General features: G+C 45.4%; 103 protein-coding genes and 7 tRNA genes (1 of these 110 running past the window's edge). 62 read left to right on the top strand and 48 right to left on the bottom strand.

Translation table 11 applies throughout. From position 1 onward, the window contains the following. Positions 1 to 109: 109 nt before the first annotated feature. The 5 genes from xerD to ACEPPX_RS01410 are packed head-to-tail and all read right to left on the bottom strand — an operon-like array spanning position 110 to position 2,998. Positions 110 to 985 (bottom strand): site-specific tyrosine recombinase XerD, encoded by an 876-nt coding sequence (xerD, locus tag ACEPPX_RS01430; RefSeq protein ID WP_416622647.1) that lies wholly within the window; start codon positions 983 to 985, stop codon positions 110 to 112. 37 nt (positions 986 to 1,022) lie between these two features. Beyond that, on the bottom strand, positions 1,023 to 1,463 hold the full coding sequence (yciA, locus tag ACEPPX_RS01425; protein ID WP_047760252.1) for an acyl-CoA thioester hydrolase YciA: 441 nt from the start codon (positions 1,461 to 1,463) through the stop codon (positions 1,023 to 1,025). Then, entirely contained in the window at positions 1,460 to 1,945 is a 486-nt protein-coding gene (locus ACEPPX_RS01420) for a methylated-DNA--[protein]-cysteine S-methyltransferase (protein ID WP_416622646.1), read from the bottom strand. The genes yciA and ACEPPX_RS01420 overlap by 4 nt, the downstream gene beginning before the upstream one ends. Then, positions 1,942 to 2,544 carry a GNAT family N-acetyltransferase gene (locus tag ACEPPX_RS01415; RefSeq protein WP_416622645.1) on the bottom strand — a complete coding sequence of 201 codons (603 nt, stop codon included), beginning with the start codon at positions 2,542 to 2,544 and terminating at the stop codon, positions 1,942 to 1,944. Before ACEPPX_RS01415 ends, ACEPPX_RS01420 begins: the two co-directional genes overlap by 4 nt. Positions 2,545 to 2,557: 13 nt before the next feature. Then, positions 2,558 to 2,998, bottom strand: a complete 441-nt coding sequence (locus tag ACEPPX_RS01410; protein ID WP_416622644.1) for a peroxiredoxin — start codon at positions 2,996 to 2,998, stop codon at positions 2,558 to 2,560. 144 nt (positions 2,999 to 3,142) lie between these two features. Here ACEPPX_RS01410 and ACEPPX_RS01405 point away from each other — a divergent pair, with 144 nt between their 5' ends. The 3 genes from ACEPPX_RS01405 (at position 3,143) to ACEPPX_RS01395 (ending at position 6,157) form a co-directional block, all read left to right on the top strand. Further along, positions 3,143 to 4,417 (top strand): NupC/NupG family nucleoside CNT transporter, encoded by a 1,275-nt coding sequence (locus ACEPPX_RS01405; RefSeq protein ID WP_416622643.1) that lies wholly within the window; start codon positions 3,143 to 3,145, stop codon positions 4,415 to 4,417. A 100-nt stretch (positions 4,418 to 4,517) separates the two neighbouring features. Then, complete coding sequence (hemF, locus tag ACEPPX_RS01400) at positions 4,518 to 5,432, top strand: oxygen-dependent coproporphyrinogen oxidase (RefSeq protein WP_416622642.1); 915 nt, start codon at positions 4,518 to 4,520, stop codon at positions 5,430 to 5,432. 113 nt (positions 5,433 to 5,545) lie between these two features. Continuing rightward, a complete protein-coding gene (locus ACEPPX_RS01395; protein ID WP_416622641.1) occupies positions 5,546 to 6,157 on the top strand; it encodes an MlaC/ttg2D family ABC transporter substrate-binding protein in 612 nt (203 codons plus the stop codon). Between the two features lie 66 nt (positions 6,158 to 6,223). Here the strand turns inward: ACEPPX_RS01395 and mnmC are convergent, their stop codons facing one another. The 4 genes from mnmC to yaaA form a co-directional block, all read right to left on the bottom strand. Beyond that, on the bottom strand, positions 6,224 to 7,810 hold the full coding sequence (mnmC, locus tag ACEPPX_RS01390) for an FAD-dependent 5-carboxymethylaminomethyl-2-thiouridine(34) oxidoreductase MnmC (RefSeq protein ID WP_416622640.1): 1,587 nt from the start codon (positions 7,808 to 7,810) through the stop codon (positions 6,224 to 6,226). Positions 7,811 to 8,114: 304 nt separating this feature from the next. Then, positions 8,115 to 8,205: transfer RNA gene (locus tag ACEPPX_RS01385), tRNA-Ser, on the bottom strand. Between the two features lie 39 nt (positions 8,206 to 8,244). Beyond that, a tRNA-Ser gene (locus tag ACEPPX_RS01380) sits at positions 8,245 to 8,335 on the bottom strand. Between the two features lie 93 nt (positions 8,336 to 8,428). Continuing rightward, a complete protein-coding gene (yaaA, locus tag ACEPPX_RS01375) occupies positions 8,429 to 9,208 on the bottom strand; it encodes a peroxide stress protein YaaA (protein WP_416622639.1) in 780 nt (259 codons plus the stop codon). Between the two features lie 161 nt (positions 9,209 to 9,369). On the opposite strand from yaaA, the gene recO reads away from it, so the two are divergent. The 10 genes from recO (at position 9,370) to ACEPPX_RS01325 (ending at position 17,463) form a co-directional block, all read left to right on the top strand. Beyond that, a complete protein-coding gene (gene recO / locus ACEPPX_RS01370) occupies positions 9,370 to 10,122 on the top strand; it encodes a DNA repair protein RecO (RefSeq protein WP_416622638.1) in 753 nt (250 codons plus the stop codon). A gap of 78 nt (positions 10,123 to 10,200) precedes the next feature. Then, positions 10,201 to 10,932: a pyridoxine 5'-phosphate synthase gene (pdxJ, locus tag ACEPPX_RS01365; RefSeq protein WP_416622637.1), complete on the top strand. Its 732-nt coding sequence runs from the start codon at positions 10,201 to 10,203 to the stop codon at positions 10,930 to 10,932. Between the two features lie 96 nt (positions 10,933 to 11,028). Beyond that, positions 11,029 to 11,406: a holo-ACP synthase gene (acpS, locus tag ACEPPX_RS01360; RefSeq protein WP_416622636.1), complete on the top strand. Its 378-nt coding sequence runs from the start codon at positions 11,029 to 11,031 to the stop codon at positions 11,404 to 11,406. Positions 11,407 to 11,441: 35 nt separating this feature from the next. Beyond that, positions 11,442 to 12,245: an NUDIX domain-containing protein gene (locus tag ACEPPX_RS01355; RefSeq protein ID WP_416622635.1), complete on the top strand. Its 804-nt coding sequence runs from the start codon at positions 11,442 to 11,444 to the stop codon at positions 12,243 to 12,245. Beyond that, positions 12,242 to 12,688: a hypothetical protein gene (locus tag ACEPPX_RS01350; protein WP_416622634.1), complete on the top strand. Its 447-nt coding sequence runs from the start codon at positions 12,242 to 12,244 to the stop codon at positions 12,686 to 12,688. Before ACEPPX_RS01355 ends, ACEPPX_RS01350 begins: the two co-directional genes overlap by 4 nt. A gap of 99 nt (positions 12,689 to 12,787) precedes the next feature. Beyond that, complete coding sequence (locus tag ACEPPX_RS01345) at positions 12,788 to 13,090, top strand: accessory factor UbiK family protein (RefSeq protein ID WP_047760239.1); 303 nt, start codon at positions 12,788 to 12,790, stop codon at positions 13,088 to 13,090. 18 nt (positions 13,091 to 13,108) lie between these two features. Next, positions 13,109 to 14,605, top strand: coding sequence for a YifB family Mg chelatase-like AAA ATPase (locus ACEPPX_RS01340; protein ID WP_416622633.1), 1,497 nt, complete (start codon positions 13,109 to 13,111; stop codon positions 14,603 to 14,605). Between the two features lie 98 nt (positions 14,606 to 14,703). Beyond that, a complete protein-coding gene (locus ACEPPX_RS01335) occupies positions 14,704 to 15,474 on the top strand; it encodes an SPOR domain-containing protein (RefSeq protein WP_416622632.1) in 771 nt (256 codons plus the stop codon). A gap of 184 nt (positions 15,475 to 15,658) precedes the next feature. Beyond that, a complete protein-coding gene (locus ACEPPX_RS01330; protein WP_416622631.1) occupies positions 15,659 to 16,354 on the top strand; it encodes a thiol:disulfide interchange protein DsbA/DsbL in 696 nt (231 codons plus the stop codon). A gap of 287 nt (positions 16,355 to 16,641) precedes the next feature. Next, the gene (locus tag ACEPPX_RS01325) at positions 16,642 to 17,463 is read left to right on the top strand and encodes an undecaprenyl-diphosphate phosphatase (protein WP_416622630.1); all 822 of its coding nucleotides are present in this window, start codon (positions 16,642 to 16,644) and stop codon (positions 17,461 to 17,463) included. A gap of 147 nt (positions 17,464 to 17,610) precedes the next feature. On the opposite strand, the gene ACEPPX_RS01320 is transcribed toward ACEPPX_RS01325, so the two are convergent. After that, the gene (locus ACEPPX_RS01320; protein WP_416622629.1) at positions 17,611 to 18,624 is read right to left on the bottom strand and encodes a nuclease-related domain-containing protein; all 1,014 of its coding nucleotides are present in this window, start codon (positions 18,622 to 18,624) and stop codon (positions 17,611 to 17,613) included. A 356-nt stretch (positions 18,625 to 18,980) separates the two neighbouring features. Between ACEPPX_RS01320 and ACEPPX_RS01315 the strand changes: the two genes are divergently transcribed. The 7 genes from ACEPPX_RS01315 to ACEPPX_RS01285 all read left to right on the top strand — a co-directional run bounded on the left by ACEPPX_RS01315 (position 18,981) and on the right by ACEPPX_RS01285 (position 29,486). After that, positions 18,981 to 20,321: an anaerobic C4-dicarboxylate transporter gene (locus ACEPPX_RS01315; protein ID WP_416622628.1), complete on the top strand. Its 1,341-nt coding sequence runs from the start codon at positions 18,981 to 18,983 to the stop codon at positions 20,319 to 20,321. Positions 20,322 to 20,586: 265 nt separating this feature from the next. Beyond that, a tRNA-Ser gene (locus tag ACEPPX_RS01310) sits at positions 20,587 to 20,677 on the top strand. A 377-nt stretch (positions 20,678 to 21,054) separates the two neighbouring features. Further along, a complete protein-coding gene (locus ACEPPX_RS01305) occupies positions 21,055 to 23,667 on the top strand; it encodes a type I restriction-modification system subunit M (RefSeq protein ID WP_416622627.1) in 2,613 nt (870 codons plus the stop codon). 9 nt (positions 23,668 to 23,676) lie between these two features. Further along, positions 23,677 to 24,840 (top strand): restriction endonuclease subunit S, encoded by a 1,164-nt coding sequence (locus tag ACEPPX_RS01300; protein ID WP_416622626.1) that lies wholly within the window; start codon positions 23,677 to 23,679, stop codon positions 24,838 to 24,840. 93 nt (positions 24,841 to 24,933) lie between these two features. After that, positions 24,934 to 25,953: a hypothetical protein gene (locus ACEPPX_RS01295; protein ID WP_416622625.1), complete on the top strand. Its 1,020-nt coding sequence runs from the start codon at positions 24,934 to 24,936 to the stop codon at positions 25,951 to 25,953. Then, a complete protein-coding gene (locus tag ACEPPX_RS01290) occupies positions 25,954 to 26,400 on the top strand; it encodes a type II toxin-antitoxin system death-on-curing family toxin (protein WP_416622624.1) in 447 nt (148 codons plus the stop codon). It abuts the gene before it with no gap. A gap of 29 nt (positions 26,401 to 26,429) precedes the next feature. Beyond that, complete coding sequence (locus ACEPPX_RS01285; protein WP_416622623.1) at positions 26,430 to 29,486, top strand: type I restriction endonuclease subunit R; 3,057 nt, start codon at positions 26,430 to 26,432, stop codon at positions 29,484 to 29,486. A gap of 472 nt (positions 29,487 to 29,958) precedes the next feature. Here the strand turns inward: ACEPPX_RS01285 and rnr are convergent, their stop codons facing one another. After that, the gene (gene rnr / locus ACEPPX_RS01280; RefSeq protein WP_416622622.1) at positions 29,959 to 32,412 is read right to left on the bottom strand and encodes a ribonuclease R; all 2,454 of its coding nucleotides are present in this window, start codon (positions 32,410 to 32,412) and stop codon (positions 29,959 to 29,961) included. Positions 32,413 to 32,485: 73 nt separating this feature from the next. Between rnr and ACEPPX_RS01275 the strand changes: the two genes are divergently transcribed. Continuing rightward, positions 32,486 to 32,572: transfer RNA gene (locus tag ACEPPX_RS01275), tRNA-Leu, on the top strand. A 64-nt stretch (positions 32,573 to 32,636) separates the two neighbouring features. Continuing rightward, positions 32,637 to 32,723, top strand: a tRNA-Leu gene (locus tag ACEPPX_RS01270). A 653-nt stretch (positions 32,724 to 33,376) separates the two neighbouring features. On the opposite strand, the gene ACEPPX_RS01265 is transcribed toward ACEPPX_RS01270, so the two are convergent. Both ACEPPX_RS01265 and ACEPPX_RS01260 read right to left on the bottom strand, forming a co-directional pair. After that, positions 33,377 to 33,946, bottom strand: coding sequence for a peptidylprolyl isomerase (locus ACEPPX_RS01265; RefSeq protein ID WP_416622621.1), 570 nt, complete (start codon positions 33,944 to 33,946; stop codon positions 33,377 to 33,379). A gap of 153 nt (positions 33,947 to 34,099) precedes the next feature. Further along, complete coding sequence (locus ACEPPX_RS01260) at positions 34,100 to 36,217, bottom strand: AsmA family protein (protein ID WP_416622620.1); 2,118 nt, start codon at positions 36,215 to 36,217, stop codon at positions 34,100 to 34,102. A 213-nt stretch (positions 36,218 to 36,430) separates the two neighbouring features. Here ACEPPX_RS01260 and ACEPPX_RS01255 point away from each other — a divergent pair, with 213 nt between their 5' ends. Continuing rightward, the gene (locus ACEPPX_RS01255) at positions 36,431 to 37,306 is read left to right on the top strand and encodes a chorismate mutase (protein WP_416622619.1); all 876 of its coding nucleotides are present in this window, start codon (positions 36,431 to 36,433) and stop codon (positions 37,304 to 37,306) included. Between the two features lie 112 nt (positions 37,307 to 37,418). Further along, positions 37,419 to 39,458, top strand: coding sequence for an ATP-dependent DNA helicase RecG (gene recG, locus ACEPPX_RS01250; protein WP_416622694.1), 2,040 nt, complete (start codon positions 37,419 to 37,421; stop codon positions 39,456 to 39,458). Between the two features lie 71 nt (positions 39,459 to 39,529). On the opposite strand, the gene ACEPPX_RS01245 is transcribed toward recG, so the two are convergent. From ACEPPX_RS01245 to uvrA, 4 genes are all read right to left on the bottom strand, one after another. Continuing rightward, the gene (locus ACEPPX_RS01245) at positions 39,530 to 40,363 is read right to left on the bottom strand and encodes an outer membrane beta-barrel protein (protein ID WP_416622618.1); all 834 of its coding nucleotides are present in this window, start codon (positions 40,361 to 40,363) and stop codon (positions 39,530 to 39,532) included. 233 nt (positions 40,364 to 40,596) lie between these two features. Continuing rightward, a complete protein-coding gene (gltS, locus tag ACEPPX_RS01240; protein WP_416622617.1) occupies positions 40,597 to 41,850 on the bottom strand; it encodes a sodium/glutamate symporter in 1,254 nt (417 codons plus the stop codon). Positions 41,851 to 42,190: 340 nt separating this feature from the next. After that, complete coding sequence (locus ACEPPX_RS01235; RefSeq protein ID WP_416622616.1) at positions 42,191 to 43,516, bottom strand: hypothetical protein; 1,326 nt, start codon at positions 43,514 to 43,516, stop codon at positions 42,191 to 42,193. Between the two features lie 37 nt (positions 43,517 to 43,553). Then, a complete protein-coding gene (gene uvrA, locus ACEPPX_RS01230) occupies positions 43,554 to 46,376 on the bottom strand; it encodes an excinuclease ABC subunit UvrA (RefSeq protein ID WP_416622615.1) in 2,823 nt (940 codons plus the stop codon). Between the two features lie 276 nt (positions 46,377 to 46,652). Here uvrA and ACEPPX_RS01225 point away from each other — a divergent pair, with 276 nt between their 5' ends. Beyond that, positions 46,653 to 48,329, top strand: a complete 1,677-nt coding sequence (locus ACEPPX_RS01225; protein ID WP_416622614.1) for a SulP family inorganic anion transporter — start codon at positions 46,653 to 46,655, stop codon at positions 48,327 to 48,329. Between the two features lie 154 nt (positions 48,330 to 48,483). Here the strand turns inward: ACEPPX_RS01225 and ACEPPX_RS01220 are convergent, their stop codons facing one another. From ACEPPX_RS01220 to ACEPPX_RS01190, 7 genes are all read right to left on the bottom strand, one after another. Beyond that, a complete protein-coding gene (locus tag ACEPPX_RS01220) occupies positions 48,484 to 49,185 on the bottom strand; it encodes a hypothetical protein (protein WP_416622613.1) in 702 nt (233 codons plus the stop codon). Between the two features lie 197 nt (positions 49,186 to 49,382). After that, positions 49,383 to 50,948, bottom strand: a complete 1,566-nt coding sequence (gene guaA / locus ACEPPX_RS01215; RefSeq protein ID WP_416622612.1) for a glutamine-hydrolyzing GMP synthase — start codon at positions 50,946 to 50,948, stop codon at positions 49,383 to 49,385. Positions 50,949 to 51,055: 107 nt separating this feature from the next. Continuing rightward, positions 51,056 to 52,966, bottom strand: coding sequence for an ATP-binding cassette domain-containing protein (locus ACEPPX_RS01210; RefSeq protein ID WP_416622611.1), 1,911 nt, complete (start codon positions 52,964 to 52,966; stop codon positions 51,056 to 51,058). Positions 52,967 to 53,056: 90 nt separating this feature from the next. After that, positions 53,057 to 53,482, bottom strand: a complete 426-nt coding sequence (gene nusB / locus ACEPPX_RS01205; protein ID WP_047760218.1) for a transcription antitermination factor NusB — start codon at positions 53,480 to 53,482, stop codon at positions 53,057 to 53,059. 81 nt (positions 53,483 to 53,563) lie between these two features. Beyond that, positions 53,564 to 54,040 (bottom strand): 6,7-dimethyl-8-ribityllumazine synthase, encoded by a 477-nt coding sequence (gene ribH / locus ACEPPX_RS01200; RefSeq protein ID WP_416622610.1) that lies wholly within the window; start codon positions 54,038 to 54,040, stop codon positions 53,564 to 53,566. A gap of 77 nt (positions 54,041 to 54,117) precedes the next feature. Further along, positions 54,118 to 54,441: a DUF2185 domain-containing protein gene (locus tag ACEPPX_RS01195; RefSeq protein ID WP_416622609.1), complete on the bottom strand. Its 324-nt coding sequence runs from the start codon at positions 54,439 to 54,441 to the stop codon at positions 54,118 to 54,120. Between the two features lie 100 nt (positions 54,442 to 54,541). Further along, a complete protein-coding gene (locus ACEPPX_RS01190) occupies positions 54,542 to 55,426 on the bottom strand; it encodes a DMT family transporter (protein WP_416622608.1) in 885 nt (294 codons plus the stop codon). A 14-nt stretch (positions 55,427 to 55,440) separates the two neighbouring features. Here ACEPPX_RS01190 and ACEPPX_RS01185 point away from each other — a divergent pair, with 14 nt between their 5' ends. Continuing rightward, complete coding sequence (locus tag ACEPPX_RS01185) at positions 55,441 to 55,635, top strand: hypothetical protein (protein ID WP_416622607.1); 195 nt, start codon at positions 55,441 to 55,443, stop codon at positions 55,633 to 55,635. Between the two features lie 3 nt (positions 55,636 to 55,638). Here ACEPPX_RS01185 and ribBA read toward each other — a convergent pair whose 3' ends face one another. The 7 genes from ribBA to ACEPPX_RS01150 all read right to left on the bottom strand — a co-directional run bounded on the left by ribBA (position 55,639) and on the right by ACEPPX_RS01150 (position 63,432). Then, positions 55,639 to 56,991 carry a bifunctional 3,4-dihydroxy-2-butanone-4-phosphate synthase/GTP cyclohydrolase II gene (gene ribBA / locus ACEPPX_RS01180; protein ID WP_416622606.1) on the bottom strand — a complete coding sequence of 451 codons (1,353 nt, stop codon included), beginning with the start codon at positions 56,989 to 56,991 and terminating at the stop codon, positions 55,639 to 55,641. A gap of 159 nt (positions 56,992 to 57,150) precedes the next feature. After that, entirely contained in the window at positions 57,151 to 57,768 is a 618-nt protein-coding gene (locus tag ACEPPX_RS01175) for a lysophospholipid acyltransferase family protein (protein ID WP_416622605.1), read from the bottom strand. A 23-nt stretch (positions 57,769 to 57,791) separates the two neighbouring features. Further along, positions 57,792 to 58,400 carry a riboflavin synthase subunit alpha gene (locus tag ACEPPX_RS01170; RefSeq protein ID WP_416622604.1) on the bottom strand — a complete coding sequence of 203 codons (609 nt, stop codon included), beginning with the start codon at positions 58,398 to 58,400 and terminating at the stop codon, positions 57,792 to 57,794. A gap of 72 nt (positions 58,401 to 58,472) precedes the next feature. Continuing rightward, positions 58,473 to 58,952: an acyl-CoA thioesterase gene (locus ACEPPX_RS01165; protein WP_416622603.1), complete on the bottom strand. Its 480-nt coding sequence runs from the start codon at positions 58,950 to 58,952 to the stop codon at positions 58,473 to 58,475. A 38-nt stretch (positions 58,953 to 58,990) separates the two neighbouring features. Beyond that, positions 58,991 to 60,091 (bottom strand): magnesium/cobalt transporter CorA, encoded by a 1,101-nt coding sequence (gene corA / locus ACEPPX_RS01160; RefSeq protein ID WP_416622602.1) that lies wholly within the window; start codon positions 60,089 to 60,091, stop codon positions 58,991 to 58,993. A 61-nt stretch (positions 60,092 to 60,152) separates the two neighbouring features. Next, positions 60,153 to 61,658, bottom strand: a complete 1,506-nt coding sequence (ppx, locus tag ACEPPX_RS01155) for an exopolyphosphatase (RefSeq protein ID WP_416622601.1) — start codon at positions 61,656 to 61,658, stop codon at positions 60,153 to 60,155. 145 nt (positions 61,659 to 61,803) lie between these two features. Further along, positions 61,804 to 63,432: a CTP synthase gene (locus tag ACEPPX_RS01150; RefSeq protein ID WP_047760207.1), complete on the bottom strand. Its 1,629-nt coding sequence runs from the start codon at positions 63,430 to 63,432 to the stop codon at positions 61,804 to 61,806. A gap of 410 nt (positions 63,433 to 63,842) precedes the next feature. On the opposite strand from ACEPPX_RS01150, the gene ACEPPX_RS01145 reads away from it, so the two are divergent. Then, positions 63,843 to 64,265: a YidB family protein gene (locus tag ACEPPX_RS01145; RefSeq protein ID WP_416622600.1), complete on the top strand. Its 423-nt coding sequence runs from the start codon at positions 63,843 to 63,845 to the stop codon at positions 64,263 to 64,265. 36 nt (positions 64,266 to 64,301) lie between these two features. Here ACEPPX_RS01145 and ACEPPX_RS01140 read toward each other — a convergent pair whose 3' ends face one another. The 4 genes from ACEPPX_RS01140 to ACEPPX_RS01125 form a co-directional block, all read right to left on the bottom strand. Beyond that, the gene (locus ACEPPX_RS01140) at positions 64,302 to 64,619 is read right to left on the bottom strand and encodes a hypothetical protein (protein WP_416622599.1); all 318 of its coding nucleotides are present in this window, start codon (positions 64,617 to 64,619) and stop codon (positions 64,302 to 64,304) included. A 140-nt stretch (positions 64,620 to 64,759) separates the two neighbouring features. Further along, a complete protein-coding gene (glyA, locus tag ACEPPX_RS01135) occupies positions 64,760 to 66,010 on the bottom strand; it encodes a serine hydroxymethyltransferase (protein ID WP_416622598.1) in 1,251 nt (416 codons plus the stop codon). Positions 66,011 to 66,194: 184 nt separating this feature from the next. Beyond that, complete coding sequence (locus ACEPPX_RS01130; protein WP_047760203.1) at positions 66,195 to 66,548, bottom strand: hypothetical protein; 354 nt, start codon at positions 66,546 to 66,548, stop codon at positions 66,195 to 66,197. Positions 66,549 to 66,577: 29 nt separating this feature from the next. After that, entirely contained in the window at positions 66,578 to 67,321 is a 744-nt protein-coding gene (locus tag ACEPPX_RS01125; protein WP_047760202.1) for a nitroreductase family protein, read from the bottom strand. Between the two features lie 278 nt (positions 67,322 to 67,599). Here ACEPPX_RS01125 and ACEPPX_RS01120 point away from each other — a divergent pair, with 278 nt between their 5' ends. From ACEPPX_RS01120 to ACEPPX_RS01090, 7 genes are all read left to right on the top strand, one after another. Beyond that, a complete protein-coding gene (locus ACEPPX_RS01120; protein WP_047760201.1) occupies positions 67,600 to 67,821 on the top strand; it encodes a YdcH family protein in 222 nt (73 codons plus the stop codon). A 216-nt stretch (positions 67,822 to 68,037) separates the two neighbouring features. Continuing rightward, positions 68,038 to 69,381 carry a deoxyguanosinetriphosphate triphosphohydrolase gene (locus ACEPPX_RS01115; protein WP_047760272.1) on the top strand — a complete coding sequence of 448 codons (1,344 nt, stop codon included), beginning with the start codon at positions 68,038 to 68,040 and terminating at the stop codon, positions 69,379 to 69,381. Positions 69,382 to 69,528: 147 nt separating this feature from the next. Beyond that, positions 69,529 to 69,605, top strand: a tRNA-Arg gene (locus ACEPPX_RS01110). A gap of 15 nt (positions 69,606 to 69,620) precedes the next feature. Continuing rightward, positions 69,621 to 69,695: transfer RNA gene (locus tag ACEPPX_RS01105), tRNA-Glu, on the top strand. 649 nt (positions 69,696 to 70,344) lie between these two features. Next, the gene (locus tag ACEPPX_RS01100) at positions 70,345 to 70,749 is read left to right on the top strand and encodes a DUF883 family protein (RefSeq protein WP_416622597.1); all 405 of its coding nucleotides are present in this window, start codon (positions 70,345 to 70,347) and stop codon (positions 70,747 to 70,749) included. A gap of 301 nt (positions 70,750 to 71,050) precedes the next feature. Beyond that, positions 71,051 to 71,458, top strand: coding sequence for a phage holin family protein (locus tag ACEPPX_RS01095; RefSeq protein WP_047760192.1), 408 nt, complete (start codon positions 71,051 to 71,053; stop codon positions 71,456 to 71,458). A 2-nt stretch (positions 71,459 to 71,460) separates the two neighbouring features. After that, positions 71,461 to 71,757, top strand: coding sequence for a hypothetical protein (locus tag ACEPPX_RS01090; RefSeq protein ID WP_416622596.1), 297 nt, complete (start codon positions 71,461 to 71,463; stop codon positions 71,755 to 71,757). 77 nt (positions 71,758 to 71,834) lie between these two features. Here ACEPPX_RS01090 and ACEPPX_RS01085 read toward each other — a convergent pair whose 3' ends face one another. Further along, positions 71,835 to 72,764 carry a LysR family transcriptional regulator gene (locus ACEPPX_RS01085; RefSeq protein ID WP_416622595.1) on the bottom strand — a complete coding sequence of 310 codons (930 nt, stop codon included), beginning with the start codon at positions 72,762 to 72,764 and terminating at the stop codon, positions 71,835 to 71,837. Between the two features lie 360 nt (positions 72,765 to 73,124). Here ACEPPX_RS01085 and ACEPPX_RS01080 point away from each other — a divergent pair, with 360 nt between their 5' ends. The 22 genes from ACEPPX_RS01080 to ACEPPX_RS00975 all read left to right on the top strand — a co-directional run bounded on the left by ACEPPX_RS01080 (position 73,125) and on the right by ACEPPX_RS00975 (position 93,313). Further along, positions 73,125 to 73,445, top strand: a complete 321-nt coding sequence (locus ACEPPX_RS01080; RefSeq protein ID WP_416622594.1) for a DUF485 domain-containing protein — start codon at positions 73,125 to 73,127, stop codon at positions 73,443 to 73,445. Then, positions 73,442 to 75,121, top strand: coding sequence for a cation acetate symporter (locus tag ACEPPX_RS01075; protein ID WP_416622593.1), 1,680 nt, complete (start codon positions 73,442 to 73,444; stop codon positions 75,119 to 75,121). The genes ACEPPX_RS01080 and ACEPPX_RS01075 overlap by 4 nt, the downstream gene beginning before the upstream one ends. Before the next feature lie 112 nt (positions 75,122 to 75,233). After that, complete coding sequence (locus tag ACEPPX_RS01070; RefSeq protein WP_416622592.1) at positions 75,234 to 75,593, top strand: hypothetical protein; 360 nt, start codon at positions 75,234 to 75,236, stop codon at positions 75,591 to 75,593. A 5-nt stretch (positions 75,594 to 75,598) separates the two neighbouring features. Further along, entirely contained in the window at positions 75,599 to 76,024 is a 426-nt protein-coding gene (locus ACEPPX_RS01065) for a protein YgfX (RefSeq protein WP_161796041.1), read from the top strand. Between the two features lie 42 nt (positions 76,025 to 76,066). After that, positions 76,067 to 77,341: a bifunctional tetrahydrofolate synthase/dihydrofolate synthase gene (gene folC, locus ACEPPX_RS01060; RefSeq protein WP_416622591.1), complete on the top strand. Its 1,275-nt coding sequence runs from the start codon at positions 76,067 to 76,069 to the stop codon at positions 77,339 to 77,341. A 13-nt stretch (positions 77,342 to 77,354) separates the two neighbouring features. Then, the gene (locus ACEPPX_RS01055) at positions 77,355 to 78,506 is read left to right on the top strand and encodes an SPOR domain-containing protein (protein WP_416622590.1); all 1,152 of its coding nucleotides are present in this window, start codon (positions 77,355 to 77,357) and stop codon (positions 78,504 to 78,506) included. A gap of 4 nt (positions 78,507 to 78,510) precedes the next feature. Beyond that, a complete protein-coding gene (locus tag ACEPPX_RS01050) occupies positions 78,511 to 79,008 on the top strand; it encodes a CvpA family protein (RefSeq protein ID WP_047760183.1) in 498 nt (165 codons plus the stop codon). Positions 79,009 to 79,025: 17 nt separating this feature from the next. Further along, positions 79,026 to 80,570 (top strand): amidophosphoribosyltransferase, encoded by a 1,545-nt coding sequence (gene purF, locus ACEPPX_RS01045; protein WP_416622589.1) that lies wholly within the window; start codon positions 79,026 to 79,028, stop codon positions 80,568 to 80,570. 187 nt (positions 80,571 to 80,757) lie between these two features. Then, positions 80,758 to 81,927: an O-succinylhomoserine sulfhydrylase gene (gene metZ / locus ACEPPX_RS01040; RefSeq protein ID WP_416622588.1), complete on the top strand. Its 1,170-nt coding sequence runs from the start codon at positions 80,758 to 80,760 to the stop codon at positions 81,925 to 81,927. A 122-nt stretch (positions 81,928 to 82,049) separates the two neighbouring features. Beyond that, a complete protein-coding gene (locus ACEPPX_RS01035) occupies positions 82,050 to 82,256 on the top strand; it encodes a DUF2788 domain-containing protein (RefSeq protein WP_047760180.1) in 207 nt (68 codons plus the stop codon). Positions 82,257 to 82,349: 93 nt separating this feature from the next. Next, positions 82,350 to 83,408, top strand: coding sequence for an ABC transporter permease subunit (locus ACEPPX_RS01030; protein WP_416622587.1), 1,059 nt, complete (start codon positions 82,350 to 82,352; stop codon positions 83,406 to 83,408). A gap of 74 nt (positions 83,409 to 83,482) precedes the next feature. After that, positions 83,483 to 84,508, top strand: a complete 1,026-nt coding sequence (locus ACEPPX_RS01025; RefSeq protein ID WP_416622586.1) for an ABC transporter permease — start codon at positions 83,483 to 83,485, stop codon at positions 84,506 to 84,508. Between the two features lie 85 nt (positions 84,509 to 84,593). Next, on the top strand, positions 84,594 to 84,893 hold the full coding sequence (locus ACEPPX_RS01020; protein WP_416622585.1) for an ArsR/SmtB family transcription factor: 300 nt from the start codon (positions 84,594 to 84,596) through the stop codon (positions 84,891 to 84,893). Between the two features lie 10 nt (positions 84,894 to 84,903). Then, positions 84,904 to 85,854: a cation diffusion facilitator family transporter gene (locus tag ACEPPX_RS01015; RefSeq protein ID WP_416622693.1), complete on the top strand. Its 951-nt coding sequence runs from the start codon at positions 84,904 to 84,906 to the stop codon at positions 85,852 to 85,854. A 127-nt stretch (positions 85,855 to 85,981) separates the two neighbouring features. Next, positions 85,982 to 86,632 carry an HAD family hydrolase gene (locus ACEPPX_RS01010; protein WP_416622584.1) on the top strand — a complete coding sequence of 217 codons (651 nt, stop codon included), beginning with the start codon at positions 85,982 to 85,984 and terminating at the stop codon, positions 86,630 to 86,632. A 626-nt stretch (positions 86,633 to 87,258) separates the two neighbouring features. Further along, positions 87,259 to 87,561, top strand: a complete 303-nt coding sequence (gene ureA, locus ACEPPX_RS01005) for an urease subunit gamma (protein ID WP_047760174.1) — start codon at positions 87,259 to 87,261, stop codon at positions 87,559 to 87,561. A 104-nt stretch (positions 87,562 to 87,665) separates the two neighbouring features. Beyond that, on the top strand, positions 87,666 to 89,714 hold the full coding sequence (gene ureC / locus ACEPPX_RS01000; protein WP_416622583.1) for an urease subunit alpha: 2,049 nt from the start codon (positions 87,666 to 87,668) through the stop codon (positions 89,712 to 89,714). Between the two features lie 73 nt (positions 89,715 to 89,787). Continuing rightward, complete coding sequence (ureE, locus tag ACEPPX_RS00995; protein WP_416622582.1) at positions 89,788 to 90,318, top strand: urease accessory protein UreE; 531 nt, start codon at positions 89,788 to 89,790, stop codon at positions 90,316 to 90,318. After that, positions 90,308 to 90,994 (top strand): urease accessory protein UreF, encoded by a 687-nt coding sequence (locus tag ACEPPX_RS00990; RefSeq protein ID WP_047760172.1) that lies wholly within the window; start codon positions 90,308 to 90,310, stop codon positions 90,992 to 90,994. The genes ureE and ACEPPX_RS00990 overlap by 11 nt, the downstream gene beginning before the upstream one ends. Positions 90,995 to 91,085: 91 nt before the next feature. After that, on the top strand, positions 91,086 to 91,652 hold the full coding sequence (locus ACEPPX_RS00985; protein WP_047760171.1) for a HupE/UreJ family protein: 567 nt from the start codon (positions 91,086 to 91,088) through the stop codon (positions 91,650 to 91,652). An 87-nt stretch (positions 91,653 to 91,739) separates the two neighbouring features. Beyond that, positions 91,740 to 92,375 carry an urease accessory protein UreG gene (ureG, locus tag ACEPPX_RS00980; protein ID WP_047760170.1) on the top strand — a complete coding sequence of 212 codons (636 nt, stop codon included), beginning with the start codon at positions 91,740 to 91,742 and terminating at the stop codon, positions 92,373 to 92,375. A 104-nt stretch (positions 92,376 to 92,479) separates the two neighbouring features. Next, positions 92,480 to 93,313 (top strand): urease accessory protein UreD, encoded by an 834-nt coding sequence (locus tag ACEPPX_RS00975; protein WP_416622581.1) that lies wholly within the window; start codon positions 92,480 to 92,482, stop codon positions 93,311 to 93,313. 254 nt (positions 93,314 to 93,567) lie between these two features. On the opposite strand, the gene ACEPPX_RS00970 is transcribed toward ACEPPX_RS00975, so the two are convergent. From ACEPPX_RS00970 to cysI, 6 genes are all read right to left on the bottom strand, one after another. Beyond that, on the bottom strand, positions 93,568 to 94,089 hold the full coding sequence (locus ACEPPX_RS00970; protein ID WP_416622580.1) for a hypothetical protein: 522 nt from the start codon (positions 94,087 to 94,089) through the stop codon (positions 93,568 to 93,570). A 322-nt stretch (positions 94,090 to 94,411) separates the two neighbouring features. Continuing rightward, complete coding sequence (dut, locus tag ACEPPX_RS00965; protein ID WP_416622579.1) at positions 94,412 to 94,864, bottom strand: dUTP diphosphatase; 453 nt, start codon at positions 94,862 to 94,864, stop codon at positions 94,412 to 94,414. A gap of 86 nt (positions 94,865 to 94,950) precedes the next feature. Continuing rightward, the gene (serS, locus tag ACEPPX_RS00960) at positions 94,951 to 96,243 is read right to left on the bottom strand and encodes a serine--tRNA ligase (protein WP_416622578.1); all 1,293 of its coding nucleotides are present in this window, start codon (positions 96,241 to 96,243) and stop codon (positions 94,951 to 94,953) included. Positions 96,244 to 96,363: 120 nt separating this feature from the next. After that, complete coding sequence (locus tag ACEPPX_RS00955; RefSeq protein ID WP_416622577.1) at positions 96,364 to 97,002, bottom strand: SanA/YdcF family protein; 639 nt, start codon at positions 97,000 to 97,002, stop codon at positions 96,364 to 96,366. A 1-nt stretch (position 97,003) separates the two neighbouring features. Beyond that, complete coding sequence (locus ACEPPX_RS00950; RefSeq protein WP_416622576.1) at positions 97,004 to 97,207, bottom strand: ribosome alternative rescue factor ArfA; 204 nt, start codon at positions 97,205 to 97,207, stop codon at positions 97,004 to 97,006. 221 nt (positions 97,208 to 97,428) lie between these two features. Further along, positions 97,429 to 99,195, bottom strand: coding sequence for an assimilatory sulfite reductase (NADPH) hemoprotein subunit (gene cysI, locus ACEPPX_RS00945; protein WP_416622575.1), 1,767 nt, complete (start codon positions 99,193 to 99,195; stop codon positions 97,429 to 97,431). Positions 99,196 to 99,377: 182 nt separating this feature from the next. Between cysI and uvrB the strand changes: the two genes are divergently transcribed. Then, complete coding sequence (gene uvrB / locus ACEPPX_RS00940) at positions 99,378 to 101,402, top strand: excinuclease ABC subunit UvrB (protein ID WP_416622574.1); 2,025 nt, start codon at positions 99,378 to 99,380, stop codon at positions 101,400 to 101,402. A gap of 88 nt (positions 101,403 to 101,490) precedes the next feature. Here the strand turns inward: uvrB and aqpZ are convergent, their stop codons facing one another. The 3 genes from aqpZ to ACEPPX_RS00925 all read right to left on the bottom strand — a co-directional run bounded on the left by aqpZ (position 101,491) and on the right by ACEPPX_RS00925 (position 104,163). Then, the gene (gene aqpZ, locus ACEPPX_RS00935) at positions 101,491 to 102,183 is read right to left on the bottom strand and encodes an aquaporin Z (RefSeq protein WP_047760162.1); all 693 of its coding nucleotides are present in this window, start codon (positions 102,181 to 102,183) and stop codon (positions 101,491 to 101,493) included. A gap of 624 nt (positions 102,184 to 102,807) precedes the next feature. Further along, positions 102,808 to 102,942 carry a DUF3149 domain-containing protein gene (locus ACEPPX_RS00930; RefSeq protein ID WP_416622573.1) on the bottom strand — a complete coding sequence of 45 codons (135 nt, stop codon included), beginning with the start codon at positions 102,940 to 102,942 and terminating at the stop codon, positions 102,808 to 102,810. A 207-nt stretch (positions 102,943 to 103,149) separates the two neighbouring features. Further along, entirely contained in the window at positions 103,150 to 104,163 is a 1,014-nt protein-coding gene (locus tag ACEPPX_RS00925) for a 2Fe-2S iron-sulfur cluster-binding protein (protein WP_416622572.1), read from the bottom strand. 168 nt (positions 104,164 to 104,331) lie between these two features. Between ACEPPX_RS00925 and ACEPPX_RS00920 the strand changes: the two genes are divergently transcribed. Together ACEPPX_RS00920 and ACEPPX_RS00915 are read left to right on the top strand one after the other, a co-directional pair. Beyond that, positions 104,332 to 105,765 carry a hypothetical protein gene (locus ACEPPX_RS00920; RefSeq protein ID WP_416622571.1) on the top strand — a complete coding sequence of 478 codons (1,434 nt, stop codon included), beginning with the start codon at positions 104,332 to 104,334 and terminating at the stop codon, positions 105,763 to 105,765. 80 nt (positions 105,766 to 105,845) lie between these two features. After that, the gene (locus ACEPPX_RS00915; RefSeq protein ID WP_416622570.1) at positions 105,846 to 106,802 is read left to right on the top strand and encodes a tRNA dihydrouridine synthase; all 957 of its coding nucleotides are present in this window, start codon (positions 105,846 to 105,848) and stop codon (positions 106,800 to 106,802) included. A gap of 104 nt (positions 106,803 to 106,906) precedes the next feature. Here the strand turns inward: ACEPPX_RS00915 and glnD are convergent, their stop codons facing one another. Next, positions 106,907 to 109,465 (bottom strand): [protein-PII] uridylyltransferase, encoded by a 2,559-nt coding sequence (gene glnD, locus ACEPPX_RS00910; protein WP_416622569.1) that lies wholly within the window; start codon positions 109,463 to 109,465, stop codon positions 106,907 to 106,909. Positions 109,466 to 109,858: 393 nt separating this feature from the next. On the opposite strand from glnD, the gene ACEPPX_RS00905 reads away from it, so the two are divergent. Beyond that, positions 109,859 to 111,214, top strand: a complete 1,356-nt coding sequence (locus tag ACEPPX_RS00905) for an MFS transporter (protein WP_416622568.1) — start codon at positions 109,859 to 109,861, stop codon at positions 111,212 to 111,214. Positions 111,215 to 111,329: 115 nt separating this feature from the next. On the opposite strand, the gene ACEPPX_RS00900 is transcribed toward ACEPPX_RS00905, so the two are convergent. Then, a complete protein-coding gene (locus tag ACEPPX_RS00900) occupies positions 111,330 to 111,983 on the bottom strand; it encodes a response regulator (RefSeq protein WP_416622567.1) in 654 nt (217 codons plus the stop codon). Further along, entirely contained in the window at positions 111,980 to 113,893 is a 1,914-nt protein-coding gene (locus ACEPPX_RS00895) for a type IV pili methyl-accepting chemotaxis transducer N-terminal domain-containing protein (RefSeq protein ID WP_416622566.1), read from the bottom strand. Before ACEPPX_RS00895 ends, ACEPPX_RS00900 begins: the two co-directional genes overlap by 4 nt. A gap of 230 nt (positions 113,894 to 114,123) precedes the next feature. On the opposite strand from ACEPPX_RS00895, the gene ACEPPX_RS00890 reads away from it, so the two are divergent. Together ACEPPX_RS00890 and ACEPPX_RS00885 are read left to right on the top strand one after the other, a co-directional pair. After that, entirely contained in the window at positions 114,124 to 114,372 is a 249-nt protein-coding gene (locus ACEPPX_RS00890; RefSeq protein ID WP_416622565.1) for a MoaD/ThiS family protein, read from the top strand. 2 nt (positions 114,373 to 114,374) lie between these two features. Then, on the top strand, positions 114,375 to 114,571 hold the start of the coding sequence (locus ACEPPX_RS00885) for a molybdenum cofactor biosynthesis protein MoaE (RefSeq protein ID WP_416622564.1). The gene runs 271 nt beyond the window's last position; the window shows 197 of its 468 coding nt (coding positions 1-197); it begins with the start codon at positions 114,375 to 114,377; its stop codon lies beyond the right edge, outside the window.

The following is a 114,571-nucleotide window of genomic DNA, read 5'->3' as shown; positions in this document are numbered from 1 at the left end:
GTATCGATATGTACAAGCATTTGTCCTGATATACCGGATGGTTTATTACTTCATTAATGGGCCGGAAGGCAGATAATCCGAAGAAGTATCGCATTGTATCGGGTTGCTTTCAACTTCTGGGATGGTGCGTGTCGACAAGTTGTTTCAGCCGCTCGTTGGCAACATGGGTATAGATTTGGGTAGTAGTGATGTCGGCATGACCCAGCAGTAGTTGCACAACCCGTAAATCAGCTCCGTGATTAACCAGATGCGTGGCGAAGGCATGGCGGAGGCTGTGGGGGCTGATGTCTTCAATGCCAGCTGCTTGCGCGTATTGTTTCACAATCATCCAAGCCAATTGCCGGCTGATGCCGGTACGTTTTTGGCTGACAAATAATTCGTCAATCAATCGTCCTTTAGCCAGTTTGGGGCGGGCTTCGGCGATATAACGGCTTATCCAGTGCGATGCCTCTTCCCCTAAAGGAACGATGCGCTGTTTGTCGCCTTTGCCGATGGTATTGACTAATCCGCGCTGTAAATTTATTTCGCCTGTTTTGAGTTTGACTGCTTCGCTAACGCGCAGACCGCTGGCATAGATAAGCTCCAATAATGCTTTGTCGCGCAGGCCGTGCGGCGTGTCGGTATCGGGAGCCGAAAGCAAGGCATCGATTTGGTTTTCCGTAATCAGTTTGGGTAGGGTCTGTGCCTGCTTGGGAGTCTTAAGATGGCGTGTAGGGTTATCGATGCGCTGTTCGGTTTCGGCCAACCAACCGTAAAGGCGTTTACAGGCGGAGAGGGCGCGGGCTTGCGAGCGCGGGTGTTCGTCGGGATGGTAAACGGCTGCTGCCAAATCGGTGCTTTCGGCGTTAATCCAAGTTTGGTTTTGTTCGGAAAGCCGCCGTTCGATTTTGACAAGATCGCGGCGATAACTGTCGAGCGTGTTTTGGCTTAAACGCTCTTGCAGCCATAAATGTTCCAGCAGGCGTTCGGTGATGTTATCTGTCATGGTAACAATCAAGTTTCAGACGGCCTTATTACATAATCTATATCAGACCGGTAAGTTTGGGGTTATTTTCTTTCGGCACCGGGCGCGGTTTGCCTTGTTCGTCTACGGCAACATAGGTAAAAACGGCATGGGTAACCAGGCGGCGGTCGTCTTCGAACTCTTCGGCCATCAGAGTTTTTACCCATACTTCGAGTTTGATTTGCAAAGAAGTATTGCCTACCCTGATACAACGCCCGTAGCAGCAAACCACATTGCCGACTTTTACGGGACGCACAAATGTCATTTCTTGGGCTGCCACGGTAACGATGCGCCCCCGTGCGATTTCAGAAGCCAAAATACCACCGCCGATATCCATTTGCGACATAATCCAACCGCCGAAAATGTCTTGGTTCGGATTGGTATCGGCAGGCATGGCAAGCGTACGCAAGAGCAGTTCGCCGTCAGGTTTGTTTGAGGCTGGGTTGGTATCGGGTGTCATTTCTTTACTTTCGCCTTATTTTCGGAGTTGAGAAACACTCCCTCATGTTCCAATAACCATTGTTTGATATTTAGGGCTTGATCCAAGCCGCTGGAAAATCCGCCCAAGCCGTTTGAGGCGACAACGCGATGGCAGGGAACGACCAAAGCCAGCGGATTTTTACCGCAGGCACCGCCTACTGCACGAGGATGGCTGCCGATTTTGCGTGCGATATCTTGATACGTCATGACCGTACCGGCGGGAATTTCGGCAATGGCTCGCCAAACTTTTTGCTGAAATACTGTACCGCTGCGGGAAATGGGATGCCCGAAGTTTTTCAGACGGCCTGAAAAATAGTCGTCTAACTTATGCCGCCATTGTTCGGGCAGCGGGTAAGGCGCATCGGCTTGATGGCCGTGCAAGCGCAGTTCCAGTAGTTCGTTTTGCTTGAACACCAGTGTGATATTGCCGAAAGGGGCTTGATAAAGGCAGGCGTATTTCATGCTTCGCGGCCGTCTGAAAAATGATGGATACGTTGCAGCAAAAGCCTTTTGGCTTGAGGCCATTCCTCAGCTTTCATGCTGTAAAACACGGTATCGCGAAGGCTGCCGTCACGCCGTGTTTGCAGGCCTCGGATGACACCGTCTTTTTGCGCACCCAACCGTTCGATAGCTTGTTGGGAGCGACTGTTCAGAATATCCGTACGCCAGCCTACCGTTTCGCAGCCTAATGTTTCGAAAGCATGGTTCAACAATAAGTATTTGCAGGTGCTGTTGATGCGGCTTCGCCAATAGCTGCGGGCGTACCACGTATAACCGATTTCTACACGGCGGGCGGCAGGCACGATGTCGTGGTAACTGGTGCTGCCGATAATCTTACCGTTGGTTTCATCAATCACTGCAAAAGCCATGCGGTTGGGCGTAGCCAAAGCTGTTTCGATATAAGCGGCGGTTTGTTCGGGCTCTGGCACAGAGGTGAAAACCAGCTTCCATAGTTCGCCGTCTGCCGCTGCTTCGCGCAATCCGCTTTCATGCGAAAAGCTGAGCGGCTTCAACCGTACGCGGTTGAAAGAAAGCTCTACTGCCTGTACGAAATCACTCATCTCAATATTTACTTTACGACGCGCTAACAGTATCCAAAACTTCCTGTGCATGGCCGGCTACTTTTACTTTGCGCCATTCATGGGCGATATGGCCTTCCTTGTCTAAAACGAAGGTGCTGCGCTCGATACCCAGCGATTCTTTACCATAGAGTTTTTTCAACTTGATGACGTCAAACAGTTTGCAAACGGTTTCGTCTTTATCACTTAACAGTTCGAACTGAAAACCTTGCTTGGCACAGAAGTTTTGATGTGATTTCACACCATCTCGCGAGATGCCTACAACGGTGTAACCCAGATCTTTAAATTGTTCCAAATGGGCATTGAAGTCCAATCCTTCAGTGGTGCAGCCGGGGGTACTGTCTTTCGGGTAAAAATAAACAATAAGGGGTAGGTGGTCGGCACTATTGAAATCTTCGCCGCTGCTGGAAGGAAGGGTGAAATGGTAAGTTTGCATGATATTTCCGCTACAAAATGGCAAGGTTCTTAATCTTAAGCGCATAAACCCGGCTAGGCAAATGTTAATTTTTATGTGGTAAACGTGAATTTATTTTATAATCGCGCCCGAAACTCGTATTTCTGTTTGTAAAGGATAATCCAGATGGGTGTTTTAAACAGCTTGCTCGGTATGGTGGTGCTGATTGCCATTGCGGTATTGCTTTCCAGCAACCGTAAAGCCATTAATATCCGTACCGTGGCGGGAGCTTTTTTGATCCAGGTCGCTTTGGGTGCTTTGGTGTTGTATGTGCCTTGGGGACGTGAAGGCTTATTGGCCGTTTCCGAAGGCGTGAGTAAAGTTATCGCTTACGGTAACGACGGCGTAGGTTTTTTATTCGGTGGTCTGGTTTCGGATAAAATGTTCGAAGTGTTCGGCGGCGGCGGCTTCGTTTTTGCCTTGCGTGTGTTGCCGATGATTGTATTTTTCTCTGCGTTGGTAGCGGTATTGTATTATGTCGGTATCATGCAGGTGGTGATTAAAATTATTGGCGGATTTTTGCAAAAAGTATTGGGTACTTCGCGTGCTGAGTCTATGTCTGCCGCGGCCAATATTTTCGTAGGGCAAACCGAGGCACCTTTGGTAGTGCGCCCGTTTATTAAAACGATGACCCGCTCCGAGCTGTTTGCCGTTATGTGTGGCGGTTTGGCTTCTGTAGCAGGCTCTGTCTTGGGCGGTTACGCGCAAATGGGCGTACCGTTGCCTTATCTGATTGCGGCCTCATTTATGGCTGCACCCGGTGGCTTGCTGTTTGCCAAACTTTTAATACCCGAAACTGAAAAGGTCCGTACCGATGAAGAGATTGCTGATGACAGTGAAGAAAAACCCGTCAATGTCATTGATGCGGCAGCCGGCGGTGCGGTTACCGGTGCGCAAATTGCGATGGCAGTAGGTGCGTCTCTGTTGGCCTTCGTAGCGTTGATCTCATTAATCAATGGTATGATTGGCGGTGTGGGCGGTTGGTTCGGTTACGAAGGCTTAACCTTGCAGGCGATTTTAGGCTGGTTGTTTGCGCCTTTGGCTTGGGTAGTCGGCGTGCCTTGGCATGAGGCCGGTGTAGCCGGTTCACTAATCGGCCAAAAAGTGGTGGTGAACGAATTTGTAGCGTATTCCGAATTTGTGAAATACCTTTCTCCGGAATCTGCCGTGCAATTGAGTGAAACCACCAAAGCGATTATTTCTTTTGCTTTGTGCGGTTTTGCTAACTTAGGCTCTATTGCCGTATTGGTAGGCGGTTTGAGCATTATGGCGCCGAACCGTCGTAAAGATGTCGCGCAACTTGGCTTGAAAGCGGTAATTGCAGGTTCGCTGTCTAATTTAATGAGCGCAGTGATCGCAGGCTTGTTTATCGGCCTTTCTGGTGTGGCGGTATTGGGCTGATCTGATTGTTGCGGACTATTACAGGCCGTCTGAAACTTTTTGGGTTTCAGACGGCCTTTCTTTATAATAAGCGGCTTGTACCATAAAAAGGAAAACTATCATGCTCCATACCGAAGCCGTATTGGCTGTTTTGAAATCGCTGCAAAATCAGATTTGTGCCGCATTGGAAGCAGAAGACGGAAAGGCAATGTTTGTATCCGACAACTGGCAGAGCAGGTTGGGAACGGGCGAGAGCCGTGTGTTGAAAAAAGGGCAGGTATTTGAGCAGGCAGGCGTAAATTTTTCTCATGTAAAAGGTAATGCGATGCCGGCTTCTGCTACGGCCCACCGTCCTGAACTTGCGGGAGCTCCGTTTGAAGCAATGGGGGTATCTTTGGTGATTCACCCGAATAATCCGTATGTGCCGACCAGTCATGCTAATGTGCGTTTTTTCATTGCGTATCCTGAAAATAAAGAACCGGTTTGGTGGTTCGGGGGCGGTTTTGACTTGACACCGTTTTATCCTTTTGATGAAGATATTTTACATTGGCATCAAACCGCGCAAGCAGTATGCCAACCATTTGGTGCCGATGTTTACAGTGAGTACAAACAATGGTGTGACGAGTACTTTTATCTGAAGCACCGTAGCGAAACACGCGGCGTGGGCGGTTTGTTTTTTGACGATTTGAACAGCTGGGATTTCGATACCTGTTTGCGTTTTATTGAAGCAGTGGGCAAAGGTTTTATCGATGCGTATGTTCCCATTGTGGCCCGCCGAAAAAATACACCTTATGGAGAGCGGGAGCGGGAGTTTCAACTTTATCGCCGCGGGCGTTATGTTGAGTTTAATTTGGTGTGGGATAGGGGTACCTTATTCGGTTTGCAAAGCGGCGGGCGCACGGAAAGCATTTTGATGTCGATGCCGCCGCAAGTGCGTTTCGAATATTGTTACGAACCCGAGGCAGGTAGTCCGGAAGCTCGGCTGAACGATTATTTGCGTCCGCGTGATTGGTTGGCGGAACTGAGCGGCCGGTAACATTTTTTACTGCTAATTTGCAAGTTGTTAAAGGCAGATAACGGTAATATTGTGTTTAATAAATACTGTATTTTTAATCAGGCGGCCTCTGCCGTTTGCAATGGAGAAATAAAATGAATCGATGGTTCAATGTATTGATGGTTGCTCCGGTGGCTGTGGTTGCGCCGTTTTCCGTAGCGGCACCTGCCACCCAACATCCTGCGCAAGTGCAGTTCAAGCAAAATATGGATGCGGTATTGGCAGTGGCGCGTAACAAACAGTTGAATGATGCGCAAAAAATCCAGCGTATCGAGCGCTATGCCGACCAATATCTCGATTATGAGCGTATTGCCGCTTTGGCAGTGGGACTGCCGTGGCGTCAGTTTACTCCGAAACAGAAAACCGATTTTATTGCGGCGTTTAAAAGCATGATGATCGGTATGTATTCACGTTCGGCCTTAATGGGGGTCGCAGATGCCAATGTAGAAATGTTGCCGAAAGTATTGGATAGCGGCAACAATCGTACCGAGGTATTTACCGAAATCCGTACGGCTCGTGGTAATAAATATGAAGTCGGCTATCGTTTGTATAAAGTGGGTGGTGTTTATAAGATTTATGATATCCGTGTGGATGGATCAAGTATGGTAACGGTGTACCGTAACCAGTTTAATGATTTGATCAAACAAAAGGGTATTGACGGTACCATCGCTACTGTGAATGCCCGTGGTTTGAAAAAGGTTAATTAATCGGCCGTCTGAAAGACGATAGTTTGTGAAACGGAAATACCGTATTGGTATTTCCGTTTCTTATGTTTACGGGTTTTCCTGCTGTTTGATTAATGCGCGGATAGCAGCCCGGTTGGGGTGTAGGGCGGTGCGAAGTCGGGGTGAGAGCGGGTTTGGCAGGCCTAGAATGTCGGCGGCTATTGCTGACGCACACAGAGGTGCGGTTGCCAAGCCTCGGCTGCCGTGTGCCGTATTAATATAGGCACCGGGTAGGTAAGGGCAGGGTGTGTTGATAGGATAGTTTTTATCGGCAGCTAGTTTTGCATATGCTTGGCGTAGGGCGGCGGTATCGGCAAGCGGCCCAACGATGGGTAAGTGATCGGTGCTGTCGCAGCGCAAGGCGGCATGTCCTTGCGGTTGGGGCAGGCCGTCTGAAAACAGATCGGCAGCTAATGCTGGATTGAGCTTGGCTAATTCTTGGCGGTTGGCTTGGTTTTCCGACTCGCGCCAGTCGGTTTCTTTATCATGCTGGATAAAAGTGGCCCCGAAGCAATGCAGCCCTTCCCAAGCAGGGCTGATATAGGATGCCCCGGAAAGTGCGCAGCGTAGTTTGGCGGATCCGGAGGTGGTACGGGCTAATGAAGTTTGACCGCGTATCAGTCGGTAAGGCTGGGAGGCAGCATTGATATCGGGTGCATTCGGACTGTGTGCGCCCATGCAGTAAACCACATGGCTGGCGCGGAAAGTTTTTGAGGGTGTTCGGATATGCCAATGTGTGCCGTCATAATCGGTTGAAAGAGCCGACGCGTTTGTGTGTAGTTCGATTAATGGATGGGAAATCAGCGCATGAACCAAGTGGCGAGAATTGAGCCATACGCCCTGAGGCCAATAGAGGCCGTCTGAAAAAATGTCGATACCTGCAATTGCGGTGGCCTCGGTTGCGGTAACGTAGCGGTAAAGGTGGCGATGGTGGCTGTGTTGGCTCAGCTGTTGGTTGCGTTTACTTTCGGTGGCAGAGTAGTTGAGATGCAATACACCATAGCCACCCCAAGCGTTTTGTTCGGGCAATAGTTGCTGTAACAGACGGTGGGTGTACCCGTAACCGCATAACAGCAGCTCGGTTTGTTCGGTGTTGTGTGGAGAAATTTTGGCGTAAAGCAGCCCTTGCCGGTTTCCCGATCCGGCAAGGGCTGGTGATGCAGCCTCTAAGATGCTGACGCGGATACCATGCTGTGCTAATTCATAGGCAGTTGCCGCACCTGCAATACCCGCACCTACCACAACGACATGTTCAGCTTGAGGGTGCGTAGAAGGAGGCGCGTACCATGGTTTGGGCTGTTGCGGAGGCGCTTGCGGAATGGTTTCGGTTTGCCACTGTAACGGTGTTGAAAAGTAGTCGGCTAAGTGCGAAGCATGTTCAGACGGCATCAGCCATAAGTGTACGTTTGGCAGAATATGATGCAAAACGTTGGGGCCGTTAAATTGCAAACAGGTAATTTTCGTGGTGAGAATATCGCTTAGTTTTCGCTCTAATGCTCCTGCCCGCTCAGCCGCTTTGAATACGGGTAGCGTTGAGTTAGGAAGACAAACAATCAGATAGAGCGGTACTTCATGAGATTCAATAGCAGCAGCGATTTCTGCGAGTGGTGGCGGGGCGTTCCAAACAAGATTCATAAGTAGTTGGTGATGTTGGTATTGAAGGAGGTTTGTAATGCAGCAGTGTATTACTGCTTCTCATTTAACTTTTATTGGAATTATAGGCCGTCTGAAAGATTGGGGGTATTGGGTTTAAGCTTTCAGAGGGTTTGAGGATGGTAGGTGCAAACAAATAGGTAGTGTATTTGGATGCCAGCGCCTGTTTAGTCAAGAAGATTAAGGTTAGAGGTTTATAGCAGGGATAACGTTTTGGAGAGCGTTTTTCGGCTTGCTGAAGCGGAAAAGAGAAAACCCGCCGTATATTTAGCGGGTTTTCGGTAATTGGCGGAAGCGGTGAGATTCGAACTCACGGAGGGCTATCAACCCTCGACGGTTTTCAAGACCGTTGCATTAAACCGCTCTGCCACGCTTCCGGTTATGCTTTTTTACTGCATAAAAAATTGTTTCAAGATTGGCGGAAGCGGTGAGATTCGAACTCACGGAGGGCTATCAACCCTCGACGGTTTTCAAGACCGTTGCATTAAACCGCTCTGCCACGCTTCCGTTTCTTGAAGACGGGCATACTATCGCAATTTGCCCGTTTTGCCAAGTCTTTTGCTTGTTTTTGTTTTAGTATATTGTTTTTATTGGAATCGTTTATTTTTTATTTTCGGCGCGCAAGAAAACCCATTCGTTTTCGGATGAGGCAGCCTCATTAAATGTATACCCTTCGTAATCGAAATTTTTCAGCGCTTCGGGTGAGGTGATTTGGTGGTCGGCAGCATAGCGGACCATCAGACCGCGTGCTTTTTTTGCGTAGAAGCTGATGATTTTGTATTGGCCGTTTTTTTCATCTTTAAATACGGGGGTGATCAGACGGGCATTGAGTTTTTTGGTGTCGATTGACTTGAAATATTCTTGCGAGGCTAAATTGACAAGCGTGTCGCTGCCTGCTTCTGTCAATGTTTTGTTTAGTAAATCGGTAATCAGACTGCCCCAGAATTCATAGAGGTTTTTACCGCGGGAGTTGGCAAATGCGGTGCCCATTTCCAAGCGGTAGGGTTGGATAAGGTCGAGTGGGCGCAATAGGCCGTAAAGGCCGGAAAGTAAGCGGACATGGTTTTGCAGGTAGTCGATGCCGGTTTCCGGTAAGCTAGCTGCATCTATACCTTCGTATACATCTCCGTTGAACAGATAAACTGCTTGTTTGGCGTTTTCAAGCGTAAAGGGCATGTGCCATGCGGCATTGCGCTCGGCATTGAGTAGGGCGATTTTGTCTGAAACGTGCATGAGTTCGGCCAATTCTTGCGGAGCGAGTAGGCGCAGTTCGGCCATAAGTTTTTCTGCTTCTGACAGTAGCGCAGGCTGTGTATGCAGCGGGGTTGGCGCTGCGTCTTTTTCATTAAGGTTTTTAGCGGGCGAGAGAATAAAAAACATAGCGGTTCCAATGTGGTTTTCAGACGGCCTTTAATTTAATGTGCTGTGTATTGTTTGGCAAGATATGCGGTAAATTGAGGTATTTTATCGGCTTTAAAATAAACACAACCGCCTGTTATGAGTGCAGTATAATAAGTGCCAATCCAATCTTTAGCGATATTATGGCTGCAGCAAACCACCGTATCAATCATGAACCCGTTTTTCTACTGAGTGCTACGCCGTGGCGCGAGAGCAGTTTGTGGCTGGAAGTGTTCAGCCGCCGTTACGGGCGGGTGGCTTTGTTGGCGAGAAGCGCGCGTAAGCGTCAGAGTGAGCTGCGCGGGGTATTGGTGCCGTTTGTGCCGATGAGTGCTTCTTGGTATGGAACTCAAGAGTTGAAAACCCTACATCGGGCCGAGTGGCTGGGCGGATGGCGGCAGCCGCAGGGTAGGGCTTTGTTCAGTGGTTTATACGCTAATGAATTGGTATGCCGGTTGACGGCTAGGGAGGATCCCCATCCTTTGTTGTATGATGCGCTTGCCGACTTGATGCGGGCGGTGGCGGAGCAGCCGAATCATGTGGCGGCTTTGCGCCGTTTCGAGTGGACTTTGCTGACGGAACTGGGCTTGGCACCGGATTTGCAGAAAGATGAAGACGATTTGCCGATTAATGCGGAAGCGGTGTATTGGATGCGACCTCAGTCCCCTCCGTTACTGTTTGCCCATGCTTCGGGTTTGGATGTTGCCGAAGCTCCCGGAGTGGCGGCGAAAGGGGCGGTATTGGACGAGTTGCGTTTAGGGGCGTTCACCAGTGGTGAGAATATGTCGCAAGCATTGGGTTTGACGCGGATGTTGTTGGATTTTTATTTGCCCGAAGGTATCCGATCACGCATGATTTTGCAGCAAATGCAGAGTTTTTCAGACGGCTTGAAGTGACAGATCCGGCATGATCTTAAATTTGTCTGGTTTTAGATGAGCTTCCGTTGGTTTTCGGTATGGAGAAAGGATAATTTGATGTTGTTAGGTGTAAATATCGATCATGTGGCTACTTTGCGTAATGCACGGGGTACGGCATATCCCAGTCCGCTTGAGGCCGCTCTGATTGCCGAAACCCACGGTGCCGATTTGATTACGCTGCATCTGCGTGAAGACCGCCGCCACATAAAAGACGCAGATGTATTTGCCATTAAAAATGCAATCCGTACCCGTATGAATTTGGAAATGGCACTCACCGATGAAATGTTGGAAAACGCCTTAAACGTGATGCCTCACGATGTTTGCTTGGTACCCGAAAAACGCCAAGAGGTTACAACGGAAGGCGGTTTGGATGTGTTGGGACAAATCGATAAGGTGGCGCGTTTTACCGAAACACTAACCAAAGCCGGTATTCGTGTTTCTTTATTTATTGATGCCGATGAGGCGCAAATTCAGGCAGCCCATGATATCGGAGCGCCCGTTATCGAGTTGCATACCGGCGCGTATGCCGACGCACATACGCCGTCTGAAAAAACCGCACAGCTGACAAGAATTGAAAACGGCGCCCATTTCGGAAGTGAATTAGGTTTGGTGGTGAATGCAGGGCACGGACTAACCATTCATAATGTGATGCCGATTGCAAAAATTTTAGCGATTCATGAATTAAATATAGGACACTCTTTGATTGCCCAGGCGGTTTTTCTCGGCTTGCCCGAAGCTATCCGCCAGATGAAGGAAGTCATGTTTAAGGCGCGTGCGCTGCCTTATTGATAAATACACATAATCGGGCGGATAGTTTTTACGGATACGGCTTAACTGTATATTACAGCGGTATGAAAGCCGTCTGAAATCATTTGGAGAGAATGCATGATATACGGAATCGGTACAGATATTGTTGATGTAAAGCGCATTGAAAAATTGTATAAAAAATATGGGCAAACTTTTGCCGAGCGTATTTTAAGCCAAGTGGAAATGCATGATTGGCCGGGCGTGGCCGAACCTGTCAAATTATTGGCCAAACGTTTTGCCGCTAAAGAAGCGTTTGCCAAAGCGGTGGGTACGGGTATCCGCGCACCGGTGATTTTTCATAATATCAGTGTAGGGCATGACGAATTAGGTAAACCTGAGTTTATTTGTTCGGGAGAGCTGCAAGCTTGGTTAAAGCAAAAGGGCATTAAGCGAATTCATTTAAGTATGAGCGACGAAGAGGATGTAGTGATGGCTTTTGCCGTGGCTGAAAAATAATATTGTTTGGGAAAGCTCTTAGATAGAAAGTAAAAATGATTCAAGATTCGCGCCCGTTAATCCGAGTTGTTGCCGGTGTCGTACTCAATCGGGAGGGAGACTATTTACTCAGTTCCCGTCCCGAAGGTAAACCTTATGCAGGTTATTGGGAGTTTGCCGGAGGGAAAGTTGAGCCGTCTGAAAGCGAATTAGATGCCCTCAAGCGTGAGTTCGAGGAAGAATTGGGTATCCATATCCACCATGCTACGCCGTGGCTGACTAAAATCCACGCTTACGAGCATGCTCATGTACACTTGCGCTTTTTCCGCATACGGCCCGACGAATGGTCGGGCGAGCCTCTGGCACTCGAAGGGCAAAAGTGGTCGTGGCAGAAAGCCGGTGATTTTAGTGTATCTCCCATGTTGCCGGCCAACGGCCCTTTATTGGCGGCACTGTCTGTGCCTTGGCATTTACAGGGTAATACGCGTAACGGTTTTTACGGGCAAAACAGTATGGGTGAATACCGTGTCGTCCCTTTCGAGGCGGCAGAGGCGGAGTATGCCAATATATTGATTAGCGAGCCTTTATTACAGAAACGCGGCACTTTGCCTGCGGCCCGAAGTATATGGGTGTTGGTAGAAAACCAGCAGCAGTGGCACAGAGTACAGGATGCTGATGTTATTGTTTGGCATGTGGCTGATGATGAAGCGGCTCAGGCAGTAGATAAAGTATTGGCGGCGGGTGTTTTCCAGCCTTTGGTGGTTTATGCAGAACCGTATATAGCCGCACGGTATGCAGCCCAATGGCTGGCAGCGGGAGCGCATGCTGTCGTAGAAAATCAAGAAACCGAATTAGCATGAGGATGCGAATGCAAGGCCGGAAACAAAAAATATGGATTGCTTGCCTATTGCTGGTGTTTGCCGTAGTTAAAATAGTGGCATTGCTATGGTGGAAAAACCAACAGCCTGCTATTGAACGGCTTACCGAAGCGCAATGTAATGTAAGCCGCGGCTGTATACTCCCCAATGGCGTGAAAGTTAAATTCAGTGATGAAATTCAGGCCAAAGAGCCGTTTGATATTGTTTTACAAAATGTTCCGCAGGAGGTTGCAGAAGTATTCGTCAGCTTTTCGATGAGCGGTATGGATATGGGATTTAACCGCTATAAATTGGTCCACCAAGGCAGCGGTACTTGGAAGGCTGAGCAGGTACGCCTGCCCGTATGTGTGCAAAACCGTTATGATTACTTGGCCGATATCCATATTGGCAAACAAGTGTTTCAGGCGGCCTTTACCGCCCGATAAAGAATTGGATTGTATCACTCTGCGGGTTTTCATACGGCATGAATCGCTATACAATGCCGTCAACATCAAACATCTTATCTGAACATAAGGAGCCGAATCATGATTGGTAAGAAAATTTTTGAAGAAGTATCAGCTAAATTAAGCGAAACCATTGCCAATAGCCCGGCTAAAGATGTTGAAAAAAACGTAAAAGCCATGTTGGGCAGCGCGTTTAACCGTATGGATTTAGTAACCCGCGAAGAATTTGATATCCAACAGCAAGTGCTTATCAAAACCCGCACCAAGCTGGCCGAGCTTGAAGCACGTTTGGCCAAACTGGAGGGCGGAAGTGAAGAAACGGATGTTCAGCCTGAAGTACAAGATGCGGATGCGGTGGAAACTGTTCCGGAGCAAAAAGACTAACAGGCCGTCTGAAGGATTATGTCTTTAGCCGTAATCTACAGCCGCGCTCTTAGCGGAATGCAGGCACCGTTGGTAGAAGTGGAAGCACACTTAGCCAACGGGTTGCCTGCATTTAATATTGTCGGTCTACCGGATACCGAAGTAAAGGAAAGCCGTGACCGCGTGCGTGCTGCTATCTTACAAAGCGGCTTTGATTTTCCCGCCAAAAAAATTACCGTCAATTTAGCTCCCGCGGATTTGCCTAAAGAATCGGGGCGTTTCGATTTGCCGATTGCATTGGGTATTTTGGCTGCTTCGGGGCAGATTGTGGCAGACCAATTGGACAAATATGAATTTGCCGGTGAATTGGCCTTGTCGGGTGTTTTACGCCCTGTGCGCGGTGCATTGGCCATGGCTTGGCAGGGTATGCAGGCTGGGCGTGCATTTGTATTGCCGCAGGAAAATGCTACCCAAGCCGCGGTTATGAGGGAAATAACGGTATTCGGAGCCGGCAGTTTGGCAGAAGTGGCGGCTCATTTGAACGGAATAGCACCTTTGCAGCAAAATGTGCCGGTAATAAAGGAGATGCCGTCTGAAGCTTTGGCATTACCTGATTTACAAGACGTAAAAGGCCAATACACTGCCCGTTTGGCCTTGGAAATTGCTGCGGCCGGTGGGCATAGTTTATTGATGGTAGGGCCGCCGGGAACTGGTAAATCTATGCTGGCCCAGCGTTTACCGGGTATTTTACCCCCGTTGACGGAAGAAGAACTGATTTCCGTATGGGCATTACGTTCTCTGTTACCGCAATATAATCAAGACCTAAGCCGCAACCGCCCGTTTAGATCGCCACACCATACATCTAGCGCCCCGGCTTTGGTCGGCGGTGGCTCTGATCCCCGCCCGGGTGAGATTTCTTTGGCACATAACGGCGTGTTATTTTTAGATGAACTGCCTGAGTTCGACCGTAAAGTTTTAGAAGTTTTACGCGAACCGCTAGAAAGCGGAGAAATCCATATTTCCCGCGCTGCCCGTCAGGCTGTGTATCCGGCCAATTTCCAATTGGTGGCAGCTATGAACCCTTGCCCTTGCGGCTATCTCGGTCACCCGGCCAAACCTTGCCGTTGTACCCCCGACAGTATAGCCCGTTACCGAGGTAAAATCTCTGGGCCGTTGCTTGACCGTATTGATTTAACTATTGAAGTGCCAGCTTTATCTGCTGCCGAATTAAGTGGTCATGAGGCCGGGGAATCCAGCGCAGTGGTGCTGGCTAGAGTAGAGAAGGCTCGTTGCAGACAGTATGAGCGTCAGGGGAAAATTAATGCCCGCTTGAGTGTTACGGAACTGGATAGTATTGCGGCAGTTAATGAAGAGGCTAAAAAAGCATTGGGTGAACTGTTGGAAAAATTATCACTTTCTGCCCGAAGTTATCATCGTATCCTGAGGGTGGCACGAACCTTGGCCGATTTAGCCGGTGATGAACAAGTATTGCGTTCGCATGTGTTACGGGCAGTAAGTTTCCGTAGAGCTTTGTAAGGGTACTCTGCAGCCGTACGGATAATTTGTTAGAATAGATTTTTATGAGCAGCCGTCTGAAAGTGGCTGGCTGGAATTATTTCATTTTAAGGTATTTTATGAGTGCAAAAAAACAATACGGTAAGGGCCTTTCCGGCTTTATGTTGGGCTTATTACTGGCCACGGTGGTGATTGCCGGTATTTTGTTTTTTCTGAATCAGAGCAATAAAAAAACATTCAAAGAGCCGGAGCGTCCGGCCGCACCGCCGGTGCCGGAGGTATTAACCCCGAAAGACGCGCCTGCTTCTATTCCCGAGTTACCTGCGAGCGGTGGATGGTCAGCTAGCGAACCCGAAGAGGATGTATTGGGGCAATTTATCGAAGAGCAAGCCGCGTCCGACATTACCGACATAACTAAACAAGAAGATAAGCCGATAGCTGTGCCTCCGTCTAAACCTACCGAAACTACTAAACCTAAAACCGAAAAAACGGTAAGGGATACGGTAAAAGCGGAGCCTAAAAAGCAAGCTGAAAAACTAGAGAAAAAAGCAGAAACCAAACCGACGCCTGAGCAAATTTTAAACAGTGGCAGTATTGAAAAGGCACGCAAAGATGCTCAGGCTCAGGTTAAAAAACCGAGTGCAGATCAATCAGGTACAGGTAATCGTGTGATTGTGCAGATGGGCTCTTTTAACAACCAAGCTGCGGCCGAGGCGCAACGTGCGAAGCTGGCAATGATGGGTGTTAGTGCAAGTATTGCCCAAGGTACGGTTAACGGCAAAACTGTTTATCGTGTACAGAGCGGCCGTTTAAGCCAAGCCGAGGCAGCAAGGGTACAGAATACGTTACGTCAAAACGGTGTCGATAGTTTTTCTCGTACCGCTAAATAAAATATCAAGAGGGTTGATCATTGATAGTCGTACCAATATTGATCAAATCATAATGACTTTTCAGGCGGCCTTGTATTTAATTTTTTAAAGTAATAAAAGCAGTAATATATTTTGGTTGATGGGATAAAATCCTGTATTTTAGTGATATACGCCTGTTTCAACCGCATGATGATAAGGATGAAAAATGAAGTTTAAATCTGCTATTTTGGCTGCCGTATTGGCTGCCGGTTTTGCTGCCCAAGCCGGAGCGGCACCGGTAGAAGGCAAAGATTATACCGTTTTGCCAAAGCCTATTCCTCAGGAGCAGGCGAATAAAATCGAGGTACTTGAATTTTTCGGGTACTTTTGTGTGCATTGTTATCATCTTGACCCTGTTTTACTGAAGCATGCGCGTAATTTTCCGTCAGATACCTACTTGCGAACACAGCATGTTGTTTGGCAACCTGAAATGCTCGGATTGGCTCGTGTGGCTGCAGCCGTTAACCAATCCGGTCTGAAATATCAGGCTAATCCGGCTGTCTTTGAAGCCGTATATAACCAAAAACTCAAATTGGAAGATCCGGCCACTTTCAAAGCATGGGCTGCCCAACAGAAAAGTTTTGACGGACAAAAACTGATTGCTGCATACGATTCGTTTGGCAATCAGGCCCAAGCCAAAAAAATGGAAGAAATGACTAATACTTATCAAATCAGCGGTACGCCTACTGTTGTGGTTGGCGGTAAGTATCAAGTGCAGTTTAGCGGAGATTGGAATGCCGGCATGGCCGTTATTGATGCTTTGGTTGATAAGGTGCGTAACGAGCGCGGCATGAAGGCACCGGCTGCAAAACCTTCGCTGAAAAGTAAAGGTGCTGCATTGGCTAAAATAGCAAATCATTAATACAGGTATTGGTTACAGGCAGCCTATAGACAGGCTGCCTGAAATTTTTCATGCCCGGTTGGGGTATTGCTTAACTATTTCTTTGTTATGGAAAACTACTTTTTCAGATTCTGATAAGGTTAGATGCCGTCTGAAAATATATATTGATATAAAACAGATATATACCGAATGCTTATGGATTTATAGTTTGCATATGAAACTGAAATAATGCATTTGGGATCATACATAGAGAATTGTTTATGGCATGGTATTTTAGAGGCAGATTCTTATATTAATTGAAAGAATTTATGGATATTTTATTGTTATTTAAGGCATTAATACTAGGTATCATTGAAGGTCTTACGGAATTTTTGCCGATTTCCAGTACAGGCCATTTGATTGTATTCGGTAGTTTGTTAGATTTTCACAGCAATGGAAAAGTATTTGAAATTGCAATCCAGCTCGGGGCCGTTTTGGCTGTTATTTTCGAATACCGCCAGCGTTTTACCCATGTTCTTACCAATATCGGTCGCGACAATAAAGTAAACCGTTTTGTTTTAAATCTGATTGTGGCATTTATTCCGGCTGCCGTAGTCGGCTTTTTGTTCAGCAAACAAATTAAAGAAGTGCTGTTTAACCCAATTAGCGTGGCAACGATGTTGGTATTAGGGGGCTTGGTTATTCTTTGGGTGGAAAAGCGTGCGGTTAAACAGACTCCGAAAGTAACCAGCGTAGATGATATGCGTGTGCGTGATGCTTTGGTGGTCGGATTAGCCCAGATTTTAGCCTTGGTACCGGGGACTTCACGTTCCGGCAGTACGATTATGGGTGGCATGATCTGGGGGTTGGAACGCAAAGTGGCGACGGAATTTTCTTTCTTTTTAGCAGTGCCTGTGATGATTGCTGCTACAGTTTATGATGTATTGAAGCATTACAAACTTTTCAGCGCGCAAGATATCGGTTTGATTTCGGTCGGTTTTGTAGCTGCATTTGTTTCCGGTTTGCTGGCTGTAAAAGCGCTTTTGAAATTCTTGGCAACGAAAAACTATGTACCGTTTGCTTATTACCGTATTATTTTCGGCGGCTTGATTCTGCTGACTTGGGCCATGGGTTGGGTAAATTGGAATTAAAATAATTTTATTTGGAATTAAAAAATACGCCGTCTGAAACTAATTTTCAGACGGCGTATTTTTAATTTGGCAAAAAGATTTGATGTTATTTACAAGGTAAGGCTGATATCCGGTTTACTATTAATAATAGGTAGCAGAATCATTGTTTTATTGCATATTTTTTTGGCATTGAAAACAGTAAACTTTACCGTTAAAGCGTTTGGTATTATTCCAGCAAAATTTGGCAATGTTTGGTGTTACCGTTTTTCTGCATGATGCGCAAAACAGGCGGGTAGGGCGGCGTGAGGACTCCTCTGAAGATTTAGATTCTTCTTTTTTGCTTGCTTCTTCGGTTACCTGTGTTTCAGGTATAGCCTGTAAAACAGGAGGTGGAGCAGATGGTTCAACAGTATTTATAGTTTGAGCTTCTGTAGAAATGTCATCGATGCCGAATCGAGCTTTCCAATCTATCGTTAGAGGTTGGTGTAAAGCTGCTAAAGCTTCGGCGAAAGCTTGCAAACTATCGCTGGAAATCAATTTTGCTATGGATGACGTTACACTAAAGATATTTTCTTTGGCTATGTCTTGTTCTATTTTTTTCACTACCTGTTCATTTTTAATAATTCTGTCTAATCCGGGAATATTTTTGTGATTTTTAGGGCGTGAAATTCTGGCAGAGTTGGCAACTAAAATTAAGCTGAATAATTTGGGTTTGATTTTTAATCCCAATCGTGCTGGTAAAATGGTTTCATCCGCATCAAAAAAACGCTGTAATAATGTGATATGACGGTTATTCTGCTCAATAGGAGATGGAATGCCATAAGCACGCCCTTGGTAAAAGGCAGAGAATTCCCCATGTTCGTTAATAGAAATTCCTTCGTGAAAGCGTTTGCTTTCACATACATATACTTCAAGAAACCGATTGATAAGCAAATGATCGATTTGTGCGGTATGGCCGTTGTGTTCTAGCCGAAGATCGTGAATAACCATCCAGCGGGGGGAGTTTCCGTAATGGAAATCGATTTGGTATGCAGCTTCTTCTTCTCCCTTTAAACCGGATTGAATATTTCGGATTTCCCGCTTGATTTTAGTTTTGGTTTCTTGATTAATATGTGGTAATGCCAAAAGCTGGTTGAGTGCTTCTAAGTCGTTGCTTCGGCCTTCTGCATGTTTGATAATCATAGATAGCCTATATATTTTTATAAAGTAATACTTTCAAAGTAGTAATTATACTTAATATCGTTATTGTGGTTAAATTTATTAAAGCCGTCTGAAAAAGTATTTTTAGACGGCTTTTGCTTTTTTGTAATGTTTTTTATGTATGAATTTTTTTATTTCCAAAAATTTAGTTTAATTACATTTATTTTGTGATGATTTTCATATTCATTTTTCATTATTGAATTATTTTATTGATTAAAGTTAAATATTTTCCAATTTAGCACGCTGCAGAATGTATTTTAATTAAAAACCATTTAAGATTTCATGAAATTATGTTACAAGTAATCCTTATTTGATTTGGTTAACGATTCGGGTGAATCATGGATTTTTCTGTATGTTTACAGCTGGCAGTATTGCTGGCGGCAATCTTTTTAGGTGTTAGGCTGGGGGGCTTGGCGATCGGTTATACCGGCGGTTTAGGCGTAGCTGTATTGGCTTTGGCTTTGGGAATGGAGCCGGGTAAGGTTCCGTATGATGTAATTTTAATTATTATGTCGGTTATTTCAGCAATCGCCGCCTTGCAGCTTGCAGGAGGGCTGGATTACTTGGTACGTTCGGCAGAGCGCATTTTACGTAAGAATCCCAAAAATATTAATTTCTTAGCGCCTACGGTTACTTATTTTCTGACTATTCTGGCCGGTACGGGGCACACGGCTTTTTCAATGATGCCCGTTATAGTGGAAGTGGCCAAAGGAGAAAATATCCGCCCCAGTGCGCCTTTGAGTATTGCTGTCGTGGCCTCTCAGATTGCGATTACGGCTTCGCCTGTAAGTGCCGCCGTGGTTTTTATGAGCGGTGTACTTGAACCGTTGGGAGTAAGTTATCCCAAGCTGTTATTGATATGGCTGGTAACGACTTATGCAGCCTGTATGTTGGTGGCATTGCTGATTAATTTGTTTGGCAATCTTGATTTATCCCAGAGTAAGGCTTATCAGCAGCGTTTGGCTGCCGGTTTGATTCAGGAAAATAATATACCGGGGGAGCGATTGCCATTACCGGCAGGCGCCCGCAAATCCGTGTGGATCTTTTTCGGTGGCGTAGTTGCCGTGGTTATGTATGCTTGTGCTATTTCTCCTGCGGTGGGTTTGATAGAAAAACCGGTGCTGCCGCGTGACGGAGCGATTATCAGCTTTATGATGATTATTGCAACATTGGTTGTGATAAGCTGTAAATTGGATACGGGCAAACTGCTGGAGATGAGTACATTTAAATCGGGGATGGCAGCCTGTATCTGTGTTTTGGGGGTGGCATGGTTAGGTGATACTTTCGTGAGCGGCCATTTGGATGCTGTTAAAGAAACGGCCTCGGAGCTTGTGGGCAGCTATCCGTGGCTGTTGGCTGTGGCTTTGTTTTTTGCCAGTATGCTCTTGTACTCACAGGCCGCAACAGCTAAGGCAATTATACCGGCGGTTATTTTGGCTTTGGGCATTACGCCTGAAAACAACGGACAGGTTTATATTTTAGTTGCCAGTTTTGCCGCCGTATCGGCTCTGTTTGTTTTGCCTACTTATCCGACATTGCTTGGGGCCGTGCAGATGGATGATACCGGCAGTACACGTATCGGGCGGTTTGTATTCAACCATTCGTTTTTGATTCCAGGCATTTTAGCTATTGTTTTTGCCGTTGCGCTAGGCTTTTTGCTGGCACCTTTGGTGTTGTAATCAATACGATTACTATTAAAAGGCCGTCTGAAAAATGGTTGGTTTGATTCTTTTCAGACGGCCTTTGCGGCTTTTATTTCCAAGCAATATAGCTTTGGGCTGTTTATGAGCTGCCATATTTGGGAAAATGGCGTACTTCGGAAAATTTATTATTTACTAATGATCATGCAACGAAAATATCTTTCTGTGCAGATCGAAGTATTAGGATTGCACAGGTAAAGAATACCCCGTATAATCTGCCCTTCATTTCCACTGGTAATGATTCGGAGAGGTGGATGAGTGGTTGAAGTCGCACGCCTGGAAAGCGTGTATACGTGAATAGCGTATCGAGGGTTCGAATCCCTTCCTCTCCGCCAAAATTATATACAACCCGCTGAATTTATCAGTGGGTTTTCTTTTTAATAACTGCTTGGTATGCTATTTTTTATTAGTTTGGTTTAGAGCCATTCTTCTTATTTGAGATAAATAAGATTTTTCATTAAGGCTAGTTGTGTTATTTATTTTTTGAAAAAAATCCCGCCTACTTTTTTTGGCTATCTGTAATATGTTTACAATCACTTTAATGTGATGGAAAAATGCTAACTTATACCACTAATGCACTTCAATTCATTTTGCTAGCGTTGCCATGGCACTTTCAAGTTAAATACAAAAGCAAGATTTATGGCACTTGAAATTTGGTATAGCTAAATCGCAATTAAACATCGCCCTATTATTTATAAATGGAACTCCCCTAATGAACAAACAACAACTTGCATCAAAAATTTGGCAATCTGCCAATAAAATGCGTTCCAAAATTGAAGCGAACGAATACAAAGATTATATTTTAGGCTTTATTTTCTATAAATTTCTCTCTGATAAATTAGAAAAATTTGTTCTTGGAGAAGGGCTTGCAAAAGATGATTTTGCCACACAACTTACCGAAGATGGCGAATTAGTGGATTTTATTAAGGACAATATCGGCTATTTTATCAGCTACGAACATCTATTCTCCACTTGGCTGGCACAAGGCTCGGATTTCAATATTGCCCATGTCCGCACCGCCATGAGTGCGTTTAGCCGTAATATTGCCGACAACTATACCGCTGTGTTTGACGGTATTTTCAAAACATTGGAATCAGGTTTGAGTAAATTGGGCGACACCGCCGCCAGCCAAACCAATGCCGTGAAAGATTTATTTGTCTTAATTGCCGATATTCCGATGGATGGTAAACAAGGCTATGATGTTTTAGGCTTTATTTATGAATATTTGATTAGTATGTTTGCTGCCAACGCGGGCAAAAAAGCAGGCGAATTTTATACGCCACACGAAGTATCGCTTTTAATGTCCGAAATCATCGCAGACCATTTAAAAGACCGTGAAGAAATCAGCATTTACGATCCAACCAGCGGTTCAGGTTCGTTATTGATTAACATCGGGCATAGCGTGGCAAAACATCTCAAAAATGCCAATAACATCAAATATTACGCCCAAGAACTTAAAGAAAACACCTACAACCTAACCCGTATGAACCTTGTGATGCGGGGTATTTTGCCGAGCAATATTTTTACACGCAATGCCGACACGCTAGAAGACGATTGGCCATTAGAAGGCGAACCGCTTTATTTGGACGCAGTCGTGTCCAATCCTCCTTATTCCCAACCTTGGAACCCCAAAGACAAGGAATCCGACCCACGCTATAAGCGTTTTGGCGTTGCGCCGCAAACCAAAGCCGACTTTGCCTTTTTATTACACGATTTATACCACTTAAAACCCGATGGCATGATGACCATTGTTCTACCGCATGGTGTGTTGTTCCGCGGTGGCGAAGAAGAAAATATCCGCAGAAATCTGATCGAATACAATCACATTGACGCCATTATCGGCTTACCTGCCAATATTTTCTTTGGCACAGGCATTCCTACCATCATCATGGTATTGCGACAAGAACGTGAACGCAAAGACGTGTTAATGATTGACGCGTCCAAACACTTTATCAAACTCGGTAAAAACAACCATCTTCAAGCCAGCGACATCAAACGCATTGTAGATTGCGTAACACACCGCCGTGAATTACCCAAATTCAGCCGCGTGGTGTCAAAAGAAGAAATCGTTGCCAACGGATATAATTTGAACATTCCACGCTATGTAGATTCTGCCGAACCTGCCGAACAATGGGATATCTTTGCCACCATGAACGGCGGTATTCCAAAAAGCGAATTAGCCCGGTTTAACGACTATTGGGCAGCGTTTAACGGCTTACAGGCAGCCTTATTTACCGACAACGGCACGCCTTATATGCAAGTTAAAACAGAGAATCTACAAACCGAAATCCAAAATCATCCAAGTGTTTTGGCATACAAAAAACAATTTGCCGAGCATTTTGCCGATTTTTCAGACGGCCTGGAAAAAATGCTGATTGAACCGATGCAAACGCTGAACATCGCCCAAACCAAAGGACAGCTTGCCGAGCTGATTCGCCAAAAAATAGCGGCGATGCCGCTTTTGGATTTTTACACCGCCTATCAAAAATTAGACGATTTATGGCGTGCCGAAAGTGCGGGCATTGCTGCCGATTTGGAAATGATTCAAACCGAAGGCAAACAAGCCATTAAGCAAGTAGACCCGTTTATGGTTATCAAAAAAGACAGCAAAACCAAAAAAGAAGCCGAAGTTCAAGACGGATGGGTCGGGCATATTTTGCCGTTTGAACTCGTGCAAGCAGTTAAATTACCCGAACAATTAAGCAGCCTGAAAACCAAAGAAAACCGCTTAACCGAAATCACCGCAGAAATTCAAAGCCTATTAGAAAATTTAAGCGAAGAAGAAAAAGCCAGCTCTGCCGTGAATGACGATGGCGACAGCTTTGTGAATGCCGAATTACCCAAAGCCTTACAGCAAGAACTGGAAGCCTGCGGCGTTATCATTGCCAAAAAAGCTGATTTAGCCAAAGCGATTGAAATCCACGTTTTTGCAGAAGACAGCTTAGGAGCAAAATTACAGGCTGCCTATCGCCTACTTGCCAAAGAAAAAACGCTTAAAACCCAAATCAGAACCGACAGCGCCCAATTGCACAGTGATACCAAAGCAACGATTGAAAACCTAAGCGACAGCGAAGCCCTAGATTTATTGCGTCAAAAATGGCTTGCCCCGTTGAATGAAGCGATGATTAGGCTGCCTGAAACCATGTTGGCACAATTTAGCCAACAGCTTACCGCCCTTTGCGAAAAATACGCCCAAACCTATCAACAAATCAGCCAAGAGAAAGCCGAAAGTGCCAACGCATTGGCAGAAATGATGAATGAGCTGACGGGCAATGAATTTGATTTACAAGGCATTGCCGCGTGGCAAGCGATTTTAAAAGCGTAGGAGAACAAAATGGATAAACCACAAACGCCACCGCTACGCTTTAAAGGGTTTACTGGTGATTGGAAAGAGAAAAATTTGGGTACTGTCGTTGAAATCATTGGTGGTGGAACGCCTGATACGACTATTCCAGAATATTGGAATGGTGATATAGATTGGTATTCTCCGAGTGAAATTGGCGATAAAGTATTTGTAAATGAAAGTGTGAGAAAAATCACTGCTCTTGGATTGCAAAAAAGTTCAGCCACAATCCTGCCTGCAAATAAAACAGTATTGTTCACATCACGTGCAAGCATTGGCGATATGGCAATTTTGACAAAGCAGGGAACAACAAATCAAGGTTTTCAATCTTTTGTTGTCGGGCCACGTTTAAATATTTATTTTCTTTACTCTATTGGATTTAAGATTAAAGAATATGCCTTAAAAAGAGCATCTGGTTCAACATTTTTAGAAGTATCTAAAAGTGTACTTTCACAGATGGAGTTTTTAGCCCCACAACTTCCCGAACAAGCCCAAATCGGCGATTTTTTCCGTCAATTAGACCAACAAATTGCTCAAGCTCGTGCCGTGTGGGAAAAAAGCATTCAGCTAAAAAAAGCGATGTTGGCAAAAATGTTTCCCGTTTCAGGCAGCCTGAAACCTGAAATCCGATTTAAAGGATTTATTGGGGATTGGGAAAGGAAGAGATTGGGGGATGTTGCCACAATCAAAACGGGCATTTCAAATAGAGAAGATTCAGATTCAACAGGTAAATATACATTTTTTGACCGTTCGCAAGATGTACGCAAAAGCAATAGATATTTATACGATTGCGAAGCGGTTATCATGGCTGGCGAAGGTTCGGAATTTTTACCAAAATATTTTGTCGGTAAATTTGATTTGCACCAACGAAGTTACGCAATCATGGATTTTCAAGAATGTAGTAGTCTATTTATGTTTTATTATTTACATCTAATGAATGATTATTTTTGTAATCAAGCCGTTGGCTCAACGGTTAAATCTTTACGTTTACCGATGTTTACCGAAATGCCCATTATTTTGCCAACAACCAAAAAAGAACAAACCCAAATCGGTAATTTTTTCCGCCAATTAGATAAAACCATTGCTTTGCAGGCTGCCGAACTGGAAAAATTAAACCAGCTTAAAAAAGGCTTGTTGTCGGTGATGTTGGTGTGAAAATAGTAAAAATGATGTTTTATGCCGTCTGAAAATACGCGACAAGAATATATTTAAGGCTGCCTGAAAATATTTAAACCAAGAGAATACAATATGAATACTGATTTAACAGTTTCCGTTATTGCCCGCGATAATGTGTTGAATAACAAATTCGCCCTTGCTCAATTAGAGCAAAATTTGGCATTAGGCGGGATTGGCTTTGAGGGTGAAACGGTGTTTACCAAATCGCAGGTTGCACAAATTTTAGAGGTAACAGAAAGGACGATTGACAATTATCTGAGCAATTTTACCGAAGAATTGCACAAAAACGGGTATCGCACCCTAAAAGGTAATTCTTTAAAAAATATAAAGTTAGCCTATGTCGACGAAAGCAATTTCGTCGACATCAACTCCAAAGCACCATCGCTTGGCATTTTCTCTTTTCGCGCGGTGTTAAATCTTGCGATGCTCGTCACAGAAAGCGAAAAAGCACGCTTTATCCGCAGCCGAATGCTTGATATTGTGATTGATGTCATCGCGCAAAAATCTGGCGGCTCAACAAAATTTATCAATCAACGAGATGCGGATTATTTGCCTGCTGCATTTTTAGAAGATAGCTATCGCAAACAATTTACCGATGCACTAAGAGACTATTTGCAGATGGGCAATCATAAATATGCCATTTATACCGATAAAATTTATCAGGCGGTTTTTTATGAAAATGCCAAAGAATATAAGCAAATTTTAAACTTGGCAGACAAAGATAAAACACGAGATACGATGTATTCAGAAGTGTTAAAGGCGATTGGCAGTTTTGAATGCGGATTGGCCGCTCAAATGAAAAATAAATCTGATGAGTTGGGCAGAAAATTATTGCCTGCCGAATTAGATGAGTTAATTGCCCAAGCCGAAAATAACCCTTTTATGCAACCGTTTATTTTAGACGCCAGAATCAAAATGGCTAGCCGAGATTTGGGGTTTAGAGAAGCTTTACACGAAAAATTAGAACACTATATCCAATCTATTCCTGAAAGTGATTTTGACCGTTTTTTAGGCGAAAAAAGCCGTTCTTTACAAGAGCAATTAGAAGATACCGCAACATTAGATGTGCTAAAACGCTTAAAGGACAGATAGATGACGATTAAGGTTGTTTATTTTGATGTGCCTCATGCGTTACAAGTACATGATTGGATTATTGCGCAATCTGGTGGTTTGTCAGGTATTCATGTCGGTGGTGAAGATAAATTGGATAGTGTTTTAGAACATATTCAAAACGATGTTTACTATCCGACTTTTGAAGAGAAACTTACGCATTTGCTTTATTCTATCAATAAATTGCATGCATTTCTTGATGGCAATAAGCGCGCAAGCTTGGTATTAGCAGCCTATTTTTTAGAATTAAATGGCTATGATTATTGTGTAAAAAGATTTGTGCTGGAAATGGAAAATATCGTTGTTTGGCTGGCTGACAGTAAAATCTCAAAAGAATTACTCGAAAAATTGGTGAAGTCGATTATTGATAATGAAGACGAATTTTCCGAAGCGGTAAAATATGAATTGATTTGTGCGATTAGCGAATAATCAATCCGCACAAAGTGAGAGAGATAAATATGTTTCATAAAGAATCTGCTTTTGAACAAGCCTTGATTGAAATGCTCCAAACCAGAGGTTGGGAAAAATCGGTGTTAAACCACCCGAGCGAAGAAGATTTAATCGCTAACTGGCAAGCGCATTTGAATAAAACCAATAGCCATATTGATAAGCTTGATGTGCCGTTAATCCGTTCGGAAATGAGCCAAATTTTGGAGCAGGTGCAAGAGCTGAAAACGCCTTATAGATTAAATGGATTTATCAATGGCAAAACGGTGGCGATTAAGCGTGAAAACACGGAAAGCCGCCATTTTGGTAAAGAAATTTCATTGGATATTTTTGACCGTGAAGAAATTTCCGCAGGCAAAAGCCGTTATCAAATTGCGGTACAACCGCATTTTTCGCCTAGAAGTGATTTATACCCCAAGCAGCGTGGCGATTTAATGCTGTTAATCAATGGTATGCCGATGTTTCATATTGAATTAAAGCGATCGGGCGTGCCAATTAGCCAAGCGACCAATCAAATTGAGCGATACCACAAAGCCGGGGCGTTTTCGGGGATTTTCAGCTTAGTGCAGATTTTTGTGGCGATGTCGCCTGAAGAATGCCGTTATTTTGCCAATACGAGCGGTGAACTTAATCCGGCGTTTTATTTCCGTTGGGCGGATTTTAATAATGTGTATATGGAAAGCTGGGACAAAATCGCTACGCATTTTTTGTCTATTCCTATGGCACACCAGTTTATCGGTGATTACACGATTGCCGATGCTAAAGATGAACAGCTGAAAGTATTGCGTAGCTATCAATATTACGCGGTGAACCAAATTGCCAATAAAGTGGCGAAAACTGATTGGCGTTCGGGCAATCAACGGGGCGGTTATATTTGGCACACAACAGGCTCGGGCAAAACGATGTCTAGCTTCAAATCAGCACAGTTAATCAGCAGACGTAAAGATGCGGATAAGGTGGTTTTTTTGCTTGACCGTATTGAACTGGGCAAGCAGTCGCTTGAAGAATATCAAAACTTTGCCGATGATGCTAAAGATGTACAAGCTACTGAAAACACGTCTATTCTATTGGCTAAGTTAAAAAGCAGCATTGACCGTGAACGCTTGATTGTTACGTCTATTCAAAAAATGAGTAATATTCAAGCCGAAGAGGGCGTTAATGAGGCAGATATTGAACTTATTCGCAGTAAGCGTGTGGTGTTTATTATTGATGAAGCCCATCGCACCACTTTTGGCGATATGTTGATTGCGATTAAACAAACTTTTCCAAACGCATTGTTCTTCGGTTTTACAGGCACGCCGATTGAAGATGAAAACGCCAAGAAAAATGCGACAACGGCAATGGTGTTTGGCGATGAATTGCACCGTTATTCCATTGCTGATGGCATTCGTGATGGCAATGTGTTGGGCTTTCATTTGTTTCATATCAGCACGTTTAAAGACCGTGATTTACGCAAAGTGGTGGCGTTGCAAGAAGCCAAAGCCAAAGATGAGGCCGAAGCATTTGCCGATGAAGCCAAAAAGAAAGTGTTTAATCGCTTTATGAACGATGTGCCAATGGCAGGCGAGCTTGGTAAATACGCTAAAGGCATTGAAGACTATGTGCCAAATGTGCAATATCAAACGGCTGAACACGTTAATGCGGTCATTGATGATATGCTGGATAATTGGCAACGATTAAGCCAAGGCAAGAAATATCATGCGATTTTGGCAACCAGCTCCATTCCCGAAGCAGTTAATTATTATCGTAAGTTTAAAGCAAGAAATTCAGGGCTGAAAATCACCGTATTGTTTGATCCAAGCATTGATAATGGTGGGCAAGGCCATGAGAAAGAAGAATGGATTGCCGAGATTTTGGCGGATTACAACGCCCAATTTGGTATGAAGTTTGGCTATGCCACTTATGCCAATTTCAAGGCGGATTTGTCGGACAGATTGTCGCATATTAAAGCGTATAAAAAAGTGAAACCCGATGAGCAACTGGATTTGTTGATTGTGGTGGACCAAATGCTAACAGGCTTTGACAGCAAATGGCTCAATACCCTGTATCTAGACAAAATGCTGGATTACGCCAATTTAATCCAAGCCTTTTCACGCACCAATCGTTTATGCGATAAAACCGATAAGCCGTTTGGTTTAATCCGTTATTATCGCAAACCGCATACCATGCAACGCAATATTGAAAAAGCGGTGAAATTGTATTCAGGTGACCGCCCTATGGGTTTATTTGTGGATAATCTGGATAAAATCATCCGTAAAATGAATGATAATTTTGCAGAGATTACCGATATTTTCAAACACGCAGGACAGCCGGACTTTGCCCAAAATCCTGATGATGCAGCGGCTTGTGCGAAATTTGTGAGGCTGTTTAATCAGCTCAATGATAACTTACAGGCTGCTCGATTATTGGGTTTTGTCTGGGAAAAATTAAGTTATGATGTGGCGCAGGAAGACGGTTCAACTATCACGGCAACGCTTAATTTTGACCGGCAAACCTACGACAAACTTTTGGCTCGTTACAAAGATTTGTATGAAGAGGGCGGTGGTGGTACGGGTGGTGATGACAGTTTGCCATTTGATTTGCGTTCGCACATCAATGAAATTGAAACGGACAAAATTGACCAAGATTATATGAATACCCGCTTCACCAAATGGCTCAAAGCCATTGATGAAGCAGAAAAAACCGCTGCTTTTGAAGAATTACTTTCTTCTTTTGCCACATTATCCAAAGAAGACCAAAAATTTGCCGAGCAGTTTTTGCATGATGTGCAATCTGGCAATATTAAGCCTGATTCCAAACTCATGTTAAATGACTACATTACGCAATACAAACAACAAGCCACCAATGATAAAATCCAACAAGTTATCAATGGTTTGGGTTTGAATGGCGATTTGTTACAAGATATGCTGGCAAGAAAATATACGCGTGAAAACTTGGATTTGGGCAAATTGAATGGATTAAAAGCCACAGTAAACAAAGAGCAGGCTGCTGCTTACTTTAATGAAAACCGCCCGATTTTTTTGAGTAAAAAGATTGATGAGTTTTTGCGAGAGTTTATTACAGATTGATTTTTAAACTATCAAACAACGCCATTACTGTTTAAGTAATGGCGTTGTTGTATGGAGGTTAGTTGAAAGTATGGCTGATTGCATAAAATGCACTCTGCCCAGCATTCTGTGACCTCTGCAAAATCCCTTTATCCGGCAAATCATTAATATTACGTAATGCCGTATCTCGTGAGCAGCTTACAAGCGCACCTATTGGCAGTTGTTATTTAGTTGCCCTTCAAAACCATCAGGCAAACGATAATCAGCATGCCATTTATTGAAATATTTGGTTAGAGTGGTTGGGAGAAATGAATGAAGAATTAAAAAATAATATATTGAATAATAAAAATATATTTTAAAATTAAAAAGTGTTGGAAAGTTTTAGCACCTAATCATAATTAGGCAGGCCTCCTCCCCGCCAAATAAAAAAAACCAAGCTATAGTAGCTTGGGATTTTTGTTTTTCTTAATAAATGAAGCAAGAAGATACCGCTTTATCTGCGTTTACCTTTTTTCTTTTGAGAGGTTGCTTTTTTATCAGAAACTGAGGGCTTACGGGTATTGTTACTTTCCGAAGCTTGCTTTTTAACCAGTGTGATTTTGCCATTCACCACTTTCAGAGCCTTGCTTTGCTTAGCAGTAGGGCTTGCAACATGACGTTTGGCTTTTTCATTCGCGGTGGATTTAGAAGGTTTGCGTTTACTTTCAGTTTGCCGCTCGTTATTTTTTTGTTTACCGTGTTTGCTTTTTTTGCTTAGGCTACCTCCGCTGATCAATGTGAGATCAATTTTGCTCGTATCTAAGTCGGCTCGGGCAACTTTTACAACCACTTCATCACCCATATTGAAGCGGATGCCGCTGCGCTCGCCCTCCATAGCCATGATTTCCGGACGGAAGTTAAAGTAGTCTTCGCCTAAATCACTAATATGCACCATACCTTCGATGTGGATATCCGAGAGAGTAACGAAAATACCAAAATTAGCCATACCTGATATGCGGCCTTGGAATACCTCGCCCACTTTATCGCGCATATAGTAAGTTTTCAGCCAGTTTTCAACATCACGGCTGGCTTCGTCTGCACGGCGTTCATTAAACGAACAGCTTACACCTAATGCTTGCCATGATTCGGGTTGATATTTTTCGCCATTTAACACGGCTTTTATAGCGCGGTGAACGGTAAGGTCGGGATAGCGGCGGATAGGGGAGGTGAAGTGAGCATAAGCTTCGTATGCCAAACCGAAATGGCCTTGGTTTTCTGGTTCGTAAACTGCCTGCTGCATTGAACGCAACAACATGACTTGCAGTAATTCGCGATCGGGTCGGTTTTTGATTTTTTCCGCCAATATTGCGTAGTCTTTCGGGGTGGGGTGGTCTCCGCCTTCCAAATGAAGGCCAAGCAAACCTAACTGTTCGCGTAAGGTTGCGAGCTTCTCAGGTGTTGGCCCCAAGTGGTTGCGGAAAAGCGAGGTATGCTTATTTTTAATCAGAAATTCTGCGGCACATACGTTGGCGGCCAACATACATTCTTCAATTAGTTTATGCGCATCATTGCGGACAACGGGTATGATTCGTTCGATTTTACCGTTGTCGTCAAATAGCATTTGTGTTTCTACACTTTCAAACTCCATTGCTCCTCGCTGCTCGCGTTTTTTTTGCAAGATTTGGAAGAGTTTGTATAAAGGTTCGATTTGGGCTTTGTGAGGGTAGTCACCGCCCGCTTCAATCCAGTTCCATACTTGGGTATAAGTAAGGCGTGCTTGGGACCGCATGACGGCAGGATAGAATTTATACTCCTTAATGTTGCCGGCATAAGTGATGAGCATATCGCAGACCATGCATAAACGTTCAACATCAGGATTAAGAGAGCAGATGCCGTTTGACAGCTTCTCGGGAAGCATGGGAATCACACGGCGCGGAAAGTAAACGCTGGTGGTTCTTTCCAGTGCGTCTTTATCAATGGCGTCTCCTGGACGCACATAATGGCTGACATCGGCAATAGCAACGACCAAGCGGTAATTACGGCCGATTTTTTCAGCATAAACGGCATCGTCAAAATCGCGCGCGGTTTCGCCGTCTATGGTTACCAAGGGCAAATCGCGTAAATCCACCCGGCCTTTTTCAGTAATTTCTTGTTTTAAAACATGTGTAGGAATCTTTTCGGCTGCTTTTAAGCAAGCATCACTGAATTCGTGCGGCAGATGGTGTTTGCGTACGGCAATTTCGATTTCCATACCGCTGTCGGCATAATCACCCAATACCTCAACCAATTTTGCAACGGCAGGGCGGTTGTGCTCGGGATAGCTTTCGATTTCACCAACGATGACTTGTCCGGGCTCAGGTTTGAATTCAGCCAGACTTTGAGGCTCGATAACAACGCTTTGGCTAAGGCGTTTATCTTCAGGTTCGAGAATGGCTATGCCGCGTTCCACATAAAAACGGCCGACAATTTGTTTTTGGGCACGTTCGACGATATCCAACACTTGGCCTTCGCGCCGTCCTCTGCGGTCGATACCTCCGGGGCGTACGGTAACAATATCACCGTGCATCAGGCCGCGCATATTACGCTCGGTCAGAACAAAATCGCCTTCACCGGTGGAGGTGAGTGGCACGGCAAAGCCGAATCCGTCTCGATGGGCTTCGATACGGCATTTTACCAATGCCAGTTTGTCGGCGGCACATAGGGCGCCTCGGCGGTTGATATGCAGTTGCCCATCGCGCGCCATGGCTTTGATACGACGCTTGAAAAATTCATATTCTGATTCGGTAATGGATAATTTTTCAGCCAATACGTCAATTTTAAGCGGAACACCTTCTTTCTCGAGGATTTCGGCAATCCATTCCCGGCTGGGAAGAGGGTTTTCATAGCGTTGCCGCTCACGATTTAAAAAAGGATCTTTCTCTCGCAGATTGAATAATTTAGATTTTTTTTTCATTTGTATGATTGACATTCTTTTGTTTAGATATATAATTGCATTCTTTCGTTAAGGCAACACTTTAACGTAAACAACAGATTAAAGCAAAGCCCAGGTGGCGGAATTGGTAGACGCGCTAGCTTCAGGTGCTAGTATCCTCACGGGTGTGGAAGTTCGAGTCTTCTCCTGGGCACCATTAATAAAAATGCATTAATTTGTTTGTTGTACAGCAAAATGTTGGTTTTAGCAAATTATTTAAAGCCCAGGTGGCGGAATTGGTAGACGCGCTAGCTTCAGGTGCTAGTATCCTCACGGGTGTGGAAGTTCGAGTCTTCTCCTGGGCACCACACTGAAAAACAGCAGCCTTTTTAGGTTGCTTTTTTTGCGTCTTAATATGGTTAATAAAAACTATGATATTCAATAAAAATAATGATTTGGGGTGGTTTTCGATTCTTTTGGCATCGGTTGTACATCCAATAACATTTAAGCTAATCCTGTAGAATCAATCTAAAAACGGGATATATTTCGGGGTATCTTACCAATATTTTTGAAAAAGCATCCCCATAATGCCGCTAATTAAAACATATTAAGCACTATGGAATTTCAGACGGCATTAATATCTACTTGGTTTGGTATTTGGTTATTTACCCCACAGGCGGTAAATTACTGAAATACCGCATTTGCAGAAAAAGTTGTTTTGAATTGGTAAATATATTGTTATATCACTTCAAGAAGTTTACGGTGCCGGCCACAATACGCATAATTTTATGCTAGTAAAAAATCTTCTCAAGATTGCTATAGAGCGGTTTTATTTTCGGTAGTTTGGGATATGATTTTAATGCACTGAGCAAAAAGGCGTAGATATTAATAAAGCCATGCCGTCTGAATATTTCAGACGGCATAGCTTTATTGCAGGTTTGTTATTTATAAGCTTTATTACAAAATGCAGTGGTTTTAATCATATGTATTTATTATCAAACATAAAAAGTACGGCTTCATATTATCGAATGATGTTTATTTTTTGAATGATAATGGGGGTAACCGGTACATTTTGATGATAACCTTTGCTGGTAGTGCGCGTTTTGGCAATATTGTTGACAATATCCATGCCGTTGGTTACACGTCCGAATACGGCATAGCCTGCACCTTGAGGGGTTGCATTTTTATAGTTAAGAAAATTGTTGTCGGTAACATTGATAAAAAATTGGCTGGTGGCAGAGTTGGGATTAGCCGTGCGTGCCATAGCGATCGTACCGACAGTATTTTTGAGGCCGTTTGCAGCTTCGTTGCTGATGGCTTTATCGGTAGCTTTTTGAACCATATCAGGCGTAAATCCGCCGCCTTGAATCATAAAACCGTCGATAACGCGGTGAAAAATCGTATTGTCGTAAAACCCTTTTTCGGCGTAGTTGACGAAATTAGCTACGGTTTTGGGGGCTTTCTGTTCATCCAGCAATAGCTCTATTTTGCCCATATTGGTATCAATAACAGCGCGTGTTTGTGCTTGCACGTTAAGGGCGGCAGTACCGAGTAGGGTGCCGAGAAGGATATTTTTCAAAGTGGTATTCATCGGAAGTTTTCCAGTGTAAAAGTTTAAAGATTTGCCGGCAAAATAGGCGGCTTTTTTCAGACGGCCTATTTTTTGGTTTTTATTGTGGGCATTATTATTACCTGATTCCGTGTTGCCATCTGTAAAACGGATGTAAAAGCTTATTTTATATTATTAGCGGTTGCCGTTACGTGGGTTCAACCATTGCCATTGCTCTTTTAACATTTCTGCTAAGGCTTGTTGACGCTGTTCGGGACTGTTTAATCCGGTGGTCAGGCGGGGATAGTCTATGGTAACCGAGGGGTTGTTGACGTCGCCATTGATTTTTAAAGGAACTGCTTTTGCATTGCGGTTGCGGGCGTTACGTATAATCAGGGTTTCAGAAAGAGTTTGCGAGGCAAGGTTGGTGCTGCCGCTGCTGTTGATGAGCAAAACGTCCGATATCAGCTCGCTGTTATTGTGGCGTAAGATACCTTGCTCGATATCGGCACTCATAGTCAAGCGGGAAAAGGGGGTCTGTACGTCGGCATCATAGCCGCCTAATTTGCTGTTGGTGCTGGCATTTCTAAGAATATTGCGCATGTCGAAGCCGATGAGGGCGCCGTTCGAAATGTTCAGTTGTAGGCTGCCTTTCAGGTTTTCCATGAGATTTTGTCGTGTGGTACCGCTGGCGGAAAAGTCGATAACGGCATTGCCGTTTCCGTTAATGCGATGATAGCCGAATAAATCTTGCAGGAGCGGGCGGATTTGGATATTTGTAGCAATTTGTTGTAGGTGGAATGTGGGCGGATTTGTATTTGCCATACTGATGCCGCCTTCCAAACTGCCATTGTAAAGAGAGGCGTTAAGGCGGGAGAGGCTGATACGCTGATTGTCGGCGTATAATTGTGCGTTTAGATTATCGGCCTGTATACCAGGTATTATCAAACTGCCGATACTGATATCGGCTTCGATGGCGGGTGTATTAGGTTGGGATAAAAATTTCGGATAAAGGGTATTAGAATCTTGTTTTTCCTGAAGATAAGGCGTGAGATTGAGCCGGTCAAGATTCAGATTTCCTGTAATTTTACCGCTGTTTTGTTGGTAGGCTGCTTGTAGGGTAACCGGTTGTCGGTCGAAAAGTCCTTGCAGGTTGGTTTGCCAGTTGCCGTTTTTGTAGCTGAATGAACCGTCCAGTTGGCTAATAAACCGGGGTTGAGGTGCTGAAGGATTATCTTGGATGCTGGTAAAGCTAAAACGGGAAGATTCAATATCATCATTTTGTTGCCAATTGACCGGGCCTGCGAAAGTAAAATTGGTTTGGTTGCGGGTATTTTTGTAGCTACCTGTCAGTCCCGCTTCTCCGATGGTCACTATAGTAGGGCGTAGGCTGATTTTATTGAGTTTGATTGCAGCATCCCATTGGTTACCGCTTTCTTTTGCCGTCAGTACACTGCCAAATTCATTGATAGAGACATGATTATTTTGCCAAATAATTTGGGGTGTTTGGGCATTGATATGAAGGTTTAGTGCAGTATTGTCGGCACTCAGGCGCACATTTTGCAGATTGAGGGTTTGGTTTTGGGGCTGCCAGTTTAAGCTGCTTTCAGATTGGATCTGGATTTTGCGGCCTTTTATATCTGCGTCGGCTTTGAGGGCTAATTTGGGAATACGCCAGCCATCAGACGCCTGCATTAAACGGCCTTCGCCGCCCAATACGGCTTTGCCTTTGGCACCGGCATCGGTAGTACCCGAAAAATCGAATATTTTTTCAGAGCCGTTAAGATTTTTGCCGTTAAAACGTAGGTCGCTGATGAAATAGTGATGCTTGGGAAGATTCAGTTTGATGCGGCTATTTTCAACAATAAGGCGGTTGAGCTGTATGTTCGTTGATGACCTGCGCCAAAGATCGGCTAGACTCCAGTTACCGCTTGCGTCACGGTTTAGCTCTATATCTGCCCCTTTGATCACCCATTTTTCTATTGTGGTAGTTTGGTTGAAGAGGCTTTTCCAAGATAAGCCTATTTTCATTTCTTTGATATATACGGCATCGGCTTGGCTATTGGGTTTGCTGATAGAAAGGTTGTGTAGGGTAACGGTTGGTCGAGGCAGCCAGCTGCGCCCGATTTGTGCATGGATGCGCGTGTTTCTACCGCTGCCGGCTGTAAATTTATCCAGTTCGGTTTGGATTTTTTGAGGGCTGAAGATTTCCCTAAGGGCAACTTGCAGACCAAGCGCCAGCAGCAGAGCGGCAAGTGCGCCGAAGATGATGGTTTTCAGCCAGAATTTGCCTGAGCGTAAAAAGTGAATCATAGGGAAGATAGCCGCAAAAATTGTTTTCGTTAAAATCTTATAATGATGAACACAAATACTGAATCCCACAAGCTTTAAAATACTAAATATTGTAAATATTTTTAGAAAAACTAAATACCGTAAGGGGTGTTATTGGGATGTTGGCAGGGGAAATATTGGCGAGTGGTGGGAATGTTGCTACTATGGAACCATTAGTTTTCAGGAGAAATAAAGATGTTGATTGTGATGCGCAAGCACGCTTCGGACGAGGCGATCGCACAAGTGGTGGATTTAATCCGCCGGCGCGGTTTGCAGGAGCATATTTCCAGAGGAGAGGAGCGTACGATTATCGGTGCCGTAGGTGATGAAAGGGTATTGCACCTGCATGAGGTTAATACGCTGCCGGAAGTGGAGCGTGCGATCCGCGTATTGAACGACTGGCGCATCATCAGCCGTGAGACCCAACCTCAAGACAGTACGATTACCGTGCGCGGTGTAGAGTTCGGTGGTGGAAAAATATTGGATATTGCTACGGCAGGCAGTGAGACTGAGGCGGCAGATGCAGTATATACCGATCCGTTTTTTGTACCGCGCGGCCCCTATGCCGAGCTTGAATATGCCGGTGAGAAAGTACAAATCCGCACAATGCAACAAGAAGTGGCACGTTGCCATGAAGCAGGCAAACCTGTGTTGGTGCGCATTCGCGATGTCCGCCAAATCGCTCCGGCCTTGGCTGCAGAGGCAGACGTGCTTTATTTGGGCGGCGAGTTGATGACTAACCGCGCATTGCAAGACGAAGTAGGCCGTCTGAATACCCCTGTTGTTCTGTGTAAAGACAAACATCACAGGGTAGACGATTGGCTGGTGGCGGCAGAACATATCGCTTTGCACGGCAACCATCATATTATTTTGGGAGAGGCGGGTACGCTGAGTTTCGAGCCGGAACATACTTACCGTTTGGATGTAGATGCCATCGTGCGCGTGCGCAAATTAAGCCATTTGCCCGTTATTGCCAACATTACCCGCCTGTGGCACGGTGATATGCCGCAGGAAGTGCTTTACCGTTTGGCTGAAGCGGCAGGTGTAAACGGCGTAGTGAACAGTTTATAAACGTTGATTTTGAAAAGAGGCCGTCTGAAATTCAGACGGCCTTTGTTTTTATTTCGGTATCGAAATCGTTTAAAATGGCTGCCTGAAAACTATAGTGCATAAAGTTTGCGAGATGAATGCCGATACGCAGAAACAGCTTAAAATTACCGAAAATACCGCTAAAAAACTCGATAAACTGAATATCCGCAGCGTTTGGGATGCGGTGTTGCACCTGCCTTTGCGTTATGAAGACGAAACCCATATTACCCCGATTGCCGATGCGCGCCCCGGTGTGCCTTGTCAGGTTGAAGGCGAGGTAGTGCATCAAGAGGTACAGTTCAGGCCGCGCCGGCAACTGATTGTTCAGATGCGCGACGGATCCGGCAGCGTATTGTTTTTGCGTTTTATCCATTTTTACCCCAGTCATCAAAAGCAAATGGCCGAAGGCAAGCGTATCCGTGCGGTGGGTGAAATCAAGCAAGGTTTTTTCGGCAGCGAGATGATACATCCGAAGATACGTGATGCCGAAAGCAGTGGTTTGGCAGAAAGCCTTACCCCTGTTTATCCGACCGTAAACGGCTTAAACCAGCCTACCTTGCGCCGCATTATTCAGACGGCATTAGACGTTACGCCATTGTATGATACTTTGCCTGACGAATTGCTAGGCCGTTTGAAACTGCCGCATTTGGCCGAAAGCTTACGGTTATTGCACTCCCCGCCGCCCGATTACACGATTCACCAACTTTCAGACGGCACTTTGCCCGCGTGGCAACGGCTGAAATTCGACGAACTGCTGGCGCAGCAGCTTTCTATGCATTTGGCACGGCAAAAGCGTATCAGCGGCAGTGCCAAAGCTTTGCTGGGCAGCGGCGAACTATCTGCAAAATTGTTAAACAGCCTGCCTTTCTCCCTTACCGGAGCACAACAGCGCGTATTGGATGAAATCCGCCACGATATGGCGCAAACCTTTCCCATGCACCGGCTTTTGCAAGGCGACGTGGGCAGTGGTAAAACGATTGTGGCCGCATTATCAGCGCTTACCGCGATTGAAGCGGGCTACCAAGTGGCGGTGATGGCGCCCACTGAAATTTTGGCGGAGCAGCACTATATCAAATTCAAACAATGGCTTGAGCCTTTGGGTTTGAATGTGGCATGGCTATCGGGTAGCCTGCGTAAAAAAGCCAAAGATGCGGCTAAAACCGCCTTGGAAAACGGCGAAACCTTGTTGGCAGTCGGCACGCATGCCTTATTTCAAGAAGACGTGCGCTTTCAAAATCTCGGCTTGGTGATTGTGGACGAACAGCACCGCTTCGGTGTGGCGCAACGTTTGGCTTTAAAAAATAAAGGTGAAGACGTACACCAACTGATGATGTCGGCTACGCCTATCCCGCGAACATTGGCGATGAGTTTTTTTGCCGATTTGGACGTATCCGTTATCGATGAATTACCGCCCAATCGAACACCGATTAAAACGCGGTTGGTGAACAGTTTGCGCCGCGCAGAAGTAGAGAGCTTCGTATTATCCACTTGTTTGAAAGGGCAGCAGGCCTATTGGGTATGCCCGCTGATTGAAGAAAGCGAAACGCTGCAACTGCAAACCGCTACCGAAACCTTAACCCAACTTCAGACGGCCTTGCCGCAACTGAACATAGGTTTGGTACACGGGCGTATGAAAGCTGCCGAAAAAGCCGCCGTGATGGCTGAATTTTCGACAGGCCGTCTGAATGTTTTGGTGGCGACTACTGTAATCGAAGTCGGTGTGGACGTGCCTAATGCCAGCCTGATGGTGATAGAACATGCGGAACGCATGGGGTTGGCGCAACTGCACCAATTACGCGGACGGGTAGGGCGCGGTGCCGCAGCCAGCGCGTGTGTATTGCTGTTTTCCGAACCCTTGAGCGAATTGGCCAAAGCCCGTTTGAAAGTGATTTACGAGCATACGGACGGCTTTGAAATCGCGCGGCAGGATTTGAACATACGCGGACCGGGCGAATTTCTCGGCGCGCGGCAGAGCGGCGTACCCATGTTGCGCTTTGCCGATTTGCAGGAAGACCTGCATCTTTTGGAAACGGCGCGCAATATCGCCCCGCAATTGATAGACGAACGCCCCGATATTGTCGAAGCCCACCTTAACCGGTGGTTATCCAGCAGAGAGCAGTATTTGGGCGTATAGCCGGGATACTTTTAAGGCAAACAGAGGCCGTCTGAAACTTATATTTCAGACGGCCTTAAATATGTGGGCATTTAGAAAGTATATTTCACTTTGATACCGGCTTCATGAGTATAGTTTTTAGGTTCTACCGCCTCAAAAGCTTCATTTGTTTGAGCGTCAAAATGAGTAGCGGTATCTGAATCGAATACTTTCCAGCCTCGATAGAAGGGGCCGACACTCAATTTTCCGTGTGTGCCGAAGGTTTTGCTCACGGGCAAATCCACTTCAAGGCCTTGGCCGTTGCGCTGCTTGTTGACAATGGTACCGTTATGCAAATAAGAAAGTTGGCGGCCGTAAATGGCGCGGTTGTAACCGATTTTGGGGTTGAATTCAAATGATTTCGGCAGTTTGATATCAACACCTGCGCCAACGTGAACATAAGCGGTTTTATTTTTGCGGCTATAATCTTCCGGATCGCTTTTACCGCTTAAATCATGCAAGGTGCGGTAGCCCAAACCGGTTTCCAGTTGCAGCGTGAATTGTTCGTTGAGCGGGCGGCTGTATTCATAAATTACACGGGCATCGGTGGATTTGCGCTCGATATTGTGTTGGCGTACAGAGCCGTAAGGCGTGCCCTGAGGGTTTTCATCACTGGGGTTTTCACCGCCGATATAGTCGATTTTGCCTTTTGAATAACGGCCTTCAAATTTGACGGCGTGTTGTTCGTTTAAGCGGTATTTTACTTCACTGTTAACAGACCATAAATTACCGTGCTGCTGCATAAAGCGGTCATCACCATTTTGGTACTCGCGATACGTTTCTTGATAGCGTTCGCCGCCTACGCTGAATTCCAGAGGTTTCGCTGCGGCCAGTTGATGGGTAAAGAGAAAACTGCTTGCTAAGAATAAAAGCGATTTTGAGGTCATAATGTTATAATATAACTATTAAAGGGGCTGGCATTATAATGTTTGCCTCACGCAAAATCAAAAATTATTTCCAATATGCCGATATATTAGTTTGTATTTTAAATATATAAATAATTCAATTGTTTATTTAATTTGCGCATACAAAAATGCCGTCTGAAATTTGGTTTCAGACGGCATTTTATTTAAGCCCGGTAAAATATTCGGCTTAATTTATGAGCTATATCAAACAAACATCAGCCTAAAAAGTTTGCGAACAATGTCAGAATAAACGCATTTACAAAATCTATGAAGAATGCGCCAATCATCGGCACAATTAAAAATGCTTTATGCGAAGGGCCGAAGTGCTGGGTAACGGATTGCATATTGGCTACTGCGGTCGGCGTTGCGCCCATACCGAAGCCGCAATGGCCAGCAGCCAATACGGCGGCATCATAGTTTTTGCCCATTACTCTAAAGGTAACAAAATAAGCAAACAAAGCCATAACGATAGTTTGCACGGTTAGGATAATCAGCATCGGCAAAGCAAGATCCAACAATTGCCATAATTTGAGATTCAGTAGTGCGATACCCAAAAACAGGCTGAGCGAGGCGTTGCCGAATACATCAATGGCACGGTCGAACATATTGAATTTGAATACCGTGGTCAGCACGTTCCGCAAAATCACGCCGAAGAAAAGCGCCCATATAAACTGCGGTAAGGTGAAGCTTTCGGGCAGCCAAGCTTTTACTTGGGGGGTGGTCATCAAAGCGGAAAATGCCAAGCAGGCGGCAAAAAGCGCCATGGTTTCGATTGCCGTGGTAGCGGTAATCAGGCGGGGCTGCTCGGCGTGTTCGAACGTATTGTCTACGGTTGAAGCAATATCGGTATCCTGTTGATTGCCTGCTTTAGCGTGCTCTTGGGAGCTGATCTGTTTCATACCCATATTGTTCACCAGCTTGCGCGCTACCGGGCCGCCGATCAAACCGCCCAAAACCAAGCCGAAAGTCGCACTGGCCATACCTAAATCGATCGCACCGGTAATATGGTATTTTTCCTCCAATACCTTGCCCCATGCGCCCGCCGTACCATGGCCGCCGACAAGTGTAATCGAGCCGGTGATCAGGCCGACAATCGGTTTTAAATCAAGCAAAGCAGCAAGCCCGACACCCACTACGTTTTGAACGATAATAAATACGCTTACCACCGCCAAAAAAAGCACCAATGCCGCACCGCCGGCTTTCAAGCGGGAAAAATCCGCACTTAATCCGATAGAGGAGAAGAAAATCAACATAAACGCCGTTTGCAGGCCTTGGTCGAAGCTAAATGACAAACCGCTGCTTGTATATAAAAGATAAATAATTATCGCTGCCAGCAAACCACCCGCCACAGGCTCGGGAATATTGAAATTTTGAAGGAATTTTATTTTGTTAACCAGCAAACGACCGACTAACAAAACCAACGTGGCGACAATAAGCGTGTAGTAAGGATCAACGACAATAGAATCCATAAAGTACCTTTTTATAAATTAATGTTAATGTTTTGATAAGTTGAGTGCGGGGCAAGATGATAAACGTTATCCGGTAGGTTTGCCAAGTTGTCTTGGGTGTTAGGTAGTAAGACTTAGGTAGCATTAGGTGTATTTAATAAAAAGATATGGGTGATTTTATTGGTTGGTAGATTTTGTAATGCAGGTCGGTTGGAAAGGCAGGGTAAAGCATAAAAATATGCCGTCTGAAAAATTAGGTTTCCGGCGGCATTGAGAGGTGGAAAGTATATGTGTGCATACCTACACGCAGGCTACGGCTTGCTATGTATAGATTTTATATTTCATACATGTTAAGGCTTGCTTACGATGTGGTAAATTGATCATATATTATTTTGACACCATGCGGGACACTGGCGGGATCAATTAAAGCTAGTGCTTTTACAAATCTTCTTCTTTCATGTGGTATCATACGAGCAATTTTAGAGGTTTCACTTTGTGCATGACGCAGCATAATTGCAATTTCCATAGGAGAAAAATTTTTAATCATTTCTTCATAAAAAGGAATAGCTGCCCATGAAATTCCATAACCGTTCCCTAAATAACATGATACAACAGTATCTACAAAATCACTTTGAATAGTTTCAGGAACAGCTGTAGCTGTGGACAGCTCTAGTAATCTTTCAGCGTATGGGGCTTCATTATAAAAGTTATTTAAACCATCATGAGCAATTTGTAATCTTTGAACAGCAGTAGAAAAAATTGTATGCTGTTGAGGAGCTGATAACAATTTTAGTAAGCCAAGTTTTTCAAAAAATTGGCTTGATGCTGTTAGTCGTTGTTCATCACCTTTTGCAATATATTCTGAATGCTTATCAATTAAAGAAGAACGTAATGAAGCAGAAAAACTATCTTTAAATAAACTACAAATATCTAAAGCATTAAGTCTTGTAGGTTCTTGCGATTTAGAATCGCAATATACACCGTGAGCCATCATAATTAATAACTGTCTCTGAGCTTCGTGGGTTTCAGATAGTCGATTTCTCCATAATTCTAATTGAGGTTCACTAAATCTTACTTCTTTAAGAGATTGAATAAATTCATTAATATTTACTCCTTTGGGAGATGATGAATCACCTAGTGCATATTTTATGCAACGATTTAAAAAAGCAATAAACTCCCTATCATTTAGATTACCAAGTGATGGGTGTGCAGCAGAAAAATTGTTACGAATATTTCTGCATTGATTCAAAAATAGAAAACCCTCTTCATTTAAGATATTAAGCTCTAAACATAAATCTAATAATTGACTATCTTGTAGTGATATTAAATTATTATCTTCAAAATCCTTTTCTCTAATTTGAGAAACAATAGGTAATCCAAAGTTTCTGACTTTATCTCGAAGCCTTAAAATAGCAGCATTCCAAATATAATTGATTGCTCCATCAAATAATCCTGAACTTATTGCTATACACATACGAGCAATGAGTTCAGGAGCAACATTATTAACTGGTATATTTCTTAATTCTCGAGGTAAATCGCTCCATGCATATCTAATTTCTTCATCACTTGCGAGAACTTCTCTAGGGAAACCAAGAGATGTAACTAGTTGATTTATTGCGGGTATAGTGTTGGCTGATAAATCAGGTAACTGTTGATTGAAAGTTGTAAGTTGATTGCTGTGATTCATTACTCAAAACTCCAAATATTAATGCAGAACAACATCACTACAGAATAGGTTTCAAATACTTCCCAGTATAACTTTCCTTAATCTTTACCACTTCTTCTGGATCTCCTTTAGCAATAATCCTCCCCCCGCCATCACCCCCTTCCGGCCCCAAGTCCACAATATAATCAGCGGTTTTGATGACGTCAAGATTATGCTCGATAATCACAATCGAGTTGCCTTTACCTTTCAGACGGCCTATGACTTCTAATAAAAGTGCAATATCGGCGAAGTGCAAACCGGTGGTGGGTTCGTCCAAAATATACAAGGTACGCCCCGTGTCGCGTTTGGAGAGTTCGAGAGCGAGCTTGACGCGTTGGGCTTCGCCGCCGGATAGGGTGGTGGCGGATTGGCCGAGGCGGATGTAACCGAGGCCGACATCCATCAGGGTTTGCAGTTTGCGCGATACGGTGGGCACGGCATCAAAGAATTCGCGCGCTTCTTCTACGGTCATGTCAAGCACTTGGCTGATGTTTTTGCCTTTGTATTGCACTTCCAGCGTTTCGCGGTTGTAGCGTTTGCCGTGGCACACTTCGCAGGGAACGTATACGTCGGGCAGAAAGTGCATTTCCACTTTGATCACGCCGTCGCCCTGGCAGGCTTCGCAGCGGCCGCCTTTAACGTTGAACGAGAAGCGGCCGACGCTGTAACCGCGTTCGCGCGACAGCGGCACGCCGGCAAAGAGGTCGCGAATGGGGGTGAACAGTCCGGTATAGGTCGCAGGGTTGGAGCGCGGTGTGCGGCCGATGGGGGATTGATCGACGTTGATGACTTTATCGAGATGCTCCAATCCGCTGATTTCGTCGTAGGGTGCGGGTTCTTCGTGGGCGCGGTTGAGTTCGCGGGCGGTGATTTTCGCCAGTGTGTCGTTAATCAGGGTGGATTTGCCGCTGCCTGAAACGCCGGTAATGCAGGTAATCAAACCCAGCGGCAGTTCCAGCGTCACGTTTTTCAGATTGTTGCCGCGTGCGCCTTTGAGCACCAGCATTCTGTCGGGATCGACAGGGGTTCTTTCAGACGGCACGGCAATGGCTTTTTTGCCGCTGAGGTATTGTCCGGTAACGGATTGCTCGCAGGCAGCCACTTTTTCGGGGGTGTCGGCAATCAAGACCGTGCCACCGTGTTCGCCCGCACCAGGTCCCATATCGATCACGAAATCGGCCTCGCGGATGGCATCTTCATCGTGTTCCACCACGATCACGCTGTTGCCCAAATCGCGCAGGCGTTTGAGGGTGGCAAGCAGGCGGTCGTTGTCGCGCTGGTGCAGGCCGATGGAGGGTTCGTCCAATACATACATCACGCCGGTTAGGCCGCTGCCGATTTGGCTGGCCAGGCGGATGCGTTGCGCTTCGCCGCCGGAAAGGGTTTCGGCGCTGCGGGCAAGGTTGAGGTAATCAAGGCCGACATTGATTAAAAAGCCCAAGCGTTCGGTGATTTCTTTGAGGATTTTTTCAGCGATGTATTTTTTGTTGCCGTCCAATTCCAGCTGCTCGAAAAAGTCTAAGGTTTGCTTGAGCGGAGTGGCGGAAATTTGGTGCAGGGCTTGACCGCCCACAAAAACATGGCGGGCTTCTTTGCGTAAACGGGCACCGCTGCAAGCGGGGCAGGCGCGGTGGCTTTGGTAGTCGCGCAGTTTGTCGCGGATGGTTTCGCTGTCGGTTTCGCGGTAGCGGCGTTCGAGGTTGGGAATAATGCCTTCGAAAGCATGGCTGCGGTTGAAGGTGGTGCCTTTTTCGGACAGATAGCGGAACTCGATCACTTCTTTGCCTGAGCCGTGCAACACGGTTTGGCGCACCTTTTCAGGCAGCGCTTCAAACGGGGTATCGACGCTGAAACCGTAATGCGCGGCCAGCGATTGAATCATCTGGAAATAAAACTGGTTGCGTTTGTCCCAGCCGTCAATGGCACCGGCGGCTAAAGATAATTCGGGGTGGGCCACCACGCGCTCGGGATCGAAAAAATTCATGCTGCCCAAGCCGTCGCATGTCGGGCAGGCGCCTACGGGATTGTTGAACGAAAACAGGCGCGGTTCCAATTCTGGCAGGCTGTACGAACAGACGGGGCAGGCAAAACGGGCGGAAAACCAGTGCTCTTGGCCGCTGTCCATTTCCAATGCCAACGCACGCTCGTTGCCGTGGCGCAATGCGGTTTCGAAACTTTCGGCCAGGCGTTGCTTAATGTCGGCTTTCACCTTGACGCGGTCAATCACCACATCGATATTGTGTTTGATGTTTTTTTCCAGCTTGGGGACTTCGTCCAACTGATAAACTTCGCCGTTCACACGCACGCGGGCGAAGCCTTGCGCTTGCAGGTCGGCAAAAAAATCCACGAATTCGCCTTTGCGTTCGCGCACGGCAGGGGCGAGTATCATCACACGGGTGTCTTCAGGCAGCCCCAAAACATGATCGACCATTTGCGATACGGTTTGGCTGCTCAGCGGCAGGTTGTGTTCGGGGCAATGCGGTGTGCCGACACGGGCATAGAGCAGGCGCAGGTAGTCGTGGATTTCCGTTACCGTGCCGACGGTAGAACGCGGGTTGTGGCTGGTGGATTTTTGTTCGATGGAAATGGCGGGCGAAAGGCCTTCGATCAAATCGACATCGGGCTTGTCCATCATCTGCAAAAACTGGCGCGCATAGGCCGAAAGGCTTTCCACATAGCGGCGTTGGCCTTCGGCATAGAGCGTATCGAAGGCAAGCGACGATTTGCCGCTGCCGGACAATCCCGTTACCACGACCAGTTTATGGCGGGGAATATCGAGGTCGATGTTTTTTAGATTATGGGTGCGTGCGCCGCGGATGCGGATGGTGTTGTTGTCGGCCATATTGGTTGCTTTCTTTACCGCTGGATTTTTAGTCGAAGGAATAGGCAATTATAGCATTTTTAAGCGTTTTGATTGGATGCAGTTAACAGATTTGAAGGCCGTCTGAAAAGGTTTCAGACGGCCTTTTGAGGAAGGTGTGAAATCAAGGCAATTTATGCTGTAACGATATGCAAAAAGAGCATGAAACGGCTTGAAGTAACAATACGGTACGGCATACTCTGTTTCACTATATAATAAGAAAATTTTGCGATATTTTACAGAATAGCTGCCTGAACCATGATGAAATTTACTACCCGTTTTAATCCGAAATTGTTCGAGCTTACGCAGGGTTATCCTCGCCGGCGTTTGATTAAAGATTTAGGCGCGGGCCTGACCGTGGCTGTGGTTGCGTTGCCGTTGGCTATGGCATTTGCGATTGCTTCTGGGCTAAAGCCTGAAGCAGGGCTGTTTACGGCGATTATCGGCGGTTTTCTGATTTCGCTTTTTAGCGGCTCAAGAGTGCAAATCGGAGGCCCGGCGGGGGCGTTTATCGTAATTGTGTACGGTATTGTCGAGCAATACGGCGTAGGCGGGCTGTTGCTGGCAACGTTTATGTCGGGCGTGATGCTGTGGCTGATGGGTTTTTTGCGGATGGGCGTGCTGATTAAATTTATTCCCGTGGCGGTGATTATCGGCTTTACCAACGGGATTGCGGTATTGATCGGGCTTTCGCAGATTAAGGATTTTTTTGGCTTGGAGGTGGCAGGCAAAATGCCTGCTGAGTTTTTTGCTATGCTGAAAACGCTTTGGCAGGCATTGCCTAGCTGGAATCCGCAGGCTTTGGGTGTGGCTTTGCTGTCATTGGCGATCATTATTATGTGGCAGTGGCGTGCCAAAAAAAATGCAGTGGCATTTGATAAAGCGGGATTGTTGCCGAGGGTGTCGGGGTCGTTGGCTTTGATACCCGGATCGATTGTGGCCTTGGTTGCGGCAACGCTGATGGTGCAGCTTTTCGGTTTGCAGGTGGAAACGATAGGCAGTAAGTTTAATGGTATTCCGCAGGGTTTGCCGGAAATTACTATTCCGAATTTTAGTTGGAATGAGATTAAAGGCCTGTTTCTTCCTGCTGCTACGTTGGCGGTGTTGGGTGCGATTGAATCGCTGTTGTGCGCGCGCGTGGCAGACAGTATGATACGAGATAAGCATGATTCCAATCAGGAATTGTTGGCACAAGGCTTTGCCAATATGGTGGTGCCGTTTTTCGGCGGTATGCCGGCTACCGGTACGATTGCGCGTACTGTGACCAATATTAAAAACGGCGGCGGCAGCCCGATTGCCGGTATGGTACATGCTTTGGCGTTGTTGGTTGTGGTGTTGGCGGCCGCACCGTTGGCACAATATATTCCGTTGGCGGCTTTATCAGCAATTTTGATGTTTGTAGCCTGGAATATGGGAGAGTGGCGGGAGTTTGCCCGTTTGCGTACATTCCGTTTGCCGTATCGGATTATTTTGTTGTCGGTATTCGTTTTGACGGTGGTAGTAGACTTGACTGTGGCGGTGCAAGTGGGCATTTTCTTTGCCTGTTTTATTTTCATTTACCGTATTTCCAGTCTTTCGACTGCCGAAGCATTCAAGCTGCCTGATGATTTTGCTGCCGAAGGGGTGGCTGCTTATAGGCTGACAGGTGCTTTGTTTTTCGGGGCCGTAAAGTTTGTAGACGAGTTATTGGTGAATGTGCCTAAACGGGCGTTGGTATTGGATTTTTCGGGGGTGATTTATATTGATTCGTCCGGCGAGGAATCTTTGGAAGAACTACTGGAGCTTTATCAGGAAAAGAATATTCCGATTTTGATTTACGGTTTGCGCCAACAGCCGCAAGATTTGTTAAAACGCACACGCTGGTTGCAGCGTTTGGGTGAGGGCCATGTTTTCAGTGATATGGCAGATTTGCAGGCGTGGTTGGCAAAATATTAGAAGGTCTTTGGCTTGAAGCGTATGGTGTGGCAAATTAATTTTCAGACGGCTTGTTTGTTATGACCGATATCATAATTAATAGGGGCTTCCGTAGTATTACATGCGACGGAGGCCCCTGTTTTTCATGTTGTTTACCGAATAAGATGATTAGGATTTAATTATTGGCTGTGGAAACCATCTTGATACAGTAACCTTTCAGTGTCGTTCGGTTTAAGAATACGAAGCTATCGTTACGGTAAAGCTTTTCAGCGAGAATGTAATCGTTATTGTTTACTTTCAATATGTAATAGGGTTTTCCTTCATAATGGATGACTGCATAATCCGTGTATAGATAAGGGCGGACTAGCCCGATAATAAAAGCGAAGCTAAGAAAATATATGACTAAGAAACCCATTAAGGTAAATATAAACGACTCTGATTTTTTAAAATGGCGGTAATCTATTGAAAAAAGTGTGCCCGCTCTGTGAAAAACGCATGGTAATGTGATAGCAAGGCATAAGTAGAGTAAAAAGAAATACAGGGGCGGCCTACCGATAAAAATGTACATATCCGCCATGCTGACTAAGAAAAGAATCGACAAAATGGTTAGGATGCGTATAGAACCGATCAGTGTTAATTTGCGGCTGATGGCGTTGCGCATAAGATAAAGACCGATAAAATAACCTATGGCTAATAATATAGTCATCACCAATACATAAGCCAAACTGGTTGCGATGTTGCTACCGCCTACTTCGATATACCACCAAGGATAGCCATAGGTTAATGCGGTACCCCAACCGTAGGTATAAGCAGTACCCCAGCAAAGAACGGTAATAAAAATAGAAGAATGAATTAGCTTATTAAACTGAGTAATCATAATCCTTATTATATTATATTGAAACTTTAAAGTAATAATACTACAAATTATTATCAGTGCTTTCAATATATCTTGTATTGTTTATTAGTATAAAATAGTAATCTTTTGTTAAAAAATATAATAAAATAGCCAAGCTTCAAAATAAAGGAGCTTGGCTGTTTGATTTGTTTATCAGGGGTTTAACGATTATTAACTGTTTATTCCCACTCAATCGTAGCAGGCGGTTTGCCGCTGACATCATAAACCACGCGGTTGATGCCGCGTACTTCGTTGATGATACGGTTGGAAACCCGACCAAGCAGGCTGTATGGTAGTTCCGCCCAGTGTGCGGTCATGAAATCGCTGGTTACGACAGCGCGCAGAGCCACCACATATTCATAAGTGCGTCCGTCGCCCATCACGCCTACTGATTTTACCGGTAGGAATACGGCGAAAGCCTGACTGGTGAGATCGTACCAAGATGTGCCGTTTTCATCGATGGTATTGCGTAATTCTTGGATGAAAATGTCATCTGCACGGCGCAACAGGTCGGCATATTCTTTTTTTACTTCGCCCAAAATGCGTACGCCTAAGCCGGGGCCGGGGAAGGGGTGGCGGTATACCATTTCGCGGGGCAGGCCGAGGGCGACACCCAGTTCGCGCACTTCATCTTTAAACAAATCGCGCAGTGGTTCAAGCAGGCTCAGGTTGAGGGTTTCGGGCAAGCCGCCTACGTTGTGATGGCTCTTGATCGCGTGGGCTTTTTTGGTTTTGGCGCCAGCAGATTCGATAACATCGGGATAAATGGTACCTTGGGCCAGCCATTTGGCATTTTTGCGTTTGGCGGCTTCGGTTTGGAATACTTCGACAAATTCCGCACCGATAATTTTGCGTTTTTGTTCGGGATCGGTAACCCCCGCCAGTTTGCCCATGAAGTCGTCGGTTGCATCAACATGAATCACGTTAACGCCGAGGTTGCGGGCAAACATATCCATAACCATACTGCCTTCGTTGAGGCGCAGCAGGCCGTGGTCGACGAATACGCAGGTGAGTTGGTCGCCGATGGCACGGTGGATGAGGGCGGCGGCTACGGATGAGTCAACACCGCCGGAAAGGCCGAGGATTACTTCGTCATTGCCGACTTGGGCACGGATTTTTTCAACGGCCTCTTCAATGTAGTTGGGCATGGTCCAGCTGGGTTGGGCACCGCAGATATTCAATACGAAGCGGTTTAGTAACGCTTTGCCTTGTTTGGTGTGGGTTACTTCGGGGTGGAATTGGATACCGTAGAATTGTTTTTCGGTATTTTCCATCATGGCAATCGGGCAGCTTGGGGTATCGCCGATAACGGCAAAGCCTTCGGGAAGCTTGGATACTTTGTCGCCGTGGCTCATCCAAACATCCAATACATTGGGTGTGCCGTCGTAAATATCGCGGGTCAGTTCGCTGTCGATGGTTTTTACTTGGGCGTAGCCGAATTCGCGCTGATCACCGGGGCTGACTTCTCCGCCCAAGTGGTGTGCCATAAATTGCATGCCATAGCAGATGCCCAATACGGGGATGCCGAGGTTGAAAATGCCGGTGTCGGCTTGATAGTCGGATTCATAAACGGAATTGGGGCCGCCTGAAAGAATAATGCCTTTTGGGGCAAACGCTTTGATTTCTTCCAAAGGCATATCGTAAGAGTGCAGCTCGCAGTACACATGTGCTTCTCGTACGCGGCGGGCGATCAGCTGCGTGACTTGAGAACCGAAGTCTAGAATGAGGATTTTATCTTGGGTCATGATGATTTTTCCGCAAAGAAAGGGAGAGTGGAAAATTTGTGCCGAATTGTATCATAAAGCCGTCTGAAAAAGGATTTCAGACGGCGTGTTGCTTGTTGGGGCAAATATCAGATATGGCCGTTTTGCTTGGCCTCCAGTATTTCCCAGCGCTCTAGTTTTTCCAAAAGCTGTATCTCGATTTCTTCGGTGCGTGCTTGTAATGCGGCGGCTTGTTCGTAGTCTTTGAAGATTTCGGGATCGGAGAGGCGGGCATTCAAATCATTTTGCTCGGTTTCCAATGCGGCGATTTCGTCGGGCAGTGCATCAAGTTCGCGTTGTTCTTTGTATGAGAGCTTAACCGTGCGGTTGGCTTTAGGGCGGCTTTTTTCTGTTTCGGTGTCGTTTGTATTTTTCGGTGCGGCGGCGGTTTCGAGTTGTCGTTCACGGTTTTTGGCATCGAGATAGTCTTGGTAGCCGCCTATGTATTCTTTCAGACGGCCTTCTCCTTTAAAAACGATGCTTTGGGTAATCACGTTGTCGAGAAACATACGGTCGTGGCTGACGAGAAACACGGTACCGTTGTAGTCGCGCAGCAATTCTTCAAGCAGTTCTTGAGTGTCAATATCGAGGTCGTTGGTAGGTTCGTCGAGTATCAGGATATTGGCGGGACGGGTAAACAGTTTGGCCAAAAGCAGGCGGTTGCGTTCACCCCCGGAAAGTGAGGAGACAGGGCTTTGCGCACGGGCTGGATGAAAGAGGAAATCCTCCAAATAGCTCATCACATGTTTTTTCTTACCGCCTATTTCTACATAATCGTTACCTTGGCCGAGTGTGTAGAAAACAGTGTCGTCTTCGTTAAGTACACTACGGAATTGGTCGAAATAGGCAACTTCTTGTTTACTACCGATACGGATGCGGCCGCCGGTAGGTTGCAACTCTCCTAAAATCAGTTTAAGGAAAGTGGTTTTTCCGATGCCGTTAGGGCCGATTAAGCCGATTTTGTCGCCGCGTTGGATAATGGCGGAAAAATTATCCATGATGACTTTGTCGCCGTATCGGAAGCCGGCATGTTCCAGCTCTGCAATGATTTTGCCGCTTTTTTCGCCGGTATCTAGTTTGAAATTGACCTGGCCTTGCACGTTGCGGCGCTCGGCACGTTGGCGGCGGAGCTCTTCCAAGCGGCGTACCCGGCCTTCGTTACGGGTGCGGCGGGCTTCAATACCTTTTCGTATCCAAGCTTCTTCTTGGGCATGGAATTTATCGAAAAGGCGGTTGTGTTCGGCTTCTACGGCCAGCTCTTCGGCTTTTTTCTCGCTGTATTTGGCAAATGAGCCGGGATAGCTGCGCAAAATGCCCCTATCAAGTTCGACGATGCGGTTGGCTGTATTATCTAGAAAACGGCGGTCGTGGGTGATGACCACCATGCTGCCGGTGAATTGCTTCAGCAGGTTTTCCAGCCAGATGATGGCGTCTATATCAAGATGGTTGGTCGGTTCGTCCAGCAATAATACATCGGGTTTCTGTACCCATGCCTGAGCCAGTGCCACACGTTTTTTTTGGCCGCCCGAAAGATTACCGATAAGTTCGTTTTCGGGTAGCCCTAATTCTGAAATAGTTTGTTTGATGGCGGCATCGAACTGCCAGCCGTTTTTTGTTTCAAGTGCAGTTTGCAACTCGTTTAATTCTTTGAGGAGCTGTTCGTTATGGTTTTGTGCAAGTTGAAGGCTGATGTGGTGATAGCGGCGCAATAGGTCGCGCACTTCTCCTAAGCCTTCTGCGACAACATCAAAAACGCTGCTGTTTTCGTCGAAGAAAGATTCTTGCGGTACGTAAACGATTTTGAGATTGTTTTGGATAATGATTTGGCCGTCATCAAGTTTTTGTACACCGGCCAAGATTTTCAAAAAAGATGATTTGCCGGCGCCGTTTCGCCCGATCAAGCCGATTTTTTCACCGCTGTCTAGCTGGAAAGAGGTTTTGTCGAGAAGGGGGACATGGCCGACGGCAAAAGAGGCGTTTTCTACGGAAAGAATGTTCATAATGGTGATGGCTGATAGAGCAGTATTGGTGCGGCAAATAGGCCGTCTGAATAATGGAGGGCAGGTTTCAGACGGCCTTGCGGATATATTTTAAGCACGTTTCGGATCGTTGGGGCGCAATTGTACGGCGAGTTTGTCAAGGATGCCGTTTACAAATTTGTGGCCGTCGGTGCCGCCGAATGTTTTGGTGACTTCGATGGCTTCGTTGATGATCACGGGGTAGGGAGTTTCCGGCATGGCGGCCAGCTCGTGGCAGGCCATCAGTAATACGGCGCGCTCGATCGGGCTTAAGTCATTTTCATCACGGTCGAGCAGAGGGCGGATTTGCTGCATGTATTCGCGTTGGTTGGCATTGGCGCCGAAAAAAAGTTTGGTAAACAGTTCTTCATCGGCTTTGGCAAAGTCGCTGTGTTCACGGATGTTTTTGGCAACTTCGGGTGCGGCAGTACTGTTGAGCGCAACCTGATAAAGCGCTTGCACGGTAAATTCGCGGGCGCGGCGGCGGGGTGTTTTCATGTGGTATTTCCTTATTGTATAAAATGATTTTCAGACGGCTTGGAAAAATACAGGCCGTCTGAAAAATTCAATCGGTTAAATTCAGATGTTATTTTCTTCGTTGGCCGCCATAAAGGCATTGACGAGGTTGGCGCATTCTACGGCGACGATGGCGGCATCGGTGGCTTTTTCTTGAATACGGACATGTGCCTGCTCATCATTTTCGGTGGTTAAAATAGCGTTGGCGATCGGAATGTTGAAATCCAGCCCGACACGGGTAACGCCGGCACCCGATTCGTTTGCAACCAGTTCGAAATGATAGGTTTCACCGCGGATAATCGTGCCGATAGCAATCAATGCGTCATATTTGCCGGCAGCCGCCATATTTTGTAATACCAGCGGTACCTCGAGGGCGCCGGGAACGGTGGTAACGGTGATATGTTTGCCTTTTACGCCCAGCTCTTGCAGCTTGTCGGTGCAGACTTTCAGCATGGCACTGCCGACTTCATTGGTAAAACGTGCCTGTACGATGCCGATACGCAGGCCTTTACCGTTCAGATTGGGTTCGATGATGTTCATATGGCGTTACTCCCTTTGGGGTTGTCGTATTTAGGAGCCGTCTGAAAGAGCGGCGGCTGCTTGGGCGATTTGGAAGGTTAGTCTTTAGGCTGCCAGTCGCGGACGCTGCGGAATTCGCCGTTATCGTCCAGCTCCCATGCAGAACCTTCGGGATGGTTAATAAATTCGCTGACAGCGGGGTTGGTTTTGGTAATATCGCTGACGTTGTAAACCGTAAAATTATCCGGATTGTCGGTATATTCGTCGGTTTCGTTCCCGGTAAAAAAGCGCCAACCGCTGTCGTTTTCAAATACGGGGGCCTCACGGTACATAAACCCGACAGGTTTTCCTTCTTCGCTGACTGCCTTGGTTGCAATACAGCGGCCGAGTGCGGTAGATAAGGCTTGGGCAAATTTATTCATATTTCTAGAGTATTGCTTGTGATTTAAAAGCGGATTTTACACGATTCGCTGCGGTTTCGCACGACCGGCTAGCTGACGGCACTATGCTGCTTACGGCTGCTTACGCGTGTTTATTCTTAAGGGAACCTAAATAAATTGCCAATAGGGTGAGGGCGGCTCCCGTCCATTGCAGGGCATTGATGGGTTTATGCAGCCAAAAATAATCAATCAGCAGTGCGGCTACGGGTTCGGTAAGAAGTAACAGCCCGGTTAGGGTAAGCGATAGTAGAGGAACGGAATAGGCAATCAAACCCCAAGCCAAACATTGCATGACTGCGCCGTAAACCAAAATTAATCCTACATCATGCCAAGTGGTAGGGTATAGGCTGTCTGCATTGAATATCAATGCCGGTAGTATCAGTGCAGCCATACCGCCGAGGCTGACGAGAAGCATCATTGGAAACAGCGGTATTCTTTCGATTTTGTGCGTTTCACGGATAAAAATCATTGATAAGGCCAACAATGCGCCTGAGATGATACCGCTGGCAAATCCCCAAACAGCATGATGGTTTTGGCCGAATTCGGGACTGCCGATCAAGGCAACACCGCAAATGGCAATAAACAGGCTGGCTACTTGCAGCCGGCTTTGGCGTTCGCCGAAAAAGAAAAAACCGATCGCCGATAAAAAGAAAATCTGCAAACTATTGAGCAGGGTGGATATACCGGGGCCTACGGCATAAATACTTTCGTGCCAGAGTGCCAAGTCCAACCCCAGAAAGGCTCCCGAAAGTAGGCCCAGCCTGAGTGCTTTTTTGCTTTTGGGCATTTTTTGCCCGAAAAAACGCCCCACCAGCCAAAAAATCACAGCGGCAACTGCCAGCCGCCAAAAGGCTATCGCATAGGCTCCTACCGGTACGAATTTGACTATCAGACTGCCCAATCCGAAAACGATGCAGCCCAAAACCAATAGCGGTGCGGCATGGCGGTTGGCTGTGGCGTGGTTCATCGTGTTTCCTTAATATGATGGTATGCATTGGCTGCGGTACGACCGTTTGGCTTGGCCGTAATTATTTGGGGCGTTTGGTCATATTCCGCAGCCGGTTGAACAACGGCAATAAGTTGTTTCACGGATTTTCAGGCCGTCTGAAAAGTACCAGTTTCCCAAAGCAAGAGTGTACTTTGGGTCGAATTTTAGGTACCGCTAAATATCAGTAAGGTTTATCGGCTGTAGGTTTCGAAGCCGACAACTTCCAAACCGAAGCCTGTTAATCCGTTGAGTGCGGAGGGTTTGCCCATCACACGCATTTTTTTTACATTCAGCCCGGCCAGAATTTGTGCGCCGATACCGTAAGTTTTCCTGTCCCACTTTTTAACTTGAAATGCGTTTTTCGGTAAGGTGCGTTCGAGTAGGGCGCCACCGTCTTCTGTACGGTGCAATAGGATAACTACGCCTGCTTCGGCGTTTTGAATATGAGTAAGTGCCTCGGGCAACGGCCAGCTGTGGTTGGGGTCGGCTTGCAGAAAGTCCATCACACTGAAGGGTTCGTGAACGCGAACCAGTGTTTCTGCGGCTGTTTCGGGATTGCCTTTTACCAGTGCAAGATGGGTTTCACCTGATAATTTATCTACATACACATGTTGTTGGAACGGCCCCCAAGGGGTTTGTACAAGTGTATCACCCATTTCTTCGAGTAGGCTTTCATTGCGGCTGCGGTATTCGATGAGATCGGCAATCGTACCGATTTTAATGTCGTGTTCTTTGGCGAATTGAATCAGTTCGGGCATACGCGCCATGGTGCCGTCGTCATTCAGAATTTCGCAAATCACGCCGGCGGGAATCAAGCCGCTCATTTGGGCAAGGTCTACCGCTGCTTCGGTGTGGCCGGCGCGCACCAATACGCCGCCTTTTTGTGCGCGCAAGGGAAAGATATGGCCGGGTTGTACGATATCTTCGGCTTTAACATTGGGCGAAACGGCAGTTAGGATCGTATGGGCGCGGTCGGCGGCGGAAATTCCGGTGGAAATGCCTTCGGCGGCTTCAATGGAAACGGTGAAATTTGTACCGTATTGAGCACCGTTTTTTTGAGTCATTTGCGGAAGGTGCAGGCGGTCAACGAGTTCGTCGTTCATCGGTAGACAAACCAAGCCGCGTGCGTGTTTGATCATAAAGTTGATTGCCTGCGGGGTAACGAATTGGGCGGCCATAACCAGGTCGCCTTCGTTTTCACGGTCTTCGGCATCGGTAATAATCACCATTTTTCCGGCGCGGATGTCGGCCAGAATATCGCTGATGGGAGAAATTTCGCTCATATTGTAGTTCGTTTCTGATGTGGGGAGTGGCGAGACGGATGAAGTATGTAAGCCGTGGCTTTGGTCGAGCCACATATTAGGTATGCCGACGGCTTGTTCGATTTTACGGGCTTTTTTTTCGCCGAATGATTTGTTTTTTAACAGTGAGGATAACTCGCCTTGGTTGATTTCGGCGGCGGCGGCAAAAGCCGATTGCTGGCCGCCGTATTGCTGTTGTATCCATTGGCGCAGGTTATGCCGTCTGAGGGTGGCGGTGTCCATACGGTTCCTGTGGGGATTAACGTTGCAGAAGATTGTATGCTTGAGTTTACCAAAAGGCAAATTTTAAATTGGCTTGATTTAATTACTTTTTAGTAAATATTAAAAATAAGGCCGTCTGAAAACGGTTTTCAGACGGCCTGTGTCGGCGGAATATAAAAATCATCGGTTTGATTTCAGAGGTTGGGATAATCGCTGCAGATGCTTAGGTTGTTTGTCTTGGTAAAAAGCGTAGAGACGGTTTAAATCGGTTTGCAGGTCTTCTCCGGGCATAAAAGGATCGCCCAAAACAATGGTTTTGTCGGCATAGTTCCAAGCGACAGGCACGATGGGAACTTGTGCGGCCAATGCGATACGGTGAAACCCGGTTTTCCATTGCTCTGCGTTGTGGCGCGTACCTTCGGGAGCGATGCCCAGCCAAAGTTGGGAATTGTTGTTAAAAGCGTTTACAGCACTTTCTACTAATCCGCCGGCTGCATTCCGGGTCACAGGAATCAGACCGAACCAACGCATCAGCTTACCAAAGGGTGGCCGGAACAGGCTTGCTTTGGCCATCAGGTTGCCTTTTAAGTCGAGGGTCAAAAGAGCGGGAAGTGCGACAACACCATCGAAATTGCTGGTGTGGGGTGCTGCAACTACAACGGCTTTCGGCAAATCGGGCAGACTGCCGCATATTTTCCAGCCAAGCACTTTGAGAAATAAGCCGCCTAAAAAGGCTGTTGCGGGATTGTTGCGGCGGGGAACGGATTTCCCCACCAAATGGCGGTAACTGAAGAGCATAGTGAGTGCCTTAATTATTATGATTATCGGGCGGTAAGGATACGGGCAACGGTATCGACCACTGCTTGTGTTTGAGGGTCAATTTCGACATTGATGATGTCGCTAACCTGTCTGTTGCCGAAAAGAGTGCGGGTGAGGGTTTCGGGAATGAGGTGGACATTAAATTCGTCGTTATTCACTTCTCCGATCGTGAGGCTGCAACCGTCCAGACCGATAAATCCTTTAGTGAGGATATAGGGTTTTAAATCTTGCGGCAGTGCGAACCAGATAGTCCGGTTGTGCTCGCTTTGGTCAATACAGGTAATGGCGGTGGTGGCGATGATATGGCCGCTCATTACATGTCCGCCGATTTCGTCTCCGAAGCGTGCGGCACGTTCGAGATTGACACGGTCGCCTGTTTTAAGTGTGCCGAGATTGGTTTTGGCTAAAGTTTCGCCCATTAAATCGAAGCTGGCTTCCCTGCCGTTAAAGTCGGTAATGGTCAGGCAGCAGCCGTTATGGGCAACGGATGCGCCTATTTGTAAGTTATCGGCCATGTGAAGGGGGAGTTCGATGGTATGTGTGCGGAAATCCGATGAGGGTTGAGTGATGGATGTCACGACCCCTGTGCCTTGTACGATACCTGTAAACATGAATTCTCTACGTGGATAATGTGTTTGAAAGCCAGCTATTGTAGCACTTAACCGTAAGCAGTAGCGGTTTGTTTATTCCGGCTCTTGCAGGCGCAGAGCCTTACGGCGTTTGGCAGCTTCAAACCTACGCCGCTGTGCTTCACTTTCCAGCTTGAGGGGCGCTACTGTAACCGGTTTGCCTTCGTCAATGGCTACCATAGTGAAATAGCAGCTGTTGGTATGGCGAACGCTTTGGGTACGTATATTTTGTGATTCTACGCGTATCCCGATTTCCATTGAGGTGCGGCCTACATGGTTTACGCTGGCATAAAACGTTACCAGTTCACCGACGTAAATCGGTTCTTTGAAGGTAACGCGGTCAACAGATAGTGTGACGCAATAATAGCCGCTATAGCGACTGGCACAGGCGTAGGCGACTTGGTCCAATAATTTGAGGAGGTCGCCGCCGTGTACGTTGCCGGTAAAGTTGGCCATATCGGGCGTCATCAGTACGCTCATTTGTAATTGGTGTTGTGCTTGGTTTTCGGAATGTATTTCGGTGGGGGTATTCATATGTATATCTTTGATTGTGTTTGCGGATATCTAATGGTTTAGAGCCATTTTCGTTTGTAGAAAAACACCAGCAGGCCAACGACAACAGACACCATCAGCCCGAGAACCATAAAGTATCCGTAATGCCAGTGCAGTTCGGGCATATTATCGAAATTCATACCGTAGATACCGGTAATCACGGTAAGCGGCATAAACAGTAAGGTGATAACGGTTAAAACGCGCATTTGCTGGTTGAGCCGATTGGATTGGAAAGACAAGTGGATATCCATCATGCTCATTACCATATCGCGCGAGGCATCGAGAGATTCAAGTAATTGTAAAACGTGGTCGTAGGCATCTCTTAAGTAAATATTGGATTCACCGTGGAAAGTGGCAAATTCGCCCCGGGTAAGTTGCAGTAATACTTCGCGCAACGGCTGCAAAGTGCGGCGCAGGCGGACTGAATCTCTTTTCAGGCGGTGGATTCGGCCGAGAATATCACTATCTCCTGCAACGCCGTCTGAAAATAAGGTTTTATCGATAGACTCGACTTTATGGTTGTATTGATCGAGGGTGATAAAATAGTCGTCTATCAAGCGGTCGATAAAGCGGTATGCTAAGAAGGAAGCGTTTTTTTGGCGGATACCGTAACGCGGGTCGGCCAAATGTTCGCGGATACTGCTGAAAAGGCCGAGAGGGCGCTGCTGGAAGGTTAGAACAAAATCATTGCCTAGAATCAGATATACCTGGTCGGAAGAGAGCTTGCCTGCATTGTATTGGTAAACGCGTGTGGCGATAAACAGATAATCGCCGTAGTCTTCTACTTTCGGGCGTTGCTTTGGACTGAGTATATCTTCGATTACCAGCTCGTGTATGCCGTAGGGCGCCAATACTTTTTTTAATAATTCGGGATTATGAATACCTACGAAATGTAGCCAGTTAACTTCTCCGGATGATGCATTGTGCGGTGCTGCCGGTTGTAAAGGGTTGTTTTCCGTGTATAAAAAACTATTATCTTCGCTGGGGATATAGTCGGTTTGAAAAAATGTATCGGCTGAATATATGGTTTGGTGGATGGCATGAAGCGGCACATGGCTGACATCGGTACGCGTTAGCGAGTGTTCGTCTAAAGCCGTGGAAACGGGTAGAGTATTCGACATGGATTATAAGAATAAAAAGTCGTAAAGGCCGTCTGAAATATTTTCAGACAGCCTTAAAATATTATTGCGGTTGTACGGCAAAAGGCATATTGATTTTACGCCATTGTTCACTTTCATAATCGAGAGCACCGGTCACCAAGGGATGCTCGTCGAGCCAGCTTTGGCTGATGCGGAGCAAAAAGCCTTTTCCGTCTTCTTGAAGGCGCAGTTGGGTAAAAGGAGGAAGCTCCAGCGGTAGGCGGGCACGGCAGAATAGCGCGGCCAAACGCAATGAGAGAATAGCAAACCACATGATTTGGTTGTCTCCCACCAAATCGGTCATCTTACGCAGATCGCCTCGGTGTCCGAGTACCAACAGGGAAAGAATATGCTGCTCTTTACGAGAAAAGCCGGGCATATCCGCATTTTCGAGAATATAGGAAGAGTGTTTGTGATAGCCGGTGTGGGCGATATCGATACCGATTTCATGAAGCAGGCCGGCCCAGCGGACATATTGCTGCCAATAGGCCAGCTCTTGTACGGGGGTATTGTAGGCGTGGCAGATGCTTTCCATAAACATCTGCGCGGCTTCTGCTACACGTGCCGCTTGATTAGGGCTGACGTGATAGCGCTTTTGAAACTGTTCGGTAGTCTGATTGCGCATATCTTCATTGAGTTGGCGACCAATCAAATCATAAAACACACCGTCGCGCAATGCCGCTTCAGTCACAATCATTTTTTGGATTTTCAGCTCTTCAAAAGCGGCCATCATCACTGCCAAGCCGCCGGCAAATACTTCGATACGGTCTGGCTTGAGACCGGCAAATTTGGCTTTTTTGGTATTTCCCGCCGCAACGATACGTTCGGCGATTTGCTGCATACCTTTATAGGTGATTTCTTCGTCCTCACCATATTCGGCGGCAATAACGTCTCGAATGGCTTTGGCGGATCCGGATGTGCCGACGGCAAAATCCCAGCCGGTACGCTTCAGGGATTTGCTGATTCGCTGGATTTCGTTTTGTGCTGCGGATATAGCCGCCTGAAAATCTTTTTGAGTGATTTTATTGCCGCTGAAAAAGCGAATGCTGTATGTCACACAGCCCAGCGGCAGGCTTTCGGTATTGGTAGGTTGTAAATCGGAGCCGATGACGAATTCGGTTGAACCGCCGCCGATATCGATTACCAACATTCTTTCGCCTTTGGGCGGCAGGGTATGCACAACACCGGTATAGATCAGGCGGGCTTCTTCGCGACCAGCGATCACTTCGATCGGAAAGCCTAAAGCTGCTTCGGCGCGGGGTATGAACTGGTCGATATTTTTAGCAACGCGGAAAGTATTGGTTGCCACCACACGTACTTGGTCAGGGCGGAAGTTTTTCAAACGTTCGCCAAAGCGGGCTAGGCAGAGTAATGCGCGCTCCTGTGAATCGCGGTCAAGGTTTTTATGTTCGTCCAAGCCGGCCGCAAACCGGACCATTTGTTTGAAAGAGTCGATCACTTTCAATTGGCCGTTATGGTTTTCGCATATTTGGAGGCGGAAGCTGTTGGAGCCTAAATCGACTGAAGCGAGAATATTTGGATTGTTCATGGCGTAGGTGTGGATTGACAAAAATGATTAATGGTAGCTCTTGGCGGGAGGATTGTCATCCGTTTGATGAAGCGTTGTTGCAATTCGGCAATTGTAAGGTTATGAGATAAAAAGCTCCCGCAAGGGGAGCTTTTGTTTTGGGTACTCAGACTTTTTTATTGGCCAGTGCGGCTTTGATGTATGCGGTAAAGAGCGGATGGCCTTTACGCGGTGTTGAAGTAAATTCGGGGTGGAACTGACAGGCAAAGAACCACGGATGCCCGGGCAGCTCGATGGTTTCTACCAAGCGCTCTCGTCCGGCAGAGACACCACTGATAACCAAGCCTGCTTTTTCCAAGTCACCGATAAAGTGGTTGTTGACTTCATAGCGGTGGCGGTGTCGCTCTTTGATTTGGTTACTACCATATATTTTGGCAGCTAGGCTATCAGCCTTAAGTTCGACTTCTTGCGCACCTAAGCGCATTGTGCCGCCTAAGCCGGTATTTTCATCGCGGGTCTCGACATTGCCGTCTGCGGTTTGCCATTCGTCAATCAAGCCGACTACCGGATAAGGTGTTTTCAAGTCAAATTCGGTAGAGTTGGCACCTGTCATGCCGGCAACATCACGGGCGTATTCGATGAGTGCGATTTGCATACCCAGACAAATGCCAAGATAGGGAATATTATTTTCACGGGCATATTTTACAGCTGCGATTTTCCCTTCCACGCCGCGTACGCCAAAGCCGCCCGGTACTAAAACCGCATCCATTTCTTTTAAGCATTCGATGCCTTCTTTTTCAATAGCCTCGCTATCGACATAGGTAATCTGTACGTCGGTATCGGTGTGGATGCCGGCATGTTTCAAGGCTTCGGTCAGCGATTTGTAAGATTCGGTTAGGTCAACATATTTGCCGACCATAGCGATTTTGGCAATATGTTTCGGATTTTCAATCGCATAAACGATTTTTTTCCACTCGGTCAGATCAGCTTGTTGGATATTGAGCTGCAATTGCTCACAAATAATATTGTCAATACCTTGGCTGTGCAGCATCTCGGGAATTTTGTAGATGCTGTCGGAGTCATAACAGCCGATTACGGCGCGCTCTTCCACATTGCAGAAAAGAGCGATTTTGCGCTTTTCTTCTTCGGGCAGAGGGCGGTCCATACGGCAGATCAATACGTCCGGCTGGATACCGATTTCACGCAGCTCTTTAACCGAGTGCTGAGTAGGTTTGGTTTTAATCTCGCCCGCAGCCGCAATATAGGGAACGTAAGAAAGGTGCATGAACAAAGTATTGTTACGGCCAAGCTGGCTGCGCATTTGGCGGATGGCTTCCAAGAAAGGCAACGATTCGATATCGCCTACGGTACCGCCGATTTCTACAATCGCTACGTCGTGGCCTGCGGCGCCTTCGTGAACTTTGCGTTTGATTTCATCGGTAATGTGCGGAATCACTTGTACTGTACCGCCCAAATAATCGCCTCGACGTTCTTTTGCGATAACGGCTTCATACACTTGACCGGAGGTAAAGTTATTGCGCTTATACATGGTTGAGTTGATAAAGCGCTCATAGTGGCCGAGATCGAGATCTGTTTCGGCGCCGTCTTCCGTTACAAATACTTCGCCGTGTTGAAACGGGCTCATGGTACCTGGGTCGACGTTGATATAAGGGTCGAGCTTGAGCATGGTGACTTTCAAACCACGCGATTCAAGGATGGTGGCAATTGAAGCGGCGGCGATACCTTTACCTAATGAAGATACTACGCCGCCGGTTACAAAAATAAATTTGGTCATGATGATTTACCGCTCAATTGGAATCCGTAATTTTACCCTGAACCTTGTCGGCTGGTAAACCGTCTTGATACTCGGATAGCGTCTAAAATAGTGTATCCGTACAGGGTGTAGCGAAATTGTTTTATCGTATTAATGTACCGATTATCGGCAGCTCATGCGTCGGTATGGCCGATGGGGTAATTTGCATATTCGGAGACATATTTTCGATTTGAGTTTTTAACGCCGCCGGTTTGTATGTTTCAGACGGCATAATGTAATAAATATGTTAAATAGGGTGCGGTCAGATATAAATCAGATACACTGTATTCCGTAAATTAAGTATGCCACACAGAAGATTTCAAAACCTGTTGTGACAATTGTTATGGTACCTGTTGCAGGTGTCGTCAAATATATTATGGAGAGTTTAACAAATGGCTTTAATGGATTCTTTGCTTAATGCAGCCGCTTCGGCATTAAACCAAAATACGCAGGGCGGCCAACAGGGTACGGCAATATCTATGGTAATGGAGCTTGTGCACCAAAGTGGTGGTGTGGGTAATTTGATTAATCAATTGCAACAAGGCGGCTTGGGTGGTGCGCTGCAAAGCTGGATTTCTTCCAGTAGCGCCAATCAGAATGTATCCGGAGGTGATTTACAGTCTGCCTTAGGTAACGGTGTGATAGAGCAAATTGCAGCTAAGTTCGGTATGAACGGGCAGCAGGCCGGTGATTTGTTAGCACAGCATCTGCCCAGTTTGATTGATACGGCTACGCCTAACGGTAATGCCCAAGAGGCGGACGGCTTCGGTTTGGATGATTTGGCTTCGCTGGTGTTGAAAAATTTAGTGAAGTAATAAGAAGTAAGGTTTTCTGAACATACCGTCTGATTATCAGGCGGTATTTTTCCTTGTTTCACGCCACATCTGGTAATCGCGTAAGGGTGGTACGGGCGGATTAAGGCAGTGAGGACATACGCCGGTGATGTCTTCGTCATCTTCTTCGATGTGTAAAGCATTAGGATCAAATTTGGCCTGTTGCATCACAGCTTGTGCCAAAGCCTGCTCTTGTACGACATCAAATTCGAAAGCGGCTAGGATGTCGTTTAGTAAATCCAGTTCGGCAGGGCTGAAGTTTGCTGTGTTACGGGTAATCAGCTGGCGGTAGTCGGCATTGCTGATTTTCGTAGCGAGTATTTGAGTGTTGATCATAGGGTTTGAAATATTTGGATAAAGTGTGAATTTATATAAAGGCCGTCTGAAAACAATTTTCAGACGGCCTTTAATTATCAGAATTTAGGCTACATTGTTTATTTAAAAATAACAATCAATGTAACGGAAATTCCGAAAATTTATGCGCCGTAAACCGGATTTTTTTCACATAATGTGGTAGCTGTCTTGGCTACTTTTTCGAGTGTGGCCGTATCTTCAGGATTTTCCAAAACGTCTGCTACCAAGTTGGCCAACTCGCGGGCATCAGCTTCACTGAAACCGCGGGTGGTGATCGCAGAGGTGCCGATACGGATACCTGAAGTAACAAAGGGTTTTTCAGGGTCATTGGGAATGGCGTTTTTATTAACGGTAATGTGCGCTTTGCCTAAGGCTTCTTCAGCCGCTTTGCCGGTAATGTTTTTGGCGCGCAGGTCGACCAAGAATACATGGCTTTCTGTTCTGCCTGAAATAATGCGCAAACCGCGTTTTACAAGTTCTTCGGCCATTGCGGCAGCATTTACCTTAACCTGTTTCGCATATTCTTTGAATTCAGGTTGCAGGGCTTCTTTAAAAGCCACTGCTTTGGCTGCAATCACATGCATCAGAGGGCCGCCTTGCAGGCTGGGAAAAATAGCCGAATTCAGTGCTTTTTCGTGAGTGTTGTCTCGGCATAAAATCACACCGCCGCGGGGGCCGCGCAGGGTTTTGTGGGTGGTGGTGGTTACGAAGTCGGCAAAAGGAACGGGGTTCGGATATTCGCCCCCGGCGACCAAACCGGCATAGTGGGCCATATCGACAAAAAGATAAGCACCTACTTTATCGGCGATTTCACGGAATTTGGCCCAGTCGATCTGCAGAGCATAGGCAGAGGCACCGGCTACAATCATTTTTGGTTTGTGTTCCAAGGCCAATCTTTCTACTTCGGCGTAATCCAGCACTTCGTTTTCATCCAAGCCATAGGTGATGGCGTTATACAATTTGCCGGAAATATTAACTGATGCACCGTGGGTGAGGTGGCCGCCGTGTGCGAGGCTCATGCCGAGAATGGTATCGCCCGGTTTTAACACGCTTGCATATACCGCCTGGTTGGCTTGCGAGCCTGAGTGCGGTTGTACATTGGCATAAGCAGCACCAAAAAGTTCTTTCACACGGTCGATGGCCAGCTGTTCGGCTACGTCAACATGTTCACAGCCGCCGTAATAGCGCTTGCCGGGATAACCTTCGGCATATTTGTTCGTGAGTTGGGAGCCTTGGGCTTCCATTACGGCGCAGCTGACATAGTTTTCAGAGGCAATCAATTCAACGTGATCTTGTTGGCGCTGTACTTCGGCAGCAATTGCCGCAGCCAATTCGGGATCATATTTTTCGATGGTTATGCTTTTTGAGAACATGCAGAAATCCTTTGAGTGGGGTGGAGTAAAGGTTTTCAGACGGCCCCATAAATGGCCGCGCCGAAAGCAAAGAAGATGAAGCGGTATTGTAACCGAAATTAAAAGCGGGTGTCATGAAAACGTTGCGGGCAGAATGAAAGTTTTATTCATAAAAAATATTGCAACGTAGCGAGGTAAAGAGGGATTAGCGGTAGAGGTCGTCTTGTCGCATAAAATGGTCGATGGAGGCAATCAAGCGTTCCAAATCATAGGCTTCTTGCGAGGCACGTAAATTTTGTGCAACGGCCAGTTTGGCAACCGCATCAAGTTTTTTACGGGCGATTTCCCGCGCAGCTTGGGAAAACGCCAGTAATTTTTCTGGTGATGGCGTTTTTTCTGTATTTGCAAGATAGGATGTTTCGGGAGAAAAATAAAAATCTAGGTTGGTGGCATCCTCGCTTACCCACAAGGGATCATTAAGAGGCCACCAGTCATAGCGGCCTTCTAATCGGACAAACTGTCCGCTTACTCCCCAGATATGGTGATAATGCCTGGACATCACATATCCTCTGCACAATGTAAAATAATTTATTTCAGATTGTTTAGCCAGCCTTGTTTCTTTAACAATGGGATATTTTCCGGTGCGTAAGTATTGCTATAGTAACGGGCAAATTTTTCACGGAAAGGAAACTTTTCCCGTGCTTCACCAAATGCAGTCATAGTTTTTTCGTATTGTTCGAGGCCATCTGAAAGGGTTTCATCATCGGGATAGTGGTTCTCGGAATAAACTGTTTCCTTGGGCAGACGCGGTTTAAGCGGCATTTGGATATCGGGTGTGCCGATACAGAGACCGACAATAGGAAAAGTATTTTTGGGCAATGATAAAAGTTCTGTCAGTTGAGGAGCAATCAAGCGGATACCACCGGTAAAGCAGGTAGCATAGCCGAGGCTTTCGGCAGCGATTACGGCATTTTGTGCAGCTAATGCGGTATCTGTAATCGCAGTAATCAGGCTGTCCGGATCACCTGCAGCAGTAAAATTACCTTCGTAAGCCTGACTGGATAAATCCGCACGGTGAAGGTCGGCAATGAAAAGCAAATATGTACTGCAAGTACCGATTTGAGGGTTAGAAGGTTGAAGTGCAACAATCTGTTCCCGCAGATTGGGGTCGGTGATATTTATAATGCTGTAATGTTGTCCGTTCATCCAAGAGGGCGCTTGACGTGCGCAATCGATAATGGTTTGTAAGTGGTTTGCCGGCAATGGCACTCCAGTTTTAAAGTGGCGATATGTGCGATGATTTAAGATAGTTTGTACAGCATTTTGAGACATATCTGAGGTCCTTCAATAGTGGTGTCTGCATGTGGGAAGCTGAGTATTCTTTTATGATTGTAAGAGTTGTCGGTATCGGCGTCCAGCTTATGGTATTAGGCTATAGATGCGGTGGTAAAAGAGATTGCTTTTTGTCAAAAAAGGTTAAGAAAGGATGCAGGGCGATGTAAATAAGGCTGTATCGGGAGGCCGCCTTTGCTATAATAAAACCGAAGAAAGCGAATAATAAAGCGCTTGATTTTTAACTGTTGTACACTTTTTAATTAAGAGGATGAACTATGTTTCCTGAATATCGTGATTTGATTTCAAAACTGAAACAAGAAGATGCACACTTTGCTCGTCTGTTCGACGAACATAATAAGCTGGATGATAAGATTACAGGCTTGGTAAATAATCCTGTAACCAGTGGTTTGGATGAAATTGAAGAATTGAAAAAACAAAAACTGCAATTGAAGGATCAATTGTACGTTATCTTGAAAAAAGCCTCCGAAGAAGCTTAATTTGGTATATGTGACCGGCTAAAACATAGCAGGCCGTCTGAACTATTGTTTCAGACGGCCTGCTTCTATATTATCTGAAGGATATATTTGCCCAATATGAGTTTGGGCTTGTCCGGAAAATAGAGCGAGTCGGATTATCGGTATGAAATATTATAAAGAGTAAAATAAATAAAAATATTTGGGAAATTTTAGTTTACGGAATCAAGCATGGATAAAATGAATTGGCAGCAGTTATTGAGTACACAACGGTTTCGCGCTAAAGACGGGGAAATTATTCCGACTAGTACGCCCTCAACCCAAGAGGGAGTTGATGCTTTACGTACCGATTTTCATATCGATTATGACCGGGTGGTATTTTCAGGGGCTTTCCGCCGTTTGGGGCGTAAAACACAAGTTCATCCTTTTGCCGAGCATGATCATACTCATAACCGCCTAACGCATAGCGTAGAGGTGGCCAGTGTTGGGCGCAGTTTGGGAAATCGGGTTGGAGTAATGCTTCAGGCCGGCGAGTTTCTTCCGCTAGGAAATACGCCTAATGATATTGGTGCAGTGGTTCAGGTGGCGTGTTTGGCGCATGATTTGGGTAATCCGCCGTTCGGGCATACGGGGGAAGAGGCTTTGAGGGATTGGTTTCGCAATCCGAAAAATCAATATTATCTTGAAAAACTCAGTGAGGCAGAGCGTTTGGATGTACAAACTTATGAAGGTAATGCCCACAGTTTGCGTTTGTTGGCAACATTGGAAATGTATTGCAATCGCGGCGGAATGCGGTTGACTGCTGCCACCATAGGAACCCTATTAAAATACCCGTGGACAACACTTGCTCCGGAAGGTTGCCGGAAATTCAATATTTATCAAACCGAATTACCTTATATACGCCGTATTGCCGAAGAATTGGGATTGATCCAACAAGGGCAAGACCGCTGGATCCGCCATCCGTTGTCTTACTTAATGGAAGCGGCAGATGATATCTGTTATGCCTTATTGGATTTGGAAGATGCCGTAGAAATCGGATTGTTGGCAGATGCGGAGGTTGAAAGTGTATTATCAGAGCTGACATTTGTTGAAAATACATGGCACGCTCAATCTAGTCGCCAACGTTGCGCAATGTTACGTGGTATCGCTATTGGTAGAGCGATTGATGATGTTGCCCATACTTTTATGTCGCACCAATCAGATTTATTGAAAGGTGAATTTCAGGGTAAGGATTTATTGGCATTGTGTAGTCCTGAAGTCCAAAATACCCTGGAGAAGGCCAAAGATTTGGCACGTACACGCATTTTTCGCCATCAGAGTAAATTGAGAACTGAAATTGCAGCATTTCCATGCCTGGGTTCTGTTTTAGACTTATTAGTGCCGGCTGCTCATACGTTGATTACAGAAGGCAGGGTAGGTGTCCGCCAATCTTTGGTTTTGGAGTTGTTGAATCACGAAAATCCTATTACTACTAAAGATTCTTTATATGAAGCTTATATGAAGATATTGGATTTTGTAGGAGGAATGACCGATAATGCAGCTGCCCGTATGGCTAGAGAGCTTTCCGGTACTGGTATGATATAAAAATGGTTATAAAAATAAATTTATTTATTTCAATTGTTTATTTTATTTTTTAAAAATATTTATCTAAAATGCTAGACATGGTTTAATTATTTCTATATGATTCGGTTCTCTCGATTCACAGCACTAAGAAGAGCTGATGAGTAAAACGCACCCGTAGCTCAGTTGGATAGAGTATCTGGCTACGAACCAGAGGGTCGGGCGTTCGAATCGCTCCGGGTGCGCCATCAAGATTTTCCAATGCGCCTATCGTCTAGCGGTTAGGACATCGCCCTTTCACGGCGGCAACCGGGGTTCGAATCCCCGTGGGCGTGCCAGTTTGATAAATTAAGGCCTTGCTAATTTTAGCAAGGCCTTAATTTATACCTATACCAGTTTGGTAATCAGCTTATATCCAAATTTATTTTAATTCAATTGAAGCCTATTTTAATAACTGTTTGTGGGACTAATAAACTTTATTAATGTTAAAATATTATGGTTAATTTTTATTCTATTATCAATATTGTTATTTAAAAATATGAAAGAGAAATGTAACCATAAATTAGTATATAAAATTATCTGTTTTATTTAAATATTTTTTATAGTCTGAGAGTGGGTAGTTTTCTAAGAATGCTTTGCAAACGTTACTTTATTTTCCTTGTGTAAGTATATTTACCTTAGTAGAAATTTAGATATAGAAATAATATTAGAAATAGTTTTTATATTAACAAATAGGGAATTATGTTTTCTATCTAGATATTTTAATTAAAAATACCTGAATCGAAATGATAAAGTTTGTGCGTTTAAGTATATCTGTAATTACACTTGATTGTTTGACGTAAATTATTGTTTGATTGCCATTAATTTTTTTAATATGCATAAAAATGCTTGTTTTTTTAAAAAAATAGTCTATATTGAAAACTGAATAGAGGCAGAACTTGGCACTTCTGTCGATTTCTTTGTTTGAATTTTTCAGGAGACAAAATAATGAGAAAAGACCGTGACTTTGATAGCCAAAAAGAAGTTTTGATGAAAGAAGTGCGTGAAGTATTGCAAGAAGTGGAAAGCTTGTATGAAACTAGCGTTGAAAATGGTACCGAAGAAGCTAAAGCTATGAAAGAAAAAGCTAAGGAGCAGTTGAGCAAAGTTAAGGCTCAGTTTGCTGAATTTGAGGCTTCTGCAGCTGAAAAAGCGCGTGATGCAGCAGATCGTGTACGTGATGCTGCTTATAATACCGCTGAACGTGCCCGAGAAGCAGGTTGTTATGCTTCAGATCGTGCCCGCGGTATTGCCCGACAAACAGATGAAATGATTCAAGACAAACCCTACTATGCAATGGGATTTGCTGCATTGGCGGGTTTGGTAGTCGGTATTTTGTTAAACCGTCGTTAATGCTTCGGATGGTTGCTGGCTTTTTCATGCATACTTCAATAAACAGTTTGTGAATGTTGTTATGTAAGTGTTTATTAAAGACAGCACAATTTGGAAGTCTGCCGCCCGAATGCCGTTTTGCATAGGGCGGCTTTATATTTTCAAGGTGGGTAAGAAATATAAAGCGCATTATCTTTAATATTTTATGTTATTTAAGTAATTATTTAATGCTGTATTTTTTATTTGGGGAAATATACTAACCAATGGAAATACGCTGTAATTATTTAAACTCGCCTTGCCGTGAAAAATTAAGGGAGTCCGCATGAGCAGCTTGGGAAGAAATCTGGAGCATTTCAAAACGCTATTGAATCAGGGCAGTGAGCTGTTGTTATTGCGTTTACGTATTTTGGCTTTGGAGCTTAATGCCCAAGCCGGTAATGCAGTAAAAGTTATTGCTGTGATTATATTTGCCGCGGTGTTGTTATTGGTATGCTTAATCAGTTTGTTGTTTGGTTTAAACAGTATTTTAGAACCTCAGGCTAGGATTTGGTTCTTTTTTGGTTTTGCTGCTGTTCTGTTTCTTACAGTTATTGGATTGTTATTTTGGTGCATATCAAGTTGGAAAAATCAAGGTGGCCAATTGCTGGGTACTCTTCAAGATATGCAGCAAGATTTTGCATATTTGAGAGGACGTATGGGGCGTAACTCGGTTTCTAAAGATAAGGAGTAAATATGGGTCTTTCCAATAAAGAAAAGATAGCTCTTTTGGAGCTGGAAGCTCAGCTAGTACGTTTGAGAATCGCAGCAGAGTATTTGAAAAAACAAAAGTTGACTAGAGAGCAGCAGCGTGTAGATGCTGGATTTAATCAAGCTTTAGGCATAACTAAAACAGCGTTTGGTTTAACTAAAGGTTTACCTTCAAGTAGATTGCTTTGGAATGGTTTGATGTTGCCTGTGCGTTGGCGTTACCGGATTTTAGCCGGAGCGGCTTTAGTGCTTTGGCAGTTATTCCGAGATCGCGTGAAGTAAGCTTTTTATTTATATAGTTGTATGTTGACAAAAGTCGAAAGGCCGTCTGAAAAATTCAGACGGCCTTTTTATACTTATTAATCGGTATTAGGTTCGGTTTTTATAGCAGGTACTTCAAATGGTTGCTCGTCGCTCCAAATGCTCTCAACACATTTTTTCAAAAGCTTCAAGGAAGGGTCTTCTTCATATTCGTTAAGATATATAAAGCTAAGGGGTAATGCTTGGCGATATTCGTCTAAGATGCAAATCGGTTTTCCATCAGTCCAAGCAGATTCTGCTTTGTGTGACGGAACCATGGCAACGCCGAGACCTTCACATACTAAATCAATAATAGTTTGTGGAAAATCGCAGATAATTTGACGCTTTGGGGTGATTTTATGTTTACGCCAAAATTGTTGGAGATTTTTCCTGCTGCCTGAAGTGGCAGACATTTCAATCCAAGCGTATTGATCAAGGCTTTTTGGTAAGTTTTTTTGTATATCTTGAGCTTGATCGGCAGCACAAATCAGAGAGTAGTGGATATTTTCAAGAAATACAGAACGTAAACTGCGGTGGTTAACCGGGCCGAGGAAAAAACCACCGTGAAGGTTTTTGTCTAAAACACGTTGTTCAATTTCCCCGCTCATGCCGTATTGAATATGCAGTTGGATATCTGGATCATTTTGCAGGATTTCTGTGGTTAGACGGGTAATTTTAACCGGATCCGCAGGATGTATTAGTCCTAATTCGGCATGTTCCACATATTGCGTAGACAGTGTTTTGGAAAAGCGATCAAGCTTATGATGGTGTTGCAAAAGGGACTCGGCTTCAGGAAGTAAAACTTCTCCGGCAGGCGTTAAACTCATACCATTTGTATTGCGGTAAAAAAGAGGTACGTCAAGTTGTTTTTCGAGTGCTTTGATTTGTGCGGAGACAGCAGGTTGTGAAAGATGCAGGCGTTCGGCTGCCTGGGTGAGATTGCCTAGATGGGCGACTGCCGTAAAAGTTTTCAGCTGGGTGTAATCCATGAGTTTCTCAAAGTTTTAATTTGCTATCGTAAATATAATAATAGCGTGGCTCTATTTTCCTTTGGGAGCTGGACAGCATGTCTTGCCATAATGCATGTTGTACGTTTTTATGCTCTAGCCAACTCTTGTGTCAGGCCGTTAATACGCTAACTTCCTTATCACTTTTTAACATATTTTCAAATTGATTAAAAGTGGTTTTGCTCTAATTTTTTGTTAGAAATCAATTTATTCATTAATAGCTATCAGTTTTGCAGATGGCGGGCATCAAAAAATAAAATTAGCCAAAGGTTTGGGAAAATATTTTAATCGAATCGCCGTAATCTCGGCTTGATATTTAAAGAAGAATTAGGAGAAACCCAGATGGACAAGCAGACTGCAAAAAGAGTGCTTTCACATCCCAAATTTCAAACGATGGCCAAACAAAAATCTATTTTAGGTTGGACGTTCTCTGCCATAATGTTTGCTGTGTATGTGATTTATATTTTATTTATTGGTATTGACCCCCACACTTTTGGTACACCTGTATCGGAAGGAAGTGTGACGACTTGGGGTATTTATATCGGCCTGTTTGTTATCTTGTTCTCCATTGCCATCACGGGTGTGTATGTTTATGTGGCCAACGGTAAATTTGAACAGGCTACGCAAGAAGTTGTGCGAGAAGTAATGGGAGTGGAAAAATGAATAAATTATTTTTTGCTTTAGCCGGTTTGGCAATGGCCAACGGTGCTTGGGCAGCGGATGCAATTGCAGGTGAGGTGCAACAGCGCCCGTTGAATATTGCCGCAGTGGTGATGTTCTTTATTTTTGTTGGAGCCACTCTTTACATTACTAAATGGGCAGCCAAACAGAATAAGTCTTCTAAAGATTTCTATACTGCCGGCGGTGGTATTTCCGGATTCCAAAACGGTTTGGCGATTGCGGGCGATTATATGTCTGCCGCTTCGTTTTTGGGTATTTCCGCAATGGTATTTACACGCGGTTATGATGGTTTGATTTACTCAACCGGTTTCTTGGTAGGTTGGCCGCTGGTATTGTTCCTTGTTGCCGAGCGTTTGCGCAACTTAGGTAAATTTACCTTTGCCGATGTAGTGGCTTACCGCCTGCAACAAACCCCAGTTCGTTTGTTTGCTGCGTCAGGCTCGATTCTGGTGGTAATTTTGTATCTGATTGCTCAAATTGTAGGTGCGGGCAAACTGATTCAATTGCTTTTCGGTATGAACTATCTCTCCGCAGTAATTATTGTAGGTATTTTGATGGTGGCCTATGTATTGTTTGGCGGTATGCTGGCAACGACTTGGGTACAAATGATTAAAGCGGTATTGCTGTTGAGCGGTGCGACTTTCATGGCTTTTATGATTATGAAAGCTTCCGGCTTCAGCATGGAGCAAATGTTCGTTAAGGCAACCAGCATTCATGAAAAAGGCATTTCGATTATGGAACCCGGCGGGTTGGTAAAAGACCCGATCGATGCGCTTTCTTTAGGCTTGGCTTTGATGTTTGGTACAGCCGGTTTGCCCCATATTTTGATGCGCTTCTTTACCGTACCTGATGCAAAACAAGCACGTAAATCTGTGTTCGTAGCTACAGGTTTCATCGGTTACTTCTATATTTTGACTTTCATTATCGGTTTCGGTGCCATTATTTTTGTAACCAAGGATAATCCTGAGTTCTTCCAAACCATGGTGAAAGAAGGCAAAACTGTAGTGGAAATGATCGGTGGTACAAATATGGCTGCGGTTCATTTGTCTGAAGCATTAGGTGGTAACTTGTTCTTGGGCTTTATCTCTGCCGTGGCATTTGCAACCATTTTGGCGGTAGTGGCAGGTTTGACCCTTTCGGGTGCCTCTGCTGTAAGTCACGATATCTATGCTTCTGTAATCCGTAAAGGCCAAGCCACTTCTCAAGAAGAAATGCGTGTATCGCGTATTACAGTATTGTCTTTGGGTGTTTTGGCTATCTTGTTTGGTTTGATCTTTGAAAACCAAAACATTGCGTTCATGGTAGGTTTGGCATTTGCCGTTGCTGCTTCTGCAAACTTCCCTATCTTAATGCTATCGATGTTCTGGAAAGGCTTGACCACCCGTGGTGCGGTTATCGGCGGTTTCTCAGGTTTGATTTTGGCATTGGTGTTGATTGTTCTCGGCCCGAGCGTATGGGTACAAGTATTGCATCATGAAGCTCCGATTTTCCCGTATGGTAACCCGGCGATTGTGAGTATTCCCGCCGCATTCATTATGGCTTGGTTGGGTTCTATTACCGATAATTCAGAGCGTGCCAAACAAGACCGTGCAGGTTATGAAGCGCAATACGTTCGCTCTATGACCGGTATCGGAGCGGAAGAGGCATCTGACCACTAAGTACTAATAGTTAAAAACAACAAAGGCCGTCTGAAAACGAAGCTAAAAATCGTTTCAGACGGCCTTTTTCTTTAGTACAATGCCGTCTGAAAAACGATAAAAGGGACTAATTATGTATTTTGTAGACCGCACCGCGGTAGTTTTAAAACCTACCGCGCAATTCTTGGCATGGTTGAAAGGTTCGGACGAAGATATGCCTGATCTGACACTGGATCAATTGCGTACGAATTGTTCCGTATATTTGATTCCCGAGTTTGACGAACCGGAAGCTGCGGTTGCTTATTTTGACGAGCGTTACCAAGAAATTTTCCAAGCAGAGGTTGCGGCTTGGGATGTGCCTAAAAGCAAATGGCCTGAAGATATGAGCCTGAAAGCTTTTTGGGAATATTTCGATATCGAAATACACGACATGGTATTGGATATGGAAGATGCGGATATGAGCGCCAGCCCTGTTTTCGATAACATGATGTAAACACTATGATGCAGCCGTTTCAAGCCGTATTCAGGCCTTCTAGAATTACTTGTATGGCGGTTGTATTACTGCATGTGGTTGCGGTAGTGGTTTGTTGCCAGGCCTTTTATGGTTGGATGTGTTGGTTAGGCTTGATTTTATTAATTGCAAGCTTTTATTTTGCATGGAAAAAACAAAGACTATGCGAAAAATCGGCGATACGTAAAATTGCCATTGACGCACAGGGAAGGGCGGCAGTATTTGTCGGTTCCGATGAAACGGCTTTTCAAGCTTCCCTCCGACCGGGAAGTATGGTGACCCGAAAAGCTTTATTTTTGCAATGGGAGACACAAGGCCGGAGATTCAGTCATTGTGTTTTACCTGATATGACAGATGATGAAAGTTACCGCCGTTTGCAAGTTTGGGTACAGTGGGGGCAGAGTGGAAACTAGCACTGCTCAGTATATTTCAGACGGCCTTGAATATTGAAATTTATGAAAACATTAAATGATTGGCTTAGCTATTTGGAAACTGCCCATAGCGCGGGCTTGATTGATATGGGGCTTGCCCGGGTAGGCGAGGTAAAAGAGCGAATGGGTTTGGTTCCTGCATGTCCGGTTGTAATCGTGGCCGGCACCAATGGCAAAGGCTCCGTGTGTGCTTTTCTTACCCAAATTTATAAGCAGGCCGGTTTTAAAGTCGGCACGCTTACAAGCCCGCATCTTTTAAAATTTAATGAGCGAATTGCTATCGATGGCGAACCTGTAAGTGATGATGTGATTACAGCTTCTTTCGAGCGTATAGAGACGGCAAGAAAAGAAATTTCCCTCACCTATTTTGAATTCAATACACTTGCGGCTGTAGATATTTTTATGTGCGCAAATGTTGATGTTATGGTATTGGAAGTTGGCTTGGGCGGACGTTTGGATGCCGTCAACGTATTTGACGCCGATTGTGCGGTTGTAACGAGCGTAGATTTGGATCACGAAGCTTTCTTAGGCGATACGATAGAGAAGGTCGGGTTTGAAAAGGCAGGCATTTTTCGTAGCGGCAAACCGGCTATTTGCGGACAAAATCCACCGCCTGAGTCGTTGCGTCGACATGCACAAGATATTCATGCCGACCTTTTAGTGATTAAGCAGGATTTTGATTTCAGCAAACTAGAACAGCAGCAATGGTCTTTTCATTTCCATCCCGGTGGTGCGGAGGGACAAAAACGCAACCGTAACGCTTTACCGATTCCAGCCTTACGGGGAGCATATCAATTGAATAATGCCGCTTGTGCGTTAGCCGTTATCGAATGCTTGAACCATAAGCTGCCGATTGATATAGGTTCGATTAAGCGGGGCTTATTATTGGTGAATAACCCCGGACGTTTTCAGGTGCTGCCGGGCAGACCATTAGTGATTTTAGATGTGTGTCATAATCCTCATGCGGCTAAAGCATTAAAGCAAGGGCTCATGGCGCTGCCCTTTGCAGAAAACCGTATAGCGGTTTTCAGTATGTTGGCAGATAAAGATATCGATACGGTTTTAGAATTGGTTAAAGAGCAATTTGATTATTGGTATATTGCTCCGCTTAACTTGCCACGTGGTATGTCTACAGAAGCTTTACAAGAAAAAATTCAGACGCACGGTATTGGAAATATAAAAGCTTTTGAAAGCATACAAGCTGCATACCAAGCTGCTTTGGCGGCAGCATCGGAAAATGATAGAATTACCGTTTTCGGCTCTTTTCATACGGTGGCCGAAGTGATGGAAATGTTGTAACAGGAATCCAGGAATGACAAACAACCGCTTCAACCCTTTGAATGACTACGAGCAATTAAAGCGTAAAAACCGACGCCGTTTGGTGGGTGCTTCTGTTTTGGTCGTATTGGCTGGCGGTTTGTTAGCCACCGTACTCAATCAAAACAATACCGATGATGAAACGGTACAGACTGTGAATATGGAAGGTGCAGTTTCTGATATTCAGGCAACCTCGGAAACCGCTCCCGTAATTTTGGTAAATAATCAAACGGCTCCTACAGATGATGCATCTGACTTAGCTCCTTCGGCAGTGTTGGAGCCGGTTCCTGAAGAAGATGGTCGTACTCGGGTAACCGAGTTGGATAATCCTTTGTTGAATCCTCCGGCCGAAAAAGCAGAAAATAATACAACCGATACGACGGATCAAACCGTTGCAAAAGAACCGTCTGTAGCTGCAGTTGCCAAACCTGCCCCTGCCAAAGCTGAGCTTCCAGCACAGGCTCAAAAATCTGCAATGCCCAAACAAGCTATCGAAGATGCGCCTCCGCCGGTTGTAGTGATCAATAATAAAGCGACTGATGCCCAGATAAATAAAGCCGGAGCAGAAAGAAAAGTCGTAGAACAGCCAGCCATAGCAAAAAATACGGTAAAAAAAGAGCGTGATAGCCAACAGTTGAAAGAAGCCCAAGCTCAACAGTCAAAAAACGCAGAGGCTAAAAAACAGGTGGATTTAAAAAAACAAGCAGAATTGAAAAAACAGGTTGAATTAAAAAAACAGGTTGAATTAAAAAAACAGGTTGAAGCGAAGCAGGCGGCACAAAAGCGCCAACAGCAGCAAACAGCTAAAAAACAAGCCGATCAAAAATTAAGTGCACAGCAAATTCTTAATAATCAAGCAGCTAAGAAGTCTCAGTCAACCGCCAATCCCCAAGCAATTTTAGAAGGGCGAAGTGGCGGTGGCCGGGCATTGATTCAGGCAGGTGCATACAGCAGTAGCGCACAGGCCCATCAAATCCAGCAGAAGTTGGCTAATGCGGGAGTAAGCGCTTACATCAGCGAGGCACAAACCAGTAAAGGTACGGTTTATCGAGTGCGTACCGGCAGTTACCCGAACCGTGATGCAGCCAATCAAGCTCTGGCAAAAATCCGCCAGCAAGGTGTAGACGGAATGGTAATCGGGCAGTAACAATATGGCGGTGTTTGATATATTGGCTTTGGCCGTAGTGGCAATCAGTATGATTGTCTCCATGATACGCGGGGTGATTGCCGAAGTTACTTCTTTGGTGACTTGGATTATTGCTTTTGTCGTGGCAAAAATGTTTGCCGTTCCATTTGCCGAGCTGGCGTTAAGCAGTATCCAACCTCCTGAGTTGGCGGTGGTTGCCGGCTTTATTTTACTTTTTATCGCTGCATGGTTGGTGCAGCATTTTTTACGTTCGCTGCTTACGGCGGCGGTAACTGCCGTAGGTTTGGGTGGGATAAACCGTATCCTCGGCGGTTTGTTTGGGGCGGTAAAGGGCGTTTTGATCGTAACGCTGGTTGTATTAGTTTGTGCCTTTACCGATTTGCCGCAAACAGAAGGTTGGCGGCAGTCATTTAGCGCTGTTTATTTTGAAAGTCTCGCCCAGTTGGCCGTTCCTTATCTTCCACCGTTTATTGGTGGACAGGTGCGGTATCCGACGCTTTAAAATTTGGAGAAAACGCAATGTGTGGTGTATTAGGATTAGTTGCTCATGAGCCGGTTAACCAGTTGCTATATGACGGCTTGCAGATGCTTCAGCATCGGGGACAGGATGCCGCGGGGATTGTAACTGCCGAGGGCAGTATGTTTCATATGCACAAAGGCAAGGGCATGGTGCGTGATGTATTCCGTACCCGCAATATGCGTGATTTGGTCGGCAATGCCGGAATCGCACATGTGCGCTATCCTACGGCGGGAAATGCGGGCAGCAGTGCAGAGGCACAACCGTTTTATGTCAGTTCGCCTTTCGGTATTGTATTGGCGCACAATGGTAATCTTACTAATACTGAGGAACTCTATGAAAGTGTGTGTAATAAACACTTGCGTCATATCAACACACGCTCTGACTCAGAGGTATTGCTGAACGTATTTGCCCATGAGCTGCGTCGGGAAGTAACGGCGATGGGTGATGCAGTATTGAATGTTGATCATGTTTTTAATGCAGTTTCCCACTTGCATAAACGTGTGCGCGGTGCTTACGGCGTAGTAGCACTGATCGCGGGTTACGGCATGGTGGCATTTCGTGATCCTTTGGGTATCCGTCCGTTGGCACTGGGAACGCATACGGATAACAACGGCAAAACTACTTATTGTGTAGCATCTGAATCTGTTGTGTTTAACAGCTTGGCTTTCCATTTGGAAAGGGATATTGCACCCGGCGAGGCTGTTGTAGTCACTTTTGACGGTAAACTTTATACTAGGCAATGTGCTGAGTCGCCGAAGTTAAGCCCATGTCTTTTTGAATATGTATATTTTGCCCGCCCGGATTCTGTAATAGATGGTGTGTCGGTATACCAAGCCAGGGTGAATATGGGCGTGACACTGGCTGAAAAAGTGAAACGCAGTTTGCCACTGGATGATATTGATGTGGTTATGCCGATTCCGGATACCAGCCGCCCGAGTGCGATGGAATTAGCGCACCATTTAGGAAAACCTTACCGTGAGGGATTGATTAAAAACCGTTATATCGGCCGGACTTTTATTATGCCGGGGCAGGCAACCCGTAAAAAATCAGTGCGTCAAAAACTGAATCCCATGAATTGCGAATTTGCAGGAAAGAGCGTTTTATTGGTAGACGACTCTATCGTAAGGGGTACGACCAGCCGTGAAATTGTAGAAATGGCGAGAGATGCTGGGGCACGCAAGGTATATTTTGCTTCGGCGGCTCCTGAAGTGCGTTTTCCGAACGTTTACGGCATTGATATGCCAACGCGGGACGAGTTGATTGCAAATGGCCGTACTGCAGACGAAATTGCCAAAGAAATCAGCGCAGATGGTTGTGTGTTTCAAGATTTGGCCGATTTGGAAGAAGTCGTGCGTGTATTAAATCCGGCAATCGAATCATTTGATACTTCATGTTTTAGCGGCTGCTATCTCACCGGTGATATTGATGAATCTTATTTGCAGAAACTGTCTGCAAGTAAGTCTTCGGTAGCCGCCGCACAAGTGCAACCCAGCCAAGTTGAGCATAGTATACGCATTAGTGATAATGATGACGAAGATGAATAAACATAATATTTCAGACGGCATTCTCAGGCCGGCTGAAAATATTTTTAGTGTATAGTGAAAAGGTTGGAAGAAATAATGCAGTTTAGTATTTTACCGGTTTGATTTGGTATTCGGTAAACTGCCTAGGCTGTGCCGATTTCCTGTTTTAAAGTATGCCAACCGATTATTTTATTGATAGGGCAATATTATGACTAAGCCTTTACATCCGCAAACACTTGCCATTCGCGGTGCCAAAGAGCAAACCGAATTTAATGAACACAATCAGGCTTTATTCATTACCAGTAGTTTTATGTGGGATACGGCAGCTGATGGTGCAGCGGTATTTGCCGGACAGAAAGAGGGTTATACTTACAGTCGTACCGCCAATCCGACTACTGCTGCATTTGCCAAGCGTATCGCTATATTGGAAGCAGGTGAGCAGGCGGTTGCTACTTCAACCGGGATGTCTGCTATTCAGGCGGCATTGCTGACTTTTTTAAGTGCGGGTGATCATTTGGTATGCAGCCGCAGCCTGTTTGGTACTACCATGGGTTTCATCATGAATCATGTTACCCGTTTCGGTATTGAGGTAACTTTGGTTTCGCAAACCGATTTGGCCGAGTGGCGTGCTGCCATACGCCCTAATACCAAGATGCTTTTCTTAGAAACACCTTCTAACCCTCTGAATGAAGTGGCTGATTTGGAAGCTTTGGCGGATATTGCCCATGCCGCAGGTGCATTATTGGTGGTGGATAACAGTTTCTGTACGCCTGTTTTGCAGCAGCCGCTGCGTTTCGGTGCCGATTTGTCGGTACAGTCCGCAACCAAAGCCATCGATGGGCAGGGGCGGGTGCAAGGAGGGGTGGTGATTGGCAATGCCGAGTTGATGAAGCAAGTGCAGATGTTTATGAATTCTTCCGGTATTTCTATGTCTCCTTTCCATGCATGGGTATTGCTAAGTGGTGTGGAAACCATGGCTGTGCGTATGCAGGTTCAGTGTGATAACGCCGATAAAATTGCAGCTTGGTTACGCCGACAGCCGCAAGTGCTCAATGTATACCATGCCGGTTTTGAAGATCATCCTCAAGCCGATTTGGTTCGCAAACAGCAAAGTGCGGGTGGTATCGTTGTGGCATTTGAATTAGATGGCGGACAAGATGCAGCATGGAAAGTAATCGACAGTGTTAATATTTTTTCACGGACGGCCAATTTGGGGGACGTTCGTTCGACCATTACTCATCCGTGGACGACGACACACGGAAGAATGGCGGCCGAAGCCAAATTGGAAGCAGGTATCCGGCCGGGCTTGGTACGTTTATCGGTCGGTTTGGAGTATGCAGACGACCTGATTGAGGATTTACGTCAGGCAATGGGCTGATGATTAAATGGCCGGTTGGTTGAAGGCCGTCTGAAAAAATCGGTAGGATATATCCGATATGATTTGTTTTACCAGATTTTCATATGAGGTAATGAATTTATCGGAAAAAAAGGATGCTAAAAATGGATGAGGCAGTATTTTCGGCATGGGCGCTCAAAATTTGTTTGGGCGTATTAATCGTTTTTTTGGGTTTCATTGTTTGGAATTTGGGTAAAGAATCAAAGGCCGGAAAATTCGGCACCTTTATTTTATTTTTGGTATTGGGATTGGGTGTATTCGGCTTTATCTTTAAAAACGTATTGATTGAATTTTTTATTTTGTCAAAATAAGCCGCAACTATTTAGGCCGTCTGGATCGAATCTTGTGTTCAGACGGCTTTTGTTATCCGGCATAAGTGTATCGGTATATTTAAGGTTGTGGGTATGTGGCATTATATTTTGAAACGCTTGTTGTTGTTGTTGGTTCCTACTTTACTAGGTATTTTGGCAGTTACGTTTGCCATTATCCAATTCGTACCTGGTGGCCCGGTTGAGCAGATGGTACAACAGCTAAGCGGAAACGCTGGCGGTGCAGGAGAAACCGTAACATTTTCCGGGCAAGGGATGAACCATGCCAAAGGAAACTTGAGTAGTGAAGATTTGGCGGCATTAAATGCGTTATATGGTTTCGATAAGCCCCCGTTTACCCGCTTTATCGAGATGGTAGGCCGTTTTATTCGCTTTGATTTGGGTGAAAGCTTTTTTCATCATCAAACCGTATTTGAATTAGTGAAAGAAAAAATGCCCGTTTCAATGAGTTTGGGCTTGTGGACGTTTTTTCTAACTTATCTTATTTGCATTCCATTGGGCATTGCCAAAGCCGTGCGAGACGGCACACGGTTCGATACGGCCACCGGTATTGTTATTTTGTTGGGTTACACTATTCCTCCCTTTGTATTGGGGCTCGTGCTGCTGGTTTTATTCGGCGGCGGCAGTTTTTTTGCATGGTTTCCTCAGGGCGGCCTTGTAAGTGATAACTGGGAGGGAATGCCGTGGCCGGCGAAAATACAAGATTACCTCTGGCATATGGCTTTACCCGTTACGGCATCCGTGGCAGGTAATTTGGCCTTGATGACGGTGTTGACCAAAAACGTATTTCTTGAAGAAATCCGCCGACAATACGTTTATACAGCCCGTGCAAAAGGGCTGCCGGAGCGGCAAATTTTATGGAAGCATGTGTTTCGTAATGCCATGATACCGCTCATTACCGGGTTCCCCGCTGCTTTTATCGGTGCGTTTTTTACCGGCAGCCTTTTAATTGAAACCTTATTTTCGCTTGACGGACTCGGTTTGCTTTCATATGAGGCGGTAATGAAGCGCGATTATCCTGTTGTGATGGGAACACTGTATATTTTTACATTGATGGGATTGCTGGCAAAATTGCTGTCGGATATTTCTTATTCTTGGATAGACCCGCGTATTCATTTCGACGGGCAGAAATAAACGTAGGCAGCCAAATATCAATTCATATCGGATAATTAATTTTCAGACGGCATTGGGAAATAAAAACCATATTTATGCAGCCAAATACACCTACAGCCTCAGCATGGCAGGCATTCAAACAACACAAGCGCGGCTGGCTGGCTTTGCGTCTGCTGGCCGTACTTTTCTCAATTTCTTTGCTGGCTCCTCTCTGGAGCAATGATAAGCCTTTATGGATACATTACAACGACCATTATTATTTTCCGTTGTTCCAAACCTATCATGAAACTGTGTTTGGCGGTGATTTTGATACTCCGGCCGACTATCTCGATCCGTTGGTTCGCCACAATATTACTGAAAATGGTAACTATGCCGTATATCTGCCCAACCCGTATGCCGCTAATACTTTAAATGATTTCGATACCGCCCCGGACCCTGCCTCTCCCTCCAAACAACATTGGTTAGGAACTGATGATCGTGGCCGGGATGTATTGGCCCGTTTGGTTTATGGTTTCCGAGATTCTTTATTATTTGCTTTGGCACTGACTGCGATTACTACCGTTATCGGAGTATTGGCCGGGGCGGTGCAAGGTTATTTCGGCGGTAAGGTTGATTTGGTGATGCAGCGCTTTTTGGAAATTTGGGGCGGATTGCCCGAACTTTACCTTTTAATCATCCTGTCTTCGTTTTTTAACCCGAGTTTGTTAGTGTTATTGGTTATATTGGCGTTGTTTGGTTGGATGGGGCTTTCGGATTATGTGCGGGCAGAGTTTTTAAAAAACCGCCAGGCCGACTATGTATTAGCCGCCAAGAGTATGGGCGTATCGAATAGATCCATTATGTGGCGGCATATTCTGCCCAATAGTTTGACGCCTGTGTTGGCATTTTTGCCGTTTCGTATTTCCGGAGCCGTGCTTGCTTTAACCAGCCTTGATTTCCTCGGATTGGGTGTGCCGGCAAGCCAAGCCAGTTTGGGAGAATTATTGGCACAAGGAAAAGACAATCTTGATGCTTGGTGGATAGGGCTGTCTGCCGTCAGTACGCTTACTTTAATGCTCTTGCTGTTGGTGATGATAGGCGAGGGATTAAGGTATGCATTCGATGTGCGTGCCCGTTCGTAACTTCATTAAGGAAATTTTGGCGGTTGATTTTTGTCAGTAAACAATATAATCTTATATATGAATAAATGCTCATATATGGTGATTCATGATGAATGCTGAATTAGACGAGGAAACCTTATTCCAGCTTTCCCAAATTTTTAAGGCAATGGGTGATCCTACCCGTATCCGTATTCTTTTTTTGTTATGTACACGGGAGTATGCGGTGGGGGAGTTGGCCGATACGCTAGGGCTAAGTCAGTCAGCAACTTCTCACCAGCTCAGATTTTTGAAAAACCTGCGTTTGGTGAAGTTCCGTAGAGAAGGAACGACTTTATTTTATTCTGAAGACGACCCTCATGTTATCAGCCTGCTTAAGCAGGCTATAGAGCATGTATCACATCATTGAGGCATTTGTTATGGGACATACACACGACCACCATCACGATCATCATATAAATAAGCGGGTTTTACGCGTATCTTTGGCATTGATTGTTTCTTTTATGCTGGTGGAGTTGGTAGGAGGCCTGCTAACCAATAGTTTGGCTTTGCTGTCTGATGCCGGGCATATGTTTTCGGATGCGGCTGCTTTGGCGTTATCTCTTGCAGCTTTTCACTTTGGCGCACGCGCCGGCAGCAGAAGCAAAACTTTTGGCTACAAGCGGTTTGAAATCTTAGCTGCCGCACTAAATGGAATGACATTGTTATTAATTGCGGTTTGGATTTTTTATGAAGCCGCAGGTAGGTTTAGCCGCCCGCCGGAAATCGCTACTAAGGGTATGTTGGCCATCAGTATTTTGGGGTTGCTGGTTAACCTTTTTGTAGCTTGGTATATGCATAAAGGCGGAGATACTGAAGATAATATCAATATGAAAGGTGCGTATTTGCACGTTTTAGGTGATTTGTTGGGTTCGGTAGGAGCAATTACGGCAGCCATATTAATGATGGCTTTCGGTTGGCAATGGGCCGATCCTTTGGCTAGTGTAGTAGTTGCATTACTGATTGCAAAAAGCGGTTGGGGTATTTTGAAAACAACGGTACATATTTTGATGGAAGGTGTGCCTACGGATGCCGATTATGATGAAGTTGCTGCGTTGATTGCTGAAACAGAAGGTGTCGAAGCTGTACATGATTTGCATATTTGGACCATTACCAGCGGTATACATGCGTTGTCTTGCCATATTGTTGTGAACGGTGATTTACATGTGAGCGAGGCCGAGCAGATTGTAAATGAACTTACCTACCGTTTGCAGCATAAAAATATCAGCCACGTGACGGTACAGACGGAAAGTCGGGCACATAATCACGGAGATCATTTGTTATGTAACATAGGCGATATTCATCGCGGGCACCATCATCATGTGCATTAATAAGCGTTTGGTTATGTATTGCTATTTAAGATATGTGTGATTGCTCCTTGTTTTTCCGTTAATTCTGCTAAAATAAAGGCCGTCTGAAATATTTTTCAGACGGCCTGATAAATAATAGAAAGCAGCCATGAACACACAAGCCGTTTTATTTGATTTGGATGGAACTTTAGCCGATACCGCATTAGATTTGGGCGGCGCACTCAATACATTACTTAGGCGGTACGGGCTGCCGGAAAAAAATATGACTGAAATTCGCCCGGTTGCGAGTCATGGGGCCAGGGGCTTGATTTTCTTAGGGGCGGGTATCGGTAAGGATCATCCGGATTACACCCAGTGGCGGCAAGAATATTTGGCGGAATACGAACGCTGCTTTGACTGTGATACCGTATTATTCGAAGGCATTAATGATTTGATTTGTGTATTGGATCAAGCAGGGATCAAATGGGGCATTATTACTAATAAACCGCATACGTTTACCCATCGTTTGGTACCCAAGCTCGGCTTTGCCGTGCCGCCGGCAGTTGTGGTAAGCGGTGATACGTGTACGGAAGCCAAGCCTAGTACAAAGCCAATGTACTACGCCTGCCAGCAAATTGGCGTTTTACCGGAGAATTGTATTTATGTAGGCGATGCGGAGCGGGATATGCAGGCTGGGAAAGATGCCGGTATGCGTACGGTATTGGTGGATTGGGGATATATTGCGGAAAACGATGATACCGAATCTTGGTTATATGACTACCGAATTCGTCAGCCTATGGATTTATTGGCTTATCTGTAATTCATTCTTGTATGTAAATCAGGCCGTCTAAAAATAATTTTCAGACGGCTTAAGGCAAATTTTCTGATTTTATAGCTTGTATAAAATTAGCCACTAGTGGCTTTAATGATTTTATTCAACTTTTGTTTGTTACATGTTCAGTTTGATGAATAACAGATTATTCGACATTTTACCTATATTTCGTTAATGTTTTGTTTTTTTTAATACTTCAAGCATGTTGCTTCATTATCTTCATTTAAACCGTTAATCAAATCTTCGAAGTGCCATACCTGCTTCATGCACGGTAAGCTTGAAGCAAATTCTCAAATATAGTTTATATATTACATTTCAGAATACCATGACTCTCAGCTATACCTGAGCGCACTGATAGCTCGGGCCGTGGTCTCATATCATTTTGTCGGTGACGGTTAAGCCGCATAAATACATAGTTCTAGATTTTGATAATGCCGTTGCCATATTTTTACTTTTGTGTTGAATAATTTGTAAAATTGTTGACAATTTTTGTGTGATTGTAGACAATCGATTCAGGTATTCGATATTTAAGATGTCTGTTTAATTTTTTTATTAATTTTATTTATAAAATTAATAAATTTTACTTATATTTAAAATGTAATAAGGATATTGATATGCATCTGACTGCTCGAGAGCAAGAAAAACTTCTTCTATTTCTTGCTGGAGAATTAGCCGCTAAGCGCAAAGCTCGTGGGGTGAAATTAAATTACCCTGAAACAATTGCGTATATTTCGTCGCATTTACAAGAAGCTGCTCGTGATGGTATGTGCGTGGCACAGCTGATGGAATACGGTACTACCTTATTAGGAGTAGATGATGTAATGGAAGGAATTGCAGAAATGGTACATGAGGTTCAAATTGAAGCAACTTTTCCTGATGGTACTAAGCTGGTTACTGTACATCAGCCTATCCGTTAAGTAGTTATGGCAATCAAGTGTTTTGTGCTTGGTTGGTCACTCTATACACTATATTATCCTTTTCGACCTATTTGGATAGTCTTAAAGTAAAGGAAGATGAATATATGAATCCTGGAGAGTATTTTCCGGCTTCAACTGATATTGCTGCCAATGTGAATCGTGAAACCCGTATTTTAGAAGTAGCGAATATCGGTGATCGCCCGATACAGGTAGGCTCGCATTTTCATTTTTATGAAACCAATTCAGCACTTAAATTTGACCGAGTTCAAGCTAAAGGTTTCCGTCTGAATATTCCTAGTGGTAACGCTATACGTTTTGAACCGGGCGAGCGTAAAACTGTTGAGCTTGTTGCATTCGGGGGGCGGCAAAATATTCATGGTTTTCAAAATCTCATAAATAAAACAGTAAGAGTAGATAATCCGATTAGCGGTGCCACGCTGACTATCCCAAGGATTCAATATTTGACTACTTATGGCCCAACTGTTGGTGATAAGGTGCGTTTAGGCGATACCAATCTGTTTGCTACGGTTGAGCGTGATTTACTGACTTATGGCGAAGAGTGTAAATTTGGTGGCGGTAAATCGGTACGGGACGGAATGGCGCAATCTGCTACTGAGCCACGCACTAATAATAATGTACTCGACTTTGCCATTACCAATGTACTTATTATTGATCATAGCGGCATTATTAAAGCCGATATTGGTATTCGTGACGGTAAAATTGTTGGGATAGGCCAAGCCGGTAATCCCGATACAATGGATGGGGTTACCCCAAATATGATTATCGGTGCGGCTACCGAAGTGCATAATGGTGCTCACCTGATTGCTACTGCCGGTGGTATAGATACACATATTCATAATATTTGCCCACAACAAATTTATCATGCGATTGAAAGTGGTATCACTACCATGATTGGTGGTGGCACCGGTCCTGCTGACGGTACCAATGCAACTACCGTTACTTCTGGGGCTTGGAACTTGCAACGTATGTTGCAGGCTGCTGATGTTTATCCGGTAAATTTGGGTTTTTTCGGTAAAGGCAACTGCGCTTCTACAGAGCCTTTACGCGAACAAATCCGTGCAGGTGCATTGGGTTTGAAGATTCATGAAGACTGGGGGGCGACTGCTGCAGTTATCGATGCCAGCCTGAAGGTGGCGGATGAGATGGATATTCAAGTTGCTATTCATACCGATACACTCAATGAGGGTGGTTTTTTGGAAGATACGATAAAGGCCATTGATGGTCGTGTCATCCATACATTCCATACTGAAGGTGCAGGAGGGGGACATGCACCCGATATTATCAAAGCTGCTATGTATCCCAATATTTTGCCAGCTTCTACTAATCCAACGCGCCCGTTCACAATCAATACAATTGATGAGCATCTCGATATGTTGATGGTTTGTCATCATCTTGATAAGCATATTCCAGAAGATATCGCCTTTGCTGATTCTCGTATACGACCAGAAACGATTGCTGCCGAAGATATTTTGCATGATATGGGTGTGTTTTCCATTATGAGCTCCGATTCACAAGCAATGGGGAGAGTGGCTGAGGTGATTATTCGCACCTGGCAAACCGCCGATAAAATGAAACAACAGCGCGGTGTATTACCAGAGGATGTTGATGGTAGTGATAATTTCCGTATTAAACGCTATATCGCAAAATATACCATCAATCCGGCTATTGCTCATGGTATTAGCCAATATGTTGGTTCGATTGAGGTAGGCAAAATGGCAGATATCGTATTATGGAAGCCAGCATTTTTCGGGGTGAAACCTGAAATGATTATTAAAAATGGCTTCATCAGCTATGCGCGAATGGGTGACCCTAATGCCAGTATTCCCACACCGCAACCTGTAGTTTACCGCCCTATGTTTGGCGCACAGGGCAAAGCGGTAGAGCAAACGGCAGTATTGTTTGTTTCTCAAGCTGCTGTTGAGGCTGATATCCGTACACAATATGGTTTGAATAAACAAACATTACCAGTACATGGTTGTCGAGATATTGGAAAAAAAGACTTGATTCATAATAATGCCACTCCGGAAATTACGGTTGACCCGGAACGTTATGAAGTGCGCGTTGAGGGTGAATTGGTAACTTGTGAGCCAGCCGGCAAGTTACCATTAGCACAACGCTATTTCCTATTTTAATTGTTTTTTAAGGCTAAGCTGCTTTGGTGATATATCCCTGCCTGAATTTGTGCTTATTTTAGGAACTCCACTGATGAATCTGATTATTCAAGAAATTTTGCCCAAAGATAAAGCCTTGAGCCCGATTGCCCGGCATGATTATGTTGTACTCGAATGGTATGAGGCAGACCGCCGTATTTTGCGTAAAACTACAATAAGTGGTCGTGATATTTCCTTTCGTTTATTGCAAGAGGGTCAACGGCTGCAACACGGGGATATTGTGTTTGCTGACGAACATTTAGTTATCAGTATAGAAATTAAACTGTGTGATGCGATTGTTATGGCACCAAAAACTTTAACAGATATGGCGCGTACCTGTTATGAAATCGGAAATAAGCATTCACCGCTATTTCTTGATGGTGATGAATTGGTTATGCCTTATGACAAACCAATGTTTCTTTGGCTTCAGGCTGCAGGCTTTGCACCGAAGCAAGAGAAACGGCGTTTGAATCAGGTGTTACGGGCTAATTCTGCACCAGGTATTGGAGGGGGGCATATACATAAGCATGAGTATAGGCAGTACCATAATCATTCTCATAGTGAGATAGATAGATATGAGCACTAAACTAACTGCTTTACTGCACTTAGTTGATTCAACTCTACCGATTGGTAGTTTCAATCATTCCGCTGGTTTGGAAACATTCGTTCAAGAAGGTGTGGTGAATACCAGTAGTTGTTTGAAAAAATATGTTGAAACTCAGTTGGCGCAAAATTGGACATATAACGATGGTGCCTATGTATCAATAGCTTATGATGCAGTAAAGGTCGGAGATATTGCAGCACTAGAGTTGCTGGACAAGACGATTGCCGCAGCGAAAACACCTCGTGAAATTCGTGAAGCTTCGATAAAACTCGGGGTTCGGCTCTTGAAAATTTTTGCACGTTACGAACAACATAAGCTAGTCAATGCTTTTCAGTCGGCTTTAATGACCAAACGAGTACAGGGTTTTTATCCGTTAGTATTTGGTTTGATTGCCTCAGCTATGGGACAAAGCAAAGAAGATACGCTGACTGCATTTTATTACAACACAGCTGTTGGAACTATCACTAACGGAGTTAAACTGATTCCATTGAGTCAAGCCGATGGACAAGATATTTTATTTGAACTACGTGATGCGATTGATATGGCAGTGGCTGAAAGTATGCAGCCGGATGCTGAATGGATTGGTGCTGCCAGCCCGGCAGCCGACATCCGTGCTATGAGACATGAACGGCTTTATAGCAGGCTTTATATGAGTTAGGTTGCTTGAAATAGTAATCAGCTTTTTAGGCAATTTCACCAAATTTATCCCTGCTTTCTTATTTACGATTTGTTTTAAAGGAACTTCTAGTATGAAATATGATATGAAAAAAATCTTGGTGACTGCTGTGTTGAGTATTCCGGCTTTGGCATTTGCTCATCCCGATAACGGTGATGGTGGCATGCTGGCAGGGATATTTCATCCCGTTAGTGGCCTTGACCATATTTTAGCAATGTTGGCGGTTGGTCTATGGGCGGTATCTTTTAATGGCAAAACGCGTTGGGTAATTCCGATTACATTTGTTGGAATGATGGTGTTAGGTTTCTTTTTAGGTAATTACGGCATCTATGTTACTGCGATGGAACAAGGTATTGCTGCTTCGGTATTGGTTATTGGTTTAGCCGCTGCTTGGGTAAAACATATTCCTACTATTATTGCTATAGTTGTTGTGGGTATCTTTGCTATTTTTCATGGTGCAGCGCATAGTATAGAGATGGTTGGTAACATTAATAGCTTTTTGTTGGGCTTCAGCATAAGTACTGTTTTATTGCACGCAGTCGGTTTTTTCATAGGATCTGCTTTCCACCAAAATGTTTGGATTAACCGCACTATCGGCACAGCCATTGGTTCGGTCGGTTTGTATCTATTGTTGGCTTGATGCATAACGCTGTTGTTGGTTGTGACCCTAGTCTAATTGTTACCAATAAAACCAGCTAAAAACTTTTACAATGAAAAAGGATAACTTATGCGCCAATACATCAAAATCGGGGTAGCAGGCCCTGTTGGTGCAGGTAAGACTGCCCTGATTGAACGCCTAACCCGTAAAATTGCCAATCAATATAGTATTGCGGTCATTACCAATGACATCTACACCCGTGAGGATGCTGAATTTTTAACCCGTAACAGCTTATTACCATCTGAACGTATTATGGGGGTGGAAACTGGCGGTTGCCCACATACAGCTATTCGTGAAGATGCCTCGATGAATTTAGAGGCTGTCGATGAAATGGTAGAACGTTTTCCTGACGTACAAATTGTATTTATTGAATCAGGAGGGGATAACCTTTCGGCTACCTTCAGCCCGGATTTGGCCGATGTCACTATTTTCGTGATTGATGTGGCCCAAGGTGAAAAAATTCCGCGTAAAGGCGGGCCGGGCATTACTAGATCGGATTTATTGGTTATCAATAAAACTGACTTGGCTCCATTTGTCGGTGCTAGTTTGGAAGTGATGGAGCGCGATGCACGCAAAATGCGTGGAGGCCAGCCTTTCTTATTCACTAACCTTATGAAAGATGAAAACTTAGATTCAGTTATCGGTTGGATTCGGAAATATGCCCTTTTGGAAAACATTGAAGAACCTATGGGATTAGTCCGTTAATATCTGGTTTATTTACAGACCATTAGAGAAAGTGTGAGCTGTCTTCCTATTGTGCAGATGGTGTCAATACTCTTTTATTGCTTACCGTTTTTTCGGCAATTTTTATGTATAGTCAACTTGTGCTTACCACTCAAGTCCGCAATGGGCGTACCAGTTTGCAAAAAAACTTTACCTCTCCTCCGCTGAAGTTGATAAGTTTGCCGCCTGATGCTAATGGTATGTTGCGTGTGGTACAAATGTCGTCTTCACCAGGTCTATTGGGTGGGGATCTTATAGAAATAAGCATTACTTTGGCCGCATATTCACACCTTTCTCTGTATACACAAGCATTTACTCGTGTGTTGGAAATGAATGATGGAAAGCAGGCTGAACAGCACACCCATATTCGTCAAGAGCCACATTCTCACCTGTGTTATCTGCCACACCCTTTGGTTTTACATGCGAATAGCACATTCATTCAGTACACTGAGATTGAACTAGATGATGATTGCGGGTTAGTTTATGGTGAAATCATTGCTGCAGGTAGAGTTTTGCGAGGCGAACGTTTCGCATTCAAACGTTTTTCTTCTCATCTGTGTATCACTTATCATGGCCATAAGCTGATTACTGACAATATTCAATGGTATCCAGAACGCTATCAGATTGATACTATTGGACAAATGGAACAATATACCCACCAATTGAATCTGTTTTATGTTCATACTGCTCTTAGTCCCGAGGAAATCCGCGTACTCAACGAACGTATATTTGAGAAACTTGATGAATATACTGCTGAAATGAACTCCTTATTGTGGGGTGTGAGTCAGGCTGCCGGTTGCGCGCTTTGTTTGCGTGCATTATCTACTGAGGCGCAGAGTTTGCAAAACCTATTGAAAGTGACAGTTACAATCTTGCAACAATCGCAGGCTTCACCATTAAGTGCAGTTTTTTTTAAATAGCCTTAGGTGAAATTCAACCCAATAATTTCATACTGATATAATTTTTGAATATTTCAATACCTCGACTTGATTGGTATTTTTCTGATTTTACAAATTAAAACCAAGCAGCCATATCTTAAAAGTATGGCTGCTTGGTTTTAATACAATCTGCACAGATAATTTTAGGCTTTACTATAAGTTGCCAAATTAGGTAATAATCCTAATATCATGGGCTATGTAAATAAGCAGATTGTGTTTGTAAGGCTATAGAAGACTTAGGTTGGGGCATGCTCTAATGCACCGCGTTCGGCACATCCTTTATAGCGTACATCGCCGTAATCAAAGGTTGCCGTAAATTCGTGCTCGTTGCCGGCATCATCTTTGCACGTTTCACCTTTAATATTCAGTCCGAAGTTTACATTCTCTTGTGTGCCGGTAAATTCAACGCCTTTGGCATAAGCAGAACGTTCGGCTTCAAACGTACCTTTCAGATCATCGCCTTCTAAGGTTAATCGGTTGCCGGTAGATTCGGCATTGCCGGTTACAACGATGCGCCACGGTTTGGGCGTATTACCAAAAGCGGTATATGATTTTACGGGGCCATCATAAGCGGCAGATGCATCATTTGCAGGAGCAGATGCTTCTTGAGAGGAGACGGTTTGGCTGGCTTCGGATGCGGTTGCTTCGATAACATTGCTTGCTGCAGATACTGTTTTGACCTCTGTTTCTGCTTGTTGTCCGCAAGCTGCTAAAAAGCATGATGATGTTAAAAGACCCAAGATTGAATATTTATTCATGAATACTCCTTTTTATATCTAAGGACGCAGCCTGTTAATTATACAGGTTACTCGAGGAATTCAATTTTAATATGATTTAAACAGGCTTCCAAGCGGCTTGGTAATTTGTATATGCAAACTGGAACTTGGAAGCTATTTATTTTTTACTAAAATTCTCCATTCAACGAAGTATGATTTTTTGTAAAGAATATATTAAATGTCTCAAACCAATGCCGTCTGAAAATGTTTCGGATGGCATTGGTTTGGTTTAATTTTTATGAAAGAAAATTCAGTAGGTATAAATATTGTTGTTCGGTTTCCAATACCAAGTCATGATTGGTAATCAGACTTTACCGGTGCTGCCGAATCCGCCTTCACCGCGTTCGCTGGCGGCAAATTCATCCACTACTTTAAATGCAGCCTGCACTACCGGCACAATTACCATTTGGGCGATACGTTCCATCGGTTCGATTGTAAAGGCAGTGTGGCCGCGGTTCCATACAGACACTTTTACTTCGCCTTGATAATCTGAATCAATCAGGCCGACCAAATTGCCCAATACGATACCGTGCTTGTGGCCGAGGCCGGAGCGGGGCAGCAGCATAGCGGCATAAGCAGGGTTGGCCAAGTGGATGGCTAATCCGGTAGGAACAAGATAGGTTTCACCCGGCTGGATGGTAACGGGCTCATCTAAGCAGGCGCGCAAATCCAGTCCTGCCGAGCCGGGGGTCGCGTAGGCGGGCAGTTGGTCGGCAATTTTGGCATTGAGGATTTTCAATTCGACTTCTGTTTGCATGGTTGGTTCCGTTTCATTATTGTTTGAATAGGCCGCCTGAGTTTTACAGACGGCCTGAATGATGGTGCTACAAAATTGAGATGCGTTTATACACCGATTTTTTCCGCCCCGCCCAAGTAAGGACGTAAAGCAGTGGGAATGTTGATGCTGCCGTCTGCATTTTGGTGGTTTTCCAATACCGCTACCAAAGTACGGCCGACAGCCAAGCCGGAGCCGTTTAATGTATGTACAAGGCGGTTTTTACCGTTTTCGTCTTTGAAGCGTGCTTTCATGCGGCGGGCTTGGAAGTCTTCGCAGTTGGAGCAGCTGGAGATTTCGCGGTAGGTGTTTTGTGCGGGTACCCATACTTCCAAATCATAGGTTTTGGTCGCACCGAAGCCCATGTCTCCTGTGCATAGCGTTATCACACGGTAGGGCAATTCGAGCAGTTGCAGAATTTTTTCAGCATGGCCTACCATCTCTTCAAGTGCTTCGTAAGAGTGATCCGGATGGGTGATTTGTACCATTTCCACTTTGTCGAACTGATGCTGGCGGATAAGGCCGCGCACGTCTTTGCCGTAAGCTCCCGCTTCTGAGCGGAAGCAGGGTGAATGGGCAGTCAGTTTCAGCGGCAAAGACTCGGCAGGAACGATCCTGTCGCGCACAGTATTGGTTAGGGTAACCTCGGCAGTAGGAATCAGATATTGGGTGAGCTTACTCTCGTCACCGCCGCGGGTAACGTGAAACAAATCTTCACCGAATTTGGGCAGTTGTCCGGTGCCGAATAATGTGCTGTCGTTTACGATATAAGGTGTGTAATGCTCGGTATAACCATGTTGCAGCGTATGGGTATCAAGCATAAATTGAGCCAATGCACGGTGCAGACGGGCAATGGCGCCTTTCATTACCGTAAAGCGCGCGCCCGAAAGGGCTGCGCCGGTTTCAAAATCCAAGCCCAGCGGTGCGCCCAAGTCGACATGATCTTTGATTTCAAAATCGAAGTTGCGCGGCGTACCTACTTTGCGGACTTCCACGTTTTCGCTTTCGTCTTTGCCTTCGGGTACGCTTTCGTGAGGCAGGTTCGGAATACCGGCCAACCAGTTGTCCAATTCTGTTTGTACGGCATCGAAATCGGCGGCGGTTTGTTCCAAATCGGCTTTGATAGCGGCAACTTGGGCCATGGCCGCTTCCGCTTCTTCGTGTTTTCCTTGGCCTTTGAGTGCGCCAATTTGCTTGGATACACTGTTGCGTGCGGCCTGTAATTCTTCGGTTTTAACTTGGAGCTGTTTACGTTTGGCCTCGATAGCTTCGAAACGGGCAGTATCAAATTCATAGCCGCGGGCAGCCAGTCGGGCGGCAACAGCCGCGGTATCGTTACGGAGTAATTGGATATCTAGCATGATTGCTGTGTCTCGTTAGTAATGATGTGAAATCGGAATGGGCGTTATTTTAAACCAATTTCTATATGAAAAGGCCGTCTGAAAACATTTAATTTCAGACGGCCTTTGAATCTGAAAAATTTAAATGCAAGGTTTGGTGGGATATTGTTTGATAGGAGTTTGCTCCGTATTGCGGGCAGGTTTGGCGCGGCTGAGTAAGTCGTACCACAAACGTAGGCGGGCGGCACGTTCGCGCGCATGGATTTTCCAGCCTGAGCGTACGCCCACTATTTGGGCATTATAAGCACAAGCATTCAAACGGTAGGCTTGTGCCTGGATTAGCGCGCGCTGGTTGTGAAAGGGTTGGGAAATGATGCAGACACTGTGTTGGCGGAAAGTATCGCGGTAACGGATGATACTGTCGAGTGTGCGAAACCCTGCCGGGTCTTGCCAGATAACGTTTTCAGGAACGCCGGCGGCTACCAAATCCGCTTGCATGCAGACGGTTTCGCTAGGTTTGTTGTCAATGCCGCTGCCGCTCACGACAAATTGTTTTACTTTTCCGGCACGCCAAAGTTCGACTGCGGCATCGATACGGTATTGGTAGTAGCGGTTTAGTCCGTGTCCGCTGCCGACGAATTTTGCCGTGCCTAAAATCAGGCCGAAATCGCAAGCCGGAATACGGGTGGTATTTTGATAGCTTTGCCGGCGTGCTTTGAGGGCGACATAAATATCCGCCGCCAGCAGAGCGGTAAACAAAGAAAAAATTAAAAGCAGCATTTCAGATGGCCAATAAAAAATCAGGTTTATGCATGATACGCAAAAAACCTGATTCGGTGTGGTTTAGGCGGCCTTTTCGGCTATATGAGCCTTTACCTTTTTTGTTTTTATAAACCTTGTGCCGGAAAATATTCGATTTCACAAGGGCTTTCAAAGCGTTGTCTTTAATCGGCCCTTTGTTGATTTCGGTACTGCGTTTTTTCATTCGGATGCCTTTCTATAAATCGTCCTGATTGTTCAGACGGCGTTTATGATAGCAAATATTCAATATTTTTCAAAACCTTGCTATCTGTGTTTGATATTAGGATACGGTTAGGAAATCTGCTGTTGTTGAGCCGATACACTGGGTGCACAGTATCGGGGCCTTTAATAGTTACTGCCCGCCGTTTTCATATACTGTGTTGACGGGCAGTGTGGGATGTGGGCTTAACTGATCCAGAAATCGCGTGGGGCATCTAATACCGGTTTGACGATGCCGCTGCGTATGGCAAAGTCGCCAAAGCCTTCTCCGTCGGTGCGGTTGGCAGCCCAGGCGGCCAGCCAGCTATCGATAATTTCGAGAATTTCCGCCTCGGTAATGTTTTCTTTAAACAAGCGCGGAATACGTGTGCCCTCGCGGTTGCCGCCAGTATAAAGATTGTACCTGCCTATGGCTTTGCCGACCAAGCCGATTTCGGCCAGCATGGCGCGGCCGCAACCGTTGGGGCAGCCGGTGATTCTTAGGACGATATGTTCTTGGCTGAGTTGGTGGCGTGCCAGCAGGGCATCGATTTTATCGGTGAATTGGGGCAGGAAGCGTTCGGCTTCGGCCATTGCCAGCGGACAGGTGGGCAGGGAAACGCAAGCCATCGAATGCTCGCGCTGTACAGTAGTGCTGTCGCTGATTAGACCGTAATCGCGGGCAATTTTTTCGATTTCGGATTTATCGTTTTGGCTGACCCCCGCCACAATCAGGTTTTGGTTAGCAGTGAGGCGGAAATCGCCTTTGTGGATTTTGGCGATTTCACGCACGCCTGTTTTTAATGGCCGGTTCGGATAATCGAGTAAGCGGCCGTTTTCTATAAATAAGGTGAGGTGCCATTTGCCGTCTTCGCCTTCCACCCAGCCGATGCGGTCGCCCCGTGTGGTGAAACTGTAAGGACGGACAGGCTCGAATTTTGCACCCATGCGGTTTTCGACTTCTTCGATAAAGGTTTGTACGCCGACACGCTCGAGGGTGTAGCGCGTTTTGGCATTTTTACGGTCGGAACGGTTGCCCCAATCGCGCTGCACCGATACTACGGCGGCGGCGGCATCTAGGGTTTTTTCGAGCGGGATAAAGCCGAATTCTTTGGCGGTGTTGGGATAGGTTTTGGTATTGCCGTGTTCCATAGAGAGGCCGCCGCCTACCAAAACGTTAAAGCCGACGAGCTTGCCGTTTTCGCCGATGGCGATGAAGTTAAGGTCGTTGGCGTGCAAGTCGACATCGTTATGCGGCGGGATAACAACGGTGGTTTTGAATTTGCGCGGCAGGTAGGTTTTGCCCAATACGGGCTCTGTGGAGTCGCCGCTGTTTGCGCCTGTAACCAGCGGTGCGGTGGTTAAATCTTCGGTTGAGTGCAGTTTTTCGCCGTCAAGCCAAATATCGGCATAGGCACGGGTTTGAGGCAGCAGGTGTTCGCTGATTTTTTTTGCCCACTCGTATGCTTCGCGGTGTAGTGACGACTCGACCGGATTACTGGTGCATAAAACATTGTGGTTTACATCGCCAGCGGTGGCAATAGAATCAAGCCCAAGGGCATTTAGCCATTGGTGCATGGGCTTGATGTTGTCTTTCAATACGCCGTGGAATTGGAAAGTTTGACGGTTGGTCAGGCGGATAGAGCCGTATAGGGTATGTTCGGTGGCAAATTCATCAATACCCAGCCATTGTTTGGGGCTGATAATGCCGCCGGGCAGACGGCAGCGCAGCATGACGTTTTTCAGCGGTTCCAATTTTTGTTCGATACGTTCGACACGGATATCGCGGTCGTCTTGTTCGTACATGCCGTGAAAGCGGATTAATTGGAAATTATCACCGTTGAAGCCGCCTGTGAGGCCGTCTGAAAGATCTGATTCGATAGTACCGCGAAGGTAGTCGCTGTGGTCTTTCAGGCGCTCGTTGTCGGAGAGCGGTGTATCAGGCAGTTTGGCACGCGGATCTTGGGAGGGCATAGGTGTTCCTTATTATTTCGTTCCGTATGGCGTTACTTTAGCCCATGCCGTCTGAAAAAGGGAAAGAATGCTTGGTTTTAATTAAATGCGATTTTGTTATATACAGATAGCCGGATTCAGACGGCCATAGGCTTTTTTGGTATGATAAACAGTCTGTACTTAGTTAAGAGTCTGCATTCATTATGGAAGTGATACGATACCCCGACAGTCCGTTTATTCTCCATCAGCCGTTTCCGCCGGCAGGAGACCAGCCAACGGCGATAGAATGTTTGCTGGAAGGTCTTTTAGACGGCCTAGCATATCAAACGCTGTTGGGCGTAACCGGTTCGGGAAAAACCTATACCATGGCAAATGTGATTGCCCGCAGCGGCAGGCCAGCGATTATTATGGCGCACAACAAAACGCTGGCGGCACAGCTGTATGCCGAGATGCGTGAATTTTTCCCTGAAAATGCGGTGGAATATTTTGTATCGTATTACGACTATTATCAACCTGAGGCGTATGTGCCTAGCCGTGATTTGTTTATCGAAAAAGATTCGGCGATTAACGAACATATCGAGCAAATGCGCCTTTCTGCCACCAAAAACCTGATGACGCGCAATGACGTGATTATCATTGCTACCGTTTCCGCAATTTACGGTATCGGTGATCCTACTGAATACCAGCAAATGGTGCTGTCGGTCAAAGAGGGCGATACTTTGTCGCAGCGCGACATCATCGCTACTTTGGTTGCCATGCAATACGAACGCGGCGATATGGACTTCAAACGCGGCTCTTTCCGAGTACGGGGCGATGTGATAGATGTTTACCCGGCCGAAAGTTCGGATAATGCCTTGCGAATCAGTTTGTTTGATGATGAGATTGACCGCTTGGATTTGTTTGATCCGTTAACGGGCGGCAGTATTCAGCGGGTAGGCCGCTATACCGTGTTTCCTTCCAGCCATTACGTTACCCCCCGTGATACGGTTTTGCGCGCTTGCGAGGGAATCAAAGAAGAATTGCGCGAGCGTATCGAATTTTTTGCCAAAGAAATGCGCCATGTCGAGCAACAGCGCATCGAACAGCGTACCCGTTTCGATTTGGAAATGCTCTATGAAATGGGTTTTTGCAAAGGCATTGAAAACTATTCCCGCCACTTTTCCGGTAAAAAAGAGGGGGAGCCACCGCCCACGTTGATGGATTATCTGCCGAAAAATACCATCATGTTTATTGATGAAAGCCATGTTACCATCGGCCAAATCGGTGGTATGTATAAAGGAGATGCCAGCCGTAAGCAAAATTTGGTGGATTACGGTTTCCGCTTGCCGTCTGCCCGCGATAACCGTCCGCTGAAGTTTCATGAATTTGAAAAAATCATGCCACAAACCGTTTTTGTATCGGCAACTCCTGCCCAGTATGAGTCCGAACATGCAGGTCAAGTTGTCGAGCAGGTGGTTCGTCCCACAGGTTTGGTTGATCCGCAAATCATTATCCGTCCGGTGGTTACACAGGTGGATGATTTACTAAGTGAAATCAACGACCGGATTGCCAAAGGCGAGCGGGTGTTGGTAACCACGCTCACCAAGCGTATGGCTGAGCAGCTGACCGACTATTACAGTGAATTGGGAGTTAAAGTACGCTATCTCCATAGTGATATTGATACCGTTGAGCGCGTGGAAATCATTCGTGATTTGCGTTTGGGATTGTTTGATGTGTTAGTAGGCATCAACTTATTACGCGAAGGCTTGGATATTCCCGAGGTTTCTCTGGTGGCGATTTTGGATGCCGATAAAGAGGGTTTTTTGCGTAGCCACCGCAGCTTAATCCAAACCATAGGTCGGGCTGCCCGTAACGTAAACGGCGTTGCGATTCTTTATGCCGATAAAATAACCGATTCGATGAAAGCAGCCATCGAAGAAACCGAACGCCGTCGTGAGAAGCAAATCAAGTTTAACGAAGAGCACGGAATCACACCCACACAAATTACCAAACAGGTAAAAGACATTATCGACGGCGTATATCATGAAGAAAATAATAAAGGCCGTCTGAAAGGAAAATCGGTAAAAGTGGGTGAAATCCACACCGAAGAAGATGCTTTGAAAGAGATTGCCAAACTCGAAAAAGCCATGCAGCAAGCCGCCCGTGATTTGCAGTTTGAAGAAGCGGCGGTATTGCGCGATAAGATTCGGGGGATTAAAGAAGGCTTGCTGTTTGGTGCGGCAGAATAGTATGTGTGCTTCAATGTTGTAATAAAAAATGCAGCCTGAAATCAGGCTGCATTTGCTTTGGTAACCGCACAAAGGTTCAATCTTGTATTTAGTCGTTGTCGCTTAACAAATAACGGTAAATTGCCGCACCGATGGCACCGCCGATAATCGGTGCTACCCAAAAGAGCCATAGTTGATCGACAGCCCAACCGCCTTGGAATAATGCGACACCGGTAGAGCGGGCGGGGTTAACAGAAGTATTGGTTACTGGGATGCTGATCAAGTGGATCAATGTTAAGCCCAAGCCGATGGCAATCGGTGCGAATCCGGCTGGTGCGCGCTTGTCGGTGGCACCCATGATGATAATCAGGAAAAACGCAGTCAGAACAACTTCGATAACCAAAGCCGACATCATGCTGTAATTGCCGGGAGAGTGTTCGCCGAAGCCGTTACTGGCAAAGCCTGATGCAGCGGCATCAAAGCCGACTTTGCCTGATGCAATGCAGTAAAGCACGGCAGCGGCGGCAATGGCGCCGATTACTTGGGCTGCAATATAGGGCAGCAAATCTTTACCGTTAAAACGGCCACCTATAAACAATCCGACGGAAACTGCCGGATTAAAGTGGCCGCCTGAAATATGGCCTACGGCATAAGCCATAGTCAGTACGGTTAAACCGAATGCGAGCGCTACGCCTGCAAAGCCGATACCCAATTCAGGAAAAGCAGCGGCCAATACTGCGCTGCCGCAACCGCCTAATACCAACCAAAAGGTACCAAAAAATTCGGCAAAATATTTTTTCATTTTAATATACTTTCTTCAAAAGACTGCCTTGATTAAGGCGGTTACCATAGATATATCATAGGCGGCTATTTAACTTTAAAGTTATCGTTTTACCTTTCTTTTCGGTATTTCACGGAATAATATTAAAAATGTATTTAATCGAATACAAATAATAAATTTTATAAATAAATTACTTGTATATGATTGTTTTGTATTGTTTAAATTATTATTTTATTTTTATTTTTTTAAATTATTTATAGAGCTTTTTATCTATTTGTTTTGAAAAAATTAACTATTTTTATAAGTAGTTTATTTTGATATTTTTATACTTTTAAATTCATTTTTTAATGAGTATGTAAAGAATTGTTTTTATCTGTATAGCAATGTATTTTATTTACTTTATTTAACTTTTATAATGGGAACTATTTATAATTTTCTAAATAACCAGTTATTATATCTAAGATTTGGATATTTTAATTAATTGTTAATAGTTTTAATATATCGTATTTTAAATATTGTGAACTAAATTTTTTATTCAAAAATAGTTATTTGGAAATAAATTTGATAAAACTGTTAGCATAAACAAAAAAAAGGTGTGACACCAGCCACACCCTAAACACACACACATCAAGAGGAAAAGAAACGTCAGTGTTGAGAACTATTGTCTGCTTGCTTTTTAACCCAGAAAAATAAAAATGTTGCAATAACAATCACTACAGCAATCGTAATAAAAGACAAAATACCTACCGGAGATGCAAATAATTCTTTAAAGAGTTCCATAGTTTTCACCGTTAGTTAAATTATGAAATTCAGTTTTTAGGCTTTGTTATTAGGCATTATAGGGAAAATCCGAGCAAGGTCTTTGATGCAAGTCAAGGTTGGGAGAGTTGGTTGTTAAATCGGGAATATTTGTATTTTGTATTGCCTAGCTACCTGAAGTAAAAGTAAAACGGCTACCGGTTATGGAAGGCCGTATGCTTTTATGGTTTAGGTTGATGCCGGTAGGAAGATGTCTGAAAAAAAAGCATGTTCAGGTAGCCTGCATCTTTCTGATAAAACCGTTTTGGCAGCTTGAATCATTTGAGGAGAGCCACAGGTATAAACTTCGTAACCGGACAGATCTGGGTAGTCTTGGATAACGTGGTCTTGAACATAACCCCGCGCACCGTGCCAATCACTATTTGCACGGGAGAGAACCGGAGTAAAGCGCGCATTCGGTAGCTGTGCGATTAAGTTTTCTGCGGTATCCAAAGCATAAAAGTCTTGTATCGTACGCATACCCCAATATAAGTGAACAGGGCGTATGCTATCTATGTTGATAAGATGATGCAGCATACTTTGGATGGGGGCAAAACCCGTACCGGCAGCTAAAAAGATAATCGGTTTTTGTCCCTCTCTTAGGGAAAATGTACCCAGAGGGCCTCTGATACGTAAAATGCTTTTGGGTTGAACGGTAGGCTTATCGTTAAAAATCATATTACTGAATAAGCCGTTGTCATGTTTTCGGATATGTAGTTCCAGCCCTTCAGTATATTGTGGGTTATTCGCAATCGAATAACTGCGGGTTTGGTTGTTGGGTAATAAAATATCAATGTATTGGCCGGGATGGAAAATAAACGGAGGCACTTTGGGTAGAGCGAGTTTCACAATGGCAGTATGGTTTTTAATTTCAATGACCGTTACACGGGTAGGCAGGGTTTTAACCGGTGGTGCTGTGAGGCCGTTATATGCAGGTACTTTGAGGCGGATATTACTTTTTACGCCGCAGCAGCACATCAGGATTTTCCCTTGTGATGCTTCCTCCGAACTTAATGCGGATTCTGCGTGCGAGCCCTGTAGTCCTTCACCTTCAATAATTTCTGCTTTGCACTGTCCGCAAATACCATTTTGACAGGAATGCGGCAGATTAAGGCCATGGCGCTTTGCTGCAGCCAGAATCGGTTCGTTGTCGTTAATGGGGAATTCGGTATTGTCCGGTGCGAGAGTAACGGTGTAAGGCATAATAATGACGGGTGGTGTTGAAGGCGTAGATGATAAATAGTGATTTTGTACATGATACTGCATATGCCAACGATGGGCGATATTGGTTAATGACCTTTTTTGTATTGGAGATTGTTAAGAATTTGTTTAGAATATTGAATAAATTTTATATTTTAAAAGGAAAAGGATATGAGGAGGACTGTATTGGCGGTATTGCTGCCTGTTGTCTTTGGTTTAAGTGCTTGCGGTACATTAAACGGAAAATCTCCGCAAGATATGATGAAAATCGCGATGGAGCGTAGTACAAAGCAGGATAGCAGCTACAATTTCAGCGGTGAAATGCGTATTTTCTTAAGTGAGAAAAATAAGGGAGTGCCCTCTGATTCCCAGGCTTTTGAAAAGAGCCGTAAAATCGCTTTGAAAGAGGGCGATACTGAAAAAGTAGGACAGACAGACGGATATGAAGGTGTTTTACCTATGAAGTCTGCAGATAAGGAAAGTAAGCTGCCGGATGGGGAAGATACAGGAAACAATGAAACAGCCACATTGTCGTTGGCGGATGAGTCTGTAAGCGGAGCTGATGAAAATGCAGCAGAGGGAGATTTGTTGTCAACCATACTTGGTTCATCCGAGGAAAGTGAGAATGTAGGTGTATTAGCGACGCGAGCTTTAGAACAATATCCCAATCTAACCCAATATTTGGAAAGTGGCCGTCTGAAATATGCGGGAGCGGTTGATTTACGCGAAGAATTGTTGGAGTTAACGCCCGAATTGCTTATGCGGGGACGTAATGAATATAGCAGTATGAAACTGCCGCTTTTATTTGATTTGAAAAATCTGAGCCTTACTATGGAAGCTCCGGGCAGTATTACGGCAATATTGGATTTTTTCGTTGCTTCTCCGATGCGTTTGCGTATGTTAAACGAACCATTCCGTTTCACCTTACCGAAAGGTACTTTGGATGACATACCGTTACGGAATATTTTTAGGGCATGGGTATTGGCATCGTATAGCGCATACGGCTCATTGCCTGCGGAAACTTATCGGTTGGCAGAGAAAGACGAGTTTGCCAAAGAATTAGGCGCTAAATACCGCTTGGAAATCCGGTGGGACAAGCCGACAAAAACTGCCTATGCCGATGCTTTTACAAAAGCATACAGGCAGCATTTTGATTATTTGCAAAAAACTTTGCCCGAGCAAAATATAGATGAGCAGAAAATCGAAGAGGCGCGCGATTCTGCTGAAAAATTGTCAAAAGCAATGGCAGAATTCGATTTCAAAAAATATTTTGGCAGCGATTACTATACAAGTTTTTATCTAAACCGAAACGGGCGAGTTTTGGGAGTACGCAACTATGCCCAAGTTAATGCCGAGCAGCATGTTTTGAATATTGATGCCAATTTGGTTTATCGTTATGGAAAGCCTGTTTTCACTTTAGACCGTAATCGTCAAGATGTGATTACTTTTACCGATCTTTCCGAAGCATTTATGTGGAATGAAAAAAGTAAACAATCAGCGAAAGACGAAGGACATGATATCGGGTATCAATCAGAGTCGGCAGATTTGCTTGAAAAGTCGGATGAAGTTCGCAAACCGGTAGTCAAAAAGCACCACCGCCGCTAAAATAAACTTATGGGCTGTTGAAGCAGCGGGTTTGAAAGGTTCAAACCCGCTGATATTTTTTAATATTTTGGTATATCTTGATGAACACTCACCGTTTGGTTTTGGCTCCGATGCAGGGGCTTTGTGATGATGTAATGCGGGATTTGCTTACCCGTATCGGTGGCTTTGATGAATGCGTTAGTGAATTTGTACGCATCACCCATACGGTTCATTCCCGCCAAACTTGGTTGAAATATGTTCCTGAAATTGTTAATGGCAACCGTACTTATGCAGGGGTGCCTTGTACCGTCCAATTATTGGGTAGCGATGCCGAGAACATGGCTGTAAACGCTTTGGCGGCGGTTCGCCTGGGTGTGGATAAAATTGATCTTAATTTCGGCTGCCCGGCACCTACTGTTAACAAGCACAAGGGCGGGGCGGTGCTTTTGAAAGAGCCTGAGCTTATCCGGCATATTGTGCAGACTTTACGTTCTGCATTGCCGCCGCACATCCCGCTCACTGCAAAAATGAGATTGGGTTTCGAAGATAAATCACTGGCTTTAGAAAATGCTTGTGCGATTGCCGAAGGAGGGGCATGTGCGCTAACCGTTCATGCCCGTACCAAAGTAGAAGGTTACGAACCGCCGGCGCATTGGCGCTGGGTAAGGAAAATACGTGATGCGGTCAATATTCCGGTAACGGCCAACGGCGATGTTTTCACCTTAAACGATTATATCGGCATCAAGCGTGAAAGCGGATGCGACAGCATTATGCTTGGGCGCGGTGCGGTGATGAGGCCTGATTTGGCCAGACAAATCGCACAATATGAGCATGGAACAACGGTAGTAGAAGCACAATTTTCAGAAGTGATGGATTGGGTACGCTTGTTTTTTGATTTGTGTTTGAAAAAAGAGGCGAACAATAAATATCCGGTAGCAAGGTTGAAGCAATGGTTGGGGATGCTGCGCAAGGTTTATCCGGAAGCTCAATTGTTATTTGAGCATATCCGTACTATTAAAGAGGCAGAAGCACTTGAACAGGCTTTGTCGCAGTTTTAATATATAGATAAAGCGGTTTTTATTGGAAAAATGCCGTCTGAAAGTATTTTCAGACGGTATTTTATTTTGGTGGAAAGTTTTGAATATTTTCAGACGGCCTTGGATTAATTACTTAACTGTTCCAATAGGGCGCGCTTGAGTTCCAATTGGTTTTTGGGGTTTTCCAAATGCGGGCAATAAAGCACGAAGCTGTCTTCCACGCGCTCATCCAGCGTGGTGATTTTGGCATAGCGCAAACTGATGTTTTGGTCGGACAAGACTTCGGCGATATTGGCCAACAAATAAGGCCGGTTAACGGCAATAAGCTCCAGCGTGTACCAGCCGGGGCGGTTTTCCTCGGGTGTTAAAACGATATGCGGAGCTATCGGCAGATGGCGGCTGCGGCGACTACGGATACCGCAGGTAGCGTCGTCTTCGGTATGAAAACCGTGGATGAAGTTGTTCAGTTCGGCTTCGAGGGCACTTTGTATATAGGGATAATCGCTGCTTTGGTGGCGGGCGGGTATTTGTACGATGAAAGTATCGAGCAGATAATTATGTTCGGTTACATAGGCACGGGCCGAAAGAATATTGAGGCCATGATGGCTGAAAATACGGCACAAGCGGGCAAATACACGGGCGGCATTGGGCATAAACACCATCACCTGCAAAGTATTGCCATCGGGCGATATGCGGCTGCGTGCTTGTGCGGTTTCTATGTTATGAACGAGATTGGCGCAGTGCCACAAAATTTCTTGTGATTCGTGGCGCACGAAATAGGCAGGGCCGAGTACCTGCCACAATTTTTTTTGTTGTTTTTCAGGCGTACCGGTGTGGGAGAGTAGTTCTTGCGCACTTTTTTGGCGGCGGCTGACAATGACCGAACGGTCTCGGGTTTCACCTGCAAAATGTCGGGCAGCAGCGTGAAAGAGGTTTTGTAGAAGATTGGCTTTCCAGTCATTCCACAATTTGGGATTAGTACCGCGAATATCGGCTACGGTAAGCAAGTAAAGGGCATTCAGCCGTTCTTGGGATTGAACCTTACTGCAAAAACGGGCGATGACGTCGGGATCTTGGATATCTTCTTTTTGAGCGGTAGCAGACATCAGCAGGTGGTTTTCTACTAACCACACCAGCAAATCACTGTCTGTTTCGGGCATAAAGTGGTCGCGGGCGAAGTCGCGGGCATCCGCCATACCTTGTTCGGAATGATCGCCGCCCCGGCCTTTGGCGATATCATGAAAAACAGCAGCCAAATATAAGATATATTTGTGCTCGAAAGAATTCATCAGGGCTGATGCAAATGGGAGCTCATGACTGTGGGCATCCATAGCCAGCCGCCTCATGTTGCGCAAAACCATCAGAATATGGTCGTCTACCGGATAGATGTGAAACAAATCATGCTGTAATAGCCCGACGATTTTTCCCCAGGCAGGCAGGTAACGTCCTAGCACGCCATACAGGTTCAGAAAACGGGCAACGTGGGTAAGGCCGCCGCCTTGTTTGAAAAAACTGATAAAACGTTCGCGGTTGACCCGATTTTGGTAAAAGTCTTCATTGATACGTTGTGAGGCAGCCCACCAAGCACGCAGGGTTTGCGGGGCAATGTCGGTGAGATCGTTGCGGCTTTGCAAAAGCTGGATGATTTTGAAAATATGGGTAGGCTTTTTGATAAATAATTTTTTATCTTTGGCAGCGATTTGGTTGCCCACTTGATAATAGTCTTCATCGATATCGTAAACGATTCGCGGCAGGCGAGAATATACGCGACCGCGCAACATGGGTAGTAGAATGCCGTTGAGCTGTTTGACTGTCTTGGTGGCACGGTAAAGCGCCCGCATCAGTTTCTCACTTTTGATATTGCGCTTGTCGTCTTGCAGCCCTTGATTAGCGGCCACTTGGGTTTGCAGGTCGAAAATCAGCCGGTCTTCTTCCCGCCCGGCCGTCAGGTGCAGGTCGATACGTATTTTAGCCAGCTGTTTATGGCTGTTCATCAGCATACCCGCTTCGGTGCGGGTAATAATGCCTTGGCTGATCAGGGTATGAATATCGGCTTCCAAGCCTTGTACTTTAGCCAGCCATAGCATTGTATGAATGTCGCGTAGCCCACCCGGGCACGTTTTGACGTTGGGTTCTAAGACAGCGCCGGAGCCTTGGGATTTATCGTGCCTTTGCTGCATTTCTACTAATTTGGCTTCGATAAAAGTGGCGGTATCTCGTTGGAAGCCCAAATGGATAAACATTTTTTCAGCTACGAGATGGCTGCCGCATAAAAAACGCGCTTCTAAAAAAGCAGTATCGCCCGTAATATCTTCGGCGGCGCTTGCGCATAATTCGTTGATACTACCGGCTTTTACAGCCGGAGCCAGCTGCATATCCCATAAGGTTTGTATAAACAGAGCGATATTTTCTTGTTCGCCTTCGGTAAGCGCCTCTTCGGAAACAATGGCTAAATCCAAATCTGAAAAGGGATACATTTCGCTGCGTCCGTAACCGCCGGTTGCCAGCAAACATAAAGGCCTGCCTGCAAAAAATTCAGCCCATAGCGTACCCAATGCAGTATCCAGCGCATTGCCGTATCGTTCGAAAAAAAGATTGGGCTGACGATTCTCACGGTAGGCGTCTACGGCTTGCTGCTTTTTTAGACGCAGTTCCTGCTGAACGGATTGGATAAGGGTTTGCATAATAAATCTTCCGATATGGCGCATAGCGCGGGTGTTATCAGAGCCCGGCAGAAAAGGGCGAACTGTTGAATCATGCCATAAAAAAAATGGTTTGGCTGCACCGGTGAGGTGTTGTTTTAGAGAAAAACAACCACCGCAATGCCGAAAATTTTCAGACGGCATTAATGGCTCCGGAGTTACCTAAGTTTACAATTGATGGTTTTTTGTAAACTTGCTATATTGGGTACGATACTGCCGCAAAACCTGATTGGCCTGAAGAACGCACTACCATATGCTTATTCCGAGGGATATCTCGCTCACAAAGCACAGATGCACAACTCCGGGTTAACTGTCTATCCGACGGCAAATAAGCGGTGTTTATTTAACAGACAATATTTTGGAGTGCATCTGAAAATGAGTAATATTACCCGGGGTGCAGACGGGCAAGAGGCCGTGTTGCGCAACGATCCGTACAAAGTGGCGGTTGCCTCAATGATCGGTACGGCTATCGAATTTTACGATTACTATATCTATGCGGCAGCAGCTGTGCTGGTGTTCAATACCCAGTTCTTCGACAAAAGCAACCCCGGCGTTGCTATTTTGCTTTCACTTTCCACATTGGCTTTGGCTTTTTTTGCCCGCCCTTTGGGATCGGCACTTTTCGGACATTTCGGCGATAAAATCGGCCGTAAGAAAACTTTAGTGGCTTCTTTGCTAACTATGGGGATTTCTACCGTTGCCATCGGTTTGTTGCCCACTTATCAAAGTATCGGTATTTGGGCACCTTTGCTCTTGTGCATCTGCCGTATCGGGCAGGGGCTTGGCTTAGGCGGAGAATGGGGCGGTGCGGCCCTGGTTGCTACGGAAAACGCTCCCGAGGGCAAGCGTGCCTGGTTCGGTACATTTCCGCAATTGGGAGCACCCATCGGCCTGTTATTGGCTAACGGTGCCTTTTTCGGCGTGAGTGCGATTTTCGGTGCCGATGCATTGGTTGAATGGGCTTGGCGTATTCCTTTTCTAATTTCGATTGTTTTGGTGTTAATCGGTCTTTATATGCGCCTGACGCTGCATGAAAGCCATGTCTTTAAAGAAGTTGAAGATAAAGGTTTGAAAGTGGATGCGCCGGTAAAAGAGGTGATGGTGAAGCATATCAAGCCGATTCTGCAGGGTACGTTTATCATGACTGCAACGTATGTGCTGTTTTATGTGATGACGGCATTTGTGCAGGTTTATTCGAAAAGCCCCGTGGCTTTGTCGCCGTCAGGACATCCTACGGGTTTGGGTATCGCGGCAAATACCTTTACCGGATTTTTGATGATCGGAGCGGTGGTGTTTGGTATTTTTACCAGTATTTCAGGTATTTTTGCAGATAAAATCGGCCGCCGTGCTTGGTTGATCGGCATAACCTTGCTTATTATTATTTTCGGTTTGGCGATGCCCTTGTTTCTGCTGAACGGTACACCTGTCAGTGTTTTGGCTTTTATTTTGGTCGGTATGGTGTTGATGGGTTGTACTTTCGGCCCGATGGCAGCTTTGTTGCCTGAGCTTTTCCCTACTGAAGTACGCTATTCGGGCGCATCGCTTGCATATAATTTTGCCGCTATTGTCGGAGCGTCGATTGCAACTATTGTGGCGATTAAATTGAATGAAAATTACGGTTTAATGGGTGTAGGCGTTTATTTGGCCGTAAACGGTATTTTATCGTTATTGGCATTATGGAGCGTACACGAGACAAAAGATGTCAGTTTGGTGAAAGTGAGCCGCAATTGAAATAATGCCGTCTGAAAAGAGACCCGGAAGGGTCTCTTTTTTTAAGGTTGATTTACCCGAATACAAGGAAAGTGAAACGGGCTTACCGCTTCATTTTTGTGCTCGGCTATGTTTTCTAGTCCGGTTGCGGTACGTTGTGCTGTACGGCATATACGGCTGCCTGTACTCGGCTGGTTAGCTCAAGTTTACGTAAGATATTTTGCACGTGTACTTTAATAGTGGATTCGGCCAAATCCAAGTGGCGGGCAATCACTTTATTACTGTGGCCCGCGGCCAAGTGGCCGAGAATTTCCATTTCCCTAGGTGTTAGGCTGGCTAATTCTTGGTTTTTCGGCGGAGTGGCGGGGGAAATCAGCGATTGAACCAGGCGTGCCGTCATTTCGGGCGAAAAAACGTTATCACCGTCTACGGCTTTGCGGATGCTTTCAAGTAAAAAGTCTGCATTGATATTTTTCAGCAGAAAGCCGCGTGCGCCGATACGCATACATTCGGTGAGGTCGTCGCTGTCTTCCGATACGGTCAGCATCACTACGGTTTGTTCGGGCTTGGCACTAAGGATTTGCGCCAAGGCTTCGCGGCCGTTCATTACGGGCATATCCAAGTCCAGTAGTACAATGTCGGGACATACCTGCTCTACCAACTTGACTCCGGCTAGGCCATCGGCAGCTTCGCCGACGATTTCGAAATCATTCTGTCTTGAAAGCAATGCTTTGATTCCGCTGCGAAATAGTGTGTGGTCATCGATTAATGCAATTTTAATATGGCTCATGTTACGGTTCTTTCGTGATGTGGCAGGGTAAGGGTAATTTCAGTACCTTCGGTTACCCTGGATTGTATGTTAAGTTCTGCATGAATGCGACGTGCGCGCTCGTGCATAATGCCTAGTCCGACGTGCTCGCCGGAAATTTGTTTGAGGCGGGCGGTATCAAAACCGATGCCGTCGTCGCGGATGCGTAGTATGAAATCTTGCTCGTTGATAATCTGAATGTCGACATGTCGGGCTTGGGCATGTTTGCGGATATTCGACAAACTCTCTTGCAGGATGAAAATCACTTGAAGTTGTTCGTCGCTGCTAAGGGGAAAGCCTTCTCCCTGCCAACGGATATCGGCGGGAATCTGGGTTTGCTGTTCGAAGCGTTTTACTAGAGTATGCACGGCTTCGGGAAATTCTTTACGGCTGATTTTGGTACGGAAATTGAGTAGTAGTTCGCGTACGTCATCATAGCATTCTTGTACGCCGTCTTTGATAAAGCGCAGATTTTCTTCGGCTTGTTCTTGTTCCTGCCGCTGCATGGCGCTTTCAAGCATTTGCACTTGCAGATTGAGAAAGGTGAGTGTTTGGGCGATGCTGTCGTGCAGGCCTTGCGCCATCAAGTTGCGCTCTTGCAATACGGCCAGTTGGCGGCTTTCCTCAACCAAGCGGATATTGGCGATGGTTACGCCGAGTTGGTCGCACAGTGCTTTGAGTAGGGCGGTCTCTTGGTCGGATAGTTTGAGGCCGCCTGAAAAATACAGTGTGAGAATACCGATTTTTTGCTCTTGGTAGCGGATCTGGAAAACAGCGATATCATCAAAGCCGACGCGCTCGCATAAGGTTTTTGCGATATTTTCACCGGATACCTTTTGATGAGTATCGTAAAACTGTACGGGATAGCCGTCCGTACGCGCGGCAGATTTTCCGCAAAGGCAGTCTTCAAGATGTTCGCATTGTTCGGCATTCTGCATTGTTTGAGGCAAGCCACTGCTGGCAACTAAATCCATCCGTTGCCTGTCGAAATCAAGCAGCCGGATACTGGCTGCCGAAGCCGGTAGTTGAGGTAATACTTTATTGAGAAAATTATCGGCGGCTTTTACGGCGGTTTGTGATTGGTGTAGTTCGCTTGAGGTTTGGTACAGCGTTTCCAACTCGTGGTTTTTCAATTCGAGATTACGCGTTTGCAATGCCACTTGGCCTTCAAGGTCGGTGTAAAGAGTTTGCAGGTGTGCGCTCATTTGGTTGAAACCTTTGCCCAACTGGGCAAATTCAGCGACGGTACCGGTGCCAACGCGGGTGCCAAAATGGCCTTTTCGGATGGCGCTAACTCCTTCACGTAAGATATCAATAGGGCGGATTACCCATAAATACAGTAATACCACCATCACACCGGCTCCAACCAATACCATGACCATCAAGGCCGTCTGAAAAAGGCGGAGCCATTCGGTATTGCGGGTATTGACTTTTTCTACCGAAAGAACAAAGTCATCAATAATGCCGACGAATTGTTTGAGTTGCGCGGCATCTGGTACGGTGCCTGCCTGAATCTTCGGCTTGATATTCTGATACCAATGTTGCTGCATATTATGCATATTTTGGTGGATTTGCGGTGTATCGGGCAGAAACAGCGGGCGTTTGGGGTCACCTTTTTCAATGGTATGCAGTGCATCTTCGAAAGATTGCAGTTGGGCTTCGATCACCGCATAATCTGCTTGGCGCTCGGCCAGATAAGCCAACCGGTAGGTACGCATACGCAGGCTGCCCGCCTCGTTGATAGCTGCCCCTGCACCTTCCAGCCGCCATGAAAGTACCAGCGTGAAAGCGATGGAAAACAAAGCCGCGCCTACCCACAAACAGGTAAGTAGTTTAAGTCGCCCGGATAAACTGGCGGTGTATTTTCGGCGGAACCGTGCAATCAGATTCATGGCTAAGGCAGGTTGGTAAAAATGATGGATACCCTATCACCGTAAGAAGCGGGCTGCAATCCGCCAAAGGGAGGATGCCGCTTTAGTCTTATGAAGATGGGTTTTGCGGTAAAATTCTGACAATATTTCCATAACACGGTAGGAAACGGTACAGGCAAGGCGTTTCAGACGGCTTGTAATGCGGTTGTAAATACCGTGGCTACAAATAATACGATAATGGTTTGAACACAATGATTACGATTCTTTATTTCGGCGTATTAAAACAGCAGTTGGCTACCGCACAAGAACAGTTGGAATGGCAGGGAGGCAGTGGTCGCGAACTACTCGAACTTTTGCAGGCGCGCGGTGATACATGGCGTGAGGCTTTGGCAGAAGATAAAATTTTCCGATTGGTGATCAATAAGAAAATCAGTAACTGGGAAGACTATATCCCTTCGGATGCCGAAGTCGGCCTGTTGCCGCCCGTAACCGGAGGCTGAGTATGAAAACCCTTATCCGCATCCAACATGAAGATTTCAACCTCAACGAAGAATATCAGGCGTTGCTTCAACGAAGCCGTAATACCGGAGCCGTCGTGGCGTTTAGCGGACTGGTGCGCGACAGAGATACCGATACCCCGCTTTCGCATTTATTCTTGGAGCATTTCCCCGAGGTAACGGAGGCAGAGATCGCCCGTAT

Origin of the sequence: Neisseria sp. S1, assembly GCF_048060015.1 — a bacterium.
Lineage (GTDB): Bacteria > Pseudomonadota > Gammaproteobacteria > Burkholderiales > Neisseriaceae > Neisseria > Neisseria arctica.
This window is presented reverse-complemented; position numbering and strand designations above follow the sequence as displayed.

What these genes read in the sequence shown, in the direction of transcription:
- ACEPPX_RS01025 (WP_416622586.1), top strand. Translation starts at nt 83,483, where the DNA reads ATGCAGCCAAATACACCTACAGCCTCAGCATGGCAGGCATTCAAACAA.
- ureA (WP_047760174.1), top strand. Translation starts at nt 87,259, where the DNA reads ATGCATCTGACTGCTCGAGAGCAAGAAAAACTTCTTCTATTTCTTGCT.
- yaaA (WP_416622639.1), bottom strand. Translation starts at nt 9,208, where the DNA reads ATGTTTTTTATTCTCTCGCCCGCTAAAAACCTTAATGAAAAAGACGCA.
- ACEPPX_RS01020 (WP_416622585.1), top strand. Translation starts at nt 84,594, where the DNA reads ATGATGAATGCTGAATTAGACGAGGAAACCTTATTCCAGCTTTCCCAA.
- ureG (WP_047760170.1), top strand. Translation starts at nt 91,740, where the DNA reads ATGCGCCAATACATCAAAATCGGGGTAGCAGGCCCTGTTGGTGCAGGT.
- acpS (WP_416622636.1), top strand. Translation starts at nt 11,029, where the DNA reads ATGATATACGGAATCGGTACAGATATTGTTGATGTAAAGCGCATTGAA.
- ACEPPX_RS00970 (WP_416622580.1), bottom strand. Translation starts at nt 94,089, where the DNA reads ATGAATAAATATTCAATCTTGGGTCTTTTAACATCATCATGCTTTTTA.
- ACEPPX_RS01080 (WP_416622594.1), top strand. Translation starts at nt 73,125, where the DNA reads ATGGACAAGCAGACTGCAAAAAGAGTGCTTTCACATCCCAAATTTCAA.
- ACEPPX_RS00915 (WP_416622570.1), top strand. Translation starts at nt 105,846, where the DNA reads ATGAACACTCACCGTTTGGTTTTGGCTCCGATGCAGGGGCTTTGTGAT.
- ACEPPX_RS01320 (WP_416622629.1), bottom strand. Translation starts at nt 18,624, where the DNA reads ATGATTATCAAACATGCAGAAGGCCGAAGCAACGACTTAGAAGCACTC.
- ACEPPX_RS01090 (WP_416622596.1), top strand. Translation starts at nt 71,461, where the DNA reads ATGGGTCTTTCCAATAAAGAAAAGATAGCTCTTTTGGAGCTGGAAGCT.
- ACEPPX_RS01015 (WP_416622693.1), top strand. Translation starts at nt 84,904, where the DNA reads ATGGGACATACACACGACCACCATCACGATCATCATATAAATAAGCGG.
- uvrA (WP_416622615.1), bottom strand. Translation starts at nt 46,376, where the DNA reads ATGGCCGACAACAACACCATCCGCATCCGCGGCGCACGCACCCATAAT.
- ACEPPX_RS01345 (WP_047760239.1), top strand. Translation starts at nt 12,788, where the DNA reads ATGATTGGTAAGAAAATTTTTGAAGAAGTATCAGCTAAATTAAGCGAA.
- ACEPPX_RS01085 (WP_416622595.1), bottom strand. Translation starts at nt 72,764, where the DNA reads ATGGATTACACCCAGCTGAAAACTTTTACGGCAGTCGCCCATCTAGGC.
- uvrB (WP_416622574.1), top strand. Translation starts at nt 99,378, where the DNA reads ATGGAAGTGATACGATACCCCGACAGTCCGTTTATTCTCCATCAGCCG.
- ACEPPX_RS01145 (WP_416622600.1), top strand. Translation starts at nt 63,843, where the DNA reads ATGGCTTTAATGGATTCTTTGCTTAATGCAGCCGCTTCGGCATTAAAC.
- ACEPPX_RS01115 (WP_047760272.1), top strand. Translation starts at nt 68,038, where the DNA reads ATGAATTGGCAGCAGTTATTGAGTACACAACGGTTTCGCGCTAAAGAC.
- ACEPPX_RS01335 (WP_416622632.1), top strand. Translation starts at nt 14,704, where the DNA reads ATGAGTGCAAAAAAACAATACGGTAAGGGCCTTTCCGGCTTTATGTTG.
- ACEPPX_RS01150 (WP_047760207.1), bottom strand. Translation starts at nt 63,432, where the DNA reads ATGACCAAATTTATTTTTGTAACCGGCGGCGTAGTATCTTCATTAGGT.
- ACEPPX_RS01315 (WP_416622628.1), top strand. Translation starts at nt 18,981, where the DNA reads ATGGATTTTTCTGTATGTTTACAGCTGGCAGTATTGCTGGCGGCAATC.
- cysI (WP_416622575.1), bottom strand. Translation starts at nt 99,195, where the DNA reads ATGCCCTCCCAAGATCCGCGTGCCAAACTGCCTGATACACCGCTCTCC.
- corA (WP_416622602.1), bottom strand. Translation starts at nt 60,091, where the DNA reads ATGTCGAATACTCTACCCGTTTCCACGGCTTTAGACGAACACTCGCTA.
- ribH (WP_416622610.1), bottom strand. Translation starts at nt 54,040, where the DNA reads ATGAACATCATCGAACCCAATCTGAACGGTAAAGGCCTGCGTATCGGC.
- ACEPPX_RS01210 (WP_416622611.1), bottom strand. Translation starts at nt 52,966, where the DNA reads ATGAACATTCTTTCCGTAGAAAACGCCTCTTTTGCCGTCGGCCATGTC.
- ACEPPX_RS01125 (WP_047760202.1), bottom strand. Translation starts at nt 67,321, where the DNA reads ATGTCTCAAAATGCTGTACAAACTATCTTAAATCATCGCACATATCGC.
- ACEPPX_RS01070 (WP_416622592.1), top strand. Translation starts at nt 75,234, where the DNA reads ATGTATTTTGTAGACCGCACCGCGGTAGTTTTAAAACCTACCGCGCAA.
- ACEPPX_RS01120 (WP_047760201.1), top strand. Translation starts at nt 67,600, where the DNA reads ATGTTTCCTGAATATCGTGATTTGATTTCAAAACTGAAACAAGAAGAT.
- ACEPPX_RS01395 (WP_416622641.1), top strand. Translation starts at nt 5,546, where the DNA reads ATGAATCGATGGTTCAATGTATTGATGGTTGCTCCGGTGGCTGTGGTT.
- ACEPPX_RS00975 (WP_416622581.1), top strand. Translation starts at nt 92,480, where the DNA reads ATGTATAGTCAACTTGTGCTTACCACTCAAGTCCGCAATGGGCGTACC.
- ACEPPX_RS00925 (WP_416622572.1), bottom strand. Translation starts at nt 104,163, where the DNA reads ATGCCTTACACCGTTACTCTCGCACCGGACAATACCGAATTCCCCATT.
- ACEPPX_RS01190 (WP_416622608.1), bottom strand. Translation starts at nt 55,426, where the DNA reads ATGAACCACGCCACAGCCAACCGCCATGCCGCACCGCTATTGGTTTTG.
- ACEPPX_RS01195 (WP_416622609.1), bottom strand. Translation starts at nt 54,441, where the DNA reads ATGAATAAATTTGCCCAAGCCTTATCTACCGCACTCGGCCGCTGTATT.
- folC (WP_416622591.1), top strand. Translation starts at nt 76,067, where the DNA reads ATGAAAACATTAAATGATTGGCTTAGCTATTTGGAAACTGCCCATAGC.
- ACEPPX_RS00900 (WP_416622567.1), bottom strand. Translation starts at nt 111,983, where the DNA reads ATGAGCCATATTAAAATTGCATTAATCGATGACCACACACTATTTCGC.
- ACEPPX_RS01405 (WP_416622643.1), top strand. Translation starts at nt 3,143, where the DNA reads ATGGGTGTTTTAAACAGCTTGCTCGGTATGGTGGTGCTGATTGCCATT.
- ACEPPX_RS01175 (WP_416622605.1), bottom strand. Translation starts at nt 57,768, where the DNA reads ATGCTCTTCAGTTACCGCCATTTGGTGGGGAAATCCGTTCCCCGCCGC.
- ACEPPX_RS01420 (WP_416622646.1), bottom strand. Translation starts at nt 1,945, where the DNA reads ATGAAATACGCCTGCCTTTATCAAGCCCCTTTCGGCAATATCACACTG.
- ACEPPX_RS01285 (WP_416622623.1), top strand. Translation starts at nt 26,430, where the DNA reads ATGTTTCATAAAGAATCTGCTTTTGAACAAGCCTTGATTGAAATGCTC.
- gltS (WP_416622617.1), bottom strand. Translation starts at nt 41,850, where the DNA reads ATGGATTCTATTGTCGTTGATCCTTACTACACGCTTATTGTCGCCACG.
- ACEPPX_RS01165 (WP_416622603.1), bottom strand. Translation starts at nt 58,952, where the DNA reads ATGAATACCCCCACCGAAATACATTCCGAAAACCAAGCACAACACCAA.
- ACEPPX_RS01235 (WP_416622616.1), bottom strand. Translation starts at nt 43,516, where the DNA reads ATGAATCACAGCAATCAACTTACAACTTTCAATCAACAGTTACCTGAT.
- recG (WP_416622694.1), top strand. Translation starts at nt 37,419, where the DNA reads ATGAATGCCGATACGCAGAAACAGCTTAAAATTACCGAAAATACCGCT.
- ACEPPX_RS01220 (WP_416622613.1), bottom strand. Translation starts at nt 49,185, where the DNA reads ATGATTACTCAGTTTAATAAGCTAATTCATTCTTCTATTTTTATTACC.
- ureE (WP_416622582.1), top strand. Translation starts at nt 89,788, where the DNA reads ATGAATCTGATTATTCAAGAAATTTTGCCCAAAGATAAAGCCTTGAGC.
- ACEPPX_RS00920 (WP_416622571.1), top strand. Translation starts at nt 104,332, where the DNA reads ATGAGGAGGACTGTATTGGCGGTATTGCTGCCTGTTGTCTTTGGTTTA.
- dut (WP_416622579.1), bottom strand. Translation starts at nt 94,864, where the DNA reads ATGCAAACAGAAGTCGAATTGAAAATCCTCAATGCCAAAATTGCCGAC.
- ACEPPX_RS00895 (WP_416622566.1), bottom strand. Translation starts at nt 113,893, where the DNA reads ATGAATCTGATTGCACGGTTCCGCCGAAAATACACCGCCAGTTTATCC.
- ACEPPX_RS00950 (WP_416622576.1), bottom strand. Translation starts at nt 97,207, where the DNA reads ATGAAAAAACGCAGTACCGAAATCAACAAAGGGCCGATTAAAGACAAC.
- ACEPPX_RS01055 (WP_416622590.1), top strand. Translation starts at nt 77,355, where the DNA reads ATGACAAACAACCGCTTCAACCCTTTGAATGACTACGAGCAATTAAAG.
- ACEPPX_RS01300 (WP_416622626.1), top strand. Translation starts at nt 23,677, where the DNA reads ATGGATAAACCACAAACGCCACCGCTACGCTTTAAAGGGTTTACTGGT.
- ACEPPX_RS01415 (WP_416622645.1), bottom strand. Translation starts at nt 2,544, where the DNA reads ATGAGTGATTTCGTACAGGCAGTAGAGCTTTCTTTCAACCGCGTACGG.
- yciA (WP_047760252.1), bottom strand. Translation starts at nt 1,463, where the DNA reads ATGACACCCGATACCAACCCAGCCTCAAACAAACCTGACGGCGAACTG.
- glyA (WP_416622598.1), bottom strand. Translation starts at nt 66,010, where the DNA reads ATGTTCTCAAAAAGCATAACCATCGAAAAATATGATCCCGAATTGGCT.
- nusB (WP_047760218.1), bottom strand. Translation starts at nt 53,482, where the DNA reads ATGAAAACACCCCGCCGCCGCGCCCGCGAATTTACCGTGCAAGCGCTT.
- ACEPPX_RS00985 (WP_047760171.1), top strand. Translation starts at nt 91,086, where the DNA reads ATGAAATATGATATGAAAAAAATCTTGGTGACTGCTGTGTTGAGTATT.
- xerD (WP_416622647.1), bottom strand. Translation starts at nt 985, where the DNA reads ATGACAGATAACATCACCGAACGCCTGCTGGAACATTTATGGCTGCAA.
- ACEPPX_RS01410 (WP_416622644.1), bottom strand. Translation starts at nt 2,998, where the DNA reads ATGCAAACTTACCATTTCACCCTTCCTTCCAGCAGCGGCGAAGATTTC.
- ACEPPX_RS00890 (WP_416622565.1), top strand. Translation starts at nt 114,124, where the DNA reads ATGATTACGATTCTTTATTTCGGCGTATTAAAACAGCAGTTGGCTACC.
- ACEPPX_RS00990 (WP_047760172.1), top strand. Translation starts at nt 90,308, where the DNA reads ATGAGCACTAAACTAACTGCTTTACTGCACTTAGTTGATTCAACTCTA.
- ACEPPX_RS01295 (WP_416622625.1), top strand. Translation starts at nt 24,934, where the DNA reads ATGAATACTGATTTAACAGTTTCCGTTATTGCCCGCGATAATGTGTTG.
- ACEPPX_RS00955 (WP_416622577.1), bottom strand. Translation starts at nt 97,002, where the DNA reads ATGCTGCTTTTAATTTTTTCTTTGTTTACCGCTCTGCTGGCGGCGGAT.
- ACEPPX_RS01325 (WP_416622630.1), top strand. Translation starts at nt 16,642, where the DNA reads ATGGATATTTTATTGTTATTTAAGGCATTAATACTAGGTATCATTGAA.
- ACEPPX_RS01140 (WP_416622599.1), bottom strand. Translation starts at nt 64,619, where the DNA reads ATGATCAACACTCAAATACTCGCTACGAAAATCAGCAATGCCGACTAC.
- ACEPPX_RS01340 (WP_416622633.1), top strand. Translation starts at nt 13,109, where the DNA reads ATGTCTTTAGCCGTAATCTACAGCCGCGCTCTTAGCGGAATGCAGGCA.
- metZ (WP_416622588.1), top strand. Translation starts at nt 80,758, where the DNA reads ATGACTAAGCCTTTACATCCGCAAACACTTGCCATTCGCGGTGCCAAA.
- ACEPPX_RS01255 (WP_416622619.1), top strand. Translation starts at nt 36,431, where the DNA reads ATGTTGATTGTGATGCGCAAGCACGCTTCGGACGAGGCGATCGCACAA.
- ureC (WP_416622583.1), top strand. Translation starts at nt 87,666, where the DNA reads ATGAATCCTGGAGAGTATTTTCCGGCTTCAACTGATATTGCTGCCAAT.
- ACEPPX_RS01010 (WP_416622584.1), top strand. Translation starts at nt 85,982, where the DNA reads ATGAACACACAAGCCGTTTTATTTGATTTGGATGGAACTTTAGCCGAT.
- ACEPPX_RS01075 (WP_416622593.1), top strand. Translation starts at nt 73,442, where the DNA reads ATGAATAAATTATTTTTTGCTTTAGCCGGTTTGGCAATGGCCAACGGT.
- purF (WP_416622589.1), top strand. Translation starts at nt 79,026, where the DNA reads ATGTGTGGTGTATTAGGATTAGTTGCTCATGAGCCGGTTAACCAGTTG.
- ACEPPX_RS01100 (WP_416622597.1), top strand. Translation starts at nt 70,345, where the DNA reads ATGAGAAAAGACCGTGACTTTGATAGCCAAAAAGAAGTTTTGATGAAA.
- ACEPPX_RS00905 (WP_416622568.1), top strand. Translation starts at nt 109,859, where the DNA reads ATGAGTAATATTACCCGGGGTGCAGACGGGCAAGAGGCCGTGTTGCGC.
- ACEPPX_RS01290 (WP_416622624.1), top strand. Translation starts at nt 25,954, where the DNA reads ATGACGATTAAGGTTGTTTATTTTGATGTGCCTCATGCGTTACAAGTA.
- ACEPPX_RS00930 (WP_416622573.1), bottom strand. Translation starts at nt 102,942, where the DNA reads ATGGAACTCTTTAAAGAATTATTTGCATCTCCGGTAGGTATTTTGTCT.
- glnD (WP_416622569.1), bottom strand. Translation starts at nt 109,465, where the DNA reads ATGCAAACCCTTATCCAATCCGTTCAGCAGGAACTGCGTCTAAAAAAG.
- ACEPPX_RS01130 (WP_047760203.1), bottom strand. Translation starts at nt 66,548, where the DNA reads ATGTCCAGGCATTATCACCATATCTGGGGAGTAAGCGGACAGTTTGTC.
- rnr (WP_416622622.1), bottom strand. Translation starts at nt 32,412, where the DNA reads ATGTCAATCATACAAATGAAAAAAAAATCTAAATTATTCAATCTGCGA.
- ACEPPX_RS01030 (WP_416622587.1), top strand. Translation starts at nt 82,350, where the DNA reads ATGTGGCATTATATTTTGAAACGCTTGTTGTTGTTGTTGGTTCCTACT.
- ribBA (WP_416622606.1), bottom strand. Translation starts at nt 56,991, where the DNA reads ATGGACACCGCCACCCTCAGACGGCATAACCTGCGCCAATGGATACAA.
- ACEPPX_RS01185 (WP_416622607.1), top strand. Translation starts at nt 55,441, where the DNA reads ATGATGGTATGCATTGGCTGCGGTACGACCGTTTGGCTTGGCCGTAAT.
- hemF (WP_416622642.1), top strand. Translation starts at nt 4,518, where the DNA reads ATGCTCCATACCGAAGCCGTATTGGCTGTTTTGAAATCGCTGCAAAAT.
- mnmC (WP_416622640.1), bottom strand. Translation starts at nt 7,810, where the DNA reads ATGAATCTTGTTTGGAACGCCCCGCCACCACTCGCAGAAATCGCTGCT.
- ACEPPX_RS01265 (WP_416622621.1), bottom strand. Translation starts at nt 33,946, where the DNA reads ATGAATACCACTTTGAAAAATATCCTTCTCGGCACCCTACTCGGTACT.
- serS (WP_416622578.1), bottom strand. Translation starts at nt 96,243, where the DNA reads ATGCTAGATATCCAATTACTCCGTAACGATACCGCGGCTGTTGCCGCC.
- ACEPPX_RS01035 (WP_047760180.1), top strand. Translation starts at nt 82,050, where the DNA reads ATGGATGAGGCAGTATTTTCGGCATGGGCGCTCAAAATTTGTTTGGGC.
- ACEPPX_RS01245 (WP_416622618.1), bottom strand. Translation starts at nt 40,363, where the DNA reads ATGACCTCAAAATCGCTTTTATTCTTAGCAAGCAGTTTTCTCTTTACC.
- ACEPPX_RS01350 (WP_416622634.1), top strand. Translation starts at nt 12,242, where the DNA reads ATGAGGATGCGAATGCAAGGCCGGAAACAAAAAATATGGATTGCTTGC.
- ppx (WP_416622601.1), bottom strand. Translation starts at nt 61,658, where the DNA reads ATGAACAATCCAAATATTCTCGCTTCAGTCGATTTAGGCTCCAACAGC.
- ACEPPX_RS01355 (WP_416622635.1), top strand. Translation starts at nt 11,442, where the DNA reads ATGATTCAAGATTCGCGCCCGTTAATCCGAGTTGTTGCCGGTGTCGTA.
- ACEPPX_RS01330 (WP_416622631.1), top strand. Translation starts at nt 15,659, where the DNA reads ATGAAGTTTAAATCTGCTATTTTGGCTGCCGTATTGGCTGCCGGTTTT.
- ACEPPX_RS01095 (WP_047760192.1), top strand. Translation starts at nt 71,051, where the DNA reads ATGAGCAGCTTGGGAAGAAATCTGGAGCATTTCAAAACGCTATTGAAT.
- recO (WP_416622638.1), top strand. Translation starts at nt 9,370, where the DNA reads ATGGCTGCAGCAAACCACCGTATCAATCATGAACCCGTTTTTCTACTG.
- aqpZ (WP_047760162.1), bottom strand. Translation starts at nt 102,183, where the DNA reads ATGAAAAAATATTTTGCCGAATTTTTTGGTACCTTTTGGTTGGTATTA.
- ACEPPX_RS01065 (WP_161796041.1), top strand. Translation starts at nt 75,599, where the DNA reads ATGATGCAGCCGTTTCAAGCCGTATTCAGGCCTTCTAGAATTACTTGT.
- pdxJ (WP_416622637.1), top strand. Translation starts at nt 10,201, where the DNA reads ATGTTGTTAGGTGTAAATATCGATCATGTGGCTACTTTGCGTAATGCA.
- guaA (WP_416622612.1), bottom strand. Translation starts at nt 50,948, where the DNA reads ATGACCCAAGATAAAATCCTCATTCTAGACTTCGGTTCTCAAGTCACG.
- ACEPPX_RS01260 (WP_416622620.1), bottom strand. Translation starts at nt 36,217, where the DNA reads ATGATTCACTTTTTACGCTCAGGCAAATTCTGGCTGAAAACCATCATC.
- ACEPPX_RS01050 (WP_047760183.1), top strand. Translation starts at nt 78,511, where the DNA reads ATGGCGGTGTTTGATATATTGGCTTTGGCCGTAGTGGCAATCAGTATG.
- ACEPPX_RS01170 (WP_416622604.1), bottom strand. Translation starts at nt 58,400, where the DNA reads ATGTTTACAGGTATCGTACAAGGCACAGGGGTCGTGACATCCATCACT.
- ACEPPX_RS01305 (WP_416622627.1), top strand. Translation starts at nt 21,055, where the DNA reads ATGAACAAACAACAACTTGCATCAAAAATTTGGCAATCTGCCAATAAA.
- ACEPPX_RS01225 (WP_416622614.1), top strand. Translation starts at nt 46,653, where the DNA reads ATGATGAAATTTACTACCCGTTTTAATCCGAAATTGTTCGAGCTTACG.